This is a genomic window from Sphingobacterium sp. HMA12, from assembly GCF_002933815.1.
GTDB lineage: Bacteria > Bacteroidota > Bacteroidia > Sphingobacteriales > Sphingobacteriaceae > Sphingobacterium.
On sequence record NZ_BEYR01000007.1, the window covers coordinates 173,014 to 288,356 of the forward strand.

Annotated in this window: 81 protein-coding genes and 1 tRNA gene (2 of these 82 only partly in view); 59 read left to right on the plus strand and 23 right to left on the minus strand. The window is 40.4% G+C overall.

Going from position 1 to position 115,343, the window contains the following annotated elements; all coding sequences use genetic code 11:
* The 11 genes from HMAT_RS24750 to HMAT_RS24800 form a co-directional block, all read left to right on the plus strand.
* Positions 1-1,408: the 3' portion of an alpha-L-fucosidase gene (locus tag HMAT_RS24750; RefSeq protein ID WP_104385512.1), read on the plus strand. It extends 434 nt beyond the left edge of the window; only the last 1,408 of its 1,842 coding nucleotides appear in the window; the start codon falls outside the window, past its left edge; it ends in the stop codon at positions 1,406-1,408.
* Between the two features lie 109 nt (positions 1,409-1,517).
* Positions 1,518-2,801: a Gfo/Idh/MocA family protein gene (locus HMAT_RS24755; RefSeq protein WP_104385513.1), complete on the plus strand. Its 1,284-nt coding sequence runs from the start codon at positions 1,518-1,520 to the stop codon at positions 2,799-2,801.
* Between the two features lie 581 nt (positions 2,802-3,382).
* Entirely contained in the window at positions 3,383-4,369 is a 987-nt protein-coding gene (locus HMAT_RS24760; protein WP_233789578.1) for a LacI family DNA-binding transcriptional regulator, read from the plus strand.
* Positions 4,370-4,564: 195 nt separating this feature from the next.
* Positions 4,565-7,150 (plus strand): alpha-amylase family glycosyl hydrolase, encoded by a 2,586-nt coding sequence (locus HMAT_RS24765; RefSeq protein WP_104385515.1) that lies wholly within the window; start codon positions 4,565-4,567, stop codon positions 7,148-7,150.
* An 11-nt stretch (positions 7,151-7,161) separates the two neighbouring features.
* Complete coding sequence (locus tag HMAT_RS24770; protein ID WP_104385516.1) at positions 7,162-10,128, plus strand: SusC/RagA family TonB-linked outer membrane protein; 2,967 nt, start codon at positions 7,162-7,164, stop codon at positions 10,126-10,128.
* A 32-nt stretch (positions 10,129-10,160) separates the two neighbouring features.
* Complete coding sequence (locus HMAT_RS24775; RefSeq protein ID WP_104385517.1) at positions 10,161-11,753, plus strand: RagB/SusD family nutrient uptake outer membrane protein; 1,593 nt, start codon at positions 10,161-10,163, stop codon at positions 11,751-11,753.
* Between the two features lie 89 nt (positions 11,754-11,842).
* Positions 11,843-12,862, plus strand: coding sequence for a SusE domain-containing protein (locus tag HMAT_RS24780; protein WP_158656133.1), 1,020 nt, complete (start codon positions 11,843-11,845; stop codon positions 12,860-12,862).
* Complete coding sequence (locus HMAT_RS24785) at positions 12,863-14,731, plus strand: glycoside hydrolase family 13 protein (RefSeq protein ID WP_199768759.1); 1,869 nt, start codon at positions 12,863-12,865, stop codon at positions 14,729-14,731.
* Between the two features lie 33 nt (positions 14,732-14,764).
* The gene (pgmB, locus tag HMAT_RS24790) at positions 14,765-15,412 is read left to right on the plus strand and encodes a beta-phosphoglucomutase (protein WP_104385519.1); all 648 of its coding nucleotides are present in this window, start codon (positions 14,765-14,767) and stop codon (positions 15,410-15,412) included.
* 20 nt (positions 15,413-15,432) lie between these two features.
* Complete coding sequence (locus HMAT_RS24795) at positions 15,433-17,742, plus strand: family 65 glycosyl hydrolase domain-containing protein (RefSeq protein ID WP_104385520.1); 2,310 nt, start codon at positions 15,433-15,435, stop codon at positions 17,740-17,742.
* A 102-nt stretch (positions 17,743-17,844) separates the two neighbouring features.
* Positions 17,845-19,170, plus strand: coding sequence for an MFS transporter (locus tag HMAT_RS24800; protein ID WP_104385521.1), 1,326 nt, complete (start codon positions 17,845-17,847; stop codon positions 19,168-19,170).
* A gap of 116 nt (positions 19,171-19,286) precedes the next feature.
* Here HMAT_RS24800 and HMAT_RS24805 read toward each other — a convergent pair whose 3' ends face one another.
* Positions 19,287-23,246: a two-component regulator propeller domain-containing protein gene (locus tag HMAT_RS24805; RefSeq protein ID WP_233789581.1), complete on the minus strand. Its 3,960-nt coding sequence runs from the start codon at positions 23,244-23,246 to the stop codon at positions 19,287-19,289.
* Between the two features lie 435 nt (positions 23,247-23,681).
* Between HMAT_RS24805 and HMAT_RS24810 the strand changes: the two genes are divergently transcribed.
* From HMAT_RS24810 to HMAT_RS24850, 9 genes are all read left to right on the plus strand, one after another.
* The gene (locus tag HMAT_RS24810; protein WP_104385522.1) at positions 23,682-26,666 is read left to right on the plus strand and encodes a SusC/RagA family TonB-linked outer membrane protein; all 2,985 of its coding nucleotides are present in this window, start codon (positions 23,682-23,684) and stop codon (positions 26,664-26,666) included.
* Between the two features lie 40 nt (positions 26,667-26,706).
* The gene (locus HMAT_RS24815) at positions 26,707-28,278 is read left to right on the plus strand and encodes a RagB/SusD family nutrient uptake outer membrane protein (protein ID WP_104385523.1); all 1,572 of its coding nucleotides are present in this window, start codon (positions 26,707-26,709) and stop codon (positions 28,276-28,278) included.
* 790 nt (positions 28,279-29,068) lie between these two features.
* Positions 29,069-29,596 (plus strand): RNA polymerase sigma factor, encoded by a 528-nt coding sequence (locus tag HMAT_RS24820; protein WP_104385524.1) that lies wholly within the window; start codon positions 29,069-29,071, stop codon positions 29,594-29,596.
* A gap of 64 nt (positions 29,597-29,660) precedes the next feature.
* Positions 29,661-30,698, plus strand: coding sequence for a FecR family protein (locus tag HMAT_RS24825; RefSeq protein WP_104385525.1), 1,038 nt, complete (start codon positions 29,661-29,663; stop codon positions 30,696-30,698).
* Between the two features lie 4 nt (positions 30,699-30,702).
* A complete protein-coding gene (locus tag HMAT_RS24830; protein ID WP_104385526.1) occupies positions 30,703-33,801 on the plus strand; it encodes a TonB-dependent receptor in 3,099 nt (1,032 codons plus the stop codon).
* A gap of 26 nt (positions 33,802-33,827) precedes the next feature.
* Entirely contained in the window at positions 33,828-35,390 is a 1,563-nt protein-coding gene (locus HMAT_RS24835) for a RagB/SusD family nutrient uptake outer membrane protein (protein WP_199768760.1), read from the plus strand.
* A gap of 27 nt (positions 35,391-35,417) precedes the next feature.
* On the plus strand, positions 35,418-36,899 hold the full coding sequence (locus HMAT_RS24840) for an aryl-sulfate sulfotransferase (protein ID WP_104385527.1): 1,482 nt from the start codon (positions 35,418-35,420) through the stop codon (positions 36,897-36,899).
* A 34-nt stretch (positions 36,900-36,933) separates the two neighbouring features.
* Entirely contained in the window at positions 36,934-39,942 is a 3,009-nt protein-coding gene (locus tag HMAT_RS24845) for a glycoside hydrolase domain-containing protein (protein WP_199768761.1), read from the plus strand.
* A gap of 113 nt (positions 39,943-40,055) precedes the next feature.
* Positions 40,056-43,112, plus strand: coding sequence for a DUF5107 domain-containing protein (locus tag HMAT_RS24850; protein WP_104385528.1), 3,057 nt, complete (start codon positions 40,056-40,058; stop codon positions 43,110-43,112).
* Between the two features lie 71 nt (positions 43,113-43,183).
* Here HMAT_RS24850 and HMAT_RS24855 read toward each other — a convergent pair.
* Positions 43,184-43,257, minus strand: a tRNA-Pro gene (locus HMAT_RS24855).
* A 229-nt stretch (positions 43,258-43,486) separates the two neighbouring features.
* Positions 43,487-44,050, minus strand: coding sequence for a porin family protein (locus tag HMAT_RS24860; RefSeq protein ID WP_233789582.1), 564 nt, complete (start codon positions 44,048-44,050; stop codon positions 43,487-43,489).
* A gap of 332 nt (positions 44,051-44,382) precedes the next feature.
* Here HMAT_RS24860 and HMAT_RS24865 point away from each other — a divergent pair, with 332 nt between their 5' ends.
* Genes HMAT_RS24865 through HMAT_RS24875 form a run of 3 tightly spaced genes read left to right on the plus strand, consistent with a single transcriptional unit; the run spans position 44,383 to position 47,769 of the window.
* On the plus strand, positions 44,383-44,916 hold the full coding sequence (locus tag HMAT_RS24865) for an RNA polymerase sigma-70 factor (RefSeq protein ID WP_104385530.1): 534 nt from the start codon (positions 44,383-44,385) through the stop codon (positions 44,914-44,916).
* Positions 44,913-46,040, plus strand: coding sequence for a FecR family protein (locus HMAT_RS24870; protein ID WP_104385531.1), 1,128 nt, complete (start codon positions 44,913-44,915; stop codon positions 46,038-46,040). The genes HMAT_RS24865 and HMAT_RS24870 overlap by 4 nt, the downstream gene beginning before the upstream one ends.
* Before the next feature lies 1 nt (position 46,041).
* A complete protein-coding gene (locus tag HMAT_RS24875) occupies positions 46,042-47,769 on the plus strand; it encodes a hypothetical protein (RefSeq protein ID WP_158656135.1) in 1,728 nt (575 codons plus the stop codon).
* A 167-nt stretch (positions 47,770-47,936) separates the two neighbouring features.
* On the opposite strand, the gene HMAT_RS24880 is transcribed toward HMAT_RS24875, so the two are convergent.
* From HMAT_RS24880 to HMAT_RS24895, 4 genes are all read right to left on the minus strand, one after another.
* The gene (locus tag HMAT_RS24880) at positions 47,937-48,389 is read right to left on the minus strand and encodes a KTSC domain-containing protein (RefSeq protein ID WP_104385533.1); all 453 of its coding nucleotides are present in this window, start codon (positions 48,387-48,389) and stop codon (positions 47,937-47,939) included.
* A 54-nt stretch (positions 48,390-48,443) separates the two neighbouring features.
* Complete coding sequence (locus HMAT_RS24885) at positions 48,444-48,665, minus strand: VF530 family DNA-binding protein (RefSeq protein ID WP_104385534.1); 222 nt, start codon at positions 48,663-48,665, stop codon at positions 48,444-48,446.
* A gap of 83 nt (positions 48,666-48,748) precedes the next feature.
* Complete coding sequence (locus HMAT_RS24890; RefSeq protein ID WP_104385535.1) at positions 48,749-49,270, minus strand: NADPH-dependent FMN reductase; 522 nt, start codon at positions 49,268-49,270, stop codon at positions 48,749-48,751.
* A gap of 109 nt (positions 49,271-49,379) precedes the next feature.
* Positions 49,380-50,522, minus strand: a complete 1,143-nt coding sequence (locus HMAT_RS24895) for a hypothetical protein (protein WP_104385536.1) — start codon at positions 50,520-50,522, stop codon at positions 49,380-49,382.
* A gap of 107 nt (positions 50,523-50,629) precedes the next feature.
* Between HMAT_RS24895 and HMAT_RS24900 the strand changes: the two genes are divergently transcribed.
* The 8 genes from HMAT_RS24900 to HMAT_RS24935 all read left to right on the plus strand — a co-directional run bounded on the left by HMAT_RS24900 (position 50,630) and on the right by HMAT_RS24935 (position 60,664).
* The gene (locus tag HMAT_RS24900; protein WP_104385537.1) at positions 50,630-51,187 is read left to right on the plus strand and encodes an RNA polymerase sigma factor; all 558 of its coding nucleotides are present in this window, start codon (positions 50,630-50,632) and stop codon (positions 51,185-51,187) included.
* A gap of 172 nt (positions 51,188-51,359) precedes the next feature.
* Positions 51,360-52,463 (plus strand): FecR family protein, encoded by a 1,104-nt coding sequence (locus HMAT_RS24905; RefSeq protein ID WP_104385538.1) that lies wholly within the window; start codon positions 51,360-51,362, stop codon positions 52,461-52,463.
* 169 nt (positions 52,464-52,632) lie between these two features.
* Entirely contained in the window at positions 52,633-55,908 is a 3,276-nt protein-coding gene (locus HMAT_RS24910) for a SusC/RagA family TonB-linked outer membrane protein (protein ID WP_233789587.1), read from the plus strand.
* 12 nt (positions 55,909-55,920) lie between these two features.
* Positions 55,921-57,516 carry a SusD/RagB family nutrient-binding outer membrane lipoprotein gene (locus tag HMAT_RS24915; RefSeq protein WP_104385633.1) on the plus strand — a complete coding sequence of 532 codons (1,596 nt, stop codon included), beginning with the start codon at positions 55,921-55,923 and terminating at the stop codon, positions 57,514-57,516.
* A gap of 71 nt (positions 57,517-57,587) precedes the next feature.
* Positions 57,588-58,070, plus strand: a complete 483-nt coding sequence (locus HMAT_RS24920) for a hypothetical protein (RefSeq protein ID WP_104385539.1) — start codon at positions 57,588-57,590, stop codon at positions 58,068-58,070.
* 239 nt (positions 58,071-58,309) lie between these two features.
* On the plus strand, positions 58,310-58,867 hold the full coding sequence (locus HMAT_RS24925; RefSeq protein WP_158656137.1) for an RNA polymerase sigma factor: 558 nt from the start codon (positions 58,310-58,312) through the stop codon (positions 58,865-58,867).
* The gene (locus tag HMAT_RS27135) at positions 58,857-59,675 is read left to right on the plus strand and encodes a HEAT repeat domain-containing protein (RefSeq protein ID WP_158656139.1); all 819 of its coding nucleotides are present in this window, start codon (positions 58,857-58,859) and stop codon (positions 59,673-59,675) included. The genes HMAT_RS24925 and HMAT_RS27135 overlap by 11 nt, the downstream gene beginning before the upstream one ends.
* A gap of 107 nt (positions 59,676-59,782) precedes the next feature.
* Complete coding sequence (locus tag HMAT_RS24935; protein ID WP_104385542.1) at positions 59,783-60,664, plus strand: DUF4097 family beta strand repeat-containing protein; 882 nt, start codon at positions 59,783-59,785, stop codon at positions 60,662-60,664.
* Between the two features lie 100 nt (positions 60,665-60,764).
* Here the strand turns inward: HMAT_RS24935 and HMAT_RS24940 are convergent, their stop codons facing one another.
* The 3 genes from HMAT_RS24940 to HMAT_RS24950 form a co-directional block, all read right to left on the minus strand.
* Positions 60,765-61,493, minus strand: coding sequence for a bifunctional 2-polyprenyl-6-hydroxyphenol methylase/3-demethylubiquinol 3-O-methyltransferase UbiG (locus HMAT_RS24940; protein ID WP_233789588.1), 729 nt, complete (start codon positions 61,491-61,493; stop codon positions 60,765-60,767).
* Positions 61,480-62,661, minus strand: coding sequence for a nicotinate phosphoribosyltransferase (gene pncB, locus HMAT_RS24945; protein ID WP_104385544.1), 1,182 nt, complete (start codon positions 62,659-62,661; stop codon positions 61,480-61,482). The genes HMAT_RS24940 and pncB overlap by 14 nt, the downstream gene beginning before the upstream one ends.
* A gap of 256 nt (positions 62,662-62,917) precedes the next feature.
* A complete protein-coding gene (locus tag HMAT_RS24950; protein ID WP_104385545.1) occupies positions 62,918-64,498 on the minus strand; it encodes a DUF6600 domain-containing protein in 1,581 nt (526 codons plus the stop codon).
* A gap of 257 nt (positions 64,499-64,755) precedes the next feature.
* Between HMAT_RS24950 and HMAT_RS24955 the strand changes: the two genes are divergently transcribed.
* The 6 genes from HMAT_RS24955 to HMAT_RS24980 all read left to right on the plus strand — a co-directional run bounded on the left by HMAT_RS24955 (position 64,756) and on the right by HMAT_RS24980 (position 68,873).
* A complete protein-coding gene (locus HMAT_RS24955; RefSeq protein ID WP_077438387.1) occupies positions 64,756-65,514 on the plus strand; it encodes an ABC transporter permease in 759 nt (252 codons plus the stop codon).
* Between the two features lie 6 nt (positions 65,515-65,520).
* On the plus strand, positions 65,521-66,294 hold the full coding sequence (locus HMAT_RS24960) for an ABC transporter ATP-binding protein (RefSeq protein ID WP_104385546.1): 774 nt from the start codon (positions 65,521-65,523) through the stop codon (positions 66,292-66,294).
* Positions 66,295-66,299: 5 nt separating this feature from the next.
* Positions 66,300-67,304 (plus strand): MlaD family protein, encoded by a 1,005-nt coding sequence (locus HMAT_RS24965; protein WP_104385547.1) that lies wholly within the window; start codon positions 66,300-66,302, stop codon positions 67,302-67,304.
* Between the two features lie 138 nt (positions 67,305-67,442).
* Positions 67,443-68,144, plus strand: coding sequence for an RluA family pseudouridine synthase (locus tag HMAT_RS24970; protein ID WP_104385548.1), 702 nt, complete (start codon positions 67,443-67,445; stop codon positions 68,142-68,144).
* Between the two features lie 27 nt (positions 68,145-68,171).
* A complete protein-coding gene (locus tag HMAT_RS24975; protein WP_104385549.1) occupies positions 68,172-68,435 on the plus strand; it encodes a hypothetical protein in 264 nt (87 codons plus the stop codon).
* Between the two features lie 30 nt (positions 68,436-68,465).
* Positions 68,466-68,873: a DUF983 domain-containing protein gene (locus HMAT_RS24980; RefSeq protein ID WP_233789589.1), complete on the plus strand. Its 408-nt coding sequence runs from the start codon at positions 68,466-68,468 to the stop codon at positions 68,871-68,873.
* A gap of 33 nt (positions 68,874-68,906) precedes the next feature.
* Here the strand turns inward: HMAT_RS24980 and HMAT_RS24985 are convergent, their stop codons facing one another.
* Positions 68,907-69,197: a DUF4286 family protein gene (locus tag HMAT_RS24985; RefSeq protein WP_104385551.1), complete on the minus strand. Its 291-nt coding sequence runs from the start codon at positions 69,195-69,197 to the stop codon at positions 68,907-68,909.
* A 339-nt stretch (positions 69,198-69,536) separates the two neighbouring features.
* On the opposite strand from HMAT_RS24985, the gene HMAT_RS24990 reads away from it, so the two are divergent.
* The 9 genes from HMAT_RS24990 (at position 69,537) to HMAT_RS25030 (ending at position 78,395) form a co-directional block, all read left to right on the plus strand.
* Positions 69,537-71,222: a S9 family peptidase gene (locus tag HMAT_RS24990; RefSeq protein WP_233789591.1), complete on the plus strand. Its 1,686-nt coding sequence runs from the start codon at positions 69,537-69,539 to the stop codon at positions 71,220-71,222.
* Positions 71,223-71,231: 9 nt separating this feature from the next.
* A complete protein-coding gene (locus tag HMAT_RS24995) occupies positions 71,232-72,890 on the plus strand; it encodes a sensor histidine kinase KdpD (RefSeq protein ID WP_104385553.1) in 1,659 nt (552 codons plus the stop codon).
* A 103-nt stretch (positions 72,891-72,993) separates the two neighbouring features.
* A complete protein-coding gene (locus HMAT_RS25000; RefSeq protein ID WP_104385554.1) occupies positions 72,994-73,692 on the plus strand; it encodes a response regulator transcription factor in 699 nt (232 codons plus the stop codon).
* A 132-nt stretch (positions 73,693-73,824) separates the two neighbouring features.
* Positions 73,825-74,298: a transcription elongation factor GreA gene (greA, locus tag HMAT_RS25005; RefSeq protein ID WP_077438377.1), complete on the plus strand. Its 474-nt coding sequence runs from the start codon at positions 73,825-73,827 to the stop codon at positions 74,296-74,298.
* Between the two features lie 284 nt (positions 74,299-74,582).
* Complete coding sequence (locus HMAT_RS25010; RefSeq protein WP_104385555.1) at positions 74,583-74,999, plus strand: HIT family protein; 417 nt, start codon at positions 74,583-74,585, stop codon at positions 74,997-74,999.
* Positions 75,000-75,139: 140 nt separating this feature from the next.
* Complete coding sequence (locus HMAT_RS25015; RefSeq protein WP_104385556.1) at positions 75,140-75,790, plus strand: DedA family protein; 651 nt, start codon at positions 75,140-75,142, stop codon at positions 75,788-75,790.
* A gap of 8 nt (positions 75,791-75,798) precedes the next feature.
* Positions 75,799-76,341 (plus strand): inorganic diphosphatase, encoded by a 543-nt coding sequence (locus HMAT_RS25020; protein WP_104385557.1) that lies wholly within the window; start codon positions 75,799-75,801, stop codon positions 76,339-76,341.
* Positions 76,342-76,349: 8 nt separating this feature from the next.
* The gene (locus tag HMAT_RS25025) at positions 76,350-77,663 is read left to right on the plus strand and encodes a hemolysin family protein (RefSeq protein ID WP_104385558.1); all 1,314 of its coding nucleotides are present in this window, start codon (positions 76,350-76,352) and stop codon (positions 77,661-77,663) included.
* A gap of 18 nt (positions 77,664-77,681) precedes the next feature.
* Entirely contained in the window at positions 77,682-78,395 is a 714-nt protein-coding gene (locus tag HMAT_RS25030) for a 16S rRNA (uracil(1498)-N(3))-methyltransferase (RefSeq protein WP_104385559.1), read from the plus strand.
* Between the two features lie 76 nt (positions 78,396-78,471).
* Here HMAT_RS25030 and HMAT_RS25035 read toward each other — a convergent pair whose 3' ends face one another.
* From HMAT_RS25035 to HMAT_RS25045, 3 genes are all read right to left on the minus strand, one after another.
* Entirely contained in the window at positions 78,472-78,948 is a 477-nt protein-coding gene (locus tag HMAT_RS25035; protein WP_104385634.1) for a hypothetical protein, read from the minus strand.
* 170 nt (positions 78,949-79,118) lie between these two features.
* Entirely contained in the window at positions 79,119-80,504 is a 1,386-nt protein-coding gene (locus HMAT_RS25040) for an FtsX-like permease family protein (protein ID WP_104385560.1), read from the minus strand.
* Between the two features lie 47 nt (positions 80,505-80,551).
* Positions 80,552-81,193: an ABC transporter ATP-binding protein gene (locus HMAT_RS25045; protein WP_104385561.1), complete on the minus strand. Its 642-nt coding sequence runs from the start codon at positions 81,191-81,193 to the stop codon at positions 80,552-80,554.
* 408 nt (positions 81,194-81,601) lie between these two features.
* On the opposite strand from HMAT_RS25045, the gene HMAT_RS25050 reads away from it, so the two are divergent.
* The 4 genes from HMAT_RS25050 (at position 81,602) to HMAT_RS25065 (ending at position 88,399) form a co-directional block, all read left to right on the plus strand.
* The gene (locus HMAT_RS25050; protein ID WP_104385562.1) at positions 81,602-84,475 is read left to right on the plus strand and encodes a TonB-dependent receptor; all 2,874 of its coding nucleotides are present in this window, start codon (positions 81,602-81,604) and stop codon (positions 84,473-84,475) included.
* Between the two features lie 67 nt (positions 84,476-84,542).
* Positions 84,543-85,916 carry a hypothetical protein gene (locus HMAT_RS25055; protein ID WP_104385563.1) on the plus strand — a complete coding sequence of 458 codons (1,374 nt, stop codon included), beginning with the start codon at positions 84,543-84,545 and terminating at the stop codon, positions 85,914-85,916.
* 99 nt (positions 85,917-86,015) lie between these two features.
* On the plus strand, positions 86,016-87,869 hold the full coding sequence (locus HMAT_RS25060) for a hypothetical protein (protein ID WP_104385564.1): 1,854 nt from the start codon (positions 86,016-86,018) through the stop codon (positions 87,867-87,869).
* 98 nt (positions 87,870-87,967) lie between these two features.
* On the plus strand, positions 87,968-88,399 hold the full coding sequence (locus HMAT_RS25065) for a hypothetical protein (protein WP_104385565.1): 432 nt from the start codon (positions 87,968-87,970) through the stop codon (positions 88,397-88,399).
* Between the two features lie 103 nt (positions 88,400-88,502).
* On the opposite strand, the gene HMAT_RS25070 is transcribed toward HMAT_RS25065, so the two are convergent.
* Both HMAT_RS25070 and HMAT_RS25075 read right to left on the minus strand, forming a co-directional pair.
* On the minus strand, positions 88,503-89,702 hold the full coding sequence (locus tag HMAT_RS25070; RefSeq protein WP_233789592.1) for a hypothetical protein: 1,200 nt from the start codon (positions 89,700-89,702) through the stop codon (positions 88,503-88,505).
* 485 nt (positions 89,703-90,187) lie between these two features.
* Entirely contained in the window at positions 90,188-90,883 is a 696-nt protein-coding gene (locus HMAT_RS25075) for a hypothetical protein (protein ID WP_104385566.1), read from the minus strand.
* Positions 90,884-91,206: 323 nt separating this feature from the next.
* Between HMAT_RS25075 and HMAT_RS25080 the strand changes: the two genes are divergently transcribed.
* A complete protein-coding gene (locus HMAT_RS25080; protein WP_104385567.1) occupies positions 91,207-93,063 on the plus strand; it encodes a DNA polymerase III subunit gamma/tau in 1,857 nt (618 codons plus the stop codon).
* A 73-nt stretch (positions 93,064-93,136) separates the two neighbouring features.
* Positions 93,137-93,931 (plus strand): 23S rRNA (guanosine(2251)-2'-O)-methyltransferase RlmB, encoded by a 795-nt coding sequence (gene rlmB, locus HMAT_RS25085; protein WP_371412062.1) that lies wholly within the window; start codon positions 93,137-93,139, stop codon positions 93,929-93,931.
* 178 nt (positions 93,932-94,109) lie between these two features.
* Here rlmB and HMAT_RS25090 read toward each other — a convergent pair whose 3' ends face one another.
* Together HMAT_RS25090 and HMAT_RS25095 are read right to left on the minus strand one after the other, a co-directional pair.
* Positions 94,110-95,873 (minus strand): long-chain fatty acid--CoA ligase, encoded by a 1,764-nt coding sequence (locus HMAT_RS25090; protein ID WP_104385568.1) that lies wholly within the window; start codon positions 95,871-95,873, stop codon positions 94,110-94,112.
* A gap of 184 nt (positions 95,874-96,057) precedes the next feature.
* Positions 96,058-97,926 (minus strand): DEAD/DEAH box helicase, encoded by a 1,869-nt coding sequence (locus HMAT_RS25095; protein ID WP_104385569.1) that lies wholly within the window; start codon positions 97,924-97,926, stop codon positions 96,058-96,060.
* A gap of 262 nt (positions 97,927-98,188) precedes the next feature.
* Here HMAT_RS25095 and HMAT_RS25100 point away from each other — a divergent pair, with 262 nt between their 5' ends.
* From HMAT_RS25100 to HMAT_RS25125, 6 genes are all read left to right on the plus strand, one after another.
* On the plus strand, positions 98,189-98,803 hold the full coding sequence (locus tag HMAT_RS25100; RefSeq protein WP_104385570.1) for an RNA polymerase sigma factor: 615 nt from the start codon (positions 98,189-98,191) through the stop codon (positions 98,801-98,803).
* Between the two features lie 129 nt (positions 98,804-98,932).
* Entirely contained in the window at positions 98,933-99,895 is a 963-nt protein-coding gene (locus tag HMAT_RS25105; protein WP_104385571.1) for a FecR family protein, read from the plus strand.
* Positions 99,896-100,056: 161 nt separating this feature from the next.
* The gene (locus HMAT_RS25110) at positions 100,057-103,410 is read left to right on the plus strand and encodes a TonB-dependent receptor (protein WP_233789599.1); all 3,354 of its coding nucleotides are present in this window, start codon (positions 100,057-100,059) and stop codon (positions 103,408-103,410) included.
* Between the two features lie 220 nt (positions 103,411-103,630).
* Positions 103,631-104,986: a hypothetical protein gene (locus HMAT_RS25115; protein ID WP_104385573.1), complete on the plus strand. Its 1,356-nt coding sequence runs from the start codon at positions 103,631-103,633 to the stop codon at positions 104,984-104,986.
* Between the two features lie 55 nt (positions 104,987-105,041).
* Entirely contained in the window at positions 105,042-105,845 is an 804-nt protein-coding gene (locus HMAT_RS25120; RefSeq protein WP_104385574.1) for a hypothetical protein, read from the plus strand.
* Between the two features lie 68 nt (positions 105,846-105,913).
* Positions 105,914-106,228 (plus strand): hypothetical protein, encoded by a 315-nt coding sequence (locus HMAT_RS25125; protein ID WP_104385575.1) that lies wholly within the window; start codon positions 105,914-105,916, stop codon positions 106,226-106,228.
* A 5-nt stretch (positions 106,229-106,233) separates the two neighbouring features.
* On the opposite strand, the gene HMAT_RS25130 is transcribed toward HMAT_RS25125, so the two are convergent.
* From HMAT_RS25130 to HMAT_RS25150, 5 genes are all read right to left on the minus strand, one after another.
* The gene (locus HMAT_RS25130; RefSeq protein ID WP_104385576.1) at positions 106,234-107,595 is read right to left on the minus strand and encodes a S41 family peptidase; all 1,362 of its coding nucleotides are present in this window, start codon (positions 107,593-107,595) and stop codon (positions 106,234-106,236) included.
* A 185-nt stretch (positions 107,596-107,780) separates the two neighbouring features.
* A complete protein-coding gene (locus HMAT_RS25135; RefSeq protein ID WP_104385577.1) occupies positions 107,781-109,112 on the minus strand; it encodes an OmpA family protein in 1,332 nt (443 codons plus the stop codon).
* A gap of 143 nt (positions 109,113-109,255) precedes the next feature.
* On the minus strand, positions 109,256-110,593 hold the full coding sequence (locus tag HMAT_RS25140) for an OmpA family protein (protein WP_104385578.1): 1,338 nt from the start codon (positions 110,591-110,593) through the stop codon (positions 109,256-109,258).
* Between the two features lie 90 nt (positions 110,594-110,683).
* On the minus strand, positions 110,684-111,526 hold the full coding sequence (locus HMAT_RS25145) for a universal stress protein (RefSeq protein WP_104385579.1): 843 nt from the start codon (positions 111,524-111,526) through the stop codon (positions 110,684-110,686).
* A 14-nt stretch (positions 111,527-111,540) separates the two neighbouring features.
* Positions 111,541-112,389, minus strand: coding sequence for a universal stress protein (locus HMAT_RS25150; RefSeq protein WP_104385580.1), 849 nt, complete (start codon positions 112,387-112,389; stop codon positions 111,541-111,543).
* A 429-nt stretch (positions 112,390-112,818) separates the two neighbouring features.
* Here HMAT_RS25150 and alaS point away from each other — a divergent pair, with 429 nt between their 5' ends.
* Positions 112,819-115,343, plus strand: the 5' portion of a protein-coding gene (gene alaS, locus HMAT_RS25155; protein ID WP_104385581.1) for an alanine--tRNA ligase. Its footprint extends 91 nt past the window's final position; 2,525 of the gene's 2,616 nt are visible here — the first part of the coding sequence; the start codon lies at positions 112,819-112,821; the stop codon falls past the right edge of the window.

Genomic DNA, 115,343 nt, shown 5'->3' on the forward strand with positions numbered 1-115,343 from the left:
TGCGCTGAAAAACGAGGTAACGGGCACGGCAAATTTATCGCCAAAGGGAAGAGATCTTTACCGCGAAATTATGGAAGCTTTCCGTCAGGAGGGAATGAAGGTAGGGGCCTATTATTCGCTGCTAGATTGGCAGCATCCAGATTCTTATGAGGCTTTTCAGTTAAATCCGAATACGGATAAGCATCAGCCTGATCATGAGCGCTATAAAGCTTATCTCTACGGTCAAATTAAAGAACTTGCCCAACATTATGGGCGCTTGGATATGTTATGGCCCGATTTCAGTAGCAAACAGCATGAGGGCGAAGCCTGGGGCACAAAACATATTTTGACAGATCTGATCAAATGGCAGCCCAACATTATTATCAATAATCGATTTTGGAATGGACTTGAAAATAAGAACGGTGATATTGGAACTCCGGAGAAATATATTCCACCGACAGGTCTACCTGGCATGTATTGGGAGGTGAGCCATACCATGAATGAAAGTTATGGTTACAGTGCTCACGATCAAAACTGGAAAAGCTTCCCCAAGATCATGCAATTATTTGTAGAAACGGTGAGTAAAGGTGGCAATTTTCTGTTGAATGTCGGTCCGGATGGCGATGGAGCAATTCCCGAACCTGCGGTGCGGATTATGGAACAGATCGGTGATTGGATGAAGATCAATAGTGAAGCGATATACGGAACTACGGCCAGTCCTTTTCAGGCCTTGGATTGGGGCTATTGCACTCAAAAGAATGGTAAATTATACCTGCATGTCTTTGACCGTCCTGCCAGTGGAAAAATAGATCTTCCTATCAAAAACAAGGTGACAGCTGTTTATACTTTGGCTTTGCCCAAAACGAAATTAAAACCCGCCTCGGAGAATGGAAAACCTGTAATTCCTGTCGATACCTTTGATAAAGGCAAAGGTCCGAAAGTTATTGTTGTTGAAATACAGGGAAAGCCAATTGTCGAGGAAAGTTTGACCCAGACACAGGCCGATGGACGTATTGTAATGAATGCAAATAATGCAAAACTACAAGAAGGGAAGGGGTTGAAAATAATTGGCGCACATACCCATGATCCCAATCGGCCAAACGCTATCGGCCAATGGAAAGATCTCCAGGACAGGATATTTTGGGATATCAAAATTCAAAAACCCGGTAAGTATAAGGTGCTCATTAATTATCTGCCCAACAACAAGCGTCGAGGAAAAATTATGCTCTCGATGCTCGGCCAGCAACTTCCATGGGCATTTATAGCTGAACAAGAAACTAAATTTAAGGAAGTGAGTATGGGGACCATAGAGGTATCTCAGCAAGTGATTGGCGAGCCCAGTACAAAGGTGATTTTGCAAGCTACGGCCATCGAAGGTGATACTCTGCCGGAGATTGCGTCGATTACCTTGGTTCCCATTCAAGAATAAACTATCTTTAGGAGAACCTGAACAAATCTTTATAGCTAAACCAATTTGCCGTCAAAGGCCTGATAAAGTGCCGGTAAAGACGAACAGAAAATAAATTATAAAATAAAGAATGAAAAGAAGAGAATTTATAGCCAAGGGGATTGTATCTTCTTTGGCTTTTACAATTGTCCCTCGCGTTGTGTTGGGCGGAAATGGATTCCTTGCACCAAGTGATCGCATCAATCTTGGGTTTATTGGTGTAGGAAAACAATCCTATACCTTAATGAATGGCCTCAATCGCTGTAAGGAAATCGCTAGTTTAGCAGCCTGTGATGTAGATCGTAACAAATTGGCTGCATTTATTACTGCAACAACAAAAAAGCAAACGGAACTGTCAAAGGCACAAACCGATATCAAGGCATATCACCATTATCGGGAACTGTTGGGTCGGAAAGATATTGATGCGGTTGTCATTGCAACACCAGATCATTGGCATGCACAGATTGCGGTCGATGCTGCTAAAGCTGGCAAGGATATCTATTGTGAGAAACCTCTTGCGCTTACTATTGCCGAAGGTCGGGCAATGGTCGATGCAACCCGGAAATATAAACGTGTATTTCAAACAGGTAGCATGCAGCGTTCGTCGTACAATTTTAGACAGGCCGCAGAACTGGTTCTCAACGGTTATATCGGTAAAATAAAGGAAATCAACGTATCTGTTGGCGAGCCGGTCAAGCAATGTGATCTTCCATCCATGCCGGCACCCGACTATCTCGACTGGGATATGTGGGTAGGACCTTCACCCTATAGGGGATACAACCCAATCTTAAGTCCGCCATTGGAAGATGATAAATGGGCATGGTGGCGCGGCTATCGCGATTTTGGCGGTGGTTATATCACAGATTGGGGGGCGCATATGTTTGACATCGTCCAATGGGCATTGGGCATGGACGAATCTGGCCCAGTTCAGTTTAATCCACCCAAAGAAGCCAATAGCAACACGGGGCTTTCCTTTAGCTACGCAAATGGTGTTAAGGTAAATCATGTGCAATGGGGAGTACATAATGCGATTCAGTTTATCGGTGAAAAAGGTAAGATTGAAGTAAGCAGAGAATTTATCCGCTCGAATCCGGAAAATTTGGCCAATCTTAAATTGACATCTGCAGATCGTCGTCTGTATTATAGCGATAATCACTATCAGGACTGGGTTGATGCGATTAAAAAAAGAAGTAAGCCTATCTGTGATGTTGAAATAGGTCACCGGACGAGCTCAGTGTGCAATGCCATCAATATTGCTTATGAACTTCAAAAGGATTTGAAATGGAATCCACAAAAAGAACAGTTCGACAATGAATATGCTAATCTCATGCGTAGCCGACCCTATCGCGGTGAATGGGATTTTAGAAAATTCTAGTCTTCGCTATAAATTTTCGACTCAGGCTTGACAAGATTGTTTTGTCAAGCCTGTTTTGTTTATTGATCAATATTTCTACCACAATACAGACCTGTATTACCCTATTTTAGACAGCAACATGTTATAGACATCGAATCGCATACTTGACAAGTTTGACCTCATATTTTCTCGCTATCAACTTTAACATTCTTTCGTATAATAGACGTTTTTTCTTCGGAACTTAGTCGTTGCTTATTCGGTGCCAACCGAAGTAGTACCGAACAAATACCGAATAAGCACCGAGTAAAGTACGAAAATGGTATTAGGTAAAACTAGTTTTTGACTGGCCGAAATAGGCAAGTTATCTGATGGCGGAAAGATGATGAAAGCTAGCATATTGGAGTAATCATTTACAATGTTTGATCACTAGATTGCTTTTCTTATACGGTGATAAAAAAATTCATGACTAGCAGATTTAAAACAGAGGGAACAAAAAAGAAAATTTGCTATTCTGGAGAGATAATTGCTTTATTTGTATTACGCAATTATTAAATACGAACAGCAGAGGGAACCCCGATATGTCTCAATTAACAATAGTAGATTTGGCCAAACGACTAGGCTTGTCAAAGTCCACCGTTTCCCGTGCATTTCGGGATAACGTGGATATTAATCCGGCTACGAAAGCTCGTATTTTGGCTATGGCCGAAGAAATAGGATTTTCACCAAATGTTTATGCAAGTAGCCTGAAAGCGAACAAAAGCCTGACTATTGCGATTATTATCCCCGAATTTGGCAATAAGTTTTTTTCACAGGCCATCAAGGGCATTGAAGCTGTGGCGCGGTCAAAAGGCTACCATACCTTAATTTACGTGACGGATCATCAGGTGCAGAATGAGGCGTCTATTATTCGTTCCTTGGCGAATGGACGTGTGGATGGTGTTATCATCTCGGCTTCAGGTGAAGGAAAAGATCACTCCCATATCCAGTTGCTGGAAGAACGGGGTATTCCGGTGATGTTTTTTGACCGTGCATATGACGACTGGAAAGGGGGGTACATCACGGGGAATGACTTTGATTCTGCTTACCTCGCAACGAAGCATTTGATTACGAATGCCTGCAAACGGATTGCTTACCTCGCCATCAATCCCAATGTTTCTATTGGTAAAGTCCGTAAAGATGGGTACGAGAAAGCTTTGCGGGAAGCTGGACTGACGATTCATCCGGAACTTATCTTGGATACCGTCAACGATGCGGAACAAAATATGCGGGATATTGCGGCTTTGATCGAAAGAGAGAAGCCAGATGCTATATTTGCTTCCGTTGAGCGCTTGGCAATTTCCAGTATCCGTGTTGCCAAGCGGCAAGGGATCCGGATTCCGGAAGATCTCAAGATCATTTGTTTTTCCTGTCTGGATATCGCCGATCTCATTGATCCAGCACTCAGCGTGGTGAAACAACCGGCTTATGAAATGGGCGAATTAGTAACAAAATACCTCTTGGATAAGATGGATGATCCAACTAATGATAAGTTTGCTAATTCGGTTTATCTTGATTCCCAGCTTATTTTTCAAAAATCTAGCCTGAAATAAGAAAAAAAATATTTGTTTTTTGTTATCCCATTATTTAGCTTTGGTTACTTTCGGGAACATTCCCGAAAGTATTTAAATAATCAATTTGTATAAAATATTGGAAGGGTAAATCCGGAAAATCGCAATAGGCGATTTCTTTTTACCTTGATTTCGGGAACGTTCCCAATGTCAATTTCCAATGAAAACTAATTATCGATGGGGAAGCATATCACTCGTTTAATAGGATATCTCTGGATGGTCGTCCTATTATCATCATGTGCAAATAAAAAAGATATCGTTGATATTGAACAGCCGCCTGTGACTGAACAGCAGGGGACTGGCCTTGTCAATCTTTCTTCTCCATTTCTCTTCTGGGATCGGGAAATTACATTGCAATTTGATTTTTCAAAAGGAAATGCTGCGTTAAAAGGCAGTACAGCAGATCTATACTTACACGCTGGATTGATCCCTGTCAATGGTGGCAACTGGCAACATGTAGTGACAAACTGGTCAATGAACGACAATGCCTACAAATTGAAGTTTATCGCGGCTGGACTTTATTCTTTCACATTTACTCCCGCTAAATTCTTTAATCTGAATAACGCTGAGGCCTTTGGTCAGCTGGCATTTTTGGTCCGCAATGGCGATGGATCGCTGGTCCAACGAAACCAGAATAATTCAGATTTATTTCTGCCTCTTGTGGTGGGCAATGTGCAGGCGATTCGATTTGTGTCCCCAACACTCCAACCTACTGATCCGATTACAACAGAGCATATGTATGTCGTTGGCGAAGATTTGAAGCTTGAAGTTCAGGCAACCCAGTCCGGAAAAATCAGTATCTGGGACAATGGCCAGCAACTAGCAGAATCTACTGCTGCGCTGTCGTTGGAAAAATCCGTCAGCTTACAAAGCAATGGGCTGCATGAGTTTGAGGCACGTCTGGAGATCGGTGGCAAGGTCGCTACGACTAAAATCACATTATTTGTACAGGCAAAACCGGTCATAGCGGCGCTTCCAATAGGCGTTAATCCCAACGGGACGACGATCAATAAGGAAAAAGGACAAGTCAGTTTCGCGTTGACTGCCCCCTTGAAAAATAGTGTGTATCTATTGGGGGATTTTAACGGTTATAAAGCATTGCCAGCCTATGCGATGAGTCAGACACCGGATGGTAAAACCTGGTGGGTGACTTTATCTAATCTGGATTTCTCCCAAAAATATACCTATGAGTTTTTGGTCGACGGTCAGCTTTATATTGCTGACCCCTATGCCGAACTCATTCTCGATCCAAAAAATGATCCGGCCCTGGGCCTGACAAGTGCTGTACTACCAGCTTATCCGGCAGCAGCGCACGGAATTGTAGCTGTATTGGATCTCGCGCCGAAGGCTTATTCCTGGAAAAATAGCTCGTTTACTAAGCCTGCGCAAGGTAATCTGGTGATTTATGAACTGTTGGTCCGCGATTTTGTCAAGCAGCATCAATATACCACACTAAAAGACTCCCTATCTTATTTAAAACGCTTAGGGGTTAATGCGGTTGAATTGATGCCTGTACAGGAATCGGAGGGAAATTCGACCTGGGGGTATAATCCTTCTTTCCATCGCGCTCTGGATAAATATTATGGATTGAAAAATGACTTGAAAGCCTATGTGGATGCTTGTCACGAAAACGGTATTGCCGTGATTTTGGACGTTGTATTTAATCATGCTTTTGGTCAGTCCCCACTTGTACAGCTTTATTTTGAACAGGGCAACGTCGCTGGGAATAGTCCTTGGTTCAATACCGTCGCCAGACATCCGTTTAATGTCGGCTTCGACTTCAACCATGAAAGTAGCTATACTCAAACTTTTGTTAAGGATGTGTTGACTTATTGGATGCAAGAGTATAAAATTGATGGTTTTCGATTTGACTTGTCCAAAGGATTCACCCAGAAAAATTCGGGGACTTCGGAAAATGACCTCAGCGCCTGGAATGCCTATGATGCATCCCGTGTGGCCATTTTGAAGCAATACCAGCAGCATATTCATAGCATAGATCCTTCCTGTTATATTATTCTTGAACATCTTGGTGGGGATCAGGAAGAAATGGAGCTGGCGCAATCGGGCATGCTGCTCTGGAATAATATGAATACTGTCTTCAATGAAGCAGCAATGGGATGGAATGCAAATAATGGATCAGATCTGGGCAGATTGTTTGCCTCCAGCCACGGTATGGCACAGCCTTCTTTTGTATCCTATATGGAAAGTCACGACGAACAACGGCTGTTGTTCAAATGCCTGAATTATGGGAATTCATCGGGTAGCTATAACATCAAGAACTTGAATACAGCGCTCAATCGTATGGAATTGGCGGCCCTGTTTTTATTGGCTTCACCGGGACCAAAGATGATCTGGCAGTTTGGTGAATATGGCTATGATGTGTCTATCGACGAAAATGGACGTACGGGCGAAAAACCACTTTTATGGAATTATCTGCAACAAGACGGGCGTAGGCAGCTCTTTGAGACCTATGCCAAACTCACACGTTTTAAAACGCAAAATAACATCTTTCAAAATGGAAATATCACTGCCGCAGGTGTAAAAGATGCGGTGAAATATTTTGTACTGGAAAAGGATGGGCAACAAGTAGGGGTACTTGGCAATTTCGGAGTGGAAAATGCGGAGTTTGCATTGCCACAAGCATTACAGGGGCGGTGGGTGGATAATTTTACGGGGAAAGAGCTCAACTGGTCTGGCCAGTCAAAACTAAGCCTTTTACCGGGGCAATACCAATTGATAAGCAAAACAAAACTAAATAAATAAACGGTTATTTTATGAACAAACAGCTATTACGTCCATTTTGGGCTCTGAACATGCTACTTGGGGTAAGTGCTTCGGCATTCGCCCAACAGGCGACGCTTCAAGGGCGAGTAATGGACCAGAAAGGAAATTCCTTGCTCGGTGCCACAGTGCGCTTCGAGGATATTCAAAAATCGCTGTCTACCAATGCGAATGGGGATTTTAGCTTGGATAGACTGCAAACGGGGAAATTGCACCTGAAAGTGAGCATGGTCGGATACGCGAGCTTGGATACGCTAATTCAAGTGAACGATGGACGAAATCCGTTAAACCTTTACCTTAAATCCAATACGAGTGCGCTGGAGGAGGTCGTTGTTATCGGTTACGGTACACAAAAGAAAAGTGATCTTACGGGATCAATCAGTACGGTGACATCAAAAGACTTTCAAAAAGGGCAGATTTCGTCTCCTGAGCAGCTCATAATGGGTAAGGTACCGGGGGTGCAGATCACAACCAGTGGTGGACAGCCCGGGGCAGGAAGTACAATCCGTATCCGGACGGGAGCTTCCCTGAACGCCAGCAATGATCCACTTATTGTTGTTGATGGAATCCCATTGGCCGGTGGTGGCATTTCAGGGGTTGCCAATCCCCTGAGTATGATTAATCCAAATGATATCGAAACGTTTACTATCCTGAAAGATGCCAATGCAACAGCAATCTATGGTTCGCGTGCATCCAATGGTGTCATTATGATTACCACCAAGAAAGGTAGCCGTGCCGGTACGCAGGTCAATTTCAGTACACAGAATTCACTGGCGACAGTAGCCAAGAAAGTCGATCTATTGTCCGCAGACCAGATTCGTGATTATGTCAATGCAAATGGAACCGACGCGATGAAAAAGCTATTGGGAACAGCGAATACCGATTGGCAGGATGTGATCTATGGCAATGCTTTTACAACGGATAATAATATCAATATCGCCTCAAAAGTTGCCGAGATGCCCTATCGTGTTTCGGTCGGATATATGGATCAGAATGGTGTGCTGAAAAATGACAACATGAAGAGGACAGCAACTTCGCTGGCCTTGACGCCCAATTTTTTCGATAATCATCTGAAACTGGAGGTAAACGCACGCGCAACTTGGTCGAAATCCAAATTCGCAACGCAGGACGCTATCGGTTCAGCCATACAGTTTGATCCGACCCAACCGGTCTATGTTGATGATAAAAATAGCTTTGGGGGATACTACGAATGGATACAGGGAGGGAAACCGAATCCAAATTCGCCCAGAAACCCTTTAGCATTACTGGAGTTGCGCAAAGATATTGGAGATGTCTTTCGGAGCACGGGAAATGCCAAATTGGACTACAGCATGCATTTCTTGCCCGAGCTTCATGTTAACCTGAATGTGAGCTATGATTTGGCTCGTGCTAAAGGAAACACCCTGACACCCGCTATTGCGGCGCGTAATTTTAATGAAGGTGGGGAACGTACACAGTATAAGTCAGATATCAACAATAAAGTATTGGAATTCTATTTAAAATATGATAAAGAATTGCCAGCTATAAAAAGTAATATCGACGCTACCTTGGGTTATGGCTATTACAAAAATAGCACGAAGTCCTATAATTTCGATCGCACCAATGAGGCAGGGGACGTATTGACCTCGGTGAATCTTCCTTTTGATAAACCTGAAAACCTGCTGATCTCCTATTATGGACGGATGATCTATTCCTATGATAACCGTTATGTGCTGTCCGGAACGTTAAGGGCGGATGGATCTTCCCGATTTAGTCCCGATAATCGCTGGGGATATTTTCCATCGGTGGGCTTTACCTGGCGAGCAAAAAACGAAGGCTTCTTAAAAGATCACAACGCAATCTCGGATCTGAAACTACGGTTGAGTTATGGAAAAACCGGACAACAGGATGGTATAGCAAATTATTCTTATATGCCTAATTATACCATCGGTGGTGACCAGTCGATGTACCGTTTTGGCAATGAATATTACTATTTGTACTCGCCAGTCGTTTACGACGCTGATATCCGTTGGGAAAGTACCACAACCTATAATGCTGGAATCGATTTTGGTTTTAACGATAATCGCATTTATGGTAGCGTGGACTATTATTCGAAGAAAACCAAGGACCTCTTGAGTACCATTCCAATTGCGGTGGGTTCCAACTTTAGCAATTTTCTGTTGACCAACGTCGGTAATATGGAAAACCAAGGTCTTGAATTTAATCTACATGTGTTGCCGATTAAAACCGAAAATTCAACCTTGGACCTTGGCATCAACCTGACCTATAACAGAAGTAAAGTCACCAATTTGACACTATCCGAAGATCCTAATTTTATGATCGAAACAGGTGGTATCCGTGGTGGCACGGGCAATAATATTCAGGCCCACATGGTGGGGTATACACCATATAGCTTTAGGGTCTATCAACAGGTATATGATGATGCGGGAAAACCAGTAGAGGGGTTGTATGTAGATCGCAACGGCGATGGTGTGATCAGTGATAGCGACCGTTACATGTATAAATCGCCTTTGCCTAAATATCTGATCGGTTTTTCAGCTGCCTACTCGTACAAAAAATGGTCTGCAAGCACAACTTTGAGAGCCAATTTGGATAACTATGTATACGATAATGTTTCGTCCAATTTTGGCAGCAGTTACAATGTGATCGACCAGGCATCTTTGGTGATCAACAATGCACCTGTGGACTTTTTGAATACCAATTTCAAAGAAAAACAGTTACTCAGTGATTATTATGTCAAAAATGCTTCCTTTTTAAAGATGGATAACCTTAATGTCGCTTATCAGGTTGGTCATTTTATCCGCAACAGCAAAGCTACGCTTTCGATTTCGGCTACCGTGCAAAATGTATTTACGATTTCAAAATACAAAGGCGTGGATCCTGAAATTTCCAATGGTATCGATGATCGTTTTTATCCTAGACCACGTACCTATGTACTCGGAGTCAATGTCAATTTTTAAACTGAAAGAATTTGATTTAAAGCATAAACAACATGAAAAAACTAAATAAATATATAACGGTCTGTTTAATGGCACTATCGCTTTCGAGCTGCCATAAGGATTTGGATCTCAAACCGACCAACGATGTCACCGCGGATCTAGCCTATAAGGATTTCAAAGGATATACAATGGCTTTTGCGCGATTATATGGTTCATTGACCATGACCAGTACCTCGGGGCCAAACAATACCGATCTAGGTGGTCTGGATGCGGGTACTTCGGATTTCTTGCGTCTTTTTTGGAATGCACAGGAACTGACAACAGACGAGGCCGCTTGTGCATGGCTTAATGATGGCGGGGTTAGCGGTTTGGATTACCTCAAGTTTGATGATAGTAACCCCATGCTCCGCGGTCTTTACACCCGGTGTGTTTATAGTGCGACGCTCGTCAATGAATTTCTAAGAGAAAGTACAGATGCGAAATTGAGCAGTCGCGGTATCTCGGATGCAGATAAAAGCGAAATTGCTTACTATCGTGCCGAAGCCCGGTTTTTGCGTGCATACAACTATTGGGTATTGCTTGATCTGTTTGGAAATCCCCCCTTTGTAACCGAAGAAACACCCGTAGGGAAGGTGTCTCCACCGCAGATTAAGAGAGCTGAACTCTTTGCTTATGTGGAAAAAGAACTTTTGGAAGTCGCTGATCAACTGAAAGGAGCCAAACAAAATGTTTATGGGCGTATTGATCAGGTAGCCGCATGGGGATTATTGGCCAGATTGTATCTCAATGCCGAGGTGTACCTGGGAACTGGCAATAAAAAATATGGCGAAGCCATTACCTATGCCGAAAAGGTGCTAAACTCAGGTTATAGCTTGGGCACAAATTATAGCCAATTATTTTATGCGGATAATGATGTCAACAATCCTGAATTTATCTTTTACCTACCCTATGACGGTACCAAAACACAAAGTAAAGGTGGAACGACATATCTTATCAATGCTGCTATCGATGCAACAATGAATCCTACTTCCTTTGGTGTCCCCGGAGGTGGTTGGGCTGGTAACCGCGTACGCGATAATATCGCAACGATTTTTGGTGATTATTCCGGAGCAACGGACAAACGTGCGATGTTTCACTTAAATACAAGTGTTAAAATTGAAGATATCGCTGTTTATAAGCAGGGATTGGCTGTGACCAAATTCCGTAATGTGAACAGGGATGGATCGGCACCTACCGCTGCAGAAGGCTTTGTGGCATCTGTAGACTTTCCATTAATCCGCCTCGCTGAGATGAATTTGATTTATGCCGAAGCGACATTGCGTGGTGGAACAGGTGGAACGATGACCAAGGCACTTGATTATGTGAATAAGTTGCGTGTCCGTGCCTATGGTAACAACAGCGGAAACTTAACCAATCTTTCGTTGGACGATATTCTCAATGAACGGGTCAAGGAACTGTACTGGGAAGGATTTAGAAGATCTGATTTGATTCGCTATGGCAAATTTACGGGCGATAATTACCTCTGGCCGTTTAAAGGCGGTGTATTGGCAGGACAGGCAGTTGAAAGCTATCGGGTGTTATTCCCCATTCCTGCATCAGATTTGATTGCTAACTCAAATCTTGTTCAAAACCCGGGTTATAATTAATTGAATATCATATTGGAGTGTTGGGCAGTATCGTATTCTACAACGTGCAATCGATAGGCCTGACGAACGCCAAAATAAAAAATAAAGGGATGAAAATTAGACACTATATTGGAATGATCCTGACTTTGTTTGCGGTCTTCCAGAGTTGTAAAAAAGACGAAACACAAGCAAGATTGGCTAGCGGCGACGCTGTAAAACCGGCGACATTGAACCTCGATAAAACCACGGTGACCTTATCAAAAGAGAATGCTAGTGATACTGTGTTACACTTTACACTGGTACAGCCTGACTTTGGCTTTCAAGCTGCTGTGACCAATGTGTTGCAGATCGGTTTGAAAGGGGATAATTTTAAAACTGTAAAGGAAGTGGTGATCCCCAATGGCCGAACAAGCCTGGGGTTTACGGGCAATGAACTGAATAGCTATCTATTGGCATTAGGTGTACCCACCGGCGAAGCATCGGATTTTGATGTACGCTTAAAGTCCAGTATCAGTAGTAAGATCGCACCGGTATTCTCTCCGCTCATCAACTTAAAGGCGAGCCCTTATGCATCGACTAGCTATTTGTATGTACCGGGAGCCTATCAAGGCTGGGATCCGGTCACAGCGGAATCGCTCGTGTCGCCGACAAGCAATGGGATATATACGGGGATTATTTATTTTCCGGAAGCGAATTCCGAGTTTAAGCTGACCACTGAACGTAATTGGGCAAATTCCTATGGACAAACAGCAGCGGGTAAAATCGCCTACAACAGTGGCGATAACATCAAAGCGCCTCGGGCTGGAAGCCTCGAAATTGAAGTCAATACAACGGCGAATACCATTACCTTCAAAGATCATAGCTGGGGTGCCATCGGTAGTGCCACACCAAAAGGCTGGGATGCAGATACCGATATGAGATACGATAATGCCAACCAAGTATGGAAGCTCTCCGTCAGCTTAACCGCTGGCGCGATCAAGTTCCGTAAGAATCATGACTGGGGAACCAACTTTGGCGGTGCAAATGGAAATCTTGTCGCTGGCGGTTCCGATATAGCGGTAGCGAACGCGGGAACCTATGATATTGTCCTCGACCTCAATGCGAATACGTACACTTTAATGAAGAAATAAATGTCGACTATACTGAAAAAGACACGCATGCTTGCCACAGGAATCGTGGCACTAACAACCCTTGGATGGAGCCCCTTAAAGGGGCAATCCATTCAACGGGTAGAACCCTTAAACTGGTGGGTAGGAATGGAAAGTCCGATCTTGCAGCTTGTAGTTTATGGGCCTCAGATTGGGAAAAGTGAGGTGCAGGTTGACGACAAAGGAGTTGAACTCATTCGGGTAAACCGGGTGGAAAATCCAAACTATCTGTTTTTGGATCTAAAGATTTCTCCTTCGGCTAAACCGGGTTGGTCTACCTTTACCTTCAACCAGGGAAAGAAAAAATGGACTTATCGTTATGAACTAAAACAGCGTAACCAAGGAGTCAAAGCGCAAGGGGTGACCAGCAAGGATCTGATCTACCTGATTATGCCTGACCGTTTTGCAAATGGCAATAAGGCAAATGATCAGGTGAAGGGAATGCTCGATATGAGTTTAAACAGGGATTCCATGTATTTACGACATGGAGGAGACTTGGAGGGGGTGATCGGTAAACTGGATTATCTTCAGGATCTGGGAGTAACTTCGGTCTGGATGACTCCTGTGCTGACCAATGATATGCCATTAGCGTCCTATCACGGTTATGCGAATACGGAGACCTATCATATCGATCCACGTTTTGGAAGCAATGAAATCTATGTTCAGCTGGGTGAGCAGCTGCATAAACGTCAGATGAAATTAATTTTTGATGTCGTACCCAATCATATCGGCAGTTATCACTGGACAGTGAAAGATAAACCGATGGCTGACTGGCTCAACGAATGGCCGAGCTATACACAGACATCGTACAAAGACCAGACGGTTTTTGATCCCTATGCCTCCGCGGCAGATAAAGAGAAAATGGTTAAAGGCTGGTTTGTTCCTACCATGCCGGATATGAATCAGCAAAATCCCTATGTGCAGAACTATTTGACGCAAAGTCATATCTGGTGGATCGAAACGGCCGGAATAGATGGATTTCGTATAGATACTTATCCTTACAATGATCTTGATTTTATGGCCCAATGGACAGATCGTATTCAACGGGAGTATCCCCAGTTTACTTTTTTTGGCGAAACCTGGGTGCATGGTGTTGCCAATCAGGCTTATTTTCTGGGGGGCAAACATGTTGGCCAGGAGCTGGACTCCAAATTGATGGGGGTGACGGACTTCCAGTTGAACTATGCCATTGGCGACGCTCTTAACCAAAAGACGGAATGGACGGAAGGTGCGAATAAACTGTACTCGACCTTGGCATCGGATTATCAATATCCACAACCGGAACGGAATGTACTTTTTCTGGATAACCATGATAAAGACCGGTTCTTTTCAGTAATCGGGGAAAATATCCAGAAATACAAATCCGCAATGGCTTGGCTGTTGACGACCAGGGGTATTCCACAATTGTACTATGGCGCAGAGATTCTAATGAAGAATTTTTCCAATCCAGATGGTCTGTTGCGTGAAGACTTTCAGGGCGGTTTTGCCGGAGACAAAAACGATAAGTTTACCGCCTCAGGTAGAACGAAAGCTGAACAGGATATGTGGTCTTTTGTACGTACCCTAGCCAACTACCGCAAACAGCATGCTGTGCTACAGTCGGGTAAAACCATGCAGTATGTACCTGAAGATGGTGTGTATGTTTATTTCCGTTATAATGAGCAGCAGACGGTGATGGTTGTCATGAACTGCAACGATCAGGAAAAGGTAGTAAAGCTTGATCGCTTTGGCGAAAGGAATGCAAAAGCCACAGCTTATATGGACGTTATTAGCCAGCAACTGCTGAAACCAATGGACAATCAAATCAAATTGGGGGCTTATGAGACGAAAGTTCTTGACCTTAAATTTTAACACAACGCGATATTTTAAATTTCATTTTTTTCAATGATTAATTATACTACTGTAAAAGCCGTAATATTTGATTTGGACGGTGTGCTGGTGGATACAGCGATCTACCATTTTCAAGCCTGGAGTAGGTTGGCTGCGCAATTGGGCTATTCCTTTTCTTTGGACGACAATGAGCAGCTAAAGGGGGTGAGCCGGGTTGAATCGCTTGAACTTATTCTGAAGTGGGCAGGACTGGAGAAATCCGAGCAGGAGAAAGCACAATTGTTGCAGCAGAAAAATCAATGGTATCTTGAGCTGATCGAACAGCTTAGTCCTGCGCAGCTCCTGCCCGGAAGCCTGGCATTGCTGCAGCGGCTTCGCGAAAAGGATATCCTGATTGCACTTGGATCAGCCAGCAAGAATGCCTTGAGCATCCTTCAGAAAACAGAGATCGTGGGTTATTTTGATGCATTGATCGATGGGAATGCCGTACAGGCTTCCAAACCAGATCCGGAGGTGTTTCTAAAAGGGTCAGAGGCATTGACCATACAACCGCGATACTGTCTGGTACTGGAAGATGCGCAAGCGGGAATAGATGCCGCAAAAGCAGCTCAAATGCGCGTGATCGGTGTTGGAAAACCTGAGAACCTCACCGGGGCGGATGCGCTGGTGGAAGATCTCAGTGAACTGGTAGATAGATTTTAATTGAGTAGAGCAATCAACGTATGAAGACATATATCAAACATGATCCTTGGCAGATTATTGAAGATCAGTTTAGACCCGATCACAATGAGTTTTCGGAAAGTATTTTTGCCATCGGCAATGGCCGCATGGGGCAAAGATCAAATTTTGAAGAGTATTTTAGCGGAAAAAGCTTACAGGGTTCTTATCTTGCAGGAATCTATTATCCGGATAAAACCCGTGTAGGCTGGTGGAAAAACGGTTACCCGGAGTATTTTGCGAAAGTAATCAATTCCTTCAATTGGATCGGTCTGGATATTCGGATCAACGGCCAGCGACTGGACTTGGCGAAGGCCAAGATATGCTCATTTGAACGTAGGCTTGATATGCAGCACGGTGTGTTGCGGCGTAGTTTTGTCGTTCAGCTACCTGACGGCGCCGAGGTTAAAGTGGAAGCAATCCGCATGTACCATCTTTTTGCTTCTGAAACAGCCTCGCTGCAATATCATGTTGAGGCACTGACAGCAGATCTGGATATCGAACTGACCTCCATATTGGATGCGGAGGTCGTCAATAGAGATAGTAACTACGATGAAAAGTTTTGGGAGTCTTTGGCACAGGGACAACAGGGGGATAACTTATTTGTTTCATCGCGAACGAAAAAGACGGGCTTTGAGGTCTGTGCCGAACTCGAAACGCTTGTTACAGGGGCGGGTGGAGTTATTGAAACGGAGCAGACCATTGTGGAAAATGGCTATATGGCCCAACGTTATCGTGCGACAGTGGCAAGATCACAAACTCTCTGCATTGAAAAAAGAGTGGCGATTGTAACTTCCGAAAACCATGTTGCGGAAAAATTGAAGATGGTCGCTACCGAACGGCTGACTGAATTACGGGCATTTGATTTTGACCAGCTGAGGGAAAAGCAGTCCAAAGCCTGGAAGGCAATATGGGATGAAAGTGATATTGAAATTTTGGGGGATATAGCCGCACAGCAAGCCATCCGCTACAACATCTTCCAGCTCAATCAAACATATACGGGGGAGGATGCCCGACTAAATATCGGCCCAAAAGGTTTCACCGGCGAAAAATATGGCGGAGTGACGTATTGGGATACCGAAGCCTATTGTATTCCATTTTATCTGGCAACACAATCACCTGAAATTGCACGAAATTTACTTTTGTACCGCTATCATCAGCTGGATAAGGCGATAGAAAATGCAACAAAATTGGGCTTCGGAAACGGTGCGGCCCTCTTTCCGATGGTGACGATCAATGGAGAAGAATGTCACAACGAATGGGAGATTACTTTTGAAGAAATTCACCGTAATGGTGCCATTGCTTTTGCCATATACAATTACGTACGTTATACGGGAGACACCGATTATATCTGGTCGCATGGATTGGATGTATTAATTGCGATCAGCAGGTTCTGGGCACAACGTGTCAATTGGAGTGCGGATAAACAGCAATATGTGATGCTGGGCGTAACCGGACCTAACGAATATGAGAATAATGTCAATAATAATTGGTATACCAACCGAATTGCCTCTTGGTGTATGGAATATACTTTAGACTGTCTTCGAAATGCTGAAAGATCCCAACCGGAAATTTTTACAACACTAGTAGATAGGTTGAAATTAACTGCCGAAGAAAAAAATCATTGGCAGTATATTATCGACAAGCTCTATTTTCCTTACGACGATAAGCGGAAGATCTTTTTGCAGCAGGATGGCTTCCTGGATAAAGAATTGATCCCTGTGCGGGAACTTGATCCGTCGCAAAGGCCCATTAACCAAAAATGGAGCTGGGACCGTATTTTGCGATCCTGCTATATCAAACAGGCTGATGTGCTCCAGGGTTTTTACTTTTTGGAAGAACATTTTGATGAGGATACTTTGGAACGTCATTTTGATTTCTATGAACCCTTGACTGTACATGAAAGCTCACTTTCTCCTTGTGTTCATGCGATTCTCGCCGCAAAACTGGGTAAGACCGCCAAAGCATATGAGTTTTATCTGCGCACATCACGTTTGGATTTGGATGATTATAATAACGATACCGAAGATGGCCTGCATATTACCTCGATGGCCGGTACATGGATGACCATCGTAGAAGGCTTTGCAGGGATGCGCGTAAAAGATGGACAACTTTATTTAAATCCCATGTTGCCGCTCGAATGGGAGGGTTATAAGTTCCGCATCCTATTTCGTGGCGCGACGCTGCTGATTGCGGTACACGCCGATTACTATACGATCGAAAATATCAGTGATACAGCAGTCCATATCCAGACGGTAACCGAAGCGTTCGTACTGGATGGTCAGGGCAGAAAAAAGGTGTCGCAAGTCAGATAAATCCATGATTTCAACAGCGTGGGATCTCATCCCACACTGCTGAAAAATGAGGATTAAATGGTAATTAAATAGTATTTTGTCTTAAATTTTTGATAGCCTATTATGGGAAAGAAACCTGAATTAAGTATAAGCCAGGTCGTTAACATGAGTTTTGGGTTTTTAGGGATACAAATGGGCTTTGCTCTACAGAATGGCAATGCTTCACGTATTCTTCAAACATTTGGTGCCGATGTGGAGCACCTGTCTTTATTTTGGCTGGCAGCTCCGATAACAGGTATGATCGTTCAGCCCATTATCGGCCACTATAGTGACCGGACATGGACGCGTTTGGGGCGTCGTCGCCCATATATTTTAGTGGGGGCCCTGCTTACTACATTGACACTATTCCTCATGCCTAATGCAGCCCTGTTTACAGCTTTGCTGCCCCCACTTTGGATCGGTGCGGGGCTGTTGATGTTTATGGATGCATCCATCAATGTGACTATGGAGCCTTTTAGGGCACTTATAGGAGATAATCTGCCTAGCGTGCAACGTAGTCTTGGTTTTTCGGTGCAAACCTTTCTCATTGGTGTAGGAGCTGTTGTGGGGTCTTTATTGCCTTATATGCTGACCAATTACTTGAATGTTACTGGCACTGCGGAACCAGGACATGTGCCTGCGAATGTCATTTATTCCTTTTATACCGGTGGGCTGGTGTTAATGCTTTCGGTGTTGTGGTCGGTGATCAAAACAAAAGAATACAGTCCGTCGAAACTGAAATCATTTACCGAAGAAACTGTCGAGAGCGTAGAAAATAGCACTGCTTTTGGATTAGGTACGATTGTAAAGGATATTAAGGCTATGCCGGGGGTAATGAAGAAATTAGGCTGGGTACAGTTTTTTTCCTGGTTTGCATTATTTATGATGTGGGTGTATACTACGCCGGCTATCGCCGAATCCGTGTTTTATCTAAAGGCTGGAAGCCGTCAGGATCTTTATATGGAAGCCGCCAATTGGGTAGGCGTGCTGTTTGGAATTTACAATGGGGTTTCGGCTCTGTATGCCCTGTTTATCCCCAGGATTGCCAGGCGGTATGGGCGCAGTAAAACACATGCTTTTGGACTGATCGTGGGTGGCCTTTCGCTGATCTCACTGTTTCTGATCAAAGATGCCACGTTGCTTATCTTACCGATGCTGGGTATTGGAATCGCCTGGGGAAGCATATTGGCCATGCCCTACGCCATTTTGAGCGACCATTTACCGCCGACAAAAATGGGGGTGTATATGGGCCTCTTTAATTTTTTCATTACATTGCCGCAGATTGTATGTGGATTTTTTGGCGGAATGATTATTAAATTCATCTTCCAGAGCCAATCGATCTATGGCTTATTGCTGGCAGGTATATTCATGTTTCTGGCCGCATTTTTTGTCCCCAAAAACAAGCAATAAAGTTGAAGGACTGCGTGTGATATATACGGGACACACGCAGTCTTGGTTCGATTTTCCAATAGTTATCATGGCTCCGCACCCCGGAATATCGCCTAGCCTATTTCTTATTGGAATACTTAACTGTTTTCAGTCATGTAAACGCTGGGTGGCATCCCATAATGTTTATGGAAATCCCTTGAAAAATTCGATTGTACGGTATAGCCGACCATGGTCGAAATCTGGGTAATGTTATATTCTCTTTGGACCAATAATTCGGCCGCTTTTCTTAAACGAGATATATTGATCAGCTCGTTGGGCGTGAGATCAGATAAACCCTTAATTTTGCGGTATAAGGTCGGGCGGCTCATATTCATTAACCGCGCCAATTCGTCGACATTGAGATCAATGTCTGATATATTGTCGTAGATCACGGTGTTGAGCTGGCTTATAAAATCCTTGTCGGGGGCCGATACATTAATATCCGTTAGATTCGAGATGGAAGAGTTTGTAAAATAATTTTTGATGATCTTACGGTTGTTAAGAATGTTTCGTATCTGCACGGTCAGGAATTCCAGTGAAAAAGGTTTTTCGATATAAGCATCAGCACCAATTTTCAGGCCGTTAATTTTAGAATCAAGTGCATTTTTGGCTGTGAGGAAGATGACCGGAATATGGCTGTACAGGATGTCACTTTTGATACGCTTGCATAAAGCGATGCCATCCATAATGGGCATCATGATATCTGTCAAGACGAGCTGTACATTGTCCTGGTCTAATATTTCAAGTGCTTCGGCGCCATTGCCCGCACGCAAAATGGCGTAATCAGTTTTTAGCTCTTTGTTGAGATAAGCCAGTATTTCTTTATTGTCTTCGACAATGAGGATTACGGGTTTTTCAGCATCTTCATCTGCTTTCACATTTAATTTGCTCTCGTTATGATCCGCTGTTTCTTCGAGGAGAGGTTTGATGTCAAGCGACTGTTCCTGAAGGATGGGGAGGGAGAGCAGGAAGATATTTCGATTCTCTTCGGTATAGGCTAAGGACAAAGATCCCCGATGAAGTTCGACCAGGGAGCGAGAGAGGGGGAGACCTATGCCTGTCCCGGTATCTTTGTTTGATTCGTTTAGCCGATAAAAAGGTTCGAAAATCTTTTCTCTCTTTTCGAAAGGAATAATATCGCCGTCATTTCGAAATTCGATATTGAACATAATATCGTCACTATTGAAGGGAAGCAATTTGACGTGGACTTGATGGGCGGCATATTTTACGGCATTATGGATTAAGTTGGTAAATACTTTGCGCAAAGCTTCTTCATCGACTTGGGCCGTGAGTGTAATTCGGGGCAGGGAAAGATCATATTGCAACATCTTTTCCTTTGCTAGGGTGTTCAGGTCATTGAATACGTCAAGTAACAAGCTGTTAATATCCGTTTTTGTAAAAATAAGGCTCATATTATTTGTTTCTGCTTTTCTAAAGTCCAGAAGCTGATTGGTTAGCCTAATCAGCCTCGTTGTGTTTTTTTCGATCAGGGCAAGATCAGTTACCGTGTCGTTATCCTCAAATTGATGTGTGCGGATGAGTTTCTCCAGCGGCATCTTAATTAGCGTCAATGGTGTGCGGATCTCGTGCGCAAGGTTGGTGAAAAATTCGAGTTTAAGATTGTAAACTTCCTGCTCCTTTTTACGTTCATAGTTATCCATCTTCTGTGCATTATTTGCTTTGATCAGTAAAAAATAATACCGCAAGATCAACAAAACAATCGTACTAATGGTCAAAAAATAAAGGCCATAAGCCCATATTGATGACCACCAAGGGGGCGAAACGACAATACGAAGTTCTTTTTCCGTCGGGTTCCAGATTCCATTGTTGTTCGCGCCCTTAAATTTAAAGGTATAGCTTCCCGGAGGAAGCTTATTGTAATAGATTTTCTGACTACCGGTGATATCTGTCCAGCCTTTGTCATAACCTTCCATAATATAGCGATAGGGATTGCTTTTTGGGGAAACAAAGCTCAAGGCTGCGATATTGAAACTGATATTGGAACTGTCGTAGGTCAGGCGGATCTCTTTTGATAGGGTAATGGATTGTTTCAGTATGCCATTTTCACCAACCGGTATGCTTACATTGTTGATCTGAATACCACTAATAAAGATAGGTGGAATAAAGCTATTCTTAATGGATTTTGTCGGATTGAAGCTGACCATTCCTTTGATGGTACCGAAATATAAGGTGCCGTCGCTGTCTTTAAAAGCTGAATTATAGTTAAACTGATCTGCGGGAAGCCCGTCTCTCGATGTATAGATGATCCTACGGGGGACACCCTCATCCAGTCTGACCAATCCACCACCTGTTGAAATCCATATGCTGTTATTGTCGTCTTCCAAAACTTTAAATACCTGATTGGAAGGTAAACCCGATTCGGTCAGATAGTTGGTGAAATGCCCGTCACGGCGGTATTTTGAAAGGCCGCTTTCGGTGCAAAACCACAGGTTTTTTTTGCTGTCTTCAAATAAGCCATTGACGTAATTATTGACGAGCGTATTTTGTTTACCTTGCTCAGAAAGTAAATGTTGCATCTCTCCCGAACTTCGGTTGTACTGATAGACTCCGCTGCCATAAGTATTGACCCAAAGTATACCATATTCATCTTCATAGATACCCTGTATCCATGCTGTAATGGGGAGGAGGTCAAAACTGTCGCTATTTTTGTTGTAGACGTATAATGCGCGGTCTGTCCCGACAAACATGCTCTGGTCTCTGGACTTATAGATACAAACGGCAAACCTGCTTTGTAAGGTGCCTCTGCCGATACGGTCATAATGCTTTTTTAATTTTCCGGTCTTTACGTCGATTATATCAAGTCCATGTGTTGTGGAGCCTACCCAGAGATCGTCGCCGATCGTTGCCAGTCCATGAACATTGTTATGTGCGATGCTCCCTCTTTTTCCATTGGCAACAAAATGCTGAATCTGTTGTGTTTGTGCATCTATTTTGTTTAGCCCGCCATCTTCTGTACCTATCCAAAAATTTCCATAGTTATCTTTCTTTATATCGTGTACAATATTCCCTGATAGGGCCGATTTTCCAAATCCGGATAAGTACTTTTTGAAATTGTCGAATTGACTGCTGTATTGATTAAAGCCGCCAAAAAATGTTCCAAACCAGATGTTATCCTCACGGTCCCGATAGAAATTCAAAACCGCATTGTCAGATATGGCAAATGGATTGAGCAGATCTTTTTTGATGTGTTGGCTCTGACCGGTATGAATGTCATAAGTATATATTCCGGTTTCCGTTCCGATCCAGTATACCGACTCTGTCTGTTGAATAATGCAATTTGCCTGGATGACTTTGTTGGGATAATAGTTTGCAAATAGATTTTTTAACGTTCCATTTTTAAAGTCAAATAGGTAGGCTGAATTGATCGTGCCGACCATGAGCAGGGAATCGTTGATGGCGTAGACGGTCTTGGTATTGGCCAGTGCTTTACGATCTTTTTCTTTGAGCGCAATTTGAACAAATTTGCCTGTGTTGACTTGATACCGTTCTATCGTACTGTTATTGTCCGTAGTCCAGAGGCCGCCTTTGTTGCTGCTCGTAATGGCCACCAATGGGTTTTTGTTTTGATCGAAGGAAACGATCTCTGCCGTGTAAGGATTATAACGATAAAGTTGCCCATTGGAAAGCAACCAAATAAAGCCGGCGTATTCATGGAGTGCATTTACCTCACCAATTGGTATTCGATTGAATGGTTTGAAGTTTTCTTTAATTGGATCGTAACAATAGGTGCCCCATGTCGTTCCCACCCAGAGTACACCTTTGCTATCGGTAAGGATACTTAGAATGGATGAACTCCCGATACTTGAGGGATCTGAAGCATTGTGCCTAAATATCTTAAATTGATTGCCGTCAAAACGATTGAGACCATTTCTTGTTCCTAGCCATAGAAAGCCCTGCGTATCTTGTGTAATGCACTTAACAGAACTATTGGAGAGGCCGTCATGGGGTTGATAATTTTTAAAATAGAGCGATTGCGCCCGTAGGGTAGTCCATACGAGTAGTAGATATAGGATAGGTATAAAGGTTATTCTGCGCAAAATTTATAATATCTATCTAAAAATAGGCAATAAAAAAGAAAAAAAGAGATTTACTGATACGCTATGATATAAAATTGAGACGCTATGATTGGTCTGACAACAATGATTTGGCGATTTTTATGGTACAATAATAACCAAAGATAAACGTATGCCTTGCCCTAAAATTATGACAACAAATTGTTGTATTCCTATTTTTCAGCGAGTTACTTATTCATCTATTGCGCTTATACAAGCAGCATCAGGGGACTGGTTTTTCACGACGGTTTTCAGATCCCAGAAAAGGGATTTGTAGATAGACCCAGCGAGAGCCATGCGAAGATAAACATAGATAGCAGTCTGTTGCTGGACTGGAAGATATTGAAATCACTTAACATTGTTTGGGCGAGAAATTGCTCAGAAATACAGAATCAATTAAACCAATCAATTTAAACGCGTATGAAAAACAAACTACTTGCGCAATGTATCATGGTACCGACCTTTATGCTTGTTACCCTTGTAGCGATGGCCCAAACCCGGGTCTTGAAGGGAAAGGTTGTGGATGAGACCCAAAGTCCATTGACCGGTGCCACGATCAAAGTTAAAGGAACAGCCACTGCAACAACGACAGATCCCGAGGGTTCCTTTTCGTTAAATATTTCCAATGATGCCAAATTCCTTGAGGTATCGTACATTGGTTATGCAATGAAAGAGGTTCCCATCGCGGGAAATGACATGACGATCGCACTTGAACCGAGTACTGATCAAGGACTGGAAGAGGTGGTTGTTATTGGGTATGGTACCGCCAGAAAAAAGGATCTGACCGGCTCTATGGTGACCATTGGAGCAAAAAATTTCAATAAGGGTATTATGACAAGCCCCGATCAATTGATACAAGGAAAGACACCTGGCGTAATGGTTATAAACAACACTGGGCAACCGGGAGGGTCGACAACTGTGCGCATCCGTGGTAACTCATCTATTCGGGCGAGCAACAACCCTCTATTTGTTCTGGATGGTGTACCAATGTCCGGTAATTCCCCATTGCCAGAAGGCAGAGGCGGATTCTCTTCCGATCGTGGCAATCCATTAACCTATTTGAACCCGGGTGATATTGCGAGTATGGATATCTTGAAAGATGCCTCCGCTACAGCAATCTATGGATCGCGTGGAGCAAATGGGGTCGTCATAATTACCACGAAGAAGGGAAAAGTAGGCTCGCCAGAAGTTTCTGTCGGGGCATCTGCAGGCGTATCCACGATGCGTGAATATCCAGATGTACTGAATGCGGCACGATTTAGAGAGGCTTTAAAGTATTACACGCCATCAGAGGCCGCTGATTCCGATTTTGGTGGCAATGAAGATGCTTTTAAAGCAATTACAAGAAAAGCCATTACACAGAATTATTATGCTGATGTGGCCGGCGGTACTGAATATGGAAAATATCGCCTATCTGGTGGTTATCTAAATCAAAATGGTATTATTCGCGGTTCACAATTGAAAAAATATACCGCTAATTTTACAGGCAACTTCCGTTTCTTGGAGAACAAGCGATTGGGCCTTGATTTTGCCGTATTCTTGACGCAAATGGATAATAAATATGCGCCGATCAATGCTACAGTAGGCTCAGAAGGAAACGTGATCTCACAAGCTCTACAGTGGAATCCAACCCGTCCTTTACGTGATGAGCAAGGCAATTTGACTTTTGTCAGTTCGACAACACGAAATCCGCTAACCAGTATTGAAGCATTTCGTGATTTGGCAACAACCAATACCATGGTGGTTAACTTAGCACCATATTATAAAATTACCGATGACCTGGAGTATCGCTTTATCTACAGTGCAATGCGACAAACAGGAAATCGTGAAGGGATGTATCGAGCTGGACTTATTGATCCGTCAGCGGTGAATAATGAACAAGCATTTATTTCGAATAATGGGGAGACCAATTTGCAGATGACCCATATGCTTTCGTACAACAAACAAATTAACGAAGATTGGAATGTAAATGCGGTGGCGGGGTATGAATACCTAGATTACAATTTCAATAATAATATCGCCTTTGGAGGTGGATTTCGATATATGGGATTGGATTATTTCGATTATCTCCAATATTCATCGGTTTCAACCCGTGAAGTCGCATCGTACAGAAGCCCTACAAATCAATTGCAATCCCTTTTCCTCCGTGGCGGGTTTAATTATTTGGATCGTTATCTCTTTACAGCAACTGTTCGTAGAGATGGATCAACCAAATTTGGTTCTAACAACAAATATGCGGTATTTCCATCCTTAGCAGTAGCTTGGAATGTGGCGCAAGAAGACTTCTTGAAATCAAGCGGAATTTTTGATCAGTTGAAACTAAGATTAGGTTGGGGAAAAACAGGTAACCAAGAGTTCCCCTCAGGTGCCTCTTTGAATAGATTGGTCTTTGGAAACCAAAGTGTTAGTCAGGCTAACTACGGAAACCCAGACCTCAAATGGGAAACCTCAACGACAATTAATGCGGGTATTGATTTTGGTATATTCGGCAACCGTTTGTATGGTTCTATTGATTATTTCAATAAAAAGACAACGGATGCACTATTTGAACAAACACTCGCTCAGCCAGCACCTGCAGGTCGTATTTGGGTGAATTTGGATGGTGAAATCGTCAATAAAGGGGTGGAAATTGCCTTGACAGGCACCATTGTCAAAAATGACAATTGGACTTGGGATTTGACCGGTAATGCAACCTTCCTTAAAAACAGTGTAAGTGGGCTCGTAGGTTATTATGAAACGGGTGCATTAAGAGGACAAGGATTTTCTGGGGTATTAGGGCAACGAATGGTAAATGGACAACCTTTGAATGTTTGGTACCTCGCTGATTACCAGGGAATAGATCCGCAGACGGGCATGAGCATGTATCGTGGCCAAGATGGAAGTATCAGTACAACGAATGATCCAGCAATTAATAAATTCTATACGCATAGCCCAAATCCAACGACTTTGTTAGGTATTTCGACTAACTTGAATTATAAACAATTTTCATTGGCGGCTAATATGAATGGGGCATTTGGACATTATTTATTTAACAACACCGCTGCGACAACCTTAGGGTTAAGTAATTTGTCTTCTAGAAATATTGGATCTGCCTTTTTTGATACTTCCGTGAAAGAATCTACATCCAATTCGGCAGCGCCATCGACTCGTTTTCTGGAAAAAGGAAACTACTTAAAAATGGCTAACCTGACTTTAAGCTATAAGGTAGGGGACGTTGGAAAAACACTCAAGAATCTTAATGTATCGCTAACTGGACAGAACCTTTTTATTATAACTAAATACACAGGTTTCGATCCTGAAGTAAATACAGATGGAGCAACAAATGGTATTCCTTCGTTGGGCATCGAATATTTGCCGTATCCTCCAGCGAGAAATATACTATTGGGTGTTAATTTCTCACTATAGACGATAAGTAGATATCATTGGATAATAAAATATGAGACAGATGAAATTAAGAACTTTATTATATATCGGAGTAATAGGCTCAGTTGTGGCGAGTACCTATTCCTGTACTAAACTGAAAGAGGAGTTTAAGGGAGAATTGGAAGAAGGAACGTCAAATGTTGATCCGGGCAGCCTTTTGGTTACCGCGTATAACTCGTTGAACACACCTTATCAACAGGAGCAACGCTGGGTGATGCAAGAAATATCCACGGATGCTGCTATGGCACCTACACGGGGTGGTGACTGGGACGATAACGGAATGCATCGGGCGATTCACCTGCATACTTGGAATGCAGATAATGGCTATATGAACAATACCTTTGTGAGTTTGGGAACTGCAATTTATAATGCATCTAACGTTTTACAGTACAAGCCCAATGCGCAGCAAGCTGCAGAAGCCCGATTTATTCGTGCACTAACCATGTTTGATATGCTGGATCTATATGGTGTGGTGCCTATGCGTGAAGGAGAATCTTTTGATGATTTTAGGATAGCACCAGAAGTATTACAACCGCAAGCAGCTATTGATTATATGGTCAAAGAGCTCAATGAAATATTAAATAGTTTGCCAGCAAATGGTCCAAAAGCAGCTTATGTCGCTAATCGGAACGCTGCAAAGACTTTGCTGATGAAAATCTACTTGAATAAAGGCGCATTTTTGAATAGGCAAACACCTGCTTTTGCTGCTGATGACATGAATAAAGTAATTACTTTAGCCAAAGAAATTGCTGCAAGCGGAGCTTATAGCGTATCTGCGAAAGGGAAATATTTTGACAATTTTGCCCCGGATAACGATGAAAAGTCAACAGAGAATATTTACACTTTATTCAACAAAAATGGCGAAAGAGGTGGAAATGTGGATCGGACCTGGAATACCATTGCCCATTATAATATGAATCCGGGAGGCTGGAATGGTTGGTGTACACTATCAGATTACTACGATAAATTCAGTGCTGCTGATGAACGCAGAGGAATTTACTACGAGTACGCTGCGGATACCACCTCAAACAAAACAAAAAAATTCGAACGTCAGAATGTGGGTTTCTTTGCTGGACAACAATACAATTGGAGTACAAATAAACCATTAATGGCCCGAAACCCTTCAACAGCGCCACTGTCTTTTACACGGGAGGTAACAATTCGTACTTCTGGAGCAACTTTAGAGACTGCGGGTATTCGACCTATGAAATATGCTTTCGATTACGCTGTTACTGGACAGCGTAATAATGACTGGGTGGTTTTTCGTTATTCGGATGTGTTATTGATGCAGGCTGAAGCGATTTTAAGAGGGGGCACCGGGACAGCTGGTGAGGCACTGGATTTGGTCAATGGTATTCGGAAAAATCGTGGTGTGGCTAATTTTACGGCCCTGACACTGGACAACCTGTTGGATGAACGCGCTCGCGAATTGTACTGGGAAGGTTGGCGTAGACAAGATTTAATTCGATTTGGTAAGTTTTTACTGGCTTGGCAAGAAAAGGCTGCAGATCCGGACCCAAAAACTTTGTTATACCCTATTCCGAGTCAACAGATAGCAGTTAACCCCAACCTGAAGCAAAATCCAGGTTATTAACAAAGAATCGCTCAAGCTATAGCAAAAAATGCAGCTTGACTGATTTTATATCGAAGGTATTTAGATTTTAGGAATTTCCCCCTATCATCTAAATACCTTTTTTCTTTAGATAGACAGATGAATGGCTCACCATGGTCTGGTTCGGTATTCCGTCGGGTTATCGTTAGGGCTCCGTCGGGACATAGTCGCCTCCGCTTCGTTATGAGAACGACATGAGTCCGTACTGAGTCCGTGATGAGTCCGAGTCAGACACGGACTCACGATTTAAGCAACAGGGTCTTATCCCGCACTTACCTGCGCTATGGGACGAAGAGGGGGTATAGCAGGTACGGAGCGGACTCGAATCAATGCCGAAAGACTGTAATACACGGACTCAGTTTGTCTAAGCTATCTATATGTATTGTAAAACAGTTTATATGTTTTATTATTACTTTTATTTGGGTAGAAAATTAATACTAAAAAAATATTTATTCAGCTTTATCAATAAATATGTTTAGGATATCTATATTTATTTTTTCTTCGGCATCTGAAATCATCAATACGATCTCAGATCATTGTGTAATTTGCCAAATTGAATGTGATCTTTTGAAGTTTTCTGGTCTTACCTCTTGAAGGAGAAAATATTATCTTGTTTTTTTGATAAAAAATAGTCACTTTAGTTGTAGATAACTAGCCAAAAAGGATTGGTGAGTTGATGGATGAAACTTAAGAAACCATCAAGGGCCAAGTTTCCGATACAATGATTGTATGAATATGATTGTAAGGAAGTAAGACTATCTAAATGTAGATTATGATTAATGAAATCCTACAGCGGGCACCTACGAACGAAAAAGAGTTTTTTTTAGCTTATCGTTATTGGTATAGGAAATTATATTATTTCTTATACCAGAAAACACAGTGTTCGGATCTTGCGGAGGATGTTGTCCAGCAAACATTCCTGATCGTTTGGGAACGTAAGAATGAATCAAATCAGCAGTTGCTATTTAGCACACAACTATTTCAGATTGCACGTACCAAATTGATAGATGAGCTCCGACGTCGAGCTCTGAACAGAAAGTATATCGATTTTGAGAAACCTTTTGTCTTGAGTCAGTATGAGGATATGGAGCGCAGGATCGCTTACAAAGATGAGCTAGAGTATGTAAAGGGACTGATCGCTCAAATGCCCTTTATGCGCCAGCAGGTCTTTTATCTGCATAAATTTGAAGAGTTGAGCTACAAAGAAATTGCCGTCAAATTGTCCATTTCGCCTAAGACCGTGGAGAACCACATCAGCATCGGTCTAAAATTCATTAAAAAATTTTTCAGATTGCTTTAGGGGATACGATAGCCTTTGTTCGTATTACAGTTAAATACCTGTTCACAACTGGGCAGTAACTGTTATGAATCGTAAGCAATTATTAAATAAATTCCTGGCAAATCAATGTTCAGCGGAGGAGGCTAAGCTTGTATTCTCCTGGCTCAACGAGAATCCGAAACTATTGGATGACCTAATCTCGGAGGAGGATTGGATGTCTTATATTTCCCGGGAAAAAAACAATAAACAAGGGGGGGATTTTTTGTTAAAGACCCTGCTTATAGTTCTTGTGTTTGGACTACTGTTTGTTTGCTCAAACCTGCTTCAGCTTCCGGGTGGTCAGCAGGCCCAACTGACATCAGGAAGCGTGATCAAAGCACTTTATTATAATCCATCCCTGAGGACAAAAGAAGTAATTACAGCCGATGAATCCCACCTTTTTCTTGAACCCGGCGCACTTGTACAGGTTCAGATCAAAGCAGATATGGATCTCAGACAAGTTAAGGTATTGGAAGGAAAGGTCCGATTTGACGTTGCAAAGGATCCTTCTAAACCTTTTGTTGTACAAAGCAATCAATTGTTGACAACTGCATTGGGGACCCAATTTACAGTTGACTATAACAGCAGGTCAGCACAGGTTATTGTCCAATTGTTTGAAGGAAAGGTACGCGTGGCCTCTACGGATCATGGCGTTGCTAAGATTCTAAATCCCGGGCAGCAGATTTATTTTACGCCGTCTTCACCTTTGATCCGCTCTAATTTCGGTCAACAACGCTATGCTAACGATAAGAAACCTGCTCCAGAGCCAGCAATCGTTGTCGCGAAAATGAGTACATATACCTATCCGTCAACGATACATCAATCGACGAACTGGTTGCAAATGGACGAGACCTCCCTCTCAGAGATCATTCAATATATCAATCATGAACTTGACATGCCTGTATCCTATGATTCATTGCTGGTCAGGAACTATCGTTTAAAAGGTCGTTTTCGGAAAAATACAGCCATGGATATGCAGGATAAAACACTATTGGCCGAATCCATCTTGCAATTGATTGTTGAAGTGAACCCCTTTAAGTTGGAAAAACAACAGCATACATATATACTCAAACCTAAAAAATAGAATTATGGTAGAACTCAACTTAACCAAGAAACCATTTTTTGTTTTGCTTCTGCTTACATTGATGTCTTTTCAATGTCTGGCTGGAACGATTAATGGTGTCGTCAAGAACGCTGCGGGTCAGCGCCTGGCTGGAGTCAGCATTGTCCTGAAAAATGCAGGAAGCAATTTTTCGACAAGCGGTTCCAGTGCAGCTGACGGAAGTTTTCGATTTGCGGAAGTCCCGAATGCTAAAGGCTATGAATTGACTTTTTCCTATATTGGTTATCAGACTTATGTAGAAAAAAATGTACAGGTATCTGCCTCGGGAGCGACGACCTTATCCATTATTTTGGAAGATCAGGTCAATCAATTGGAGGATGTGGTGGTGATCGGATATGGTAAACAGAAAAAAAGTGATCTGACCGGTGCCATCGCTTCGCTGTCTAGTAATGAACTAACAAAAGGTGGGGCTGTGAGTAATGTCGGACAGGCGCTGCAAGGTAAAGCATCGGGGGTGGTGGTGACACAAAATTCCAAAGCTCCGGGAGGAAGTACATCAATACGGATCCGTGGTACCAATTCCATTAGTGGCAGCAATGATCCCCTATATGTCATCGATGGATTTCCAACAAATAACGGGATAAACATTAATCCGGAAGATATTGCTTCCATGGACATTCTCAAAGATGCATCTGCAACAGCAATCTACGGATCTAGGGGAGCCAACGGTGTTATTATTATTACAACGAAACGTGGCAAAACTGATCAAAATAACATCACTTACAGTGGTTACGTGGGGACACAAAACCCGATCAATCCCTTCACTTTCTTGGATGGTAAGCAGTATATGAACCTTGCAAATGCACTGTATAAGGAAATTGAAGGACAGGAAAATCAGGAATATGCGGTGTACACCAAATCGCAGCTCGAATCCGATGTCAATACCGATTGGGTTAAAGAGACCATGCGCAACAGCGTTCTGCAAAATCACAATTTACAGTTCTCGGGCGGTGGCGAGAAGACAAAGGTATTGACAAGCTTAGGATACTTTGATCAAAAAGGTGTTCTGAAGACAACCGATTTTAATCGGATATCTGGTCGTATCAACGTGGACCAAAAAGTAAATGACTTTATCCGAACAGGCGCAACCATATCTGCTCAACGTGAAAAATCCAATATGCAGCTTTATGATGGCAATATCCTGAATTCGAACGTACTGTACAGCATATTGACCTATGATCCTACGGTGCCGGTTTATAATGCGGATGGCAGCTTTGGAAGACCTCCGGGCGGGCAGGGTGACAATCCTTTGGCCAACCTGATCTCTAGAATCAACGACGTACAAAGGGATAAGTTAAACGGTAATATCTTTGTTGAGGTCAATCCGATCAAGGAGTTGACTTTACGTATGAGTGCCGGAACGGAGATCACTCATGACCAGTTGGGTAGTTATCTGACTAGAGATTCTTATCAAGGTGGTATTGATGACGGTGTCGCCAGTCAGGCAGATTACAACGAAACACATAATCTGATTGATTTTTATGCGACTTATGCTAAGGTGTTTAATGAAAAGCATAGTCTGAATGTGATGGGGGGATATTCCTATGAGAAATATGTGCGTAACAACAAGGGCATAAACGTTAAAGGTTTTTCGACAGACTTATTGGAATACAATAATCTGGGAATGGCCTCAAGTATTACTGGGGTCAACTCTGCGAAATCAGAGAACCTTGTGATCTCTTTTTTTGGTCGCGTGAATTACACCTATGATGATAAATACCTGTTGACGGCAACCTTACGTCGGGACGGTTCTTCCCGTTTTAGTCCGAATCATCGTTGGGGAACTTTTCCTTCCGCAGCATTTGCGTGGAAAATAAACAACGAGGATTTTATGCAGGAACAACAGTTGTTTTCGGACCTAAAATTCAGATTGGGTTATGGACAGACCGGAAACGATAGGGTGGCCGATTATGCTTCCTATGGATTGATGGATAATGGGCATTATACTTTTGATGGTATCAACAATGCCGGTGGTGTAAAACAAAATCCGACTTATCCTGAAAATGACAAACTGAAATGGGAGTCGACTACCCAGTATAATGCCGGGATTGATTTTTCATTCTTTAAAAATAGATTGGCATTTACCTTGGATGCCTATTACAAAAAAACAAATGACTTGCTAATTAGGAGTATTTTACCTTACTATACGGGATATACTTCTGGGCAGCGTAACTTGGGTTCTATGAACAATAAAGGAATCGAGTTTTCCGTAACGAGCAAGAATATGGTGGGGGAATTTACCTGGGAAACAAAATTAAATCTTGCCATGAACCGCAATAAAGTATCCAGTCTTGGCGGTGAGCCTGAACAGCTATTGACATCTTCAAAACCGATGGGAAATGTCTCGGAAGAAGCGTATTCTGTAATCCGTGTGGGCGAATCGTTGGGTTCTTTGTTCGGTTATAAATATCTAGGTGTTATCCAGCAGGGAGAAAACTATGCACCTCAGCCCAATTCAAAACCTGGAGATCCGAAATTTGCCGATGTCAATGGGGATGGTACGATCAACTCGGCCGACCGCACAATTATCGGGCGAGGCTATCCTAAATTGAATTTCGGTATGACCAATTCATTTACCTATAAACAGTTTGATTTGACGGCTTTTGTCTATGGAAATATCGGCAATGATCTGCTTAATATGACGCGTATGAACATCGAATGGAAGCGTGGTATCGAAGCATTAAATCGCTGGACGCCGACCAATACCAATACAGATATTCCACGAAATGGATTCTACTACATGAACTATGGCGGCTATATTAACGATCACTTTATTGAAAATGCTTCTTTCTTACGTCTACGGAATTTGACATTGGGTTATACAATTCCATTGAAAACTAAGGCGATTCAATCGATACGTATGTATGGTATGGCGGAAAATTTGTTTACCATCAGCAATTACTCGGGCTGGGATCCAGAAGTAGATACGAAAGGATATGAAAATGATGCCTTGGTCAAAAATAGAGCTGGAAACAACCAAAGTGCCAATGCCGGGGTGGGACTGGATTTTAATTCCTATCCGTCCATGCGTTCATTCACTTTTGGCGTAAGTGCCACATTTTAACAGGTAATACCTTAATTTTAAATGACATGAAGACCATTAAAAGTAATTTTAAATATATACTAGGGCTAGCCGGACTAGCGTCTATTCTTACCGGAACTTTGCAAAGCTGTACCAAGCTTGAACCAAAATTGTACAGCGATCTAACCACCAAAAATGCCTATTCGACAGAAAGTGATATTAATGCGGCTTTGACTGGTATATACACCAGTTTATCGCCTTATCCCGGTGATGCTTATCTCTATTATGCAGGATATCTGGTGATGATTACAGATTATGCGACTGACATCGGATTTTCGACTGCCGCCGGAGATCCCACTCGGATGAGCAATTTTACGTACGATGACAATAACCGATATTTTAAGTTCAACTACCAGAATATGTATCAGGTCATCAGTAATGCCAATATGCTGATCGACCGTATTGAAAATGTAACGATTCCGGAGGATCGTAAGAAGGAGATTATTGCACAGGCTCGATTTCTGAGAGCATTATCTTATATGGATCTAACGGATGCGTGGGGGCCAGTACCGCTAATTACAACCGTAAAAAATCCTACGGAAAGCTATAATGAACCTTTGGCTACAGTGGAAAAAATCGACATGCAGATCGCGGAAGATTGTCAATATGCGATAGATAACCTTCCTGAACTATGGGCGGCTGATATAGGGCGTGCGACAAAAGGAGCTGCGCTTACCTTGATGGGTAAGATGTATATGCGTTCTCATAGCTATGAAAAGGCAAAGATCTACATTGATCAGGTACTGGAATTACGGGAAAAAGGGATATATAAATTAAATCCTGACTTCAAGAAAGAGTGGTCTGACGAAAATAAAATGGATATGGGCTTGATCTTTGGTGTCTTACATGAACCTACTTTAAATGGCGGGGAGATTACAAACCATTTTGGACCAACCGATAATCGGGAGGTACCTGACCGTTGGCAATATTATGGTGTTTCGCTCGATTTTTGGCGGAAATATAGTGATTTAGATCCCCGTAAGCAGTTCTTTTATTACAATTATGAAGGCAAGGCAGCAAGAGACAAGAATACTAAGCATGGATTCTTTTATATGTTACCTGCCAAAGGACAAACGACTCCGCCTAGCGATACGGTTAAATTTTTGCAAAATGTCGCTACGAAAAAATATTCTTACGGCATGATCAATAATTCCTATCTCGATGGACGGACCATTCAGGTATTTCGTTTAGCGGATGTTATTCTGTGCAAAGCAGAAATCGAAAATGCCCTGAACGGGCCTGCCGCGGCACTACCTTACATTAACGAAATACGTGAGCGGGCTGGTGCGCCAGCATATGGGGAGCATCCTAATTTTCCAGTTCCGGCAAGCAAGGAAAGCATGATTGATGCATTGGTCGATGAACGCGGTTTTGAGCTGGTCTTTGAATATAAAAGGCGCCAAGATCTGATTCGATTGGGCCGATATGAAAAGGTGAGTAATGCTTATCTTAAGGGCCGTGGACTAAAAGAGAATGTGACCGAAGCGATGCGGTATTTTCCTTATCCGTTGGAAGAAGCCCGTTTGCATCATGAAATGACGACGGCAAATCCATCACGACTGCCTAAATAATAATAAAAGCGAATAAAAAATGTGCAGATGAAATTATTCAAAGCAATTAGTGTACTAGCTGTTATTGCGGCTGCTTCCGTTGGTTACTATTATTATACCAACCAGATTGAAATCGAAACGATTGAACTGACATCCCCAAATAATCTTCCTCTGGATGAGGATATTCATGTGCGCCTCAATAAAGCCGCGGATGTATACATTGAGTACTGGAAAGAGGGTGATGCAGCTGTACAACAAACTGTCAGGTCGGGATCGGCTCTCAGTCATCGTTTTCACCTATTGACGTTGGAACCCAATAGCAGGTATAAATTTCGGGTGGTCATCGATCGGGCAATCCCCACCAAATCCAATGAGCAGTCTTTTAAAACCAGGCCACAATCGCCCTGGATGGTACATGACTGGATCAAAGCTGATCATCCACATGATGAAAAAGCACTGGGAAATGGTCTGGTATTATTATGCTACCGTGGATATCCAGGTTATATGGCCATGGTGGATGGGAAGGGAACGATCCGATGGTATTGGCAGGATGAGAAACTGGGGGTACGCTTAGCTTCTTTGACGCCTAGGGGAACAATTTTGGCTTTGCTAGCTCCTGCGAGCAAAGATGAATTCAATAAACCCAATCAGCCGAATAAGAAATCCACCAATGCCAGTTATTACCTGCGTAGTGGACGGATCGGATTTGTAGGGGGGACCGTATTGGTTGAGATTGATCTGACAGGGAAAGAACTTACCCGAATAGACCTCGACAAAAAAGGGATCGTTATGCATCACGATGTACAGATGGATCAACAACATAATATTGTTGGTATCGTCCGGGATTTTAGAATAGACGATAGGCCTAGGCACCCCAGAGATACCCTTTGGGGAGATGCGATCTTAACGATGGATACCAAGGGAAATGTGTTGAAAAAATGGTCTCCTTGGACAAAATGGGATATCCAGAATGATAAAAAGCTGGATAGCTTGAAGCACGATAGATTCCATTTTAATACGATTTCTTTTGATAGGGACAGTAACTATTTGACTTCTTCACCTATTGAAAATCAGGTGTGGAAAATTGATGCGAAAACAGGTGATATCCTCTGGAAACTGGGAAAGGATGGAGATTTTAAATTGAAGGATAATGAGCTGTTTTATTTTCAGCATGCACCGCATATCACCAAAACAGGTGAGCTCTTATTGTTTGACAATGGTGATTTTTCGCCCCGGGATAGTACCACAGCCAATAAACAGTCTCGCGCTATAGCCTTTAAGCTCGACCAAAAAAATAAAACGGCTTCCATGGTTTACGCAGCCCCTATTCCCAAAAAGCAATTTACGGCCAGAATGGGAAGTGCTTATGCGTTAGACAATGGTAACTTGCTGCAAACAAGTTCCAAGACGGGCTCTGTGCTCATTACCGATAAAAAAGGGCAGGTATTGTGGGAACTGAATGCTTATTTTATACCATACCGGGCGGTATATGTCCCCGCGGAAATTTGGAGTAAATACCGAAAAAACTAATTAAAATCAATGCAGATTCCTAATTTATATGCTGATGAAAAAAACTATAACCTATTTTAAGCTGGCAACAATACTCGCCGTATCTTTGATCGTAAACACAGTTGGGGCACAGCTGGCCTGTCCGCCTGAAAAGCAAAAATGGGATGCTGATCAGCTGGGAAACCATCGCGCAGTACTGAAGGTAAACTCGGATCAAAAAGAGATTCAGGTAGTTATTCCCTGGCGCAACCGATGGGTGGGCGCAAACCAACAGGTAATTATCGTGGACAGTACCAGCAGTAAGCAAATTGCGCCTAGCAATTATTTGTGGATGAATGCTGAATCTGGTGGCATACGCTTTCAGCCGACTTCCGGCAGGGGGATATATTATGTCTACTACTTGCCCTATAAGATGGGGGGGCGGAGCCGTAATTACCCTGATGCAATCTATCTGAAAAATAGTGCACCCAATGCGGCGCAAGCGACAAAAAATACCGTCATAACTTCCAAAGGTGTCACTGTCGAACGGTTTGATGCCGTGGATCAGTACAATGGCAATGACCCTATGGAGGTATTGGCAACTAAAGTGGAAATCAAAAATTTTTTAAATCGCCATGTAAAAGAAGATTATTTCATTTTTCCCGAAGGACGGGAGTTTCCGATCAAAATGGAAGATGACCTCCCACAGCTGTGGATGACAAAAGCGAAAGTTCGGAGTCAATTGGAGGGCAAGGCACAAAAAGGTGAATATTATGCTTTTCAATTGGGATTGTGGTCGCCCAAACAAGATCTAAAAGCGATTCAAGTGTCATTTTCAGATTTTAAGTCCGATGACGGAACCGTTATTGCAGCCAATAGCTTGAGCTGTTTAAACACACAGGGCACAGATTATACGGGAGAAGCGATGCATTTAACAGTGAATGTACCTTTGAATAAGATACAGGCGTTGTGGTGTGGCATGCAAGTGCCTGAAAATATTCCGGAGGGAACTTACTTCGGAATAGTGACCGTAAAGCCGAACAATGCTACGGCTAAGAAGGTTAGGCTGGTATTTCAAGTAGCTGAAAATGCTAATGGAACCTCCAGTGCCGACCAGCCCTGGAAAATGACGCGTTTGCCATGGCTTAATTCAACATTGGCACAAAAGAATACAGTTATAGCTCCGTATACGCCAATTGCATTGACAGCTGATTCTACATTACAACTCTTAGGACGTGAAGTTAAACTGAGTCCAAGTGGCCTGCCTAAACAGATTAGTACATTTTTTACGCCTGAAGTGACATCCATCTCAACACAGCCCAATGCATTATTGTATGAACCTGTACATTTTCATTTCTATCGTGCTGCAGACGGAAAGGAGATACAGTTAAAGGCTACGGGTGTTCAATTTAAAGAGAAAAATGAAGGTGAGTATCGTTGGATGGCGAAAAATGAATCGGCCGACCTTACTATGGAAGTAGAAGGACGGCTCGAATTTGACGGGTATCTACATTATGTGGTTAAGCTAACGGCTTTAAATGATATTGCCTTAAAAGATATCAATATGCATATCCCAGTCATGCCTGACAAGGCAAACTACTTTATGGGACTGGGACAGAAGGGAGGCAAAAGACCAGAACAGCTTGTCTGGAAATGGGATGTTGCCAATAAGAATCAGGATGGGGGCTGGATCGGTGCCGTAAATGCAGGACTTCAGTTTTCCCTTCGCGATGAGCATTATTCACGACCGCTAAATACAAACTTCTATCTTCAAAAACCATTGGTGCTGCCAACCTCCTGGGGCAATGATAACAAAGGTGGGATAGACATTGGTCTCAAAGGGAAATCGGTTTTGGTCAACAGCTATAGTGGCGAACGCCAGTTAGAAAAGGGAACGGTACTCTATTATAATTTTAATCTATTGATTACGCCATTCCATCCGATCAATACCGAGGCGCAGTGGAATGAACGTTACTATCACGCTTATAAACCCGTGGATTCGGTCGTTGCCAGCGGGTCGAATGTCATCAATATCCATCATGCCAACGTGATCAATCCCTATATCAATTATCCATTTATTGCGACCAAAGAGATGAAGCAATATATAGATCAGGCGCATCAGGCCGGATTGAAGGTGAAGATTTATAATACCGTACGCGAAGTATCCAATCGAGTTTACGAACTCTACCCTTTAAGGAGCTTGGGGAATGAAGTGTTTTCATCAGGTAAAGGTGGTGGTTACTCTTGGTTGCAGGAGCATCTGGGGAAAAATTACATCGCCGCCTGGTATGTTCCGGAATTTAAAGATGCCGCAATTATTAATAGCGGCATGAATAGATGGCACAACTATTATGTGGAGGGCATGAACTGGCTGGTCGACCACATTGGCATCGATGGAATCTATCTGGATGATGTTGCATTCGATCGGGTAACAATGAAACGCATTAAGCGGGTATTGACCAAAAATGGAAAATCGGGTCTCATAGATTTGCACTCTGCGAACCAGTATAACAAAAGCGACGGCTTTAACAATAGTGCGAATCTTTACCTTGAACATTTTCCTTATATCAATAGATTATGGTTTGGAGAATATTTTGACTATGAAAACAATCAGCCTGATTTCTTTCTGACCGAAGTGAGCGGTATCCCTTTTGGATTGATGGGTGAAATGCTTCAGGATGGCGGTAATCCCTGGCGTGGAATGATCTACGGGATGACCAATCGGATGCCCTATCAGAAGTTGACTCCAAAGGATTTATGGAAAACATGGGACAACTTCGGTATCAAGGGAAGCAATATGATCGGCTATTGGTCTCCAAATGTTCCGGTAAAAGCGGATAACGAAAAGGTATTGACAACTGTTTATGCCAAACCTGGAAAAGCGATGGTCGCTATAGCCAGCTGGGCAGATACTGACGTTGATGTGATGCTGGCGATTGACTGGGTTAAACTAAGCATTGATCCCAAAAAGGCAAAATTCTCGATTCCGACGATAGCCAATTTTCAGCCGGGAACCGCATATACGCCAGGCGATAAGATTTCTATTGCGAAGAATAAAGGAATTATTTTGTTAATAGAACAATAGAACAATTCGCATGTAAATAAATTCGAGCTGTTGTAGACTAAATCGGAGGAGAGGGGGAATGGTGGTCGAAAATTTTCGATAGCTCGTTGATTAATGGATAAAATAGGTATTCAATGAAAAAATGGCTTGTGTTATTGGTCTTGGGGCATGCTATGCTGACTGTGTTGGCTCAAAGCCCCACCAAAGTCTCTGAAAGGAAAAAACAGTATATAACCTATCCGTTTTCGGATCCCGACCCGATCGCATCGGTGCAAAAGCTATATCCTTATTTTCGATTTGATGGTTTTACAGATACCGCTATTGAAAAGGAGTGGAAGACTGTCGTCCTGGAAAATGATTATATCCGAGTCCAGATTATGCCTGAAATAGGCGGTAAGATCTGGTCTGCTTACGATAAGATAGGTAAACGGGATTACATTTATAACAACGGCGTGGTGAAATTCAGAGATATTGCCATGCGGGGGCCTTGGACAAGTGGTGGTATTGAGGCAAATTATGGTATCATCGGCCATACACCGAATACATCCACTCCCGTGGATTACCTGCTGCAGAATCACGCTGATGGTAGTGCAAGTTGCTTTATCCATGCTTTTGATCTGTTGAGCCGGAGCAACTGGACTTTGGAAATTCGGTTGGAAAAAGACAAAGGTTATTTCTCTACACGTTCTTTCTGGTCCAATACCAGTGCTGTGGAGCAACCATACTATACCTGGATGAATCTGGGGGTAGCTGCTGGTGAAGATCTGAAGTTTTTGTATCCGGGAAACCGCTATATCGGTCACGATGGGGATGCCCATCCGTGGCCAATTGATGCGAAGGGACGCGATCTGTCTCATTATCGTGAAAATGCGTTTGGTAGTTCGAAGTCATACCATGTGCTAGGTGCACATAGTAGGGCCTTTGGTGTATATTATAAGGATCGCGATTATGGCATAGCCCGATATGCCTTACGTGAAGATAAATTGGGTAAAAAAATATTTCTATGGTCACAGGCAGGGGACGGACAGATCTGGGAAAAGTTGCTGACCGATCAGAGTGGTCAGTATGTGGAGATTCAGAGTGGTCGGCTATTCAATCAAAATGTGTCATCGAGCAGTTTAACACCATTCAAACAAATCGGATTTGCGCCTTATCAGAGTGATTCATGGACAGAGTATTGGATGCCGTTTGCGGGAATAGGGCAGCCGAAAGGTTTTCAACTATCTGCTGCGCTACAGGTGAAGCAAGAAGCAAAAACACTACTGTTAACGGTTGACCCCAAGCGGCCTATAAAGGACAGTATCTTTGCGCTCGATAGTAATGGAATGATGTTGGGAGCCAGTTTTTTAGTTGCCCAAGTAGGGGAAGTGAAACAAGTCGCTCTGGAATTGAAAAATGACGATATACCCTATTATCTCAAAATGGGGCCGGATTATTTCGATTTACGGCAGGATGAAAGTGGAAAGGCGCTAGATCGGCCAATGGAATTGATCAAAGAGTCACCCCCGGATAGTAATCAAACAAAACTATTTCAAGCTCGTGATCTCCTCCGGTTTAGGCAATATGGAGCAGCGGAAGCACTGTTAAACGGTTTGACGGAAAAGCAAGTTCCCAAATTGGACCTCCTGTTGGAAAGGGCAAAGCTAGCGTGGTTCAAAATGGATTATAAAGCGTGTTATGCTTATGCACGCCAGGCGCTGGCAACGGATACTTATTACGCCCCGGCAAATTATTATTATGGTCTGGCGGCCATCAAGCTGGGGAAAGTACAGGATGCATTGGATGGTTTTGAAGTGGCATCGTTGGATCCGGTGTGGCGTAGCCCAGCGTATCTGCAGCTTGCCAAACATCACTATCGGATCAAACAGGATGAACCGGCACTCGCCTATGCCGAAAAAGCAATACTGTCGAATGCTTTAAATATAGATGCACTGCAATTGCAGCTGCTCATTCAAAAGCGAAAAGGAATTCCGATGGACACTGCTTCGTATCAACGGATTGCTCGATATGATCCGTTCAATACTTTTATTCAATTTGAGGAGAAAAATGAGGTGTTATCGAAGCAGGAATTTGCTGCTGAAAAATGTTTTGAATTGGCGATCTGGTATGCTGACTTACACGAATATAAGCGTGCGGCTGCCGTCCTTCATGGAAGCGATCCGCAGACGGAGATGCTATTGTGGCTCGCCTGGCTGACCAAAAATGATCCTATACTGAGCCAGAGTTACCTAACACGAGCGGTAGCAAGCAACCCTGCCTTTGTGTTTCCGTTTCGTGAGGAAAGTGAGCCGGTGTTTGAGTGGGCCGCAGAGCGGCTCAAAAGCTGGAAAGTAGCTTATTTGCAAGCGTTACTTTATCGTTTTCGAAATCAAGGCCAAAAGGCTCAACAGCTATTGGCTATTGTAGAGAACGAACCAACGGATTTTGGAGCCTACTTTGCCCTGAAATCAAGTCTGGAGGGAGATAAGCAGATTGATTTGGCCATTGCGGATATGCAACGAGCAACCACCACCGAGCCGCATCAATGGCGGTATGGACTTCGTTTAGTAGCGTTGTTAAATCATGGGAAACGGTATGAACAGGCGCTTCGGGTTAGTGGAAACTATCGCCGGGCATTTCCAAGGAATTATATCTTGACTTTGGCACATGTGCGGACGCTATTGTTGAATCAGGAATATGTACGTGCTGAAGCTGAATTGAAAAAGGTTAAAATCCTTCCTTTTGAAGGGGCAACCGAGGGGCATAACTACTATGTACAGACCAAATTAATGCTGGCTTATCTGTATCTGCGGCAGCAAAAGTATAAGGAAGCAAGTCTGAAAGTAGAAGAATCCAGAGCTTGGCCACTCCATCTAGGCGTTGGGGAGCCCTATGGGGATGAAAAGAATGAAATTTTGGCCGATTGGCTTGCTGCTTTTCTCCAAAAACAAATAGGAAATAGTAGCGCCGAAACAAGTTTTTTGCAACACTTAAGCCTGCATAGGGAAACCAGAAACAAGTATGAATATCTGCTCCGGCAGCTCGCTGCACAACGAGTGGGTATAGTACCCGCTACTGAAACGAAAAATATACTGGCAACCGGCGAACAGAGTGACAGGTTACTGGATCAAATCAAAAAGGATGACTTAATCGCATATTGGCCGGAGCTCATTCGAAGAATTTATTTTGAACAAGATCAACGCATGTTTTAATCAAATGTGAGCATTGTTTAAAAAATAAAAGCCACTTCAATTTCAACAATGAAGTGGCTTTTATTTTTCCGTCGGGATGGCCGGATTTGAACCGACGACCTCCAGCACCCCATGCTGGCGCGATACCGGGCTACGCTACATCCCGAATTATTCCAATACGAATGGACAGGATAATCCTTCGTTTTGTAAAGAATAATTTTTTGGTAGCGCTAAAATAATAATTATTGACAAAAAATAAAATCTAATTAAAAAAAATGGGATGTCCGACTTTTTTGACATCCCATTTTTTTTAATTTTATTCGGGTTCCCCCTGCATGCCTTCTCAAATATTCAATCCTTAGGGAAGGTACTTTTGTTTTTTGAAGGAGTCCGCGTTAGAATTTGTAGCCGACCATAATGCCAACTGTTTTGTTCTTGGCGTCTAAAGTTTTGTCCACGCTCGTAAATCCATGACTGTAGTAAGCATCTACGGTAAAGCGACTGACGTCTATGCCAATTCCAGCTCTGCCGTCAAGAGAGAATTTCTTATAATCTGTAACAGCACTGGATTTGACGGTTTTTAGATCATAGTTTAATTGTGGTCCTAATAAACCGCGAAGGCTGAAATCGCCGTTTTCTAAAAATTTATAGCCAAGCTGTAGGGGAAGATTGACCTGATAAAATTTAGGGGTCTTCTGTGTGTTTTCAAAAGTATACTCCTTTCGCAATAAACTGGCTCCAATGCCGGGTTGGAAGAAGAGACGATCCCCGACACGTGCAAATACGGCGACAGACACGCCTACTTTACCATTATTGTCTTTGACAGAATTGTTTCCAAATGATGTCATGTGGTAGTTGCTTCCTACCTGTATACCATAGGTCACTTCCTGTGCTCGTGCCGTACCTGTTATTCCCAAGACTGTCAATGCCAATAAGGCCACTTTGAATGTTGTTTTCATGTTTAATACTATTTTTATTATCTATTTTCCAATGCACTTTTATGTTATGACAACGGAAAATCAGTCTACCCTTAGAAAAAAAACATTTTTCTATTTTTAGATAATTAACTTTAGTTCCAATCTCGGAAGAGGGATCATCTTCGCAATTTATAAGGTGACAGGACAAATCGGCCAATGCTGCTTAATACACAAGGGATGCAATCATATATAGCGTTGTTTAATAGACGGTTATTTTATAGAAGAAAAAAAATAAAAAAATAATAAGGGTAATCACTACTTGTGTTGTCTTAGTAATAAAGTAGATTGTTTAATCAATATGGTAGAGTTAACCAATGTCGGAAAATAAAGAAAAGAATTTCGAGCAGCTTTTTCGAGCGCATTACAAGGAATTACATCGTTATGCTTTTAGATATCTAGGGGATAGTGATGGGGCCGAAGAGGTCGTACAGCAAGTATTTCTGCGATTATGGGAGAAAGACTGGGAAGAGCAGATCCATACTTCGCTGAAAGCATACCTATATCGTGCTATTTATAATGAGAGCATGAACGTCCTTAAGAAGGAACAACGTAAGTTTAGATATCAGTCTTATGAACAGCATCGGCAGGAGTGGGAGCCGGCTGTAGACGAAAGCAGCAAGGACCTGGATAATAAATTAAGGGTTGCCTTGGCTGAACTGCCCGAAAAAAGCAGGACTGTATTCGAATTGAGCCGTTTTCAGGAAATGAAATACAAAGATATTGCAACTACATTGGATCTGTCCATAAAAACAGTAGAAGGGCACATGAGCAAGGCTTTGCGTCACTTACGTGTCGAACTTATGGATTATTTGACATTGATTATTTTCTATCTTATCTATCTGTTATGAATAAGGAATTACTGGAAAGATATATCATTGGGGAAACCAATGAAGTAGAAAATAATCTGGTACAGCGTTGGTTGAAGGAAGATCCTGACAACATAGCGGAATACCTAAAAGTGAAAAACGTATTTCTATCTTATCTATATGCTATGAATAAGGAATTACTAGAAAGATATATGGTCGGGGAAACGAATGAAACTGAGCGTATGATCGTAGAGGAATGGTTAAAAAAAGACGCTAATAATAGGGAGGCATATTTGCAAATGAAAAAGTTATGGGATAGCTTGCCTAAACCCCTGGAGGTTCCAGAAGTGGATGTGGATAAGGCTTGGATGGATTTTAAAATTGTTAGGGACAGAAGAGCATCGGAATCTACTGAAATCCCCAAAAAGAAAACAAAAGTGATGCAATGGAACTGGTGGGCTGCGGCGAGCATTTTGCTGGTCTGCATGGTGGGATTCTATGTGTTTGACCGTTCACAGCGGAAGGAAATGCACCTTGTGAGCCAAGACGTCGTACGTCAGGACGCATTGCCTGACGGATCTATAGTCACGCTCAATAAGAATACTGAACTGGCCTATTCCAGTACGTGGAGTAATAAAAATAGAAATGTAGAAATAAAAAAAGGAGAAGTGTTTTTTCAAGTGCAAAAAGATAAAAAGCATCCTTTTGTGATCGCGACAGGTAATACAAATATAACAGTAGTGGGGACAAGTTTTAATGTGCGTCGCATTCCCAATGCAACGGAAATCATCGTCGCCACGGGGTTGGTCAAAGTGGCTTATGCAGATAAAGAGATTTTCCTACGGCCGGATCAGATGCTTACGGTTAGAGATACAGATACGATGAAAGTTGAAAGGAGGCCTGTTCAGGATAAATATTATAAATACTATGTAGATCGCGAGTTCAATTTTGAAAATACGCCTTTGCAACGAGTGGTTGAATTGCTGAGCCGTGCCTATGACTATAAGATTATTATCGATGACCCCGCTGATCGGACACTCATTTTGACAGCAAAATTCGAACAAAATAGTCTGGCTGAAATCATCCGTGTAATTGCCAAGAGTTTAGACTTAAGCGTTCAAGTAGAGGGCAAAGAAATCCACTTAACAAATAATAAAAAGCGATAACATGTTTTCGAAACAAAATTGTACAGATAGCTTCATGATCCTATTTTTAACAAAGCGAATCAGGTTTTATATCCTATTTTCACTGCTATGCTCCTTTCAATGGGGGCTAGCGCAGCAAAAGCTCGCTGCGGAAATTCAAATGCCTGCTTTCTCAAAAACTACCGTCGGCGAAGTCTTTCAGTTACTTAAAGAGCGGCAGGATGTACTCTTTTCCTTTAACGGAAATATCTTACAGATGGACAGTGTCATTTACCCCAAGGCCTATAAGGGAAATCTATACGATTACCTCGATGGAATTTTGGGTAAAGAGTATAGCTTCAAAGAATTAGGCAAACATATTATTGTTCAATATACGCCACAACGGATGTCGGTTGATTTTGAGGTACAGACTCCGAGGAAAGACAAGGTTGTGATCACGGGATATATCAAAAATATCCGAACCAATAATCCGATTTCCAATGCCAGTATTTTTGACCGAAGTGCCTTAATATCGACATTAACGGACAAAGATGGTTATTTTGAATTAGATGTCAAGAAAAGGAGTGATCTGATCGCGGTTAATGTGAGCAAGGAAATGTTTCGGGATACCAGCGTGATGGTTATTTTTCCTATTGAAGCTAAGACCGGTGACAAAAGGAAACGTGAATATGGGTATTTTGAAGGCTATGAAGAAGATCAAGGCCTTTATAAGTCTTTTTTTGGCCGAATATTCCTATCTCCTGCCCAACAGATACAGAGCATGAACCTCGGTGGTATGTTTCTGTATAGTCCTTATCAAATTTCTATGACGCCTGGATTAAGCTCACACGGCTTTATTCGGTCGCAGATTGTCAATAAGTTTTCATTAAATATCATTGGTGGAGCAACTGCTGGGGTGAAAGGTGTTGAGCTCGGAGGAGTATTTAATATCAACCAATATAATATGCAGGGGTTTCAGGTGGCGGGGGTATTTAATACCGTAGGCGGCGATGTAAGTGGAGTACAGTTAGCGGGGGTAGGTAATCGAGTTTTTGGCACGGTTAAGGGTGTTCAGATTGGCGGGATATTGAATAAGGCTGACACGGTACGGGGCATACAGGTTGCCGGGGTTGCTAATACCGCAGTGGATGCTGCTGGAACAACCCAATTAGCTGGTGTATTAAACAATAGTAGCGCGGATGTGGGTATTCAAATTGCGGGTATTGCCAATAAAGCAAAAAAAGTAAAGGGATTTCAACTGGCCGGAATTGTTAATATTGCTGATAGTAGTGATTACCCGATCGGTCTATTAAATCTAATCAAAAACGGAGAAAAAAGCCTTTCGTTGGCAATAGACGAGAATCGGTACCTTGGACTTCAATTTCGCTCCGGTGGCAGGGTACTTTATAGTGTATTATCTGTCGGTGCAGCGCTTGTTGATGATGGACCTTCTAAATATGCTTTTGAAGCAGGTTTAGGGGCAGTTCTGCTGAATACGTCCAAGTTTGTGCTTCGCACAGAGATCACGACACGTAATCATCTGACAGAAAAATTTAAATTGTTGGATAATCACCAGTCTTCTTTCCGTATTATACCGGCCTATAAATTAACCGAAGCCTTGTCTATATTTGTAGCGCCAAGTTTCAATTATGCTGAACGGGATGAGGACACTATTTCTGGGGCAGGCACCCGTTGGAAAACTTGGGGAAGAGATCGCACGAGAAATACGTTCTATGGTGGTGGCATCGCTGGTCTGATGTTAAAATTATAAAATTAATCAAAACTATCTAGGGTATATAAGTGTTATACAGATAGCTTTTAAACATTTAACATTTTACATAAGCGCCCTTTGTTGTATTAACAAAGGGCGCTTATGCTTTCATCGATACGTAGTCTATAAACCAGTATGTATAATGATCGGTTGAAATTACGCTTTCACTAGGCAACAACCGTGGCTGTTTTCAATACATTCCGGTAAGGATAGGAATGAAAAATATGTCTACGTGCAAATCGTCCTAAAGAATCTGCATTGACAAATTTTACATAATCATTTCGTTGGACACCAAAGTATTCGTATTGACTGCCATCGTGGAAGGTGATTGTCAATATTTGGGCCTTCCAGTCAATATCCTGAATACCCGAATTCGTAATAGTCTCTGTATAGATCGGTAATTGCTGTTCAATAGTTTCCGGGCAGATGCTTACCAAAAAATGATAAGCTTCAATCATTTCTACGCTTTTTTCTTCGGCAGCCAAACGACCTTCTTCGTCATTGACAAATTTATCCGGATGACATTCTTTCATAATCGTCCGATAGGTGGATTTGAGCGTCTTGAGATCCGCTGATTTATCTACATTTAACAACTTTCGGTAGTCGGCAATTTTTTTCATGGCTGCAAAGATATGCTTAATAATCAGATTATTTGCATTATCCCGGAAATAAGATTACTTTTTGTGCAGGGTTTTGACATAGAGCTGTTCAACCTTCTCACGCGCCCAAGGGGTTTTCCGTAGAAAAGTTAATGCGGATTTTATGCTTGGATTTTCATTGAAACATCGGATGGCTATCCTTTGCCCGAGTTCTTCCCACCCATAATAGTCGACCAAATACGCAATGATGGCATCTAATCGTTTTCCGTGTAATGGATTATTGACTTGTTCTTGCATGTTGTAAAGGTAGTAATCTTTGTATATTTTAAATGACTTTTTATTGCATTTACATAGCATTTAAATGGATTCAATAAGATTTTTTAGCAGGATTTTTTGAGCTGTTTCGCAAGCTTATCAAGCTGTTGGTCAAGTTTTTCATCCCAGATATTTCCCGTCGCGTCGAGTTTGCCCTTTACTCCTTGGATAAGCAGGTTTCTCTCGGGATCAAGCTGTGCGCCAAGCCCCTGCATGATGCGCTGTAATTCGGCATGGCCTGTCTCTCCTTGGGCCGACGCGGTAATAATGCTGACAGGTTTGTCCGTAAAAATAGTAGTCGCAGCGCACCACTCAAGCAGGTTTTTTAACCCACTGGGAATGCTGAAAATGTATTCTGGACTACTGATCAATACCAGATCTGCATCTTGAATGACCTGACGTAAGGCAATGATTTCTATTGGCGGACGGGATGTGCTTTCCTCGGGATCGAAATGAGGCAATTCTTTTAGACGGTCAAAGACAACGAGATTCACCTCCGGATTTACCTTATGTTGGAGATGCCGTACGAGCTGGTGATTGGACGAATGTTCACTTGCACTACCTATTATCGCGAAAATGGTTTTCATTGAATATATTTACTTGTTGGACGCTAAGGCCCGGATTGTTTAATGTATACTGTACCAGTACTGGCAGTTTAGGTTTGCCCTAAAAGATTCTGAAGCCGCTAATTTACGATTATAGATCCACACGATTGACATAGTTTTTGGCCTGAATGTAATTTTTTCGTTCCAGAAAAAATAGCAGTATTGTAGGATATAGTGTGAAAATATGACTACTATTGAAACTGTTTTGATGTCCCTTTAATAGAATCTCACAAATAATCATTACGAAAACTAGCAGAAATAGGTTGAGTATAATAATGGCTTTTAAGTCTCTTTTTCTTGAAAATTGATATTGGATGAAACTGGGGTAATCTATCGTCATAAAGGCAAGCTGGCTGAGTAAAAAGCTTACTGTGCCAATAAGAAAAAAGATACCCTGATTAGTATATGATTGTATGATTAACGATTCTAATACGATAAAATCTCTCTGAAAATAGAAAAAACATACCATACCGAGCAAGAAAAAAAGAAATAGTTTATGCCCTTTTTTTTCGAGTTGGATCAGATTGGTCAGTTTATTTAATGTATCAAATAATTTGCAGATGATCGCTGTAATAACGAGGCAAACAATACTGTTGATCTGAAATGTACCAAAAAGACTAATAATATCGTCGTCTTGTTCCGTCTGCAAATAAGCTTTTCGAATCAGAAGAAAGAGACAGAAAATAAGATTATAAATCGCAGCATAAAAAGAGATGCGCTGTAGTAATAGGAGCTTTCGGTCTTTCTTATAACGTTCATCCGGAGTTTTCGTCGCTTCGACAGTGGAGATATTGGTAGCCCCACCTAAATTGGGCTGCCCTAAACCTTGGTCTGTATTATCTATGGATTGTGAAGACGTTGTTTGGAATCTGGAAATAGCTGCTGATTGCTCAGCGTCTTTCGGACTCGCCGAAACCACGCTGTTTTCATCAATTTTGGGATCAACAATTTCGGCGTCTATAATCTCTTCTTTTTCGGAACGAAATTTTTGCGGCGTAAAATAGATGATAGTCTTTCGGAGCAAAAAGACAATGATAGCAATCCATGCCAAAGCAAAGACTGTCAAAAATACCCACTTCATCATCAACAATCGGATACATAAGTAAAGTATTGGTGTGATTAAATAAGCCAAAATACCTTTTGGACGCATCTTTCGATGATCTTTAAGCCACTTCAACACATAGAAGTTCAATACAATACAGATAAATAAGGTAATTATAATCTCAGACCACATACAAATAACTATATCTAAAGATAAAAACTTTTTCCTTTTACGGATTAAGTTTATACTTTTGGAAATAAGGACTTATATTAGCTTTAATACGGATTATATGCTTTGTTATGAGAAATAAAATGGGGTACCGCCTGTTGTGGGAGCGTATTCGTACGGGTGACGAGGCAGCATTTTTTGATCTGTATGCGGCACTCTATCAGGAGCTTGTTAATTTTGGAATCCGCACTTGTGGTGATAGTGACCTGGCAAGTGAAGCAACTGATCAGGTTTTTGTAAAGATCTGGGAAACAAGGGCACAGCTTGAACGTGTTGAAAATGTACAATCCTATCTTATTACCTTTCTAAAAAGACGTATTCTGCGTCTGATCGAAAAACAGCATAAAATTAATACGGCACTACAAAATGTCAAAGCAGAGGATGAATGGATTGAGATGCCTTACGAAGAGTTTGTGATCAAAGTGCAAACCAATGAGATTATTCAGATCCGTTTAAAGGAAGCCTTGGAGAAGCTGTCTTTTCGCCAGAAGCAATTGGTCAATCTGAAGTTTTTTGAAGGCTATTCTTATGAAAAGATCTCAGAGATCACCCAGATGTCTGTAAAAACCGCTTACAATACGCTTTATGACGCATTGAAAATCTTACGCGAGGAACTAAAGGATATTTAATGCGCTCGTCTACAGATGCTGATTCATGTACAGCATTATGGTATATCGAATAACATCTTTATAGGTTTTATAAAAAAATAAAATACTCATAATGAGGTTGTTATAAAATATTTTATTTTTTTCTTAGGAAAAAAGCTGCTTTCTGGGCACTATAGGTTAAATACCCATTAGAATGAGCCAAAAAGATTATAAACAGTTAGAGGATTTTTTGATTGACGATACTTTTCAGAAGTATTGCTCCGGAGAGGATAAAAACTGTATCCTTTACTGGCAACAATACAGCTTAAATCATCCCGAGCAGGCTGAAATGATCTTAAAAGCAAAACGTCTTTACCAGATATTGGTGGGAAACCGAAAATCCGTCCATGAACAAATGGAAAGATTAAAGACTGATCTTCAAAATGCTCCGGTTGAATCTTCATCTATCCGTCGAATAGCCTGGTCAAGATGGGCTACTATTGCTGCGGTATTCGTTGCTTTAGTGGCAGGCGGATTATGGTACTATTCCCGTTCAACAAACGGTATTGATCCACAAACGATAACAAACATTGGTCAGGTTTATCAGACAAAGAAGGGGGAGAAAAAGACCTTTGAGCTAATTGACGGTAGTTCTGTTACCCTAAACTCTGCGAGTAAACTGGAGGTGTCTTCGGATTTTAACCGTGAATTGCGCCTTGTGAGGTTGATTGGTGAAGGCTATTTTCAGGTCGCAAAGAATAAAGAAAAACCATTTATGGTGCAGGCTTCTGATTTTGATATCAAGGTTTTGGGAACAACCTTCAATGTGAAAAGTTATCCTGAAGAACCAACGGCCGAGGCTGTATTGGTGGAGGGATCTATTGAGATGAAAAGTAAAGGACAGCGCGAGAATTCCGTTATCATTAAACCAAATCAGAAAATTACGATATTCAAAAATCAAGCTGCGCTTCTGATCAATCCAACTAAGGGAAGTAAACCAACCTTAAGTAAATTGCCCATTAAGGAAATTGCAATCGAAAATATTCCGGTAGTGGAGTCAAATGCCACCGAAATACCTGATATCGCCTGGAAGGAAAATAGATTAGAAATTGTGGACCAAGATTTCGAAACTTTACGACGCACCCTGGAGCGTTGGTATGACGTGGACATTCAGCTTCAAAGTGACCAATTAAAGCAATATCGCTTCACAGCAACCTTTAGCAAAGAAAATATTACTCAGGTACTGAGTGCTTTACAAAAAGTCGAACCTTTTAAATTTGAATTGTATGGGAAAAAAATAACTATCTCAGAAAAATAAAAAGGATGGTGGACCAACACCATCCTTCATTGAAAAAATGATTAACCAAAAGCAGCAACATTGGGGCGTGCTGCTTAATATTAATTTTAACCAACACTAAAATATGATTAAAAATTGCTTATTGCAAATGCGCAATGGATATATTGTGCATTTTAGATTCATTATCCGGATGAAACTAGCCTTAATTATGACTACGTGTGCTGTAATGAATGTCTCAGCATCTGTATATTCCCAACAAAAAGTTTCCTTGGATGTTCAAAAAACAAAACTGAGCAAGGTACTTAAGCTGATCGAAGAGCAAAGTGACTATTATTTTGTTTATAATTCGACCAACGAAAACTTAAATAAAGAAGTATCCGTCAATGTCAATAATACGAAAGTATTGGACGTTCTGGCGAAGCTTTTCAATAAAAGTGGACTGGTATATTCGGTATCAAAAGAGGGCCTTGTTGTGGTGAGCCAACAGCAACAGGTTTCCGTTTCGGGTTCAGTAACAGACGACAAGGGGAATCCCTTAGCAGGAGCCAGTGTGCGTGTTAAAGGAACTGCTGTTGGACGGGCGACCGACATCAATGGACGGTTTTCCATCGAAGCATCAACGGGTAATACGTTGATTGTTTCCTTTGCAGGCTATGCTTCACAGGAAGTGGCTGTGACGAAGGATGGCGACATAAAAATCATCTTAATTGAAGACAATCGGATGTTAAATGAGGTCGTGGTGACTGCATTGGGAATGAAAAAGGAAAAACGTTCGCTAGGGTACTCCGTTACACAGGTTGCCGGTGAGTCCCTGACCACTGCGCGCGAAAATAATGTGATGAATTCACTTGTCGGAAAAGTTGCGGGTCTGGATATTAGCTCAACTTCGGGTGGGGCGGGGGCTGCATCGAATGTAACAATACGTGGGGTTTCCAGTATCTCACAGTCCAATCAACCTTTATATGTGATCAATGGTATTCCAATGGAAAGCAAGCCTGTTGGTGTTGGAAATGCAAATTCTAGAGGAAACTCGGGTAGTCAATGGGACAATGCACCAGATCTAGGTGACGCAATCAGTAACATCAATCCTGACGACATTGAAAGTATTTCGGTATTAAAAGGCGCCGCGGCTTCAGCTTTATATGGTTCGCGAGCTAAAGCAGGTGTTATTTTGATTACAACCAAATCCGGAAAAGGAAATTCAATAGATTTTAACAGCAACTATGTTGCTGAGAAAATTATCGATCAAACGAACTGGCAAACGGTATACGGTCAGGGGGCAAACGGCGAAAAACCTGCCGATGGTAAGGCAGCTGCACAAGTTGGAGGATCTAGCTGGGGAGCGAAATTGGATGGCAGTCCAGTGGTCCAGTTTGACGGTGTTTCGCGGCCTTATTCCTATCAATCAGGTAATCTGGGACGTTTTTATCGTACCGGCTCCACTTGGACAAATACCCTGGCATTAAACAAAACATTCGAAGGCGGTTCAATCCGTTTCTCTGGTACGGATGTGAAAAATAAATCTGTTGTTCCCAATTCGGGATTGGATCGACAATCCTTTAATCTGGTCGGTCTGTTTGAACCATTGAAAAGGTTGACCATTGATGCGCGTTACAACATGATCTTGGAGCAAGTGAAAAACAGACCCATGGTGTCCGATATGTCAGGTAATGCCAATTTTAACGCGATGTTTTTGCCCACCAGCGTCAATGTGGACGATTTGAAACCCTGGAAGAAAGAAAATGGGTTTGAACTTCCGTTTACAACAGGTAATACCTATGCAACCAATCCTTGGTTTGCGGCTTACGAGTTTCAGAATAACACAAAAAGAGATCGTTCAATTGCTTCATTGACGGCAAAATATACGCTTGAAAATGGACTGTTTATCCAAGGACGTGCAGGTCGTGATGCTTATAATGATCAATACAGAAATGTTTTGCCTACCGGGACAGCTTATTATGAGTATGGAAAAATAAATGAACAGCAAACAAAATTTGCCGATATCAATGCAGATATCTTAGTGGGCAAAGCTTTTAGTTTTGGTGATTATACAGTAACACCAAATATCGGTGCCAGCTATCGCAACACAAAAATGTCGCAATTAACAAACTCGGGGACCGATTTTATTATTCCGTTCGTTTATAATATATTAAACGCTAAAAATAAATCTGTCAATTACCTGGAAAGCGAGTCGGAAACTCAGTCTGTATATGGTACAGCGGAATTCGCTTATAAGGATGTATTTTATCTGACAGGTAGCTTGCGCTCGGACTGGTATTCCACGTTGGCAACACCGGGTTACGACAATAAATTAAATTCGGTTTATCCTTCAGTTTCAGGTTCATTCATATTTTCTGAGTATTTTAAACCATCTTGGTTGTCTTACGGTAAATTGAGAGCTGGTTTCGCTCAGGTGGGGCAGGCTACTGATCCTTATCAGACATTATTGACCTATAATTTTAGAGGTGAGAATTTAAATGGAGCACCTTTGGGATCGATTAATAATAGGAATATACCAAATACTTCGTTAAAAGCTTCAATTGCGAATGAGTTGGAAATTGGTGCTGAGCTTCGCTTGTTGAATGATCGTGTCAATCTAGATTTGACTTGGTACAACAAGAAATCTAAGAATGAAATTATCTTCAATACAACCACTCCTGCGACAGGCTACGCCGCGGCTGTATTGAATTCGGGGGAAATGCAAAACAAGGGTTTTGAAGCATTACTTTCAGCAACTATTGTTAAAACCGAAAACTTTAAATGGATCTCTTCTCTCAATGGATCCTATAATGACAATAAGATTATCTCATTGGCCGATGGATTAAAAGATCAGTTGGTGGCGACCTCGCGTTCCAATGTAGGGTTCATTATGAATAAAGTAGGGATGTCCGCATTTCAGGTAATGGCTTACGATAATAAATACGACAAGGATGGAAATATCGTAAACTTGGCTGATGGTTCACCTGACCGTGGCGAATTAAAGGCTTATGGCTCAGCAATGAATAAATGGTTTGCGGGTTGGAATAACGAATTTAACTATAAAAACTTCAATCTGTCTTTCCTCATAGATGGTAAGTGGGGTGGTAAGTTATTTTCAGCGACAGATTATTATGGATATATCTGGGGATTGCATCAAAATACAGTGGAAAGACGGGAAGAGATTGGGCGAGCAGCTGCTAAGTATTATGAAAATACGGCAAACAATGTATCTAAAAACTTTGTCAACAGTGCCGACTTTATAAAATTTAGACAATTAATCATTGGTTATACCTTCCCAACAGCAATGTTTAATAATAAAATAAAATCCTTAAATGTAAGTGTTGTGGGACGGAATCTCTTTACATTGATGCGTAAAACCGATAATATTGATCCAGAATCTAGTTACAATGCAACATTCCCTGGTCTTGAATTGGGAGGTGTACCGGCTATTCGTACGTTTGGAGCAAACTTAAGTGTTAAATTTTAAATCTAAATGGAAATGAAAACAATGATTAAACCGATTATATCTACGCTAGCCCTTGGTCTCCTATGTGTGATGGGAAGCTGCACAAAAGATTTTGAAAAAATAAATACTGATCCAATATCTTATGGTAAGGAAACTTGGGATCCAAATTATACCTTGTCCTCATCACAATTATTCTATACGGGTAGTTTCGACTTTGCTTACGATACCTGGCGTGGAAATTTGATTTATTCAGCCACTATGATGCAGGGATTATCCACAGTAATTAGTTATTGGGCAGGCGATAAATATTTGCTAAATGAAGGGTATACTGCAGCTTACTGGGGAAATGGTACTGTAGGAGCATATATTGAGCAGGTAAGGAATATTCAAGATGTTATCGTGAATACCAAAGGAAAGCCGGAACTTAATAATTTATACCAGGTGGCCCGTATCTGGCGAGCTGTTATCTTTGCGCGGCTAACCGATCTCTATGGGGATGTGCCTTATTCGGAAGCAGGTGTTGGATTTTATGAAAAGATTTATAAACCCAAGTTTGATAAGCAACAAGATATCTACACAGACCTACTAAAAGAAGTGGACGAAGCAGTCGCCGCTTTAAAGACAGATGGTGATCGTGTTTTTGGGGATGTTATCTATAAAGGGAATATTGATAAATGGAAACGTTTTGGAAATTCCTTTTTGCTGCGTCTAGCAATGCGCCTAGTGAAAGTTGATGAGACCAAAGCAAAACAATATGCTACCAAAGCTGTAGCGAATACATTGACGAATAATTCTGAAAATGCTTACATCTTACACGATGAAAGTGGTTCGCGTGTCACTCAGAATAGAAATTCACAGGTACTATTGGGAGATGGCGGACAAGAATGCTATTATGTGAAGTGGTCAAATACATTTATTGATTTTCTAAAGAAAAATAATGATCCTCGTTTAGGTTTAGTGGCTGTGACCAAACTATATTTAAAAGACGATGTTAAAGCACAGAATCCGGATTATGTAAGTAATCCCGCCGTTCAAAAAGGTATGCCTAATGGAAAGGATTTGAGTTCTGACCCTAAATATAAAATTAGCAGTGATCCAAGTTTTACCACATTCCCCGATTATTCATCTCCGAATCCAAAGATGATAAAAAGGAATGGTGTAACATTTATCTTAACTTATGCTGAGACAGAGTTACTAAGGGCTGAAGCTGCACAGCGTTGGGGGATTGGAGGTTCGGCTGCCGAGCATTACAAAAATGGATTGAAAGCTTCTATTACATATTTGAATCAATATGATGCAGAACTAGTTGTTTCAGATGTGCTGGCGGAGTCTTTTGCTGTTGCGAATCCTTATGATGCAAGCAAGGGATTGGAGCAGATTAATACACAGTATTGGGCGCATACGATTACCATGCTGGATTTTTATGAAACTTGGGCCAACTGGAGACGGACAGGGTTTCCAAAACTGACGCCTGTCAACTACCCTGGAAATGCTACTTCGGGAACTATTCCACGTCGTTTTCCATACCCTTCTACGGAAGAGGCTATCAATGGCGAAAACTTTAAAGCAGCAGCAGCAGCGGTACCTGGAGGTGATAATCTTGCAGGTCGGGTCTGGTGGGACAAATAATCACAATGGTTTGTTTTTTTTTGAGGCTGAACTTTCGTAGTTTGGCCTCTTTAAACCTCTTATAAAATACTATGAACCTAAAAAATCAAATTTTGCTAATTGCTGCTTTGCCATGCATGGTCTTTTCCTGCAACAATACCAGCAAACAACAAAAAGAAAATAAGGCTGCAAAAGCCGAATCATTGACTGGGACTTACAGACTCCTGGAGAGTAAGACAATCCAAGGAAAGGATACAGTGACCGCATTCACGGATACCAGCAAGACCGAAATGTTTAAGATGTTTAATGAAGATCATTTTGCTTTTTTTAATCACGATAAGGAGAAAGGTAAAGGGAAAGATCCTCATTTTCTTGCTGGTGGAGGTACTTATTCATTTGACGGCAAAAATTACCAGGAACGGTTACAATACTGCAGTCTGCGGGATTGGGAAAGTAATAAGTTTGATTTTGAACTGGAATTTAAGGGGGATACACTTATTCAACGGGGGGAGGAAAACCTGCCTGAACTAGGTGTAAAACATACCATTATTGAAACCTATCTAAAAGTAAAATAACATGAGCTTATTGAGGGTCTTATAAAACTTCATGCAGTATATTTGTTAATGCAAGCACCCCGGGGAATTTTCGGGGTGTTTTTTTATGGCTCAAAAAAGGCAAAAAAAGATGCTTGTTGCTGTTTGGAAGTGCTTGGTTATTTATTTTAGAAAAAAAATAAAATTAACTTGCAACATTTTCCAAAGCTGTCCGACTATAGAATAGAAACATAAGAAATTAATAGTATTAAATAGTAAACGTGCAAAACCAACTTAGCGATAAAGATTTATTGACGATGTGCCAATCCGGTAACGAATCTGGATTTGCACAGCTTTACCATCGCTATGCGAAAAAGATCTTTAATTCGATCTATCGAATTTTGTCCAATCAGGAGGAGAGCGAGGATATTTTGCAGGAGACTTTTGTGGAGTTTTTCTCAAAACCAGATAAGTGGCCAGCAGTACTTAGTGTGGAGGCTTGGTTGCGACGGATGGGGGTGAATAAAGCTATATCTCTTTTACGAAAGAATAAGCAATATCACACACCGATTGATGACCTGGAAATCCGGGATGAGGGTGAAGAGGAGTTATTGGAAAAGGAATGGCGGGAATGCCGATTGACTGACCTGGAATCGATCATTGATCAGTTGACTGGGATACCTAAGATGATCATCAATCTTTATCTTTTTGAAGATATGAGCCACGATGAAGTTGCTGAGTCTTTGGGAATGACGGCCGTAGCGGTACGGAGTCAATACCATCGTGCCAAAAAGAAAATTTACGAACAATTGAAGGAGAGGTATAATTATGCGGGATAATTTGAAAGATTTTGTAAATGCGAATCGGGATGCATTTGACCATAAAGAACCTCCTGCGGATTTATGGAATAAAATCAAACCACAGGTAGTTCCTCAGGTAAAAGAAAGGAAAATTAAACCATTATGGCGATGGGCAAGCATTGCGGCAGCGACATTATTATTGGGTACTGCTACATTGCTGATTTTTAATCAGAAAGAAGATCGGGGGATTAAAGTAGCAGATGTAAAACCAATTTCTGTCCAAAAGGATGTTCCAGAGACAATGAAACCTGCACAGCAGGAAGTTTCTGTAGAAGTTGAAAAGAAGGAATCTATTCACCGGGTACAGACAATAACAGCTCGACAGAAAATAAATCGGGTGGCCAGGACGGGGGCGCAAAAAGCAAGTAAGGACGAGAATCTGAAGACGAAAAAACAGGATTATATGCAAATGCTTCAGGATTCTACCTGGGCAAGTACACGCCTTGCCGCCGTACTCGGTCTACAAAAACAAGGAGGTCTGAATGAAGATGCAACACGAGCGCTGGAGAAAATGGCGGTTTCAGATGAAAGCAGCAATGTACGTATGGCAGCCATTGAGACCTTATTGGATGGAATGACCCCTGAAGCCAGACAACAGAAGGTTCAAGACTTTTTTGTCGCCCAGAATGATCCCACACTGCAGGTCGAGCTGATGCAGATGATCGGGCAACGAGATGAGCTGGAAATGAAAAACAGTACAAAAGAAAAGTTAAATGCGATCGTGGAAGATCCCTTTACATTGAAGTTTGTGAAAGAGCAGGCTTATGCGGTACTGCTGCATCAGTAAAGGAAACGGGGCGATAAGGACTGTGAAACAAATGGTATAGGCAGGGCTCGCCAACACAGGGGGAGATTAGAAAAAATATTAGATAAAGAAATAATAAAATTAAGGAGATGAAAAGGATAAGAATAATCATGATGGGAATGGCGCTGTTTTTTGCGCATGCATTGCGGGCTCAGATATCAGAAAATGTGGAGGGGGCTGTACCGCCCAAACCGCCCAAAGCTCCCAGAGCAATTCGAGGTGCTGTTGAAAATAGTGGAAAGAAGGTTTGGAAAGAGTTTAAAGTACCTGTCTTGGGAGAGAAGTTATTGCTAAAATTTGATAATGTGGCTATCGAGGGTTATAACGGTAAAGAAGTTTTAATTACAGCGAATGTAGAGGAACAGGAAGAAAACGATCGTGCTAAGGGTTTGCGCGTAGTCAACGGTTCGGGGCTGTCCGACAATTCGGGAATGGGGATGAATATCCAGAATAATGCTGGCGTGACCGAAATCAGTATAGTCGGCATGCCAATGGAGGATTCGATTCATGTGCGGGTTCCTTTTAATCTTCCTATTAGCGTAAAAGGCCGCGGAGGTTTCTTTAATGGAGGGGGTATTGAGGTAAAAGATATTCGCGCCGAGGTGGAGATTTCCAGCACGATGGGCGATGTCAAAGTGATTAATGTAACAGGACCTCTGAACGTAAAGGTCGCCCAGGGTGATGTTGTTGCCAAATTTGTGCAACCAGTCAAAGGGCCTATTTCGCTCATTGCCGCGATGGGTGCGGTGGATGTGGCCTTCCCTGCAAAATTCGGCGCCAACGTAGATATGAAGACCTCAATGGGCAATATCTATGCGGCAGATGAATTTCAATTTGAAAAGCCGGTTGAGGAACCTAAAAGTAGTCCTTACAATATGTCGAATACTGTTAAAGGGAAAATGAATGGTGGTGGACAGGATGTGATCCTGAAGACTTCTATGGGTGATATCTATATTAGATCCCAAAAATAGTAGGTGAAGTGTTGAAATAGGCTGACCTAGCATACGAAAACAAAAAACCTTAAATACCGAACAGGCATTTAAGGTTTTTTTGATGCGTTTTCAGTTGTGCCTAAAGTTCTGAAATTGCGCTGTTATTTTTTGGTTCCATGCGCACCAAGTATTGATCGTTTTCGTCTTCATATAAAATCTGTACTACCCAACCCAATTCGTGGGATATTTTGATCAGTTTATCCTGATCTAGATACAGCCATTTGAAGGAGTTGCCCTTTTGTCCCTTATATTCGTATTGATATTGAATTTCTCCAAAATAGTGGGTGGGCTTTTTGATGTTATAATCTTCATAGAGATAGCCGATATCCGAAGAATCAAAAATAAGCTGTCCTTTTTCAGTCAGGAGTTCTTTACTATGGTGCAAGAGCTTTTTAAAGCCATCAATGTCACCAGCAATACCGACACCATTCATGAGAAACAGAAGCGTATCGTACCGTTGCCCGTTAAATCCATAAAAATCTTCGTAGATGATATGTTGCACCCCACGTTGCTGCATGATATGGCAGGCTGTTTGTGATATTTCCAAAGCATCAACCTCAAATCCTTTTTCTTGTAAATATAGGCTGTGGCCGCCTACTCCTGCTCCTACATCCAATACTCTTCCATCACAGAGTGACAACCCGATAAACTCCAGTTCTGGAAAATCGTCGGCATCCCTAAAAAAAACTTCTACAGGCATTTCGTCCCGGTCGCCATAGCTTGTATGGAGTATCAAAGGAAATTTTTCTTCTTGATGGATAAAGTAATCATCCAAAGCCTCACCATACACGTCTCTATACATTGTCATTATCAATCATTAATACTTTTTTTGCAATATAGATGGAATCTTCATCGCCAGTGTGTTTCATCGGCTCATCCGAAAGTTTGATAACAGGTGTCCATTGATCGTCTTCTGGAAGAGCATCGGTCATTTTAATGACGATATTCATGGGTTTAAGTCCCACATCGTTGGTGAAATTGGTGCCGACACCAAAGGAGTGTAATATCTTGCCTTCACAATAATTCGCTATTCTTTCGACCTTGTCGTAATCGAGCCCATCGGAAAATATAATCGTCTTTGACAGCGGGTCTATGCCATTTTTCTTATAATGTGCAACAACCTTGTCCGTAAATTCCAATGGGTCGCCGCTGTCGTGTCGTACACCGTCAAATAATTTGGTGAGCTTTTTATCGAATTGCTGAAAGAAAACTTCCGTGGTGTAAGTATCGGATAATGCAATCCCGAGGTCGCCCCGATATACATCAGACCAGTGTTCCAGTCCCAGCAGGTTAGCCATCTTATAGCCATATTTGGCGGCGTGAAACATAAACCATTCGTGTGCGTGCGTGCCGATGGGTTTGGTCTCATATTTCATGGCCAGATGAACGTTGCTGGTTCCGATAAAGGTTTTTTCGCCGTACTGCTTTAATGTACGGACAACCAGATCATGAACTTCATAGGAATGTCTTCTGCGGGTACCAAAATCAGCGATAGTGATATGGAGTTTTTTGTATTTTTCAATTTTGTCTTTGGCCGTGGCGATGACTTCCTCATCTGATGCACGGATTAAGCCTTGTGATTCATAGAAAAGCTCACAGATAAGCGACATTAACGGCACCTCCCAGAGAATCGTGCGATACCAGTAGCCTTCGATGATAACCTCTAGATCAGGCCCATCCTGTGTGATCTTAACTTCATCGGGATCATAACGATAACCTTGCAGAAAATCAAAATAGGTTGGATCAATGTAGGGGCAGGTTCTCGCGAAAAAGGCTTTTTCGGCTTTGGTAAGCCGTAAGTCTGCCATTTCATTTACAGCCTCTTTTAAAAGGACGTCGAACCCTTCCGGAAACTTGTGATGCCCCCGATTGATAAAGTGGTAGCGCGCTTTCGCCTTTGGAAAGAGCTTAACTACCGCATTCTGCATCGTGAATTTATAAAAGTCGTTATCTAATATAGAGGTGAATGAAGCCATCTTTATTAATCTGATTTTTGTTTGAGTTTGTAAATTTACTAATTAACATGAAATTGTGCGGATTGTTCATCATAAATAAAACTTTCGTGGTTCAATGGCTGCTCGAATAGCGTCGAATTTTTTAATGGAATGACTAGGGGAGTCAGGCGACTCTTTGAAGGCTAAAGAGAATAAAAAAGGAATCAAAAGTGACTGGATGACATAAAAAAACGGGTCAGTGATTCACCGCCCCGTTTTTTATCCTAAATTTAATCTATTATCGTGTTCGTGTTCTTTCAGAACCGCTGCTTGAACGGCTAGAGCCTTCAGATGATCTTGATCTTGGTGCTGAAGAGCTTCCGCTATTTGCTGCACCTGACCTGCCTACCGTAGGAGCTGAGGACCTTGTTCGAGAACCTTCAGAGCTTCTGTTTTGCACGGGTTGAGTAGGTTGTGCAGGCTGACTAGCCCCTGTTCTACTGTTGCCTGTCTCGTAACTCCTGTTTTGCACCGGTTGAGCAGGTTGGTTTACGGGCTGGCTTGAACGCGTTCTACTGTTACCCGAGTCATAGTTTCCATTTCTTTGCGGTGTTGTCGTTGGTTGCGAACCGCGTGAAGAATTGATGTCACCCGTATTGCTTGTACCTGTTCTTACCCGTGTATTGTAGTCCGTGTTCCGGCCATTGTCAACAGTGTTTCCTTGTCTGGTTCTACCGGTAGAAGTAGGATTGTTGTTATTTGTTGGATTCGACTGTCCGCTGGACCGTGTTCTGAAATCGTAATTAGTTGAATTGGGAGTTGTTCCAATATTATTTCTGTTGGTTGCTCCATTGTCTCTCGTTCTGCTGTTATTGTCAACAGAGCTACGTGTGGATCCGCTGCTGTTAGCATCATTACGTGATCTGACTGAGGCATTACCACTATTGTCTATATATAACTCCCGATTTCCGGACCTGGAATTGATGTTATCCCGATTGGAAATGACACGGTTGTTGCGGTCCGATATCGCACTATTATTATTACGTGTGCGGGTCGATGCATCGACGACATTGGTCGGACGTGCTGATGAACGTGTGTTGCGGTCTACGGTCGGACGGTACATACTGATTTCGTTTGTTCGGGTACGGCTGTTACTGCTACGCACGGATCCGGGTCTATCCGCATTGGCAATCCGATTGACCGTAACACTTCTACCTGTATAACGTTCGATGTCAGATCGACGCGGGCCACCGACATAGTAATTATTATTGATGATAGTCGTGTTGTTGATAACAGTTGTTCTATTATAGATGCTGTTGTAATTTCGACGATTCACATAATATCTATCCATGTTTCGGTTCATAAAATGATTGACTGAAACAAAGGTCCAGAAGTTCATGGGGATATTAACAGAAACATTGATATTCATGCCGGGACCCAACGGAGCCCAGCCATAATAATCATTGCTTTGACGCCAGTTTACCCATGCTGGTCCCCATTCGTAGTCAGGAACCCAACCCCAGCCATAACGGTCATTGTAATTCCATCGACCGTAGTGAAAAGGAGCCCAGCCCCAATCATAGTTGGAGACCCATGTATTACCATAATCCGTCATCGACCAATAACCATTGGTTGCATAAGGTTGGAAGTCAGGGCCAGCATCCGGAATCCATACATATCCATAGTTCGGATCATTGACCCATTGTCCGTATGGTGAAAGCTCATCATAGAACGTCTGAAATGAAACACCGGAATTATTATAATTGTTATACCCTGTGTTGTATCCCCCTCTTTGGGCCATGGAAGTGGTACAACTCGTGAAAGAAGCAACACCGATCAAACCCAATGCCCAATATTTTATATTCCCTAAATTTTTCATCTTCGTAATATTTTAAAGTATGACAAAACTCTATGCGTTTGCCGTTGTTATTATGACAGCATAACGTAATAAATGGTTTAATCGGTACACTATAAATCTGATTTTTTTTATATAAAAGTCAAATTGATGATCTTTTTACATAAACGACAATTTTAGATACATATTTTTTATTTACCTTTACCGCTCGAATTGTGACGTGTTTGTTGAGCATATAAGGTGTTTTATGACACATTAATTTGACATAGACATATTTTTAAATGGCTAAAAAACTTCAGACTTTTTTTTTAGAATTCGCAAACATTCACCGTTTTTTATTACGGTTTTGGCGCGAATTAGTAACACCACCATACGAATTCAAGGAGATTATACGCCAATGCTATGAGATAGGCTATAAGTCGTTGCCTTTGATTAGTTTAACCGGATTTATCGTTGGCTTTGTTTTTACAAAACAGTCACGTCCTTCGTTGGAGGAATTTGGTGCAACTTCGATGTTGCCATCCTTGATCTCCATTGCAATTGTACGGGCTCTGGCGCCTTTGGTAACGGCTTTGATTGCCTCCGGCAAAGTGGGGTCACAGATCGGGGCTGAATTAAGTTCGATGAATGTGACCGAGCAGATCGATGCCATGGAGGTTTCGGGCACGAATCCTTATAAATATTTGATTGTAAGTAGAATTTTAGCTACAACCATCGGTATTCCTGTCCTTTGTTTTTATGTGGCGGGTATTGGTCTCTTGGGCGGTTACCTCAGTATGATGAGCAAAGATGACTTGAGTTTTTTGAGTTTTTTTACGCAGGTATTTGAAACCATTGCTTTCAAAGATTTGGGGGCCATGGTATTGCGTGCGGTGATATTTGGCTTTACCATTGGCGCGGTAAGTTGTTATTGTGGTTATTTTTCTTCGAAAGGTACGGAAGGGGTAGGTAAAGCTGCCAATGCTGCCGTAGTAGCTTCAATGTTCCTTGTGTTTATCGAGGAAATAATTATTGTTCAGATTTTGTCGTTCTTTGGATAGTGGTATATGGAAAAAGCGAAACTAAATATAGATCATTCTCAATCTGTTATCGAAATCAGAAATGTGAGTAAATCTTTTGGAGATAACCATGTGCTAAAGAATGTTAATCTGGATTTATATAAGGAAGAAAACCTTGTTGTTTTAGGTCGTTCAGGTACCGGTAAATCGGTTTTGATTAAGTTAATTTCTGGTTTATTAAAACCGGATGAGGGGACAATTGATGTATTGGGTGAATCTGTTACCGAATTAAATGATCGTCAATTGCGTGAATTACGCTTGAAGATTGGTTTTTCTTTCCAGAATAGTGCCCTTTACGATAGTATGACAGTACGTGAAAATCTGGAGTTTCCATTGGTGAGAAATAAACGGAATCTGACACGGTCTGAGATCAATCATGCAGTGGAGGAGGTGTTGGATGGTGTAGGTTTATCCCAAGCCATCAATCAGATGCCATCTGAACTTTCTGGAGGTCAGCGTAAGCGGATTGGTATAGCGCGTACGTTAATCCTTAGGCCGGAGATAATGATGTACGATGAGCCTACGGCGGGTCTGGATCCGATTACCTGTCTGGATATTAATGGGTTGATTAATGAGGTTCAGGAGCGGTATAAGACTTCGTCAATTATTATTACACACGATTTGGCTTGTGCAAAGGAGGTCGGTGATCGTATTGTGATGTTATTGGACGGTAAATTTGAAAGACAGGGTTCTTTTGAGGAAATTTTTGATACAGATGACGCACGGGTAAGAGCGTTTTATAATTATAATTTTATTCTATAATATACATGAGTAAGGCAGAAAATAAAAGAGCAATCATTGTTGGTATTTTTGTTTTTTTAGGCGTATTGATTCTTTTGGCCGGGATTTTTATTTTGGGCAGTCAACAGAAGAAATTTACAAAAAACATCGAGATCACCACCTCATTTCCTGATGTTGCAGGATTGAAAGTAGGAAGTAACGTCTGGTTTTCTGGAGTTAAGGTGGGTATTATTAAAAATATCCATTTTAAAAGTGTACAGGATGTCGAAGTTGTTTTGACTATTGAGGAGAAATCTGCGGAATATATCCGTAAGGATGCTGTCACGAAATTGGGCTCTGATGGACTGATCGGTAATAAAATTGTCGTTATTTCAGGGGGATCTCAGAATGCACCTACGGTAGAAACGGGCGACTTTTTGCGATCTGCCAAAACAGCGGATATGGAAGCTATGATGGAGACATTGCAGGTGAATAATGAAAACTTGGCGAAGATCACAACAGACTTTGTCGAGATATCACGTGGCTTAGCAGATGGCAAGGGGATGGTCGGTGCAATGTTGACCGATACGGCTATGGTGAATACCTTACGTGCGAGCTTATTGTCCATCAGTGCGGCAATGAACAATGCAAACAAGGCATCAGCTAACTTGGTGACATTGACAAATTCGTTGAACAGCAATAGAGGATTGATTCACGATCTAACTACAGATACAGCGATTTTTTCCAATTTACGTCAATCTGCTGCTCAATTGCAGGGCGTATCTCAGACCGCAAATGCATTGATCAATAATTTGAATAACGCCTCTAGCAGATTGAACGATAAGGATAATGCTGTAGGTGTCTTATTGAATGATCCTGCATCTGCAAACCAGATTAAGTCCGCAATTAATAACTTAAATTCAAGTACTGAAAAGTTAGATGAAAATATGGAAGCCTTGCAACATAACTTCCTATTACGTGGCTTCTTTAAGAAAAAAATGAAAGAAAACGCCAAGAAAGCCGAATTGCTTAAGGCAGATAGCGCACAATAAAGTGTGGTAAACATAATATCGAAAGGCTTTACGCTTGCGTAGAGCCTTTTTTTCTTTAATGAGTAACAAATCATATAGGTTTTCGAGCGAAACTTAGACTTATAGTGAACGTTTAAATGACTTTTTAGCTAAGAGGAAATGAATAAGCATGAAATTACGGATAAAGAGGTGATCTTTGAAGACAATCATCTGATAGCAATCAATAAAAGGGCGGGAGATATTGTGCAAATTGACGAAACCGGAGACCTTTCATTGGAAGATATGGTAAAGATCTACCTGAAAAAGAAGTATGATAAACCCAATGATGCTTATGTTGGGGTTATCCATCGTTTGGATCGACCGGTTAGCGGTATGATTCTTTTCGCGAAAACGAGCAAAGCCCTTGAGCGTATGAATAAGTTCTTTCAAGATCGTACGGTGAAAAAAACTTATTTTGCTATTGTGCGCCAACGTCCGCGAAATGCCGAAGGTAAATTGATCAACTGGTTAATTCGGAATAGACAGACGCGAGTGACCAAGGCGTTTCCGCGTGAAGTGAAAGGCGGTACCTATGCCGAATTGGATTATGCGGTAATAGGTGAGTTGAACGGGTTTTACTTGTTACGTGTTGAACCTCTTACAGGCCGTACACATCAGATTCGTGCGCAGCTGGCGGCGATGGGTTGTCCTATTGTTGGCGATAACAAATACGGATATCCAAGAGGAAGTTCGTTGGGAAGTATCTGTTTGCACTCGCGATCGTTGGCGTTTACTCATCCCATCAAAAAAGAGCAGATGACGTTGGTGGCTTCATTGCCGCAAGATGGTTTTTGGGACAAATTTGAAGCATTGGTACGCTAATCGTTAAATTTTCAGTAACTTTGGGCTATGAAATGGTTTAAATATCTACTCTTAATATTTACCTTAAGCTGCTCGATGGTGTCTATTTCTCGAGCACAGTGTGCAATGTGTACATTGAATGCCGAAAACTCTACGAAAGAAGGCAATATGCAGGGAAAGGGGTTAAATGATGGTATCTTATTTCTATTGGTGATTCCTTATTTGGCCGCTGCAGGACTAGGTTATCTATGGTATAAAAAATACCGTAAAAAGAATCCGCCAACCAAAAAGTTTATTAACGAGATAAAATAGAATCCGATGCCGACATCTAAATTTCATGCAATGATACATTCCAAATGTCCCAAATGTCATGTTGGAAATGTATTTGAAGGAAAGGTATATAGTTTGCGGAAGCAGCATATGAATGAAGTCTGTCCACATTGTGGTGTTAAATATGAGGTCGAACCCGGCTATTTTTATGCGGCAATGTATGTTAGCTATGCGCTTTCTGTAGCTGAAATTGTGTCTGTGTCTGTTGCTATTGCGATTTTGACAGGAAGTGAGTCGCCTTGGTTCTATTTGGGAGGTCTAGCTGTAACCATTTTAGTATTCGCTCCATTTAATTTCAGGTATGCCCGCTTGATCCTATTACATTTTTTAACGCCAAAAATAAGCTATGAGCCTCGCTATGAGCTTGCTTTGGAAATCAGTGAGAAAGATAAGGAAGCGCAGGGTAATAAAAAGAATTAATAATACAAAAAAAATAAAGAGCTGTACAGCTCTTTATTTTTTTAAGTATTTCATTGTACTGTCGAAAAGGAAAACTTTATCCTTGTACGACTCCGAAATAAGTTGTTGTAATGGTATCAAATGGACCTGCTGAAAATCCATAATATATTCTTCGGAAGGCAGGACGACTTGAATACAATAAGTCATTCCTTCGTGCGGGGACTGGAGCATTTCCAGAAAATGCACTTGGAATTTTTGGGATTGTACGATATTATCTTCAATCCAGGAAACGATCTCATGATGGATGGTTTCTTCTGCTATAACAGATACATTGTATAAAAACATAAACAAAAATACGGTTTTATACGCTATTTTTGAATATTACGTTTTATTACTATATCTTGTAAAAATAAGGTTGCATTGACTGCAATTTGGTATTTAATTACAATATTTGGGTTAAATGATAAGGACGTATTCGGGATTATGAGGTTGCAATTTTGGACTTTTTTATTTTTTTGTGCATTGACGATGTTAGGGTGCCAACAACATAAGGTTGACCCTATACCCATTAATCAATTCTTTTCCACACCTGAAAAATCAAATTTTAAAATTTCTCCCAATGGTCGGTTCATTGCTTATATCGGTATGGACAATCATTGCAAAAATATATATTTGATAGATTTGATGGATAAGGACAGCTCCAAGCAGCTCACTTATCAGAATGATATCAATGTAAAATCCTTTGTCTGGAATAACGATTCCAAAATTTCTTTTTTGACCGAGCAATCTGCCCAGGATAGTTTACGTTTATATGCTGTGGATATTAACACGGAAAAGATTTGGCCATTAATTAAACCTGCTCGTGCAAGATTCAGGTGGGTTCATCCGATGGTTTCCAACGGGGATAGTTTTGTTGCTGGGATCAACGACCGAGATTCCTCGTTTTTTGATCTTTATCGCATTTATTTGGACGGTAGACCACGGGAACTGATTTTACAAAACCCCGGTAATATGAGCTCGTGGATTGCATCCAATGATGGGCAGGTGCGCTTGGCAGTTGCAAATGATTCGGTACAGCAATCTGTTCTTTTCCGGGGTTCTGAGAAAGAACCTTTTAAGGAGATTATACGTTGTGATCTCGAAAGTAGCTTCACTCCGTTGGGGTATAAGGATAGTTCAAATCGCATTATTTATGCACTTTCAAATATAAATCGTGACAAGTTGGCTCTCGTTAGCTATGACCTGGTCAGTGAAAGGGAATTGGGAGAGCTATATAGCCACAAGGAGGTCGATGTAAGTCCGGGAGGCTACTTCCCTGAGCAAAATCGCTTACTGTTTGTTAATTATACAACTTCAAGACAGAGTCGGCATTTTTTTGACGAACAAACAAAACGAAAATATGATGAACTGTCGAAGCAAATTGATGGTTTTGAATTCCAGGTCCTCAATACGGATGTTTCGGGAGAGAAGGTCATTATTAAGACTTATACAGATGTCAATCCGGGCGGGATTTATTTTTATGATTTTATATCAAAAAAATTGACCAAATTAACCGACAATAATTCAGATCTTAAAGATAAGGAATTGTCTCCCAATGAATTTATTACCTACAAAGCGAGAGATGGTATGACGATATCCGGTTACTTGACCTATCCTATACATTCCAACCGGAAAGATCTGCCTATGGTGGTACTGCCACATGATGGCCCCAATGGACGCGAAGTATGGGGTTTTGACAATGAAGCACAATTTTTAGCGAATAGGGGGTATTTGGTTTTTCAGATGAATTATCGAGGTTCAACGGGGTTTGGAAAGAAGTTTTGGACTGCTGGATTTAAGGAATGGGGTGGAAAAATTCAAGATGATATTACGGATGGGGTAAAATGGTTAATCAAAGAGGGGATTGCCGATAAGGATCGTGTGGCCATTGTGGGGAAAGGGTTTGGAGGATATTCGGCATTACATGCTACTTGCTTCAATTCAGATTTGTATAAATGTGCGGTTTCCTATTCAGGATATACCAACCTATTTACCTATTTTAGGGATATTCCACCTTATTTTAAGTCCTATGTACAGAAAATGTATCAGATCGTAGGAAATCCTATTCGTGAAGCAGAGTTGTTTAAAAATATATCTCCTGTTTTTCATTCAGATAAGGTTCGGATTCCTGTACTTTTAGTCCAAGGGGGCAAAGACCGATTTAGTTCGGTGACAGATGCAAATCAATTCGTTCAGAAGTTGAAGAATAACCATGTTCCTGTGCAATATATTCTGAAGGAAGATGAAGATAGAACTTTTAAAAAAGATGAGAATATATTTGGCTACTATAATGAACTGGAGCGATTTTTGGCAAAATATCTAGCGGACTAGGGGCATTATATGAAAGCAGGGAAATACAGCTATCGAAAAAATTATGGACTATTGTTGATGTTTTTCATCGTCATCAGTGGTTTGTATATTTTTGCTCTTTTTCTATCCAGAAGCTATACCGAGTCACATATAAAGAATGAATTTACCAATAGGAAATCGGAAATTTTTGATCAGACCTTAATTCCTTTTAATGACTTTTTCCAAAATAGAATTCCGGAAGTTTCATTTTATCAAGGCTTTTTGGACTCTGTACAAGCCGGAAAATATGCCTATAGTATTTTAAGTTCTTATCCTTTTGTGCGCGAAATTGGTTTTTTTGATTTACAATTTAATAATGATCATAATTTAAATTACGGTTTTATAGTCAATAATTTAAGAATTCAACCTAAGACTATTACTTTTTTTACGGTATCCCGCTCGGGGCTGAACAAAAATACGATTCGTGACCGTGGTCAAATGGGCTTGCATTCGGAGGAAATTAATAATATTGGGGTTAAGCTCGCTACTTATATTGACAAGTTGCAGCCGAATGCAAAACTTTCTGACAAGGATATTTTAAAGGTATTTTATACGATCAGACCCGGACAGATCACCTATTTAAATATACCAAGGGTTAATGATTTGATTGTTTATAAAGCCATCATGGAGGGAAATTTGGACCATACTGTTGGCTATGAGCAGGACATGTTCAATTTTCAGATTGACCCGATGTATCTGGAGGTGAAAAATAGTTATACTAACCTTTATGAAAAAGTGGAGATTGTCCCTTTGGTAGGAGCACCGATTACACCAGAGAATGATGAAATTTCTACAGAAATGCCTTTGCCGGGTGCTTTGGCAGATTATAAATTGCTCTTTAGATCAAGCAAAAGTTTTCTCTCGAAGGAGATAAATCGTAGTTTTTGGCCCGTATTGGGTGGTATATCCTTGATTTATATTATTTTGATTGCGATTCTATATTTAATTTATAGAAATTTAGAAATTAACGGAAGACTTTTTAAATTGCAATATGATTTTATCAACAATTTGACCCACGAGTTTAAGACGCCTGTAAGTGTGATAAAAATTGCCGGAAATAATATTAAGAGTGCACAAGTTTTATCTGATGAGGAGCGAAAAATGTATGGTAATATTTTGGATCAGGAGGCTGATCGGCTCAATAATCTGATGAATAAATTATTGTCGTTTAGTCAAATTGAAAATAAAACCATTAAATTAAATAAAGAGGAAGTAGATCTAGAAGAATTTACCGAAAATTTGGTAGCTTCCTCAAGAATAAAATACGCTGACTTCAAGATTAGCACAAAAATTGATGTAAGAACATCGATGCTTGCGGATCCGGTGTTATTGAGCAGTGTGTTTCAAAATATGATAGATAATGCCTACAAATATTCGAAAAGTGGGCATAAAATCTTGGATATTGCGATACAACAAAATAAGAAGAATTTTGTTATCACTTTTAAGGATGAAGGAATTGGCATAGAGAAGGCGGAGTTTAACAATATCTTCAAAAAGTTTTATAGAATAAAAAGTCAATATAATCAGCAAGGAAGTATTGGTTTAGGTTTGGCTTTCTGTAAGGAAATCACTGAGTTTATAGGTGGAGAGATTACAGTGAAAAGTCAATTAGGACAAGGCACTACCTTCACGTTGGTATTTCCGGTTTAAAAAAATAAATTTAAATATGAAATATCCATGTTTAGAAAGCGTGAAAACTTATAGTTATAAACTGGATACTCCATAAGACATTTAAAAGACAAATTATTTACTTATGAATAAAGACATCACTGTTGCTGTTATTGAAGATGATGAGAACTTACGTTTCTTGGTAAAACATCGATTAGAATCTGAGGGCTATCAAGTCATCCAAAGCGGAAATGGGAATGAAGCAGAAAGTTTAATCTTGGAGAAACGACCGGATGTGGTCCTCTTAGATTGGATGCTCCCGGGAAAAGAAGGTAACGAGATATGTGAGGATGTCCGTAAAGCAGGATTTGAGAATATCATTATTATGATGACAGCCAAATCCCAAGACGTGGACAAGATTGAAGCTTATAGCTTTGGGGTGACGGACTATATTAGTAAGCCATTCAATATGGACGTGTTGATTGCGATGATAGATAACAAGGTAAAGTTTTTCTTACCTAAAAACAGCCCTGAAATCTACAAGTTTGGACAGACAGAACATCATCCAAATATCCATTCCTTAATACGGGAAGGTAAAAAGGTCGAATTAACTATTTTAGAGAACAGGATCTTATTACATTTTCTTCAAAACTTAGGTCGAGAGATTACCCGTGAGGAGTTGATGGAAGTGGTATGGGGCTATAGTTCAAATGTGAATACGCGGACGCTGGATATGCACGTGGTACGTCTGCGGAAGAAGATAGAGACCAATCCTGACAAACCACATTATTTACAGACAGTGCGTGGATTGGGTTATAAATTTGTTGATGAGGAAGAGATTTGACGGATAAGAATTTGTTTTGTTGAAAACAATTATTATCTTCGTATAGATTGAAAGCAAGACCATGTTACCCGAAGAGGGTAATATGGTCTTGTTTCTTTTTTAAAATGTAGAAAATAAGAAAAAGATAAAATTATGGCAGAAGTAACTTATTTTACGGAAGAAGGATTGCGTAAGCTTAAAGAGGAATTAGCTTATCTGAAGACGGAAGGAAGATCTAAAATTGCCAATGCTATTGCAGAGGCAAGAGACAAAGGTGATTTGTCTGAAAATGCGGAGTATGATGCTGCTAAGGAAGCTCAGGGACTTCATGAAGCTAAAATAGCCAACCTGGAGAATACCTTGGCGACAGCCCGATTGATTGACGAATCCAAATTGGATACGTCTAAAGTCCTAGCTTTGTCTATCGTTAAGATCAAAAATAAAAAGAATGGAGCTGTGATGACTTATCAATTGGTTGCCGAATCAGAGGCGGACCTCAAGTCGGGCAAGATTTCTGTTAAATCTCCTATCGCCCAGGGATTATTGGGCAAGTCAAAAGGTGATACGGCAGAGATCGAAGTACCTGCAGGTAAGATTGAATTTGAAATTGTAGAGATTTCGAGATAACATATGTCGGTTATGTGCGGTACGCCATAACCGCACATCCACAAATTAACTTTATATTAAGAAGGTCGGGTTCTAGCAATCGCGACCTTTTTTGTTTATATTTGTTGAGAACATCATATGTATGTTACTTATGGTTGTTTTTTTATCAATGTATTTAGATCGTAAATATTAGACATTAGACTTTCCTTCTGCAAGCCGATGGCTGGCACAACCAAAGTCTCCATATGCGATATTAATATCTCAATACTTTATTATAAAAAGAGTTTATTCCAATATAGAATAATATGTCAACAATTTTTTCAAAAATCGTCGCTGGAGATATTCCAGCTTACAAAGTTGCGGAGAGTAATGATTTTCTGGCTTTTTTGGATATCAGCCCTTTGGCGAAAGGCCATGTTTTGGTGATACCTAAGAAAGAAACTGATTACATTTTCGATATTGAAGATGATGAGTACATGGCACTTTGGGTATTTGCAAAAATCGTTGCGCAGGGGATAAAAAAAGTAATTCCATGTGTTAAAGTTGGCGTGGCTGTTGTGGGATTGGAAGTTGCGCATGCACATATCCATCTTGTTCCGATCAATAAAATAAGTGACCTAAATTTTGCTGGGCCTAAGTTGAGTTTAGGCGAAGATGAACTACATCAGATCGCTGAAACAATACGGGAGTCCATTATCAGTATAACTGCACAAAATCAATAACAAGATTATATTACACTTGATTTACTTTCGTTTTTTAGAAGAATACTATATTTGTACTTTGTTGTTTTAAAATTATACAGGGAAAAAAGTAGATTTTGATTCTAAAATAGAGAAAACAACATTGATTTTTACTGAAAGTTATGCATGAACTTTTGTTGTCATTTCAACAACTAATGAATCCCGAAGAGCTCCTGAGTTCGGGCGGATTTTATTTAGTTATATTAATCGTATTTGCCGAAACAGGTCTGTTTTTTGGTTTTTTTCTACCGGGCGATTATTTATTATTTTTAGCGGGACTATTTTGTGCACTCAATAAGATCGATGTGAGCATTTATACGCTTTGTCTAGGTTTATTGGGAGCAGGAATATTGGGCAATTTTACAGGTTATTGGTTCGGTTATCGAGCCGGCCCCATGTTATTCAAGCGAAAGGATAGTTTTATCTTTAAACGGAAATATGTGGTCATGGCGGAAGAATTTTACCATAAATATGGGGGAACCGCATTAATTATAGGTAGATTTGTTCCAATAGTTCGTACTTTTGCTCCAATCTTTGCCGGTGTTGTAAAATTAGATTTCAAAAAATTCGTTTTATATAATATCAGTGGAGCTTTAATATGGGTTCTGATATTGACCCTTTCCGGATATTTCCTAGGAATAGAGTTTCCATGGATTATCCATTATGTTGAATATGTTGTCGTTGGGATGATCGTGATCGCATTTTTGCCTATTGCAATAACTTTGCTCAAAAAGCGAATGAAAGACAAAAGAAACAAACAAAATATACAGTAAAATAAAAAATGAGTAAACAAAACCCTTGGCACATGGTTTCTCCAGGTGAGAATGTGCCAAATGCCGTAAATGCTATCATTGAGATTACAAACGGATCCAAAGGAAAGTACGAATTAGACAAAGAAACAGGCTTGTTGCTTTTGGACCGAGTAATGAGTTCATCTGTCGTCTATCCAGCCAATTATGGTTTCATTCCGCAGACTTATTGCGACGACAAAGATCCTTTGGATATTTTGGTGATCTGTTCTGTTGATATTTTACCTTTAACACTAGTGGAAGCACAGGTTATCGGTGTCATGAATATGGTTGATGGCGGAGAGCAAGATGATAAAATCATTGCTGTTGCCAAAAATGATCCTGTATTCAACTACATTAAAGATATCGATCAATTGCCGCCGCATACCATGAAAGAAATTGTACAATTCTTTGAAAGTTACAAAGCTTTAGAAAAGAAACACGTTATCGTAGAAGGGGTGAAAGGACGTGAAGAAGCACAAAGAATCTTGATGGAGGCTATTGAGCTGTACAAAACAGAATTTGTTAACAAATAACCCCCAGCATGGCGCTCGATATTTTTTGGACATTGTTTTTAGTACTGGCCAACGGCTTTTTCGTTGCGGCCGAGTTTGCTATTGTCAAAGTCCGAATCTCCCAAATTGAAGTTCAGGCGAAAACAGGTAGTAAAGTTGCTACAATTGCCAAAAGTATAACGGAGCATTTGGATGGTTATTTGGCCGCTACACAATTGGGTATTACACTTTGCTCCCTGGCCTTAGGTTGGGTAGGAGAGGCTGTAATGACCCAGATTGTGCAGGGGGCATTAGGTTTCTTTGGTGTTGAATTGACTGGTACGATAGCGACCAATGCAGGTCATGTGCTGGCATTTACGATTATTACCGTATTGCATATTGTCTTTGGTGAGCTGGCTCCCAAATCAATTGCCATTCAAAAACCTGTTGCAACAACGATGAAGATTGCGGTTCCCCTGCAATTTTTCTACTTTATCTTTAGACCTTTTATTTGGATCCTAAACGGTTTTGCCAATTTTCTGCTTAAAATTTTAGGATTTGAAGTGACTAAAGGTGAATCCGCCCACTCTTCTGAGGAATTACAATACCTCTTGGATAAAGGAAAAGAATCCGGAGCATTGGATATTTCTGAGCATGAGTTAATTAAAAATGTCTTTGATTTTAATGAACGTATCGTAAAGAATATTATGGTGCCAAGGACGAAGATTGTTGCTGTCGAAATAACGGCAGATGCTTCAGAATTGATTGAAACCATGACGGAGGAGGGCTATTCACGTCTTCCAATCTATGAGGACAACATTGATCAGATTGTTGGTATTGTGCATACCAAGGACATCCTTCCGCTATTGGCCAAAGGCAAAGAGGTGGTGATGAGAAATATCATGCGTAAACCGTACTTTATCCCTGAGACCAAAAAAATCAATGATCTGATGGCCGAGTTTCAGCAGCGACGCCTGCAACTGGCCATCGTACTGGATGAATTTGGAGGAACAGCCGGGATGGCCACCTTGGAGGATATCGTGGAGGAATTGGTAGGAGAGATCCAAGATGAGTACGATGAGGAGACACCGGTTGTGGAACGTATATCTGAAACAGAATATATGGTAGATGCAGGGGCTAGTATTCATGATGTGAATGAGTTTCTTCCGATAGAATTACCCGAAAGTCAGGATTACGATACAATGGCAGGATTGGTCAGTGAAATCTTTGATAAAATTCCAGAGGTAGGTGAGCGGAAACAGGAATACGGTTATGTATTTACAATCATCCGCAAGGCGCAGCAGAATATTGAATTTGTTAAATTGGAACTGGTCGAGTCGACGGATGACGACATATCGGAATAAGAGCACAACGAACAGTACATGCAGTTATTTTTTACACCGGAATTAAATCCTTCTTTAGAAAATTTTATCCTCTCTGAGGAAGAAAGCAAGCACGCTGTCCGTGTGCTTCGTATGAATACGGGAGATCGTTTATATTTAATTGACGGTCGCGGTGGCCTGTACGAAGCTGAAATTATAGATCCACATCCGAAACGTACTGTACTTCGCATTCTAAGTGTCAAAGAGAATTACCAACGGTCAAACTATCATTTGCATATTGCTGTTGGGCCGACCAAGAACATCGACCGTATCGAGTGGTTTTTAGAAAAAGCTACCGAGGTAGGGATTCAGGAGATCACGCCGATTATTTGTGAGCATTCCGAGCGTAAGGAGGTGAAGTTGGACCGCTTGAACAAAGTCATTGTGTCAGCCATGAAACAATCTTTGAAAGCGTATCTGCCAAAACTGAATCCTGCGATACCCTTTAAACAGTTTTTAAAGGATCTTCCAAAGGAAGGTGTCCAAAAAGCAATTGCACATTGTGTTGACTCGGACAAGAAGTATTTGAACGAAGTATTTGAAGCTGGACAACATTATATCATTTTGATAGGCCCAGAAGGAGATTTTTCGGCCGAGGAAATTGATCTGGCCCTGATAGCTGGTTTTCAGCCTGTGTCGCTTGGTGAAGCGCGTTTACGAACCGAGACAGCGGCGCTGGCAGCTTGTCTTGAGACCTCGCTACTCAATAGATAATTTAAGCTATTTTTTGTGTTTCTATGTGAATCCCATCTAATAATATAGATAAGATTCAGCATAGAAGAGGATACGTTTATTTTACGAGTTCAGCATCGATGATCTGAATTTCGGAATTTCCTTTCAATGGATCTTTTGTAAAAATCATCTTTCCTTTGAGCTTGATAGGATCTTCAGAAAATTTTATTGCACCCCCCTTTAAGGTCACTTCTACCATAGGTGGTATTCCATTGGAACCACAAAATTGACATTGCATAACAGGTAACACAGACATCATAAAATTTTTATGATTACGTCCACTGTGCAGCGGAACCATATAGCCCGGTAATTCGACCACTTTGTTCTCCAGTGCTTTGAGTTCTTTGGGATAAAATGGTGTATATACTTTTTTCGCACCATTATAGGTCACTTTATAAGCCATCTTATCAATGGCGTCCCAGGTTTTGTTCATCATAGGGGTATGATCGGGCACATCGGAATTGCTGCCGATCTGTGCATGTACCTGTACGATGCCGAAGAATATGAAGAGGAATGCCGTGATAATTTGTTTCATCTGTTTAATTTTTTTTTGTTGTGATGGAACTATCAGACTTATTCTGTATGATGAATAAATCATGATGGCTTCATCTGTTTTAGTATTGAGTATTGAGATTTTGGCGATGCAAATCAGGATTTGCATCGGATATACCATTATTGCATTTTTAATTCAATTGCCCATCCATTCTATTTGTTTGATAAAGTGCCGGCTATACTTGTCCTATACGCTTTTACAGCAGGTATCAGCGCTGCGAGTATGCCGATGAGGCAAGCAATAAGCAAAAATACCAATTCTTTTGGATGTAGCCTAAAAGCTTCGACAAAGTCAGCACTCTGGCTCGTTTGGTTACTGATATAGTATAATGCCAGATGTGCCAATAATAGTCCCACCAGTCCACCTACGATTGTTATGGTCAGGCCTTCCAGTAGGACAATGTTGAATAACTTTCCTTTAGACGCACCGAGTGTACGCATAATGGCTAGATCATATTTACGTTGTTTTAACGCGTTGTAGAGGTTAATAAATACACTCAGACCAGCAATTAGCATGATGACATAGGCAAGGATCGCTAGAGAATCTATTCCTACACCTAAGAGTGAAAACAGGCGTGTACTTTCCATAGCCGGAGAAGCTGCTTGCATATCCGTTTGTTGATCGATCATTTTAGGCAATATACCGATAGCTGCCGGTGACTGGTATTTTATTAAAATAGCTGTTATTTCAAGACCATTTTGTTTGACCATATCAGCGCCGATAGATTTGACAAACACACCTTCTTCTTCGTGTTCATGGTCAGCATGATCGTGAAGTTCTTTTTCATTGGTTGCCACTTTTCCGGTTGAATTTTCCTGTGAATCTTCTCCATGGTGATGTAGGTGTGCTTTGACTGTTTCTTCACGGTCTTCTTCCCGTTCGCGTTGTTCTTTTTGTGCCGCAGTTTCGTTATCAGCATGGGCGATACCGTGAACATCCCAGACGCTCTCGAGATTGGTCAATATGAGGTTGTCAGTTACATTGTTATTTTGCTTTAGAATACCGACGATCGTAAAAGGATGTTCATCATGACTATGGCCATCCTTGCTCAGACCGTGAGAGCTGTTGATTTGGTCGCCTATTTTCAAATGGTGCTTTTTTGCGACCTGTTCACCGATAACGACTTCAAAGTCTTTTTGCCAGATGCGGCCGTCATTTATTTGGGTATTGTAGATTGTCAGAAAAGAAGAGTCCGTACCCACAATACGATGTCCCTTAAAGTTATCGCCCAAGGATAAGGGAACCGCTAGTTGAACAAGCGGATTCTGGCGTAGTGGTTCGAGTTCATCCAATGGTATATTTCCAGTTGGATTGTCGATATGATATACGCTGGATAGGATCAATTGGAGTGGGCTCCCTTTAGCTCCGACCACGAGGTCAATATTTTTACTATTATTGTCGAGTTGTTTTTCAAATATTTCACCCGTGATAGAAAGTACAGCTAATATGGAAATTCCAAAAGCTGTCAGCAAGATACTAAGAAAGACAGAACTAAATTGTCTACTTAAATTTTTCCAAACCAACTGTATCGTGTTCATAACAAATTCTAAAGCTAAAAGGGTGAATGAATATATGACGTATTCAATTATTTTAAGATATACATTTTTGAGAACTGATCTTTAATCCGTTTGTCGTGTGTGGTGATCAAGAGGGTTGAGCCGGCGGTATCTGCAATATCCAAAAGAAGTTCCAGCACACGATTTGTATTGGTGTCATCCAAAGCAGCTGTAGGTTCGTCCGCAATGAGCAGCGCAGGCTTATTGATCACACTACGAGCAATCGCGGCACGTTGCAATTGGCCACGACTTAATTCATTCGGGTAAGCTGTAGTTTTGTGGTCCAGTTGCAGTTGGTTCAAGACCTGATGAATCTGATTAACATCCACCTTTTTCCCTGCAAGGGACTGTGCCAATTTGATATTTTCCAATAACGTTAAATTTTTGAGAAGATGTGCTTCCTGGAATATAAAACCGATATATTGAGATCTGAATTTGTCTAGTTTGCTATTGGATAATAGGGAAAGATCCTGATTATTAATTTTAACGAGCCCTGTATCGGGTTTAGATAAGCCCCCCAACATGTTCAGCAAGGTTGTTTTTCCAGTCCCTGAATCGCCCAATAATAGCGTGTGCTGTCCTTTTTCGATGTGGATGTCCGGAAATGCGATGCTTTTGGCATTCGTATATTGGAATGTTAGCTGTTCAGTAGATACGATCGGATTGCTCATATGCTCAAAAATTGAAAATCTATTCAAACTTAGAGAAATTGCTTTGCATATGCAATATTATTGCAATAATAAGATCATTCTTGTTCCACCATCTGAAAATGGTACTATGCTTTTTCTCATCAAATGAATGAATACTGTTAGCAAAATATTCCTAAAAACATAAAATTAGTCTCAATATGTTAATAACTTTTCGGGTTAATAATTTTATTACACTTCTTTAATATGGTGCTTTGGAAATGATGAAATATTCGCTCAAATCCTCCTTCATGCAGGTTTTTGTCTAAAAAATTAATCTAAATTTTTCGAGGTAACATTAAATTAACAAGTGGTTTACGTAATGGTAATTCGTTGTTAATGTTAATATAATATTCTGCCAATAGCTTTGCAGAAACAAAAAAACAAAATAAATTGGAACCACAATTACAACTTAAAAGAATCGCTGCTGCCATTACGTTCGTCGTAGCTGCGTCAACAACAGTTTATGCACAGGGGAGTGGGAAGGTTGCAGGTAAAGTTACAAATGTCAAGACAGGAGAGACCATCGCGGGGGTGACGGTAAAGGTACTTGGTACTTCACGTGTCGGAAGTTCAGATGTAACAGGTAATTACAATATTCCGGCTGTACCGGCAGGAAAGTATACCTTAGAATTTAGTTACTTAGGGTTTGCAACAAAGCAAATTACTGATGTTGAGATTAAAGATAAGGATGTTACCAATTTAGACGTGGTTCTTGACAATTCTGAAGGTAAAGTATTGGATCAGGTTGTGATTACTGGAACATTTAAAAAAGAATCAATCGGTGCATTGTATGCGCAACAGAAGAATAGTATTTCTATTTCTGACGGTATTTCAGCCGAAGTAATAAAAAAGACACCAGATAAAAATACAGGCGAAGTATTAAAACGCGTTAGTGGGGCTAGTGTTCAGGACAATAAATTCATTATTATCCGCGGACTGAGTGATCGTTATAACTCAGCATTGCTAAATAATAGTCCGTTGCCAAGTACTGAATCAGATCGTAAAGCATTTTCATTTGATATTATTCCTTCTTCACTGATCGATAACATTGTTATTAGTAAAACGGCAAGCGCTGATTTACCAGGAGATTTAACAGGAGGCGCTATAAATGTAAAAACAAAAGACTTTCCTGACAGAAAATCTTTTGAGGTATCTGTTGGTCTTGGGTATAATTCTTTGAGTACTTTTAAAGATTTTTATGGAAATAAGAGAACAGTTGGGAATTATTTTGCGACGTTGAATCCTGATAATAAACTACCAAGTAATTTTCCAGGGTCTTTTCAAGAATACTCCAATCTGAATCTTAGTGATAAAGTAAATTATAGTAAACAATTTAAAAATACTTGGGTAACTGAAAAACTTGGAAAAGTACTACCGGCTCAAAATGCGCAGGTTACGTTTGGTAATTCCTACCTACTTAGAAATGAAGGCAAATTAGGTGTTATCGGATCCTTATCCTACCGTAATTCTGAAACAATTTCACCAGAAGTAAGAAATGACTTTAATACGTTGGATCAGGGGAAGGATCTTAAAATCTTTAGTTACAATGATACATATTATCGATTCAATTCTAATGTAGGAGCGTTAGGCAATATATCATATATTAAAAATGATCTTAAGCTATCCTTTAAAAACATCTTTAATCAAGGTTTAGAACAATCTTATACTCAGCGAGAAGGATGGGCTGATGATGGGACGAAAGAGCTTAGAAAGGTTACCTTACTCGAAACAATTCAGAAACGGATGTTTAACTCTGTTTTTGACGGTGAATATCTACTTAACAGCGATAAGCAATCAAAATTATCTTGGAACCTTTCCTATAGTAATGTTAATGTCGATCAGCCAGATTTGAGAAGAACGATCTATGGGAAAAAGGAAAACAGCGGTGCTGATGCTCCTTATGTTATAAGTGTGGGAACAAGCCCAACACCAACAGGTGCAGGACGATTTTATAGTACATTAAATGAAAATATTTATGGTGGGGCTGTAAACTGGTCTATATCGACAAAATTTTTAGGCCAGGAGCAAACCTTAAAAACAGGTGTGTTAAAGCAAAATAAAAAACGGACAGTTGATGCAAGAGTCTTAGCTTATAAAGATTTGAGCGAAACCACTGCTGATCAAAGAAAGCTTTTGTCTATGCCGTTAAATACTATTTTTGCTCCTGAAAATATTTCTAGTACAACCCTAATATTAGAGGATATTACGAACCCAGATAATTATTATGAAGGAACTGGTGACTTGAATGCTGCTTTTGCGATGCTTTCGGGAAAAGTCACTGAAAAGTTAAAAGCTAGTTTAGGTGTTCGTTATGAAAATTATAAGGAAAAATTGCTTACTGGCGCATTAAATTCTAGTGAGGAAAACAACGTAAATAATACCTATAATGATTTCTTGCCATCACTTAACTTAACATATGAACTAAATTCAAAAACCAATTTGAGATTTAGCTTTTCAAATACATTGGCGCGAGCGCAATTTCGTGAATTGGCATCTTTTTCCTTTTATGACTTTGTGACTGGTATTACAAAAAAAGGAAATCCAGATGTTAAAAGAACAAGAATTTCAAATTTTGATTTGCGCTACGAGTTTTACCCAAGCCTCGGAAAGCTGATCTCTGTTTCTGCATTTTATAAAGATTTGAAAGATCCGATTGAATCAAACATTATTTCAGGATCTTCTCCAGCGAGTAAATTGATGTCTTTCACTAATGCTCCAAAAGCCTATATACTCGGAGGAGAAATTGAGATCCGTCATGATTTTGGATTTATTGATCCAGACGTCGAATTCTTCAAAAATTTGGTTTTTAGTACAAATGCGGCGATTATGAAGTCAGAGGTGAATTTCGAAGGTTCTCAATCGACTATGGAAAATAAAAGATCATTATATGGACAATCACCGTTCTTATTGAATTTAGGTCTACAATATTCATCTGATCGCCTTTTTGACGCGAATTTGTTCTTTAATCGTATTGGTCGTAGAATAGATATAGTAGGATTTGGACGCTATGAGAATGGAAATTTTATAAGCGAATATCCTGATATCTTTGAAGCCCCAAGAAGTGTTTTGGATTTCCAGCTTTCCAAAAAATTTGCTGCTAAAAAAGCTGAGTTAAAATTAAATGTTGGAAATATATTGGATAGTAAATCTATTTTCTATCAAGATGTAGACAAAAGTGGAAAGTATAATGAAGCGGGAGATCGCTTAATAAATTCTATTCAGTATGGTAGAAATGTATCTCTTTCATTTGGTTATAGATTTTAAAGATTAAATAAATATTAGTTAACATTAAGGTTACACTTAGCGTGTAGCTTTGAAAAAAAAACAAATTATGAAATTAAACATGAGTTCAAAATGGTTTGCATTAGCTTTAGTAGCGACCTCAATGAGTATTGCCAGCTGCAGTAAGTCAGATCCAAACCCAGTTGACCCTAATCCTAATCCAGGAAATGGAGATGTAGAAGTAATTGAAGGAAAAATTACGAGTAACAAAGTTTTAAGTGCTTCAAAAACATATTTGCTAAAAGGATATGTACAAGTAATGGATGGTGCGACCTTAGAAATACCTGCTGGTACTATCATAAAAGGAGAGAAAGCAACAAAAGCCGCTCTTATTGTTGAAAAAGGCGGTAAACTAAAAGCAAATGGTACTGCTGATAAGCCGATTGTATTTACTTCGGACCAGACAGCGGGTAATAGAAATATAGGTGATTGGTCAGGTATTATTATATGTGGTAAATCAACAGTGAATTCTGCTGATGGAACTTCTCAATATGAGAGTGGTGTATTAGGTGCAAATGTTGCAACTTATGGCGGAGGAACAAATCCTGTGTTAAATGATAATTCAGGAGAATTGACTTATGCACGGATTGAATTTGCTGGTAATGCAATTCAGACGGATAAGGAAATTAATGGATTGACCTTATGTGCTGTAGGCTCTGAAACTAAGATCCATCACATTCAGGTGTCTTATGGTGGGGATGATGCTTTCGAATTTTTCGGCGGTACAGTAAACGCTACGCACCTTATTGCGTACAGAAGTACAGATGATGATTTTGATTTTGATCAAGGTTACTCAGGTAAAATCCAATATGGAATTTCCATTAAAGATCCTATTATCTCAGATGGAGCGGGAACTTCACGCGGTATTGAATTGGAAAATAAGGCTGCTGTGGCAAATAGTATGTATTCGAAACCCGTATTGTCAAATTTCACTTTTATTGGTCCTGGAACTGAAGGAAATGATAAACACGGTGCCTCAGTACACTTTGGATTAAATAGTCGTATGGTATTGGCTAATTCAATAATTGTTGGAGCAAAAACAAATGCGATAGAATTTAATTCTGATTTTCCAGCGGCGGAACTAAAAGCAGGTCGATCTATCTTATCTAACAATATGGTATTTGGAACTGCTGCAAATTATTCCTTGAAAGATGTTACGTCTTTTGGATCGGTAGCCGATTTAACAGGTTATTTGAATGGATTTGGTGATTTCACTGTTGCAAATGTAGCAGCAGCGGGTCTTACCAGTACAAGCATTTCAGCGCCAAACCTTCTATTGAAGTCTGATTCACCAGCATTAGGAAAAGCTAAGTATGAAGGTGATTTAGCTTCTTTTACCAAAGAAACTTTTATTGGTGCAATGGGTGCAACAGACTGGACAAAAGGATGGGCTAGTTGGGATCCTAAAAACAATAAATACTAGAATAATTATAGTTTAGTAAAATAGAAAATCCTGCCTATGGCGGGATTTTTTGTAACTCTTTTTATAATTCCCTATGTAGTCAAATAATATAAATAAATTATGAAAAAAATATTAAAAAGTTCAAATAGGAATAGTAATCTTCTAAAGATAGTATCCTTAGCTTCGTTTTTATGTTTATCTTCATGTACTAAGAATGAAAAATTCGAAAGTACAAAAACGATTGAAGAAAGTACTTCAACAGGAAAGACAAAAGCCACAGCAATCACAAATCCAAATGAGCAAAATGCTAATAAAAATTGGAAATGGGACGATCCAACAGTGACAAATGTAAAACTTTATTTCAAACCTAAAGTCAATAATCAACCAAGTCCATCAATTGAAAGACCATTACCTTGGTTTACTTTCGGAAATCCTATGAACAATTCTGATAAAGATTATCGTTCGGAACTTGGTTGGGAACTATACTTGAAAGACTTCGGTACACCAGATAGACCTGCTCAAACGCCTTTTTTTGCTTTATATAATAGATATTCGGGTATTTTAAGATTCTTTGTTTATAATTATCGAACACAAGACCTTAATGAAGGATCAAAAACCTATTATGTTGGAAAACTTAGCTATACTGATCCTGATAAACATAATGGTACATTGTCTTTTTTGGCCCCGCCTGAACAATTTGTTGTTGATAAAGAGGATAAAAACACATCTATAATCAGTATTACAAAAAAGAGCGCAAGCGATATTTGGATGAATTTTGATTTTCTACTGGCGAAGCCAGCTGTTGCTAATTCTATGCCATCAGAAAATGTTAAATTGAATTTAAGCATTTTTGGAGCTAATGAGACCGAATTAAATCTTGGTTCGGATTTTTCGAATATTACTGCAAAATCTGTCATTGGTGGTGCGGGTACAACTTCGGATTTTTCTAAGTTTATCAACGGGGGGGTGGAATATACAACATCTGGAGGAGCTTTATTGGAATCGATAAATAAATTGCAGGGAATAGTTAATCCAAAAGTCCAATCTAAAGCTGATGTATCAACAAATAATTTAGAAGCTTCTAGGTCTAGAGCGGCACTCCCAGTAGCTACTGTTGCAGCAGCTGTTAGTGTAGTAAAAGGGTTATTTGGATTTGTTAAGTCTTTTGTAGGTGGTTCTAAATCTGGAGGTAATACACAATCTTCATTACAGTACAATGGTATTGTCAATACAACAGGAACAGCAATTCTTTCCAATAATTTATATAATATTCAATTCGGATTAGATTATTCTGCTCCCATATCTCCAAGTTATTATATTCCTCTTTACGAATATCCGATTGGAATTTTAAGAGCCCTGCCACCTATTTCTGATAACTATGGGACTGGAATTTATTTTGAAGAAAATGAATTCTATTGTGGCAAACCGTCGCCACTTGGTACACTAAAACAAGCCACTTGGGCAATAAAGCGTAATGCATTGGAAAATATTTATCGAGATTTCACAAGTGAATACCGAGGATTGGAACCTTATGTCAGATTGGATAGTATTAATTTAACTTTATTGAACCGGAAATATTTTAATGATGGTCTACCAAATTCATTTTTATATTTTCCTAGTGGGGGTGTTGGTGAACCAAGGATTTATGATGCCTTAAATGAATATACGTTTCAGGATAGTAAAAATTCAGGATGGAGAAACTATTATCCATTCACCCAATTGGGGCAGGATTATTTCTATGTAAAAAAATGGTATTATCCGAATTATATTTATGCGGATTACATATTTAATGATGGGTCTCTTACTCAAAAAAATAAGCCTTCATTAGGTATTTATATAAAATTTACAATTACTGACCCTAAATATCCAAATAACGAGTCAAGAGAAAGGGTAATTTTCAAAGTCGTGGATTTATACAGAACTACCAAACAAAATTTAAATATTAAAGGATGTCCTGTTACCGATTATAATTAGCAATCTTAATAACTGAAAATCCTGCCTTGCGCAGGATTTTTTTGTAGCATCTCGTGCTGATATTTCGTTATACAGTCAAATAATATAAGCTTTAAATTATGAAAAAAACAATCTATTTATTTGTGTTGAGCATCTTTCTGCTTTTAGGCTGTAAAAAGTCTGATAATAAAATTGATCCTGAAGATTCTGGACTTAGGATAGAAATCAAAGGAATTTCTGGTTGGGGTAATGGGATGAATATCAGCATTGATCAAAGTAAGACTGAAATTAAATATCCTAAAGATGGTTTATCAGAGACAAAAAAAGATAAAATATATAAAACAAGTGAGGCTACATTAAAGCAGTTGTCCAGCTATATCAACACATACAAGCTAATGGATGCCAAAATTAATGAATGTGCACGTTGTGTAGATGGAATGGATTATGTGATCACAATAAAATCAGAAGGGCGTGAAAATACAGTAACTATTGCTGCTCACCGTACAGATGGTAAATATGGAGATCTATTAGACTTTATCAATAAGATGTAATTAACTAAAGCTAAGGAGCGATATAGGAAACTTTAAGTAAAATATTGAAAGCGGATAAAACAGAAAGCCTCTTTATTATTGCGGTTATTTTTAACTCACAAGTTTACCTCGGTTCATAGTGATAAACAATCTGATACGATTGTTTTTTAAGTTCATCAGACAATTGACCAAGGGCCAGACTTTGCGCTTGCGGAGTGGGTTCACAGATGGAATAGTATTTGCCATTGTATAAAATCGCATCACCTATAGGCCGTTCAAATTGGACGGCCATCGTGATATGTGTGGGATAGAGCAGCGTGATCATCGGAAGGTTATAAATTTCCTTGACCAGGTAAAAGAATAATGCTACTCGGTCATCACAGTCACTGGATTTATTTAATAATGTTTGTTCTGGTGATAGCCGTTTTTCTGTGCCAAAATTATCTTCATCGTTTTCGTAGAGAAAAGCATAACGTGTAAATCGCATTAAATAATCTACGCCTTCCTTTTCGTTCTTGCCTCTTAAATTTTCTTTGAGTGCGGGTATTAATGATTGGTAGGTTTCCTTACTCAATGGAATATTAAAATAGGTTTCGAAATCTACTCCTGGATAGTTTTTAAAAAGATCACTGATATCGTTGTTCAATTTAACATTGAAGTGATACGCTTTATGTCCATCATTGAATGCAAGCTGTTTTTCAATATAATTTGCTGGAACGAAATCCGGTAGTTTCGTAATTTTATAACTGAAATCGTTGATTGCTTCCGGTACCTTGATCTTTACGGGAATATAGGTATCTGCTCTTTGAAATAGCTTTCCGTAGTCATGGAAATTTAAACAGGTATATTTTTTACCATCAATTTCAAAGAAAGGAATATCAGAAATATCCTCATTATTCTGGATAAAAAAGATAATCTGATTGTTGCCCACCGCCAAACGTGCGTCATATCCAGACTTACACATCAAGAACCATTTGTATAGTGTGTAACGCGCATAGTTCTCTGCTTTGGGAGCTATTTGTTGTGCTGTACGGCGTACAAGCTGATAGTATACCCAGTCATTGAGATGCTGTCTATCCTTGTAATCCAATAGGCTATTAACTAAATCACGGTATTCGGTCTGATCAGCAGCCTGATAAAACTCTTGTACCCGGGATCCGGTTAAACTGTCATCGAATGGAATATTGAATGATGCTGATACGTTAATGGAGACTTTTCCATCATAAAAATCGAATACATGCTTTTGCGCCCTAACAAATTGTGGACTGTAGGTTAACCAGCATAAAATGGTCAAAAACGCAATATAGCTCCCTTTGATATTCAATTCTTAACAATTTGATAATATTAATGTAATATAAATTTAACAATTTATAGTTGCTTTTTATAAGGATTGATGAAAAATGTTTTTAGAATTACAATGGAGAAATTCCCCATTCGATTAAGCCTTGAATCGAGAAGTTGGGAATAGAATGCCAATCGCACTAACTTCCTATATTCTTTGCTGTTTTTTATGAGCGTATTCGCTTCCTGCCCCACTTTTGGGTTACGATCTACCTACTGTTGGCCTACTGGAGTAGGCCAACAGTAGGAGAAATGTAGGAAAATGGTAAGTAAAACTTAGAATTAGATTAGGAAATTCCTAAAGGAGAATAGATAGTTGGTAGCTTATATGTCTTATCATATAAAATGAGAAAAGTGTATTCATTTTATTTTTAAGTCGATCCTTGGGTGAAGTACCGGTTTGAAAATTTTTGTAGAGGAAATCCAAGTCTTATGAGGGAAGACTTGGATTTTGTCCGCATCAGGACATTAATAAGTAATTTTGGGCTTGCCATTTTCACAGATAACACCTTTAGCTGGCTTGTCATTTTTGTCTGAACAATTCAAGCTCTTGTCCTGTATTCTTTTGGCACTGTACAAATGATTATATTGTTCTGCCATATTTCCAAACTCAGCGAAGTTTTGTTTATCGGTATATAGTATAGGGATAAATTCACAGTCTTTGCGCAAGGTAGCAATGTGCCATTTACTTGGATCGTTGCAAGGAACGTCATCAAAAAAGGTCTGCAATTTGGGAAGCAGGTCTGCCAATCGTTGATTGATTTCAGATAATTCCAGATCTCTTGCCGAAGCGACTTTCAGTTTACCGGCGATGCAACGTATCCCAAAATGGGGTGGAAGGTAATTGGGGGCTACACTAGTGTTGTACACAATCGGCCCTTTATATACTTTCTGTGCTCTTTCTTTGAGATCTGCGGCCTCGGCAAGTAATTTATTATAGGCTTGCTCGAAGCTCGGATGTACGGGTACATAGGTGTAATAGAGTGTATCAATACGGCATTCCTTCAGATCATTGCAAGAAAGATTTTCAGTCAGTTTAACGGCTTGCTGAATTTTATCATCTGCTAGACTGGTGAGTTCTTCATAGCTGTCTTCTTTTTTGCATCCGGAAAATAAAAAAATACTCAATAAAATGGTGTAAAATAAGGTTGTTTTTTGCTTCATAACTTGGTTTTTAACCCTAAAACGTGTGTTACGAGATTTTTGCTACATTAAAAGGAGTAATTGATAGAGTTATTCACTTTTTTTATGTCTCCTATTAAATTTTATGTGATAAAATGTTGACAGACGAAAAGATGATGAACCAGCTCGCTTTAAAGAGCAATATGCATTTGTGAACTTTCCAGATTGATGCATTTTTATAACGAGGTTCTGCTTCAATGAGATAATAATCCTCCAATTCTTATGGACGAATTAATAATTACTGACTTGTGATTTTTAGGCTTTAGTTTCTCCATTTTCTTTTTTTTAATCCGTATCTTCGTGCAATGGATAATTTTATTGTTTCTGCACGTAAATACCGCCCGATTACCTTTGATTCGGTTGTAGGTCAGCAACACATTACAGGTACCTTAAAAAATGCAATTCACAACAATCAGTTGGCGCAGGCATTTTTATTCTGTGGGCCACGTGGTGTTGGTAAAACTACTTGTGCTCGTATTTTAGCCAAAACAATAAATTGTGAACAGATCTTACCTGGAACTGAGCCATGTGGCGAATGTGACAGCTGTAAATCCTTTCAAAACGGTAATTCATTCAGTATTCATGAACTCGATGCCGCATCCAACAACTCAGTAGATGATATCCGTAATCTCATTGATCAGGTTCGTATACCGCCACAGGCCGGAAAGTATAAGATCTATATCATCGATGAGGTGCACATGCTCTCGCAGGCTGCTTTCAACGCATTTTTGAAGACATTGGAAGAGCCACCTTCCTATGCGATTTTTATCCTTGCAACAACGGAGAAACATAAGATTTTGCCGACGATCCTTTCACGTTGTCAGATCTTTGATTTCAATCGTATCAAAGTGGAGGACATGGCAGGTCATCTGGCGAGAATAGCTGACCGTGAAGCGATCGCTTATGACCAAGATGGTTTACATATCATTGCGCAAAAGGCGGACGGTGGTCTTCGTGACGCTTTGTCTATGTTTGATCAGATTGTCAGTTTTTCAAATAAAAACGTAACCTATCAGGCTGTTATTGACAACCTGAATATTCTGGATTACGATTATTATTTTAAGCTAACAGATTCGATCTTGGCAGAAGATGCTGCGCAAACACTTTTGACATTTAACGAGATTTTGAACCATGGCTTCGATGGAAGTCATTTCATTGCCGGTTTGTCAGCTCATTTTCGCAATCTGCTGGTGGCCAGAGAACCTGCTACGTTAAAACTATTGGAAGTTAGTGATAGCATACGTCAAAAATATTTGCAGCAAGCACAGAAAGCCTCTTCCGGGCTTTTATTGTCGGCATTGAATATTTCAAACCAGTGCGAAATAAACTATAAGACAAGCAAAAACCAACGCTTACAGGTAGAGCTTGCTTTGTTGAAAATGTGTCATATCGCGAGTGCCATTAAATTAAGCCAGCTTGGTTCTGTACAGATTCCTTCAGCTGCTGAAGGAGTAAAAAAAAAACTCCCTGAGCCAGTAGTTTTGCAGGCGAAGGAAAGTCCTTCTGCGGCAGTACCTTCTGGAAATACAGGACAAAATGCAACATCAGCACCAATTGTATCGACGCCCGTTACCGTATCCAATCCGACAGCAACTGTTTCCAATTCCCAGACTTCGACCGTCAAGCCTGAAGTAAAAAATGAAGCAGTTTCAAATGTGCCGCCAAAAGTTAAAAAAGGGGGATGGGGATCCTCAGCCTCAGCAATTATTCCATCATTGCCGGATCTGAACACGATTTATGACAACAACTCTGTTGCCAAAGAGGGGGATGAACCGGAATTAATAAGAGGTACCGAACAGCGTGAGGTCAGCTTTAATCAATTTATAGCCATTTGGAATGCCTATGCCGAGCAGTTGAAAGCGGAAAATAAGATCAACCTGTATACGATGATGACGACTACGCAACCTCGTTTGAAGGGCACATTGATTGAGATTGATGTTGAGAATGGTGTACAGATGGATGTATTGCAAAGTGCGAAAGTAGATGTATTGAATTATCTTCGCGTTAAGCTGCAAAACTTTTCGCTCGATCTCCAAGGGGTTATGATGGAATTCACGGTTTCCCGCAAACCATACACTTCGCAGGAAAAATATCAGGCAATGGTAAACAAAAATCCGCTTTTAGATACTTTGCGTAAGGAGTTTAACTTGGGTTTAAGCTAAATCTACCATTCCAATTCCTGTTAATTTTTGTACCTTTGCAATCTCTTCTATTTGGAAGGTAATATTTAGTTTTATGATGCAAGGAAATTTTCAGAGACGTGATCGCGATCACGGCGAAAGACGTGAAGTAAATCAGATGGTATTCGGTATCCGTGCCGTCATCGAAGCAATCGATAGTGGTAAAGAGATTGAATCACTATTTGTACAACGCGGATTAAGTGGTAGTTTGATTCTGGAACTGAAATCCTTATTGAAAGAACATGATATTGCTTTTCAGCAAGTGCCTATTGAGAAACTGAACCGTATTACACGTAAAAACCATCAAGGAGTAATTGCGGTTATTTCGCCAATTACCTATCAAAGTATTGAAGATCTCTTACCCCAGATCTATGAGAAAGGTGAAACTCCTTTACTTTTGATGTTAGATGGTGTAACTGATGTTCGTAATATGGGGGCTATTGCACGCACGGCTGAATGTTCAGGTGTGCATGCGATCATTGTGCCGAAAAAAGGGTCTGCTGAAATAAATCCCGATGCAATTAAAACATCCGCTGGAGCATTGTATAAAATTCCGGTCTGCCGTCATGACAGCCTTTCAAAAGTGGGTAAATTTCTGATAGATTCAGGGGTGCAATTGGTTGTTAGTACGGAAAAAACAACCTCGAGCATCTATGACGTGGATTATACAGCACCGACCTGTGTCATCATGGGCGCCGAGGATGTCGGTGTATCGAATGATTTAATCCGTATTGCAGATAATCTGGCCAAGATACCAATGTATGGTGAAATAGGCTCTCTTAATGTGTCTGTATCGGCTGCTGTTGTTATTTATGAGGCAATTCGTCAACGTCTGCCCAAGAAGTCGTAAGAACAGAAAATCTGAAATATAACGTAGCCTTTGTCTCTGATAAAGGCTATTTTTTTGAATATAGGTCTTGTTGGTTTCCGCTCGCTGCTTAAACAAAAGGCTGGTTCACTTAATCCAGTTACTGACATCTTAGATGCTTTGTTGTTGCTCCAAGAAATAGGCTTGCCTTTTTATTTGGTTAAGTATTGTAAATTGCCTCAACCTCTTTTTCATATTTCTGAAGAATGATTTTCCGCTTCATCTTTAAAGTTGGGGTTAGTTCTCCTGTCTCTATCGTCATTTCATTCGGAATAATTGCAAATTTCTTGATCTGCTCCCAGTTACCAAAATTTTGATTGATGCGATTGAGTTCGGATTCAATCTGTTGTTTGACTTCAGCACTGTTCAGAAATTCTATTTTCGGTAGATTTGCCAGCAAAGGGGAGGAGTTTTTGCTCCATTCCAACAGATTGGCATAGTTCGGGACAATTAGGGCTGCGGGGAATTTTCGTGACTCACCGATTACCATAACCTGTTCAATAAGAGAAGACTCTACAATCTTGGATTCAAGCTGCTGGGGCACAATATATTTCCCGCCGGAAGTCTTGAACATCTCTTTCTTGCGGTCGATTATTTTAAGAAATTTGCCGTCAACCCATTGACCGATGTCGCCTGTATATAACCAGCCATCTTTAAGCACCTCTGCAGTGGCTTCTTCATTTTTATAATAACCAATCATAATGTTTTCACCTTTGGTGAGGATCTCTCCATCATCGGCAAGTTTGATTTCGATATTGATCAATGGTAGACCTACCGTGCCAATTCTCATTCCTCTTTTAAAGCAGTTTACGGCAATACAGGGACCTGCTTCGGTCAGGCCGTAACCTTCATAAATAGGTATTCCTGCAGCCATATACAGGCGGGCGAGTCTTTCCTGTAAGGCTGCGCTGCCCGATGCGATCCCTTTGATATCTCCGCCTAGGGCCTCCCGCCATTTCGAAAAAACGAGTTTTCGTGCGATATTTAATTTAATGTCATACCACCAGGAGCGGCTTTCCAATGTGTATTGTTCACCGACACGAAGCGACCAAAAGAATATCTTACGTTTTAACCCGGTCAGTTTTTCACCTGTTGCAATAATTTTTTCATACACTTTTTCAAGTACACGGGGCACAGCCGAAAAAATATGTGGCCGGACTGATTTGAAATCTTCTCCAATGGTATCCATCGACTGGGCAAAAAAGATTGTTAGGCCCTTATACATATAGACATATTGAAATACCCGCTCGTAGGCATGGCAAACCGGCAGAAAGGAGAGTGCACGGTCTCCACGTTCGACAGGAAAGGAATATTCACTGCTCATGGTATCGGCCAATAGATTACGGTGCGCCAGCATAACTCCTTTCGGATTTCCAGTTGTACCCGATGTATAGATGATTGAAGCCAGGCTCTCGGTATTGACGGCATTTCGAAGTGTTTCAAGCTGCTCATCAGTGATGGAAGAGCCCTCAGCTATGAAACGTTGCCAATGCGGTATATGCTCTTCCTTGTCTAATGTAAAGATATGTTCCAGAAACGGGCATGATGCTCTGATTGAAGTGATCTTGGTATATAGTTTTTTTGAGCTTACAATACAGTTTTTAATCTCAGCATGGTTGAATATATAGCTGTAATCTGATTCGGAAATATTTGGATAAATCGCAACGACAACCGCACCAATCTGTTGGATTGCAAAATCGAGGATATTCCATTCAATACGGTTTTCACTGATTAAGGCCACTTTTTCACCTACCCTGACGCCCAGGGCAATCAGACCTTTGGATACCTGATTGACTCGTTCAATAAATTCTGTATTACTTAACGCTACCCAATCCGTTCCGTCTTTGTAGGAGAACATTGGAAAGCCGGGTGCATTTTTTTGTTGCAAATAGGCTAAATCAAATAATCTTGTTGCTGTTGGCATTGTGAAAATCCAGTTCGTATAATTGAGCTAAATTACGTTTTTTTGCGGAGATAAAGGCATTTGAAAAATGGGATGACGCGCATTAAGTTAGCGAGAGAGGAGGATTATAAACGAAAAAGACTCTGATCTGCAAAACCGGGGCTTTCCAAATCAGAGTCTTGATGTGTTTTATTAAATACTAAGTCTAGTATTTGCTTTTAGATTCTTTACGTTTACCTGAGAAATCACGGAAACCTCCGCCATTGCTACCACGGTCGCGTTTTTCGCCGCTGAATCCGCCTTCACGTCTTCCGCCACGGTCACCGCCTCCGTATCCACCTTCACGTCTTCCACCGCGATCACCACCACGGTATCCGCCTTCGCGTCTTCCGCCACGGTCACCACCCCGGCTTCTTCCACGATCACCACCACGGCCTTCGCCTCTAGTTTCACCAGATACTTCGATACGTACTTGACGACCGTTGTAATCTACACCTTGGAATCCTTGGAATACTTTTTCCACTTCAGCATCTTGTACCTCAAAGAATGTAAACACACCTTTTAAGTCAATTTTACCGATAGATTTTCCGGAGATGTTCGCGTTGTTACAGATAAAGCCTAACATGTCTCCACGAGAGAACTCATCTACTGAACCTAAGTTCATGAACAAACGGGTATAACCTTTTGAACCTTCGCGAGAACGACCATCACGTCTGTCACCACGATCTTCACGAGAACCTTCGCGGGCTTCGATATTTAAATCTGGCGCGTTTTTATAATAATCTAAGAAACGGTTGAATTCAAGGGAAGCAAATCTTTTGATGATATCCTCTTTTGAAAGAGATTCCAGATTTTCCATAATTGCAGGCAAGAATGGACTGATTTGCTCATCGTTCACTTCGACGTTTTCAATTTTCTTAACGATAGAGAACAATTGTTTTTCGCATACTTCAGCACCTTGAGGAACTTGTTTTTTCTCAAAAGGCTTACCGATGATCTTTTCAAGATGACGGATTTTGCTGAGCTCTTTTACGTTTACCAATGAAAGAGAAATACCGGTTTTACCTGCACGGGCAGTACGACCTGAACGGTGTGTATAGTTTTCTGTTTCATCAGGTAAAGAGAAGTTGATCACGTGAGTTACATCACTTACATCAATACCACGAGCGGCTACGTCTGTTGCGATCAGTAATTGTAAACTACGGTCACGGTAACGTTTCATTACTTTATCACGTTGTTGTTGGGATAAGTCACCGTGCAGCGAGTCTGCATTATAACCATCTTTAATCAACGCTTCAGCGATATCCTGTGTTTCGATTTTTGTACGACAAAATACGATTCCAAAGATATCAGGGTTTGAATCCACAATACGTTTGAACGCAGCATATTTATCTTTTGCTTTGATCAAATAATAATGGTGTTCAATGTTGGCGTTACCGGTATTTTTTGTACCTACAGTAAGTTCAACAGGATCGGTCATATAATTCTTTGCGATACGACGTACCTCGGAAGGCATTGTCGCCGAAAATAACCAAGTTTTTTTCTCGTCAGGAGTTTCTGACAAAATGTTGTTGATGTCTTCTTTGAAGCCCATATTGAGCATCTCATCCGCTTCATCTAATACAACATACTTAACATTTGAGAAATCAATTGCATTTCTGCCAATGATATCCAACATACGACCTGGGGTCGCTACTACAATTTGCACTCCACGTCTAATTTGACGTAGCTGGTCTGAGATATTTGCACCTCCATATACAGCAACAACATGTACGTTGTCAACGTATTTAGCAAATTTTTCTAAATCTTTTGAGATTTGTAAACATAATTCCCGAGTAGGACAAAGGATTAATGCCTGTGGGTGTTTTTGAGAAAAGTCTAATTGCTCTAATAATGGAAGACCAAATGCCGCGGTCTTTCCTGTGCCAGTTTGGGCTAATCCGACAAAATCGTCGTTACCAGTCAATAAAACAGGAATGGCTTTTTCCTGAATTTCAGAAGGTTTTTCGAAACCTAATTCTGAGATGGCATTAACAACTTCCTCACGGATTCCCAGTTCTAAAAATGGGTTCATGAAATATTATATACAATAGGCACTATTGCCTAAGGCGTTGCAAAGGTAAGAATAATATTTGAATAATCAAAGAATTTAAATAATTGATTTTTAATGAGATTGAGGGATTTCAAATTAAAGGGATAAAAACTTTATTCGCGGTGTATAGTTAATGATAAGCTGAAAAGTATTATTTTGATTGTAAACTATTTTGCTTCGTTGTGCTTTCTTTATTCATTTATTAACAAAAACTTAATATCTCAACCTTATTTTTGGTATTAGTATGGATCAGATACCAATTATATATCAGCAGTGGCTACAGGCTATTAAAGAGCGGAATGATACGAATGCTTATGCTGAGTTATATCAATACTGTTGGAAAGATCTCTATCAACATGCCGCCCGGCGTATTCTTGATTCGCAAGATGTTGAAGATATTCTTCAGGAACTGTTTGTTCAGTTTTGGGAAAAACGTCATACGATCGATATCCAAATTAATCTTCCTGCCTATCTCAAGGGAATGCTCAAATATAAAATTATAGATTTTTTCAATTCCAATAAGGCAAAGGATAAACTCTTGGATCATTGGAGTAAACATATTTTCGATTACGTACAGCATCATCCGGAAGAACTTGAAACTTACCTCATGCTAGAAAAGATGCTGGAAGATGAATTGGAAATTATGCCGCATAATATGCGGCAGGTACTCTTGTTGAAGTGGGAGCATCTATCAATTCGTGAGATAGCACTGCGGATGGGACTCTCTGAACAAACTGTAAAAAATAACCTTACAGAAGCGTCCAAAAGACTGAAGAAAGCAATAACCGGCTATCAAAATGTTCAAGATGGCAGTTTTACCCTCCTGCTTATTTTTATTTTGGAGGAGCTCTCCAGATAAATGGCAGCCGTCTGGTGGTCATTGCAGCATTAAAAAATCAATTTAACAATTCTTTTATAAAACATTAACCATTTATTGAAGTACTTTCGGGCTTTTTTGAAGACTTGTATATAAACAGCAGGCAAAAAAGTGAAAAGAAGAATTTTTGAATCCTTAATCTATAGATATCAGCAGAACAAAGCCAACAAGGCTGAGCAGTCCCTGATTGATCGCTGGTATGATGCGCTTGATCAGGAGGAACTTCCCGCAGCGTCGGTAGATGAGGTTCAGTTGTGGAATAGCATACAGCAACGTATTGGTGGTACTGCTCCTAAAAAATCAGCGCTTCGGAAAATATACTATTGGAGCGGAGCTGTTGCCGCAAGCTTGCTGCTGTGCTTTGGTATTTTATTTTGGAAAAAACAGCATGACCTGAATTTTTCCAGAATAGAAGCGGATTTAAAACCGGGGTACCGGATTTTTGAGACAGGAGCCTCACAACGTAAAAGGGTACTTTTAGCCGACGGATCGACCGTTGTAATGAATGCATATTCCAAAATAAAATTGGACACCGTCTCTTATGACAGGAGGGATCGTGTTGTGGAGCTTCTCGCGGGTGAGGCATTTTTTGAGGTTAAGAAAGATTCCACGAAAGCTTTTATTGTGCATATCCAAGACATACAGACAAAGGTCTTGGGGACCTCGTTTACCGTGAAAAACTACGCGGAATTGGATGATATATCGGTGTCCGTATTTACAGGTAAAGTGCAGGTCACCGCCAATAATCATCCACTGGGTGTGTTGACCCGTGGCGAAGAGGTACGATATTCCAAAAATCACCACCATAGCAATCAGGAGACTTTTGATCTGACGACACGTAATAGCTGGATTGAAGGAAGAGTATACCTTAAGCAAAGCAGTTTTGCAGAATTGGCACTGGCGGTAAAAAATATCTATGATTTGGAAATTAAAACTGATGACCAGCAGATTGCCCAACAAAGATATAGCATGCCGATATCAAAGCAGCTGTCCTGGAGGGCAACCCTCGAAAGTATCAAAGCAATTCATCACAACAAATCCAGGAAGGAGGGCAGGATAGTGCATATTTACTAGTTTGGGATAAAAAAAGAGCTGACGACGGCCATCGTCAACTCTGCATCATACACCATTTGGAGATGGTATAAATAACATATACAACAACTTATAGAGATATTATATACGCATACAAATTTATGAAATTTAAGCAATACGTTACGCAAAACAATATTAAGTTTATGATAAGGACATCGTTGGTAGGTTTACTTCTTTCGATCGTGTCGGCCGAAATGCTTTTAGCTTCGAGCGCATACGGTCAGTTACTCAGTAAAAAGATTACAGTTTCTTTTAGTGAATCCAATATTCCGGCGGCTTTCGAACGTTTGGAATCCCAAAATATACATATCGCTTTCGATGCAGCGAAATATAATCTGGCAAATAAAAAGGTAAATGCTAAAATTTTTCAAAGTAACAGTGTCCGCGATATCATGCGTTATCTGCTCAGGGAGACTGACCTGGTGGCTCATGACAACGGTGTCTATATTACATTGGTCGAAAAACCGGTACAGCAGAATGGGTATATTTCAGGTAAAGTGATTGATGATCGCGGTCAGCCTTTGGCCAATGCCAGCATCAAACTGATCGGTGCCAATAAATCAACACAGAGCGGTATCGATGGTAGCTATGTTTTGAATGCTGAGCCGGGAACCTACATACTGGAAGTCAGTTATCTCTCTTACCAGACCCAACGTATTGAGGGAGTCAAAATACAGGCCGGACAACGGACAGGATTAAATATTGCCATGAAGGCGCAGGTAAATGCGTTGGAGACGGCTGTTGTCAGCGTATCGTTTAAAAAAGCTTCCGTAGCTGGATTGTATGGGGCACAAAAAAACGCAGCGTCGGTGACGGACGGAATATCCGCCGAACAGATCGCCCGCACACCGGACAATGATATGGGGCAGGTTTTAAAACGTGTTACCGGATTGACCACTGTTAATAACCGGAACGTCATTGTACGGGGGATGTCCGACCGCTACAATCAGGCCATGCTGGATGGAGTGGTGATTCCAAGCACTTCGCAGAATAGACGTGATTTTTCCTTTGATATTATTCCGACAGAGATGGTGAGCTCGGTGGTGGTCAATAAAACGGCAACACCGGATGTATCCGCTGAATTTTCAGGCGGACAGGTTTCGGTGAATACATTGGATATTCCGGAGAAGGATTTTACAACAATACAGTATGGGATCGGAGGAAATTCCCGTACAACAGGCAAAGACTTTTATCGTCTTGGGGAGCGAAAAGCATCGGAATTTTTTGGTTTTAATCATTCTTCTTCAAAACAACCTGAAGGAATATTGCCTTGGTATTGGAATGGTGAGGCCCGACGTCTGGACGCGCCTCCCGGGTATATACTGAACGATCCAAAGTTAAATGAAGAATTTTTAATGCCGGGTTCAAATCTCAAGTATAATGACATTGATGCAATAGCCCAATCTAAACAGGTCAATGCAGACGCTATGAAACTATATCGTTATAAAGCCAATCCTAATCAAAATTTTCGGTTTGCATTAGGGCGACGGTATAATCTTTCAAATGGATTATTGTTTGGTTTCTCTGCTTCTGCGAATATTCGAAATGAACAAAATATTGTAGCCTTCAATAATGTAAGAGGATCCGCTATTAATGGAGCACACTATATTGACAGTACTGGGGTCGGTTTAAATGGAGCGGGCACTTCTTATCGTTTTAGTAGCAGTAGTGGTTTAGTTGCGAATTTTGGTTTGCAAGGACAGGATTTTAAGCTCACTTTCAAAAATATGTATGCCCGTACCTATAACAACTCCTATAATGAAAATATTCGGGCAGCCTTCGCTGATCTTAGCAATCCGCCTACAGAAAATCGATACCAATTGCCAGAAGCGATGTCTTTGCAACAGCATCAAATAACCGGTGAATATAAATTACCTTGGAGAATTAAAGCAGAGGGAATGTTTGCCTATAATAAAATCAAGCAACAAATTTTGGATGAACGGAAATTGAGATATAGATTGACTACTGTATTCGATGATAAGTATCTATTTCAGACTCCAAATTTATTAAACCTATCAGGGTTTTCCAATTCCTCTATATTAGGGAAAGATTCTCGTATGTGGACACAGATCAATGAGGATGATTATAATTGGGCAATGGCATTTTCCCGCGTTTTTGGAGAAGGACGGCCGGTCAGTACTTTGGTCAAAGTTGGTTATCAGGGCTGGTCTAAGAAACGAGATTTATCCATATTTCGTTTGCTGCCCTTTACGCGTTCCTATATGCCTAATGATCCATCAACGGCAGCACCTGCTATTGAAGCGCCTTATGATGTGTTGTTTTCGCCGGAAAATATTGGCAACGGCGTTGGACAGGCTTATTACTACCCGGAACTTATCGGTGGAAATGTATATGAAGGAAGTATGCAATCTCACGCAGGATATTTTATGTTGGATCAGAAATTATGGAATAAATTACGCTTGGTCTATGGCATCCGTGCCGAATATTATAACCTAAAAAACCGTCAGGACGAAATGTTTAGAAAACAGAATGGTGATCCGGATGATGACAAGAATAAATTTATAAAATACAAATTGCTTGTGCGTGAAAATAACTGGAAATTTTTGCCGTCCATTAACGCCACTTATAGTGTGACCAATACCTTTAATGTTCGCGGTAGCTATTCAAAAACCGCTATCCGTCCAGATTTTCGAGAAACAGGTTTTTTTGGATTTTATGACTTTGAACTGGATGCGATTATTTCAGGAGACAATGTGGAATCAACCTTTATTGATAATGTAGATCTGCGGTTGGAATGGTATCCAAGTCCGGGAGAAATTATATCATTAACGGGATTCTATAAATATCTGGATAAACCCATTGAATTGGTCGAAGATGAGTCATTTACGGGGGGTGCATATTATGTCTTTAATAATATGGAGTCTGCTAAAAATAAAGGGATAGAATTTGAAATTCGTAAAAATTTAAGTTTTATAGGTGATAAAGATTGGTTAACAAATTTTTTTATCTCAGGAAATGCAACGCTTTTAAGCTCCAAAGTAAATGTATTGAGTTCCTGGAAGTATAAGGTTGTTGACGGAAAGGAGGTGCCTGAGCGAATTAAAGATCGTTCCCCTGGTCAGGATCGTCCTTTGATCGGTCAATCACCATGGTTGTTGAATTTGGGAATTGGCTATTGGGGAAATTCTTTCGGAGCGACAGTTAGTTACAACCATAGAGGATACAGAACAAATATTACTTCCATTGATCCCAATAGAGTGGAATATGAGTTGGCACCTAAGCAACTGGATCTGCAGATCTATAAACGTTTTTTTCACAATAAATTAGAAGCTAAGTTGAATATGGCGAACCTGTTAGATGATTGGACTCGTTATTATCAGAATACAGAGGGATATAGTGTCGGAAATGAAAATGGAATCTATACAATTAAAAAATTGAAAGGTGACAATAGATACAATAAAGCGGATGGGGATATTATAACCTATCGCAAAAAAGACGGGAGAAGATATAATCTATCCCTGACATATAATTTTTAATAAGATAAAACTATCTGCGCGAGGCAGTTTCATAACCCCCTTCAATATTGAATAAAAGTTCCGGGTTTGTCCAAGTCGCACAACAGGGAAATAAAATAGGAAAAATATAGAAACGGGTGATTGAAAACAACTATGCAACCTAATGAAATGCTATCCCATAAGGATGCATAGTCTAAAAAATGATCTTGTGATGGCAAAACTAGTAATTATTTAACACAAAATGAAAAAAATCTTAACATTAGCAAGCGTATGCGCAATCGCATTGGCGTCTTGTAACAAAGACAACGTAGGACAAAATTCAGATTTAAATGCTGGTTTACCAAGCAAACCTCAGGCAACCATCCCAACAGATGCTGATGGTATTATTACTGTAACAACTTTATCTGCAGATAAAGTATGGAAAATTGATGGTGTTGCTTTCGTAAAACCGGGTGCTACCTTGACTATTGAACCGGGTACCTACATTACTTCTGGTAATACCAAAGCCTATACTGATAATGTCTCTGGAAAAACACATGATATTAAGGGGGTATTGGTTGTGCCAAAGACGGCGAAGCTAATCGCTAACGGTACTGCTGCTGCACCAATCGTATTTACTTCTCCAAATGCATCGGGTTCTCGCAATCCCGGTGATTTTGGCGGATTGATCATATTAGGCTCAGCAACAACAAACCAACCTGCGACAACAAAAATAGAAGGATTGCCACAGCCAATAGGAACTGATGTGTCTTATGGAGGTTCTGTTCCCGCTGACAATTCAGGTTCATTGAAATATGTTCGGATTGAATTTGCAGGTTATAACTTGAATGATAACAATGAGATTAATGGGTTAACTTTAGGCGGTGTCGGTAGCGGCACTACTTTAGAGAATATCCAAGTATCATGGGGTAAAGATGATGGATTCGAATTCTTTGGAGGTACAGTAAATGCAAAATACCTAGTTTCATTGTCAAATGATGACGATGATTTTGACTTTGATCATGGCTACACAGGAACAATTCAATATGGGTTATCATTGAAGGATCCAAATTCAACAAATAGCACCTCTAGTGGTAGCTCGGATTCAAATGGTCTGGAGTCTGATAACGAAGGTACGGCTCCTTATTCTCATACGCCAAAAACCCGCCCTGTATTGAAGAATTTTACATTCTTGGGTATCAAGGATAAAACAGTAGCAGCGTCGAAATTAAAATTTGGAAACCGTTGGAGAAGGGGTACAGAGTATAACATTCAAAACTCCATTATCGCAGGTTATTCTACTGGTGTAGCATTTCAGGATGGTGCGACCGGTACATTCACAGGTAACGTTGTACATGCTTATGTCGCTGATTTTAGCGGAGGTACTCCAACAGGAAATCAATCTCTTATCTCAGATGATGCTGCAGCATATTTGAAGTTAGCAGGTGGTGTTAATATTTTTTACCCTACGGCTACTTTATTTAATCCGGTTTCCTTGAGACCATTGTCGACTTCACCAGCATATGGTAACGGAACAACTACCTATAGCGGTGCTTTCCATCCGACAACTGCTCCTTGGACAGCTACTTGGACTCAATTTGCTCCAAAGACTTATTAATATTTATTCGTTGAGTGAGCCATTTTTATGGCTCACTTTTTTAATTTCTTTATATATGATTAAAAATATATTTCTATATTTTGTTGCCCTTTGGATCGGATGTATGTTGTCTTCCTGTCAAAAAGGCGAGGTTGTTCAAGTACAGGATGAAATCGCACGTATTGCTTTTAGATCCTATAGCACTGCGTCGGTGGATATAAAGAGAGTAACGGTGGATGGAAAAGTTGCTAATCCAAGCAATACTAATTTTATTTTTATACGCAATAAAGATGCTGATTCTTCATTGGTCGTTGCATACAATAACAATGGTCAGGTAGTTCTAGAGCAACGACTACCTCTCAAATCAGGATTAAATACCTTTGGTGTACATAGTAAGAGTCCTATTGATCCGTCTTTGGTTGTTGGACCGAACCCTTTAGGGGATGATGTAAAACCGATTCCGGGTGTGATACAGGTAAAGATATTAAATTATAACAAGACGATTTCACCAAAAGGCGAGCCGATTCGATTGGCAGTTTATCAAGGGAAACCTGTTTATGATGAAAATTGGGGAATGGATTTGGTCAAATATGACGAAACGCCGATCCTGACTACCGGGTTGATATCGGATAAAATCCCCGAAGAATTTATCAAGATACCAATCGATCCCCTTTTTGTAGCAAAGGCGCAGGTTTTGGATAGCGATTCAAAGCCAATCCTTGTGGATGGACAAAATGTCTATTTATTTTTTAATTTTTTGGTAGATGTGGGCATTGTTTATCTTCCCCAAAAAGAATCCGATACTTACTTAGATGTTGACGCAGTTTCAGAAATTGGCGGTATAGGCTATAGCTTGGAGAATATCTGGTTAAAAAGATAGGAGATTTAAAGAAAATACTACGAAGTCAATAATTAGGTTATAGGTAAATCAATTATCATTAATTCATCATGAGAGGTATCAGTGATTTAAAACATCGAAAACTATTGGCGATCTCCTTGGAAATCCAAGGAGATGTGAAACATGTTGTTGATTCGGAAGTGCTTTACAAATTGCGTCGGGAATTTACCGATCTGAATGAGCTGTATAGACAATATAGAGAATTATTGCAGCAATTGGAGGGACTGGTGCAGGACTATGAAACGAAGGAGCGGACTATTCGTTCCAAGATCTTGTCCCGCTCTCTTCGCAAATTAGCCAAAACCGGGCAAACTGGGGCTGATCTCCGTATGGTCATTACTTCATTAAATTCCTGCGCACACTGACGAAGCTATTTTTCGGCCTGGTGTTGTGCACTCACTTCAATAGGTATTGTCTGATAACTACTGCCCATATATTTGGAAACTATATTGCTGTTTTTTTCTGATATATTATTGGCAGTGCTTTTGGTGCCGGTATTTTTATTGCCGATTGTTCGTAATACCTCCTGTATCAATGGATCTCTGTTATCTCCTATTGGAACCAAAGGTGAAAATGCAAACTCATTCATTACCTGCTGCGGAATGATTCCATTGGCATAATCTCCCTGTCCTGCTTTATTGTAGATTTTATAGATCATCGGGATCAGATGCCAGGCTCGTTCTGTACCATGAATTTCTTCGGGGGTAGATAGTGTTGTCGAGGCCATATCCTTTCCATAGGTTTTGTCGCCAACCTGAACAACCTGTATATAGGGTTTTAATCCATTAACTAACATTTCGGATGCAGATGCCGTATTCGGTCCTGTGAGCATATAGATTCTTTTTAAATGTAAACCTTGCTTTAAAATTTCTGTTGCCATAAATGAATAGCCATCTGGCTGCCCTTGCAGGGCTGATGCAAAGCTGTCTTCTCTATTTTTGAGATTTTTGTTGCCTTGGTATTTGGCAAAAATGTCGTTTTCCTTGATGTCTGCCAATAAGAGCGCACAAAATGACGCGAAAGCAACCTGTCCGCCGGGGTTGTAACGTAAATCGACAATAAGTTCCTGTACCCGTTGAGACTTGAAATTTTGAACTGCTTTCAATAATGAATAAGCTCCACTAAAGTCAAATTGACTTAAAAACATATAGCCTACCGTGGGGGAGGAGGAGACGAGTTTGTTGGTATAGAGGACGGGCTGCGAAATGTAGGAAGCGGGCAGATGAAATATTTTGCCATCGTTTCGCGTCAATTGCATCGCCGGTAAAAGCAAAGATTTGTTTAGTAGCGATTTCAGGTTGCTGTTATCAATGGGCTCGTTATTGATGTGGGTTATGCTGTCTCCCCGTTTGAGTCCCATTAAATCCCCTTCGCTGGAGGGAACCACCTGGGTGACTAATTGAATCGTTCCGGTTGCGGCCTTTAGTTGTACAATATCAAATCCAAAGGTGTTCGTCAATGTATTGCCATAGGTGTCACTGTTAAGTGTCTGCAATATGCTCGAGTAATGGTCGCCTTGAAATAAAATTCTTTTGAAAAATAGATCTGGAGCTTGTTGATAATCGTTTTTTTCGCTGATTTTATCATTCCAATAGTAGTATTGTCGCATCTGCTTCAATGTCCATTGATTAATCGTTTCATTTGAGCCCGGTTCGTTCAGAGGCGGGTCTTTTTCACAGGCGAAAAAAATCAACGAAAATAGGGTCAAAACAAGAGTTTGTGGTGTACGCATTTTTTAAGATCTTAGCTTAATAAAAATACGGATAATGTAAGTTTTATCGGTGTTATCTTTTTGTTGTTCAAATGTTTATTTACTTTAAACACAATAGAAATATCGGATTTGGACTGTTGATTCCATAAAAAAAGGCACCACTGTTAGATGATGCCTTTTGAACTGTATAGATCGAAGGATATCGATTAATAGAGCGTAAACTCTACGCGACGGTTTTGTTGACGACCAGCAGCATTTTTATTGGATGCAATTGGTTGGTCAGGACCATATCCTGTTGCTTCGATACGTGAAGCGTTTGCACCTTGGGATACCAAGTAAGCTTTCACTGACTCAGCACGCTCTTTGGATAGACGCATATTCAATTCGCGTGAACCTGTGTTATCGGTGTGACCAGCTAATTTCAAGCTAAAGTTTTTCTCGATCAATAATTCAGCAACTTTGTTCAATGTTGCATAAGACGTAGGACGAATAGTAGATTTGCTCAAATCGAACTCTAAGTTTTTGATTGCATCAGCAACAACTTTTCTGTCGGCTTCTGTAACAACAACTTTCTCAACAACTTTAGTTTCGTTTTTCACGACAATCGGACAACCTGATCCATCGACCTGTACTCCGGAAGGAGTGCCTGGACATTTGTCGTATTTGTTTGCGACACCATCACCATCATCATCTTTCAAATCACTGTTCAAACCATCCAATTGACTTTGTAAAGCTTGGTTTTTAGCATTTAATGCATCATTCTGAGCTTTTAAATCGTCGTATTTCAATGTATAGTCATTGACTAATGTCGCTACAGGATTTGAGTTGTTCAATGCTGGTTTGCTACCGCTACCCAAAGCAAACTCTAGACCACCGTGGATATAAGTAAACAAATCGTTTTTATATTGACCTCCCTGAATACCGTCGAAGTTTTGGTTAACCCAGTTTAATTGGTAGCCCAATTCGAAATTAATTCCTTTAGCAACAGCAAATTTCAATCCCATATCCAATGGTACATAGATTTTAGAGATGCCATCCGCTTCTACTGAAGTAGTACCGGTTGTTAATGTTGTTTTGCTATTCATTACCCCGACACCGATTGAAGCATACGGTTTGATGAAACTGTTGAAAAATCTCCAGTTTGTATTAGCAGCTAGGAATTCTCCGGATAAAGCAGCCGACCAAGGAGTTTTTGCTTCGAATGATTGATCTGCTGTTTTAGCTAAAAATGCGCCGCCAGTTTTACCACCGAAATAACTTGCCTTAATGCCAAATGAAGGAGAAATTTGCTTTTTGATGTAAGCACTGTAACCTAAGTTCCAAGCTAAATCTTCGTATCCTGCACGGTTGAAACCTGCTATGTTGGTTTGGTTTGTTACACCTGCACCGATACCGATAGACCACGTTCTGTATTGCGTAGCTGAACCGAAAGGAGTCGTTCCTTCTATCGATGCTACTTTTGCATTTTGAGCAAAAGCGGAATTGGCGAATAAGCCTGCAGTTGCAAAAGCAAGTGCTAATTGTAAATTTAGTTTCATAGAATTTGTTTGTATAAACCGAGGCAAAAGTAATAGGTTAAAAATTAAATTCCTAATCGGTTTGTAGTTTAAATATGACAAAAGGTAAATAAAATGGTATTTTATTGAAAAATACCATTTTATTTTGTGTAATTTATTAGCTATTAATAAAGTGTAAACTCTACGCGACGGTTTTGTTGACGACCAGCAGCATTCTTATTGGATGCAATTGGTTGGTCAGGACCATAACCTGTTGCTTCGATACGTGAAGCATTTGCGCCTTGTGATACCAAGTAAGCTTTCACTGATTCAGCACGCTCTTTGGATAAGCGCATATTCAATTCACGAGAACCTGTGTTATCGGTGTGGCCCGCTAATTTCAAGCTGAAGTTTTTCTCGATCAACAATGCCGCTACTCGGTTTAGTGTTGCGTAAGAAGTAGGACGGATCGTTGCTTTACTCAAATCGAACTCCAAGTTTTTGATCGCATCAGCAACAACTTTTCTGTCAGCTTCTGTAACAACAACCTTTTCAACAACTTTAGTCTCGTTTTTCACGACAATTGGGCAGCCAGATCCATCAACTTGTACCCCAGAAGGTGTTCCCGGGCATTTGTCGTATTTGTTTGCTACACCATCACCATCATCATCTTTCAAATCACTGCTTAAACCATCCAATTGACTTTGCAAAGCTTGATTTTTAGCATTTAAAGCATCATTTTGCGCTTTCAAATCATCGTATTTGACCGTGTAGTCATTAACTAATGTCGCTACAGGATTTGAGTTGTTCAGTGCTGGTTTGCTACCGCTACCCAAAGCAAACTCTAGACCTGCATGGGCGTAGGTGAACAAATCGTTCTTATATTGTTGAGTTGGTCCAACTTTATTATCGAAGCGTTGGTTCGCCCAGTTCAATTGGTAACCTAATTCGAAGTTGATTCCTTTGGCAACGGCAAATTTGAAACCGAAGTCTGCCGGTACGTAAATTTTAGAATAGGATTCACCATATTCACCCCGATTTCCGCCAGCAATTGCAGCTGTCTCCGCATTCATTACTCCAACACCAATGGATGCATAAGGTTTAATGAAGCTATTGAAAAATCGCCAATTTGTGTTGGCTGCAATAAACTCTCCAGACAAAGCTACTGACCAAGGTGTTTTGGTTTCAAAGCCTTCTTGTTTATCGCTAGCGACAAAGCCTGATGTTTTTCCACCAAAATAAGTTGCCTTGATTCCGAATGAAGGTGAGATTTGTTTTTTGATATAGGCACTGTAACCTAGGTTCCAGTCCAGTTTGTCATAACCACCATTATTGAATTTAGCAATGTTCTGCAAGCTGGTTACACCGGCGCCTACACCGATGGACCAAGTCCTGTATTGTGTTGCTGGACCAAATGGAGTCGTGCCTTCAATTGATGACTGTTTTGCGTTTTGTGCAAAGGACGCGGTCGAGATAATTCCCGCCGCTATTAGTAATCCTGATTTTTTAAGGCTAATTTTCATAATGTGCTCTTGTAAAATTTTCTACTATAAAATTCTTGTTAAATTAACTCATTGACTACTCTTGCAATAAATTTGCCAAAAATTATTTGGTCAATCTACTCGACCGAAAAAATTTGGTACCTCAATTTCAAAAGCCATGTGCTTAACAATATTTTCAGTAAAAATGTTTTGAAAAAAAGTTTTCCTACTTTTTGTAATCAAAATCACATCAATATCTTCATCTCTGATAATCGTATGTATTCCGTTCGCGATGTTCTCTCGTGAACCGGCGAAATAGCTCGGCGCCTTGACAATATATGAAATGTCTTCAATGCCTGTTTCAGCAATAATCTGTTCAATCCATTTTTCGAGATTTTGACCTAATATATTGATTTCCAGTTCTCTTTTGTTGATGTGGATAAGCTGTAAATGAAAGTTTTTTCCATATAAAGGAATCGCTTGCTTAAGCACTTCAAGCTCACCGGGCTTAAAATTAGTCAGTAATGCAATGTTATCTTTTTTTAATTTTACGGCATTTTTTGGGATCGCTAATACGGGGATTTTTGACTCTTTAATAACGTCATAAGTGTTGCTTCCGATTAGTACAGATTCAAGTCCGGTGACTCCTTTTGTTCCCATAATCACAGTCCGATAGCTATCTTTTATCTCTTGTTTTTCCAAAGATTCTGCTAAAATCCCGTTCGTAAACAACGTAGAAATTTTTATCGAAGGATATTTTTGTAGAAGTTCAGCGACAAGTTTTTCCATGCTACGATGTGCTTCTTCTTCAGTAGGGTCTACTAAATGCTTCGCATTTGCAAATTTATTGATATGTGAAGTGAAGGAATGGAAGAGTGTAATTTCATCATGTGTTTCCTGCGCGATCTGAGCAGCATAGTCCGCTGCAATTCGAGCATTTTCGGAAAAATCTACGGGTATTAATAATTTAGACATAGCGATATACTTAATTATGCTTTGGTAAAAAATATTGGAACTAAAGGATGGCTAAACAAAGCTTTTGCCACTGATCGGGTGAAAGCACGTTCAAAAAACGATTTTCGCGAACGGGTCACCAATAATATCTTGATCTTTTCAGCATGGATCATTTCGTTGATAACCTCAGGTACGGTGTCCAGGTCTTCAACATCTCCTTGTATTGAGTCTACTTCAATAGCAATGTTGGTGACGCCGATATATTTTTTGATTTTATATTTCCACACTTCCAACTTGTCTTCAATCCGGTTTTCTGAAGAATGGTCATAATGGACATGCATCAGTTTTAATTCAAAATCTTTGCCCATGATATTGACAAAATCCTGAACCGTCTGTACTTCTTCTTCCTTGAAATTTGACAATAAACCCACTTTGTCAAGTTGTTCAAATGAAACTTCTGTGGGGATGGCTAAAACAGGTATTTTTGATTTTTTGCTGATCACATAGGTTGTGCTGCCGATAAGTTGACTATCATCATTTGTAATGCCTTTTGTGCCCATGATCACGAAATCAAAGCGATCTGGAGTAGCGATGTCAGGTAAAGTTTCTGTGATCATGCCGCGCTCACATTGGGTCGTAACCTCAAGAGCAGTATGCGTGGATGTGATCTGCTCGGCAAGATTCTTAATCAGAATATCAGCTTTAAATATGGGGCTTCGTTTACCTGTGGAACCTGTTTCCTCCTCGAATACAGCCGAAGCTGAGGTGTAATTGTGGTAGAGGTGGATGCTGTATCCTTTTTGGGTTGCCAGATCCACAGCGTAATTTACCGCATTGTTAGCATGTGCCGAAAAATCTACAGGTAGTAGAATGTTTTTTTTCATTGGAAGGAATTTTATCTGCGCTATCTTATCTTAAATTTCTAATTCTTTATAGGGGAGCTATTCAAAAGAATCGTTGTTGAGACCCCTTATCCCTATCAAATGTAATAAAACAAATGCAATTGTGAATGACTATTAGTCAAAATGTTTTTATTGTTAAACGTATTGGATTTGATTATGATGATACAAAGTTGAATAACATTTAATGCTTTTAAAATGTTGCATTTAATGCATAATTGTGATTACTGTCATCTTGAAAATAGAATAATCCTGTCCACCTGAATCTTAAGTCCTGATCTTTTTGTTAGAAAAGTCAATTTCCTATGGAGGTGATAGGCTGTTAAAAACGCTGAATCAAGGTTATTATCTCGTATTCTACATTGCATAACAGACCAATTTTGAGTAAGTTTGCACATATTTTTAGATAATTAAATGACAAGTAGAGAAATTCGTCAAGCCTTTTTAGACTTTTTTAAAAGCAAAGGGCACCAGATAGTACCTTCAGCACCAGTAGTTGTAAAAAATGATCCCACATTGATGTTTACTAATGCAGGGATGAACCAGTTTAAGGATTTATTCTTAGGGGAAGCACCAATTAAATTTCCACGTGTTGCAGACACGCAGCGTTGTTTACGTGTTTCAGGTAAGCATAATGATTTAGAGGAAGTTGGTATAGATACCTACCACCATACCTTATTCGAGATGTTGGGAAACTGGAGCTTTGGCGATTACTTTAAGAAAGAAGCTATTGCTTGGGCCTGGGAGCTATTGACCGAAGTCTATAAACTCGACAAGGATCGTTTATATGTGACCATTTTTGAAGGCGACGCAAGTGAAGGTTTGGACAGGGATATGGAAGCATTCGATTTTTGGAAGCAGTGGATAGCCGAAGATCGTATCTTGCTTGGCAACAAAAAGGATAATTTCTGGGAAATGGGAGAAACCGGTCCTTGCGGACCTTGTTCTGAAATCCATTTTGATATGCGGAATGCGGAAGAACGTGCACAGGTTTCAGGACAGAGCCTAGTCAACGCAGACCATCCACAGGTGATCGAAATCTGGAATTTGGTCTTTATGCAATTTAATCGCCTGAAAGACGGATCGCTCCAATCTTTACCCGCGAAACACGTGGATACAGGGATGGGCTTTGAGCGCCTTGTCAGATGTATTCAAGGTAAAACCTCAAATTATGATACAGATGTCTTTACACCGACCATTGATTTTATCGCAGCGAAATCGGGGATAAAATATGGCGTAGACGAAAAAAGTGATATTGCAATGCGTGTGGTATCTGATCATATCCGTGCCGTTAGTTTTGCGATAGCGGATGGACAATTGCCCTCTAATAATAAAGCGGGATATGTGATCCGCCGTATATTACGTCGTGCGGTGCGCTATGCTTATACATTTTTAGGATTTAAAACGCCATTTATTCATGAGCTTGTCCCTGTACTGGCGGCACAATTCCATGGTGTATTTGATGAATTGATCCAACAGCAGGATTTTGTGCAAAAAGTAATCTTAGAAGAAGAGGTTTCATTTTTAAGAACCTTGTCCACTGGTGTACAACGTTTTGAAAATTACGTGGAAGATCATACACTTATTAATGGTGACTTTGCGTTCGAATTATACGATACTTACGGTTTTCCGATCGATCTAACTGAATTATTAGCGCGCGAGAAAGGATTGTCTGTCGATATGGACGGTTTTAAACAGGCGCTTCAAATTCAAAAAGATCGCTCCCGTGCGGCCACAGCGATAGATACCGGTGACTGGGTTGTCGTTAATGACGACGAAGGCTTCGAATTTGTAGGTTACGATACATTGACAGCAAAGACAGAAGTCGTAAAATACCGTAAAGTTGTCGCAAAAAATAAGGAGCAATACCAACTGGTACTTTCTGTCAGTCCATTTTATGCAGAAGGAGGAGGTCAGGTAGGTGATTCCGGTGAATTGATTTCGGAAGAAACAGGCGAAAAGATCTACATTACGGATACAAAAAAGGAAAATGGAATCTTCGTCCATTTTACCAATAAGTTGCCATTGAATCTGAACGGGACCTTTATCGCAGAGGTTGACAGAACCAAACGAATGGATACCGAAAATAATCACTCCGCAACCCACTTATTGCATGCTGCACTAAAACAGGTGTTAGGTACGCATGTAAATCAAAAAGGTTCATTGGTCAATGCTGATATTTTACGTTTTGATATTTCTCACTTTGCAAAGATGAGTGAAGATGAGATCAAACAGGTGGAAGATATCGTGAATGCTAAAATCCGTGAAAATATTCCATTAAAAGAAGAACGTAATATACCTTATCAGCAAGCTTTGGATTCAGGTGTTACGGCATTGTTTGGTGAGAAATACGGTGATTTTGTTCGTGTGATTACTTTTGAAGATCAATTCTCCAAAGAGTTGTGCGGCGGGACCCATGTGAAAGCAACGGGGCAGATCGGATTCTTTAAGATTGTTTCTGAATCGGCTGTTGCTGCGGGAGTACGTCGTATTGAAGCGATTACCGGGACGCGTTCAGCTGCGGTAATTCGTGAGCATTTTGAATTGGTACATCATTTAAAAGAACTCATGAATAATCCAAAGGACTTTGTATCAGCCTTAGGTAAGATCATCGACGAAAATGGTGCCCTGAAAAAAGAAATTGAGAAAAGCATTACCGAGAAATCCTTGGCGTTGAAATCGGATCTGGAAGCAAAAATCGAGCAGGTTGGTGGTATCAACTTTTTATCGACAGTGGTTGATCTCCCCAATGCAGAAGCAGTTAAAACGTTAGCCTATGCTGTAAAGGGAGCTGTCAATAATTTGTTCTTAGTTATTGGAGCAGAATTCGATGGGAAACCAAGTCTAACTGTTGTTATTTCAGATGATCTAGCAAAAGAAAAAGGTTTAAATGCAAGCAATATTGTCCGTGATCTGGCAAAAGATATCCAAGGCGGGGG

Bases quoted from the DNA above. Each gene is read 5' to 3' on its own strand.
- HMAT_RS24755 (WP_104385513.1), top strand. From the start codon at position 1,518: ATGAAAAGAAGAGAATTTATAGCCAAGGGGATTGTATCTTCTTTGGCT.
- HMAT_RS24765 (WP_104385515.1), top strand. From the start codon at position 4,565: ATGGGGAAGCATATCACTCGTTTAATAGGATATCTCTGGATGGTCGTC.
- HMAT_RS24770 (WP_104385516.1), top strand. From the start codon at position 7,162: ATGAACAAACAGCTATTACGTCCATTTTGGGCTCTGAACATGCTACTT.
- HMAT_RS24775 (WP_104385517.1), top strand. From the start codon at position 10,161: ATGAAAAAACTAAATAAATATATAACGGTCTGTTTAATGGCACTATCG.
- HMAT_RS24780 (WP_158656133.1), top strand. From the start codon at position 11,843: ATGAAAATTAGACACTATATTGGAATGATCCTGACTTTGTTTGCGGTC.
- HMAT_RS24785 (WP_199768759.1), top strand. From the start codon at position 12,863: ATGTCGACTATACTGAAAAAGACACGCATGCTTGCCACAGGAATCGTG.
- pgmB (WP_104385519.1), top strand. From the start codon at position 14,765: ATGATTAATTATACTACTGTAAAAGCCGTAATATTTGATTTGGACGGT.
- HMAT_RS24795 (WP_104385520.1), top strand. From the start codon at position 15,433: ATGAAGACATATATCAAACATGATCCTTGGCAGATTATTGAAGATCAG.
- HMAT_RS24800 (WP_104385521.1), top strand. From the start codon at position 17,845: ATGGGAAAGAAACCTGAATTAAGTATAAGCCAGGTCGTTAACATGAGT.
- HMAT_RS24810 (WP_104385522.1), top strand. From the start codon at position 23,682: ATGAAAAACAAACTACTTGCGCAATGTATCATGGTACCGACCTTTATG.
- HMAT_RS24815 (WP_104385523.1), top strand. From the start codon at position 26,707: ATGAAATTAAGAACTTTATTATATATCGGAGTAATAGGCTCAGTTGTG.
- HMAT_RS24820 (WP_104385524.1), top strand. From the start codon at position 29,069: ATGATTAATGAAATCCTACAGCGGGCACCTACGAACGAAAAAGAGTTT.
- HMAT_RS24825 (WP_104385525.1), top strand. From the start codon at position 29,661: ATGAATCGTAAGCAATTATTAAATAAATTCCTGGCAAATCAATGTTCA.
- HMAT_RS24830 (WP_104385526.1), top strand. From the start codon at position 30,703: ATGGTAGAACTCAACTTAACCAAGAAACCATTTTTTGTTTTGCTTCTG.
- HMAT_RS24835 (WP_199768760.1), top strand. From the start codon at position 33,828: ATGAAGACCATTAAAAGTAATTTTAAATATATACTAGGGCTAGCCGGA.
- HMAT_RS24840 (WP_104385527.1), top strand. From the start codon at position 35,418: ATGAAATTATTCAAAGCAATTAGTGTACTAGCTGTTATTGCGGCTGCT.
- HMAT_RS24845 (WP_199768761.1), top strand. From the start codon at position 36,934: ATGAAAAAAACTATAACCTATTTTAAGCTGGCAACAATACTCGCCGTA.
- HMAT_RS24850 (WP_104385528.1), top strand. From the start codon at position 40,056: ATGAAAAAATGGCTTGTGTTATTGGTCTTGGGGCATGCTATGCTGACT.
- HMAT_RS24860 (WP_233789582.1), bottom strand. From the start codon at position 44,050: ATGAAAACAACATTCAAAGTGGCCTTATTGGCATTGACAGTCTTGGGA.
- HMAT_RS24865 (WP_104385530.1), top strand. From the start codon at position 44,383: ATGTCGGAAAATAAAGAAAAGAATTTCGAGCAGCTTTTTCGAGCGCAT.
- HMAT_RS24870 (WP_104385531.1), top strand. From the start codon at position 44,913: ATGAATAAGGAATTACTGGAAAGATATATCATTGGGGAAACCAATGAA.
- HMAT_RS24875 (WP_158656135.1), top strand. From the start codon at position 46,042: ATGTTTTCGAAACAAAATTGTACAGATAGCTTCATGATCCTATTTTTA.
- HMAT_RS24880 (WP_104385533.1), bottom strand. From the start codon at position 48,389: ATGAAAAAAATTGCCGACTACCGAAAGTTGTTAAATGTAGATAAATCA.
- HMAT_RS24885 (WP_104385534.1), bottom strand. From the start codon at position 48,665: ATGCAAGAACAAGTCAATAATCCATTACACGGAAAACGATTAGATGCC.
- HMAT_RS24890 (WP_104385535.1), bottom strand. From the start codon at position 49,270: ATGAAAACCATTTTCGCGATAATAGGTAGTGCAAGTGAACATTCGTCC.
- HMAT_RS24895 (WP_104385536.1), bottom strand. From the start codon at position 50,522: ATGTGGTCTGAGATTATAATTACCTTATTTATCTGTATTGTATTGAAC.
- HMAT_RS24900 (WP_104385537.1), top strand. From the start codon at position 50,630: ATGAGAAATAAAATGGGGTACCGCCTGTTGTGGGAGCGTATTCGTACG.
- HMAT_RS24905 (WP_104385538.1), top strand. From the start codon at position 51,360: ATGAGCCAAAAAGATTATAAACAGTTAGAGGATTTTTTGATTGACGAT.
- HMAT_RS24910 (WP_233789587.1), top strand. From the start codon at position 52,633: ATGAAACTAGCCTTAATTATGACTACGTGTGCTGTAATGAATGTCTCA.
- HMAT_RS24915 (WP_104385633.1), top strand. From the start codon at position 55,921: ATGAAAACAATGATTAAACCGATTATATCTACGCTAGCCCTTGGTCTC.
- HMAT_RS24920 (WP_104385539.1), top strand. From the start codon at position 57,588: ATGAACCTAAAAAATCAAATTTTGCTAATTGCTGCTTTGCCATGCATG.
- HMAT_RS27135 (WP_158656139.1), top strand. From the start codon at position 58,857: ATGCGGGATAATTTGAAAGATTTTGTAAATGCGAATCGGGATGCATTT.
- HMAT_RS24935 (WP_104385542.1), top strand. From the start codon at position 59,783: ATGAAAAGGATAAGAATAATCATGATGGGAATGGCGCTGTTTTTTGCG.
- HMAT_RS24940 (WP_233789588.1), bottom strand. From the start codon at position 61,493: ATGACAATGTATAGAGACGTGTATGGTGAGGCTTTGGATGATTACTTT.
- pncB (WP_104385544.1), bottom strand. From the start codon at position 62,661: ATGGCTTCATTCACCTCTATATTAGATAACGACTTTTATAAATTCACG.
- HMAT_RS24950 (WP_104385545.1), bottom strand. From the start codon at position 64,498: ATGAAAAATTTAGGGAATATAAAATATTGGGCATTGGGTTTGATCGGT.
- HMAT_RS24955 (WP_077438387.1), top strand. From the start codon at position 64,756: ATGGCTAAAAAACTTCAGACTTTTTTTTTAGAATTCGCAAACATTCAC.
- HMAT_RS24960 (WP_104385546.1), top strand. From the start codon at position 65,521: ATGGAAAAAGCGAAACTAAATATAGATCATTCTCAATCTGTTATCGAA.
- HMAT_RS24965 (WP_104385547.1), top strand. From the start codon at position 66,300: ATGAGTAAGGCAGAAAATAAAAGAGCAATCATTGTTGGTATTTTTGTT.
- HMAT_RS24970 (WP_104385548.1), top strand. From the start codon at position 67,443: ATGAATAAGCATGAAATTACGGATAAAGAGGTGATCTTTGAAGACAAT.
- HMAT_RS24975 (WP_104385549.1), top strand. From the start codon at position 68,172: ATGAAATGGTTTAAATATCTACTCTTAATATTTACCTTAAGCTGCTCG.
- HMAT_RS24980 (WP_233789589.1), top strand. From the start codon at position 68,466: ATGATACATTCCAAATGTCCCAAATGTCATGTTGGAAATGTATTTGAA.
- HMAT_RS24985 (WP_104385551.1), bottom strand. From the start codon at position 69,197: ATGTTTTTATACAATGTATCTGTTATAGCAGAAGAAACCATCCATCAT.
- HMAT_RS24990 (WP_233789591.1), top strand. From the start codon at position 69,537: ATGGATAAGGACAGCTCCAAGCAGCTCACTTATCAGAATGATATCAAT.
- HMAT_RS24995 (WP_104385553.1), top strand. From the start codon at position 71,232: ATGAAAGCAGGGAAATACAGCTATCGAAAAAATTATGGACTATTGTTG.
- HMAT_RS25000 (WP_104385554.1), top strand. From the start codon at position 72,994: ATGAATAAAGACATCACTGTTGCTGTTATTGAAGATGATGAGAACTTA.
- greA (WP_077438377.1), top strand. From the start codon at position 73,825: ATGGCAGAAGTAACTTATTTTACGGAAGAAGGATTGCGTAAGCTTAAA.
- HMAT_RS25010 (WP_104385555.1), top strand. From the start codon at position 74,583: ATGTCAACAATTTTTTCAAAAATCGTCGCTGGAGATATTCCAGCTTAC.
- HMAT_RS25015 (WP_104385556.1), top strand. From the start codon at position 75,140: ATGCATGAACTTTTGTTGTCATTTCAACAACTAATGAATCCCGAAGAG.
- HMAT_RS25020 (WP_104385557.1), top strand. From the start codon at position 75,799: ATGAGTAAACAAAACCCTTGGCACATGGTTTCTCCAGGTGAGAATGTG.
- HMAT_RS25025 (WP_104385558.1), top strand. From the start codon at position 76,350: ATGGCGCTCGATATTTTTTGGACATTGTTTTTAGTACTGGCCAACGGC.
- HMAT_RS25030 (WP_104385559.1), top strand. From the start codon at position 77,682: ATGCAGTTATTTTTTACACCGGAATTAAATCCTTCTTTAGAAAATTTT.
- HMAT_RS25035 (WP_104385634.1), bottom strand. From the start codon at position 78,948: ATGAAACAAATTATCACGGCATTCCTCTTCATATTCTTCGGCATCGTA.
- HMAT_RS25040 (WP_104385560.1), bottom strand. From the start codon at position 80,504: ATGAACACGATACAGTTGGTTTGGAAAAATTTAAGTAGACAATTTAGT.
- HMAT_RS25045 (WP_104385561.1), bottom strand. From the start codon at position 81,193: ATGAGCAATCCGATCGTATCTACTGAACAGCTAACATTCCAATATACG.
- HMAT_RS25055 (WP_104385563.1), top strand. From the start codon at position 84,543: ATGAAATTAAACATGAGTTCAAAATGGTTTGCATTAGCTTTAGTAGCG.
- HMAT_RS25060 (WP_104385564.1), top strand. From the start codon at position 86,016: ATGAAAAAAATATTAAAAAGTTCAAATAGGAATAGTAATCTTCTAAAG.
- HMAT_RS25065 (WP_104385565.1), top strand. From the start codon at position 87,968: ATGAAAAAAACAATCTATTTATTTGTGTTGAGCATCTTTCTGCTTTTA.
- HMAT_RS25075 (WP_104385566.1), bottom strand. From the start codon at position 90,883: ATGAAGCAAAAAACAACCTTATTTTACACCATTTTATTGAGTATTTTT.
- HMAT_RS25080 (WP_104385567.1), top strand. From the start codon at position 91,207: ATGGATAATTTTATTGTTTCTGCACGTAAATACCGCCCGATTACCTTT.
- rlmB (WP_371412062.1), top strand. From the start codon at position 93,137: ATGATGCAAGGAAATTTTCAGAGACGTGATCGCGATCACGGCGAAAGA.
- HMAT_RS25090 (WP_104385568.1), bottom strand. From the start codon at position 95,873: ATGCCAACAGCAACAAGATTATTTGATTTAGCCTATTTGCAACAAAAA.
- HMAT_RS25095 (WP_104385569.1), bottom strand. From the start codon at position 97,926: ATGAACCCATTTTTAGAACTGGGAATCCGTGAGGAAGTTGTTAATGCC.
- HMAT_RS25100 (WP_104385570.1), top strand. From the start codon at position 98,189: ATGGATCAGATACCAATTATATATCAGCAGTGGCTACAGGCTATTAAA.
- HMAT_RS25110 (WP_233789599.1), top strand. From the start codon at position 100,057: ATGATAAGGACATCGTTGGTAGGTTTACTTCTTTCGATCGTGTCGGCC.
- HMAT_RS25115 (WP_104385573.1), top strand. From the start codon at position 103,631: ATGAAAAAAATCTTAACATTAGCAAGCGTATGCGCAATCGCATTGGCG.
- HMAT_RS25120 (WP_104385574.1), top strand. From the start codon at position 105,042: ATGATTAAAAATATATTTCTATATTTTGTTGCCCTTTGGATCGGATGT.
- HMAT_RS25125 (WP_104385575.1), top strand. From the start codon at position 105,914: ATGAGAGGTATCAGTGATTTAAAACATCGAAAACTATTGGCGATCTCC.
- HMAT_RS25130 (WP_104385576.1), bottom strand. From the start codon at position 107,595: ATGCGTACACCACAAACTCTTGTTTTGACCCTATTTTCGTTGATTTTT.
- HMAT_RS25135 (WP_104385577.1), bottom strand. From the start codon at position 109,112: ATGAAACTAAATTTACAATTAGCACTTGCTTTTGCAACTGCAGGCTTA.
- HMAT_RS25140 (WP_104385578.1), bottom strand. From the start codon at position 110,593: ATGAAAATTAGCCTTAAAAAATCAGGATTACTAATAGCGGCGGGAATT.
- HMAT_RS25145 (WP_104385579.1), bottom strand. From the start codon at position 111,526: ATGTCTAAATTATTAATACCCGTAGATTTTTCCGAAAATGCTCGAATT.
- HMAT_RS25150 (WP_104385580.1), bottom strand. From the start codon at position 112,389: ATGAAAAAAAACATTCTACTACCTGTAGATTTTTCGGCACATGCTAAC.